The 115343-nt window shown below is 37.3% G+C and carries 115 protein-coding genes, 1 tRNA gene and 1 riboswitch (2 of these 117 cut by a window edge); of the genes, 23 read left to right on the top strand and 93 right to left on the bottom strand.

The window, feature by feature from the left end; all coding sequences use genetic code 11:
* Positions 1 to 524, bottom strand: the 5' portion of a protein-coding gene (gene pheS, locus RT41_RS03765; protein WP_054639103.1) for a phenylalanine--tRNA ligase subunit alpha. The gene continues 517 nt to the left of window position 1, outside the view; only the first 524 of its 1041 coding nucleotides appear in the window; the start codon lies at positions 522 to 524; its stop codon lies off the left edge, out of view.
* A gap of 515 nt (positions 525 to 1039) precedes the next feature.
* Positions 1040 to 2329 (bottom strand): adenylosuccinate synthase, encoded by a 1290-nt coding sequence (locus RT41_RS03760; RefSeq protein ID WP_096817566.1) that lies wholly within the window; start codon positions 2327 to 2329, stop codon positions 1040 to 1042.
* Positions 2330 to 2799: 470 nt separating this feature from the next.
* Here RT41_RS03760 and hslO point away from each other — a divergent pair, with 470 nt between their 5' ends.
* From hslO to dusB, 3 genes are all read left to right on the top strand, one after another.
* Complete coding sequence (hslO, locus tag RT41_RS03755) at positions 2800 to 3672, top strand: Hsp33 family molecular chaperone HslO (protein ID WP_096817564.1); 873 nt, start codon at positions 2800 to 2802, stop codon at positions 3670 to 3672.
* 94 nt (positions 3673 to 3766) lie between these two features.
* Positions 3767 to 4288 carry a dihydrofolate reductase family protein gene (locus tag RT41_RS03750; RefSeq protein ID WP_054639104.1) on the top strand — a complete coding sequence of 174 codons (522 nt, stop codon included), beginning with the start codon at positions 3767 to 3769 and terminating at the stop codon, positions 4286 to 4288.
* A gap of 551 nt (positions 4289 to 4839) precedes the next feature.
* Positions 4840 to 5847, top strand: a complete 1008-nt coding sequence (gene dusB / locus RT41_RS03740; RefSeq protein WP_096817560.1) for a tRNA dihydrouridine synthase DusB — start codon at positions 4840 to 4842, stop codon at positions 5845 to 5847.
* A 34-nt stretch (positions 5848 to 5881) separates the two neighbouring features.
* On the opposite strand, the gene RT41_RS03735 is transcribed toward dusB, so the two are convergent.
* From RT41_RS03735 to yfmF, 9 genes are all read right to left on the bottom strand, one after another.
* A complete protein-coding gene (locus tag RT41_RS03735) occupies positions 5882 to 6142 on the bottom strand; it encodes a hypothetical protein (protein WP_096817558.1) in 261 nt (86 codons plus the stop codon).
* A 119-nt stretch (positions 6143 to 6261) separates the two neighbouring features.
* Positions 6262 to 7134 carry a YitT family protein gene (locus tag RT41_RS03730; RefSeq protein ID WP_096817557.1) on the bottom strand — a complete coding sequence of 291 codons (873 nt, stop codon included), beginning with the start codon at positions 7132 to 7134 and terminating at the stop codon, positions 6262 to 6264.
* Positions 7135 to 7233: 99 nt separating this feature from the next.
* A complete protein-coding gene (locus RT41_RS03725) occupies positions 7234 to 8163 on the bottom strand; it encodes a YitT family protein (RefSeq protein ID WP_096817555.1) in 930 nt (309 codons plus the stop codon).
* A complete protein-coding gene (gene aspS / locus RT41_RS03720) occupies positions 8144 to 9916 on the bottom strand; it encodes an aspartate--tRNA ligase (RefSeq protein ID WP_096817553.1) in 1773 nt (590 codons plus the stop codon). The genes RT41_RS03725 and aspS overlap by 20 nt, the downstream gene beginning before the upstream one ends.
* Positions 9917 to 9987: 71 nt before the next feature.
* Entirely contained in the window at positions 9988 to 11280 is a 1293-nt protein-coding gene (gene hisS, locus RT41_RS03715) for a histidine--tRNA ligase (protein WP_054639107.1), read from the bottom strand.
* Between the two features lie 498 nt (positions 11281 to 11778).
* On the bottom strand, positions 11779 to 12327 hold the full coding sequence (pgsA, locus tag RT41_RS03710; RefSeq protein WP_054639108.1) for a CDP-diacylglycerol--glycerol-3-phosphate 3-phosphatidyltransferase: 549 nt from the start codon (positions 12325 to 12327) through the stop codon (positions 11779 to 11781).
* Positions 12328 to 12358: 31 nt separating this feature from the next.
* On the bottom strand, positions 12359 to 13312 hold the full coding sequence (locus RT41_RS03705) for a helix-turn-helix domain-containing protein (protein ID WP_096817552.1): 954 nt from the start codon (positions 13310 to 13312) through the stop codon (positions 12359 to 12361).
* Positions 13313 to 13370: 58 nt separating this feature from the next.
* On the bottom strand, positions 13371 to 14657 hold the full coding sequence (gene yfmH / locus RT41_RS03700; RefSeq protein WP_096817551.1) for an EF-P 5-aminopentanol modification-associated protein YfmH: 1287 nt from the start codon (positions 14655 to 14657) through the stop codon (positions 13371 to 13373).
* Between the two features lie 6 nt (positions 14658 to 14663).
* Positions 14664 to 15935 (bottom strand): EF-P 5-aminopentanol modification-associated protein YfmF, encoded by a 1272-nt coding sequence (gene yfmF / locus RT41_RS03695; protein WP_342743679.1) that lies wholly within the window; start codon positions 15933 to 15935, stop codon positions 14664 to 14666.
* Between the two features lie 201 nt (positions 15936 to 16136).
* Here yfmF and RT41_RS03690 point away from each other — a divergent pair, with 201 nt between their 5' ends.
* The 3 genes from RT41_RS03690 (at position 16137) to RT41_RS03680 (ending at position 18156) form a co-directional block, all read left to right on the top strand.
* Positions 16137 to 16499, top strand: a complete 363-nt coding sequence (locus tag RT41_RS03690) for an RNA-binding S4 domain-containing protein (RefSeq protein ID WP_096817550.1) — start codon at positions 16137 to 16139, stop codon at positions 16497 to 16499.
* Positions 16500 to 16518: 19 nt separating this feature from the next.
* Positions 16519 to 17598: a DNA replication/repair protein RecF gene (gene recF / locus RT41_RS03685; RefSeq protein ID WP_054639109.1), complete on the top strand. Its 1080-nt coding sequence runs from the start codon at positions 16519 to 16521 to the stop codon at positions 17596 to 17598.
* 189 nt (positions 17599 to 17787) lie between these two features.
* Positions 17788 to 18156, top strand: coding sequence for a MerR family transcriptional regulator (locus tag RT41_RS03680; protein ID WP_054639110.1), 369 nt, complete (start codon positions 17788 to 17790; stop codon positions 18154 to 18156).
* 11 nt (positions 18157 to 18167) lie between these two features.
* Here the strand turns inward: RT41_RS03680 and RT41_RS03675 are convergent, their stop codons facing one another.
* The 4 genes from RT41_RS03675 to RT41_RS03660 form a co-directional block, all read right to left on the bottom strand.
* Entirely contained in the window at positions 18168 to 18884 is a 717-nt protein-coding gene (locus RT41_RS03675) for an adenylyltransferase/cytidyltransferase family protein (protein WP_096817549.1), read from the bottom strand.
* A 95-nt stretch (positions 18885 to 18979) separates the two neighbouring features.
* Positions 18980 to 20278, bottom strand: coding sequence for a peptidase U32 family protein (locus tag RT41_RS03670; protein WP_096817548.1), 1299 nt, complete (start codon positions 20276 to 20278; stop codon positions 18980 to 18982).
* Positions 20279 to 20528: 250 nt separating this feature from the next.
* Positions 20529 to 20975 (bottom strand): GNAT family N-acetyltransferase, encoded by a 447-nt coding sequence (locus tag RT41_RS03665; protein ID WP_180752676.1) that lies wholly within the window; start codon positions 20973 to 20975, stop codon positions 20529 to 20531.
* A gap of 24 nt (positions 20976 to 20999) precedes the next feature.
* A complete protein-coding gene (locus tag RT41_RS03660; RefSeq protein WP_096817546.1) occupies positions 21000 to 21929 on the bottom strand; it encodes a peptidase U32 family protein in 930 nt (309 codons plus the stop codon).
* A 216-nt stretch (positions 21930 to 22145) separates the two neighbouring features.
* Between RT41_RS03660 and RT41_RS03655 the strand changes: the two genes are divergently transcribed.
* Positions 22146 to 22427, top strand: coding sequence for a DUF3270 family protein (locus RT41_RS03655; protein ID WP_096817545.1), 282 nt, complete (start codon positions 22146 to 22148; stop codon positions 22425 to 22427).
* A gap of 48 nt (positions 22428 to 22475) precedes the next feature.
* Here RT41_RS03655 and RT41_RS03650 read toward each other — a convergent pair whose 3' ends face one another.
* A complete protein-coding gene (locus RT41_RS03650) occupies positions 22476 to 23297 on the bottom strand; it encodes a putative RNA methyltransferase (RefSeq protein WP_096817542.1) in 822 nt (273 codons plus the stop codon).
* Positions 23298 to 23348: 51 nt separating this feature from the next.
* Here RT41_RS03650 and RT41_RS03645 point away from each other — a divergent pair, with 51 nt between their 5' ends.
* Positions 23349 to 23981 carry a copper homeostasis protein CutC gene (locus RT41_RS03645; RefSeq protein ID WP_096817540.1) on the top strand — a complete coding sequence of 211 codons (633 nt, stop codon included), beginning with the start codon at positions 23349 to 23351 and terminating at the stop codon, positions 23979 to 23981.
* A gap of 11 nt (positions 23982 to 23992) precedes the next feature.
* On the opposite strand, the gene RT41_RS03640 is transcribed toward RT41_RS03645, so the two are convergent.
* Complete coding sequence (locus tag RT41_RS03640; RefSeq protein WP_096817538.1) at positions 23993 to 25009, bottom strand: ABC transporter permease; 1017 nt, start codon at positions 25007 to 25009, stop codon at positions 23993 to 23995.
* The gene (locus RT41_RS03635) at positions 25002 to 25757 is read right to left on the bottom strand and encodes an ABC transporter ATP-binding protein (protein ID WP_054639113.1); all 756 of its coding nucleotides are present in this window, start codon (positions 25755 to 25757) and stop codon (positions 25002 to 25004) included. Before RT41_RS03635 ends, RT41_RS03640 begins: the two co-directional genes overlap by 8 nt.
* 171 nt (positions 25758 to 25928) lie before the next feature.
* Here RT41_RS03635 and RT41_RS03630 point away from each other — a divergent pair, with 171 nt between their 5' ends.
* Together RT41_RS03630 and RT41_RS03625 are read left to right on the top strand one after the other, a co-directional pair.
* Entirely contained in the window at positions 25929 to 26339 is a 411-nt protein-coding gene (locus RT41_RS03630; RefSeq protein ID WP_096817536.1) for an HIT family protein, read from the top strand.
* 18 nt (positions 26340 to 26357) lie between these two features.
* Positions 26358 to 26597: a hypothetical protein gene (locus RT41_RS03625; protein WP_096817535.1), complete on the top strand. Its 240-nt coding sequence runs from the start codon at positions 26358 to 26360 to the stop codon at positions 26595 to 26597.
* Between the two features lie 16 nt (positions 26598 to 26613).
* Here the strand turns inward: RT41_RS03625 and RT41_RS03620 are convergent, their stop codons facing one another.
* The 11 genes from RT41_RS03620 to RT41_RS03570 all read right to left on the bottom strand — a co-directional run bounded on the left by RT41_RS03620 (position 26614) and on the right by RT41_RS03570 (position 37182).
* Complete coding sequence (locus RT41_RS03620; protein WP_096817533.1) at positions 26614 to 26952, bottom strand: hypothetical protein; 339 nt, start codon at positions 26950 to 26952, stop codon at positions 26614 to 26616.
* A gap of 56 nt (positions 26953 to 27008) precedes the next feature.
* On the bottom strand, positions 27009 to 28496 hold the full coding sequence (locus RT41_RS03615; RefSeq protein WP_096817532.1) for an APC family permease: 1488 nt from the start codon (positions 28494 to 28496) through the stop codon (positions 27009 to 27011).
* A gap of 27 nt (positions 28497 to 28523) precedes the next feature.
* Complete coding sequence (locus RT41_RS03610; RefSeq protein ID WP_096817530.1) at positions 28524 to 29858, bottom strand: aspartate aminotransferase family protein; 1335 nt, start codon at positions 29856 to 29858, stop codon at positions 28524 to 28526.
* 171 nt (positions 29859 to 30029) lie between these two features.
* A complete protein-coding gene (rplA, locus tag RT41_RS03605; protein WP_096817528.1) occupies positions 30030 to 30719 on the bottom strand; it encodes a 50S ribosomal protein L1 in 690 nt (229 codons plus the stop codon).
* A 313-nt stretch (positions 30720 to 31032) separates the two neighbouring features.
* Complete coding sequence (gene rplK / locus RT41_RS03600) at positions 31033 to 31458, bottom strand: 50S ribosomal protein L11 (RefSeq protein ID WP_096817526.1); 426 nt, start codon at positions 31456 to 31458, stop codon at positions 31033 to 31035.
* 165 nt (positions 31459 to 31623) lie between these two features.
* On the bottom strand, positions 31624 to 32586 hold the full coding sequence (locus RT41_RS03595; RefSeq protein WP_096817524.1) for an FAD:protein FMN transferase: 963 nt from the start codon (positions 32584 to 32586) through the stop codon (positions 31624 to 31626).
* A gap of 24 nt (positions 32587 to 32610) precedes the next feature.
* Positions 32611 to 33297: an NADPH-dependent FMN reductase gene (locus tag RT41_RS03590; protein ID WP_096817522.1), complete on the bottom strand. Its 687-nt coding sequence runs from the start codon at positions 33295 to 33297 to the stop codon at positions 32611 to 32613.
* Positions 33298 to 33406: 109 nt separating this feature from the next.
* On the bottom strand, positions 33407 to 34840 hold the full coding sequence (locus tag RT41_RS03585) for an amino acid permease (RefSeq protein WP_096817520.1): 1434 nt from the start codon (positions 34838 to 34840) through the stop codon (positions 33407 to 33409).
* A gap of 195 nt (positions 34841 to 35035) precedes the next feature.
* On the bottom strand, positions 35036 to 35866 hold the full coding sequence (locus RT41_RS03580; protein ID WP_096817518.1) for an amino acid ABC transporter substrate-binding protein: 831 nt from the start codon (positions 35864 to 35866) through the stop codon (positions 35036 to 35038).
* A 32-nt stretch (positions 35867 to 35898) separates the two neighbouring features.
* Complete coding sequence (locus RT41_RS03575; RefSeq protein ID WP_096817516.1) at positions 35899 to 36534, bottom strand: amino acid ABC transporter ATP-binding protein; 636 nt, start codon at positions 36532 to 36534, stop codon at positions 35899 to 35901.
* A gap of 9 nt (positions 36535 to 36543) precedes the next feature.
* On the bottom strand, positions 36544 to 37182 hold the full coding sequence (locus tag RT41_RS03570; RefSeq protein ID WP_054639117.1) for an amino acid ABC transporter permease: 639 nt from the start codon (positions 37180 to 37182) through the stop codon (positions 36544 to 36546).
* Positions 37183 to 37557: 375 nt separating this feature from the next.
* Here RT41_RS03570 and RT41_RS03565 point away from each other — a divergent pair, with 375 nt between their 5' ends.
* Positions 37558 to 38397, top strand: coding sequence for a peptidylprolyl isomerase (locus RT41_RS03565; RefSeq protein ID WP_096817514.1), 840 nt, complete (start codon positions 37558 to 37560; stop codon positions 38395 to 38397).
* A 57-nt stretch (positions 38398 to 38454) separates the two neighbouring features.
* Here RT41_RS03565 and RT41_RS03560 read toward each other — a convergent pair whose 3' ends face one another.
* The 6 genes from RT41_RS03560 to RT41_RS03535 form a co-directional block, all read right to left on the bottom strand.
* Positions 38455 to 39891, bottom strand: a complete 1437-nt coding sequence (locus tag RT41_RS03560; protein WP_096817511.1) for a glycoside hydrolase family 1 protein — start codon at positions 39889 to 39891, stop codon at positions 38455 to 38457.
* Between the two features lie 42 nt (positions 39892 to 39933).
* Complete coding sequence (locus RT41_RS03555; protein WP_096817510.1) at positions 39934 to 41865, bottom strand: beta-glucoside-specific PTS transporter subunit IIABC; 1932 nt, start codon at positions 41863 to 41865, stop codon at positions 39934 to 39936.
* 16 nt (positions 41866 to 41881) lie between these two features.
* Positions 41882 to 42724: a BglG family transcription antiterminator LicT gene (gene licT, locus RT41_RS03550; RefSeq protein ID WP_054639118.1), complete on the bottom strand. Its 843-nt coding sequence runs from the start codon at positions 42722 to 42724 to the stop codon at positions 41882 to 41884.
* 167 nt (positions 42725 to 42891) lie between these two features.
* Entirely contained in the window at positions 42892 to 43845 is a 954-nt protein-coding gene (locus tag RT41_RS03545; RefSeq protein ID WP_096817507.1) for an RluA family pseudouridine synthase, read from the bottom strand.
* Between the two features lie 3 nt (positions 43846 to 43848).
* On the bottom strand, positions 43849 to 44661 hold the full coding sequence (locus RT41_RS03540) for an NAD kinase (RefSeq protein ID WP_096817505.1): 813 nt from the start codon (positions 44659 to 44661) through the stop codon (positions 43849 to 43851).
* Entirely contained in the window at positions 44648 to 45310 is a 663-nt protein-coding gene (locus RT41_RS03535; protein WP_096817633.1) for a GTP pyrophosphokinase, read from the bottom strand. Before RT41_RS03535 ends, RT41_RS03540 begins: the two co-directional genes overlap by 14 nt.
* 149 nt (positions 45311 to 45459) lie before the next feature.
* Here RT41_RS03535 and RT41_RS03530 point away from each other — a divergent pair, with 149 nt between their 5' ends.
* Positions 45460 to 46053: a CYTH domain-containing protein gene (locus tag RT41_RS03530; RefSeq protein ID WP_096817503.1), complete on the top strand. Its 594-nt coding sequence runs from the start codon at positions 45460 to 45462 to the stop codon at positions 46051 to 46053.
* Positions 46054 to 46152: 99 nt separating this feature from the next.
* A complete protein-coding gene (locus tag RT41_RS03525; RefSeq protein ID WP_096817502.1) occupies positions 46153 to 46671 on the top strand; it encodes a DsbA family protein in 519 nt (172 codons plus the stop codon).
* Positions 46672 to 46684: 13 nt separating this feature from the next.
* Here the strand turns inward: RT41_RS03525 and RT41_RS03520 are convergent, their stop codons facing one another.
* Together RT41_RS03520 and RT41_RS03515 are read right to left on the bottom strand one after the other, a co-directional pair.
* On the bottom strand, positions 46685 to 47020 hold the full coding sequence (locus RT41_RS03520) for a DUF2129 domain-containing protein (RefSeq protein ID WP_054639121.1): 336 nt from the start codon (positions 47018 to 47020) through the stop codon (positions 46685 to 46687).
* The gene (locus tag RT41_RS03515; protein ID WP_054639189.1) at positions 46998 to 47378 is read right to left on the bottom strand and encodes a YlbF/YmcA family competence regulator; all 381 of its coding nucleotides are present in this window, start codon (positions 47376 to 47378) and stop codon (positions 46998 to 47000) included. The genes RT41_RS03520 and RT41_RS03515 overlap by 23 nt, the downstream gene beginning before the upstream one ends.
* A gap of 148 nt (positions 47379 to 47526) precedes the next feature.
* Here RT41_RS03515 and RT41_RS03510 point away from each other — a divergent pair, with 148 nt between their 5' ends.
* Complete coding sequence (locus tag RT41_RS03510) at positions 47527 to 48909, top strand: amino acid permease (RefSeq protein WP_096817501.1); 1383 nt, start codon at positions 47527 to 47529, stop codon at positions 48907 to 48909.
* A gap of 98 nt (positions 48910 to 49007) precedes the next feature.
* Positions 49008 to 50366, top strand: coding sequence for an amino acid permease (locus tag RT41_RS03505; protein WP_096817499.1), 1359 nt, complete (start codon positions 49008 to 49010; stop codon positions 50364 to 50366).
* A gap of 21 nt (positions 50367 to 50387) precedes the next feature.
* Here the strand turns inward: RT41_RS03505 and RT41_RS03500 are convergent, their stop codons facing one another.
* The 31 genes from RT41_RS03500 to RT41_RS03350 all read right to left on the bottom strand — a co-directional run bounded on the left by RT41_RS03500 (position 50388) and on the right by RT41_RS03350 (position 85844).
* The gene (locus tag RT41_RS03500; RefSeq protein ID WP_096817497.1) at positions 50388 to 50837 is read right to left on the bottom strand and encodes a hypothetical protein; all 450 of its coding nucleotides are present in this window, start codon (positions 50835 to 50837) and stop codon (positions 50388 to 50390) included.
* 105 nt (positions 50838 to 50942) lie between these two features.
* Positions 50943 to 52109 (bottom strand): recombinase RecA, encoded by a 1167-nt coding sequence (gene recA, locus RT41_RS03495; protein ID WP_096817496.1) that lies wholly within the window; start codon positions 52107 to 52109, stop codon positions 50943 to 50945.
* A 138-nt stretch (positions 52110 to 52247) separates the two neighbouring features.
* Complete coding sequence (gene mutM / locus RT41_RS03490; protein ID WP_096817494.1) at positions 52248 to 53096, bottom strand: DNA-formamidopyrimidine glycosylase; 849 nt, start codon at positions 53094 to 53096, stop codon at positions 52248 to 52250.
* Between the two features lie 170 nt (positions 53097 to 53266).
* Complete coding sequence (gene asnB, locus RT41_RS03485) at positions 53267 to 54859, bottom strand: asparagine synthase B (RefSeq protein ID WP_096817492.1); 1593 nt, start codon at positions 54857 to 54859, stop codon at positions 53267 to 53269.
* 149 nt (positions 54860 to 55008) lie between these two features.
* Positions 55009 to 55920, bottom strand: coding sequence for a GTPase Era (gene era / locus RT41_RS03480; protein WP_096817490.1), 912 nt, complete (start codon positions 55918 to 55920; stop codon positions 55009 to 55011).
* A gap of 211 nt (positions 55921 to 56131) precedes the next feature.
* Positions 56132 to 57772: a degradosome RNA helicase CshA gene (gene cshA / locus RT41_RS03475; protein WP_096817488.1), complete on the bottom strand. Its 1641-nt coding sequence runs from the start codon at positions 57770 to 57772 to the stop codon at positions 56132 to 56134.
* 220 nt (positions 57773 to 57992) lie between these two features.
* Entirely contained in the window at positions 57993 to 59558 is a 1566-nt protein-coding gene (locus tag RT41_RS03470; RefSeq protein WP_096817486.1) for a peptide chain release factor 3, read from the bottom strand.
* Between the two features lie 199 nt (positions 59559 to 59757).
* Positions 59758 to 60066, bottom strand: a complete 309-nt coding sequence (locus RT41_RS03465; RefSeq protein ID WP_096817484.1) for a YciI family protein — start codon at positions 60064 to 60066, stop codon at positions 59758 to 59760.
* Between the two features lie 144 nt (positions 60067 to 60210).
* A complete protein-coding gene (locus RT41_RS03460; RefSeq protein ID WP_096817483.1) occupies positions 60211 to 61152 on the bottom strand; it encodes an ABC transporter ATP-binding protein in 942 nt (313 codons plus the stop codon).
* The gene (locus tag RT41_RS03455; RefSeq protein ID WP_096817481.1) at positions 61152 to 62204 is read right to left on the bottom strand and encodes an ABC transporter ATP-binding protein; all 1053 of its coding nucleotides are present in this window, start codon (positions 62202 to 62204) and stop codon (positions 61152 to 61154) included. Before RT41_RS03455 ends, RT41_RS03460 begins: the two co-directional genes overlap by 1 nt.
* Positions 62205 to 62206: 2 nt before the next feature.
* A complete protein-coding gene (locus RT41_RS03450; RefSeq protein ID WP_096817479.1) occupies positions 62207 to 63241 on the bottom strand; it encodes an ABC transporter permease in 1035 nt (344 codons plus the stop codon).
* Positions 63242 to 63257: 16 nt separating this feature from the next.
* Positions 63258 to 64181 (bottom strand): ABC transporter permease, encoded by a 924-nt coding sequence (locus RT41_RS03445; protein WP_054639124.1) that lies wholly within the window; start codon positions 64179 to 64181, stop codon positions 63258 to 63260.
* A gap of 83 nt (positions 64182 to 64264) precedes the next feature.
* Positions 64265 to 65935 (bottom strand): peptide ABC transporter substrate-binding protein, encoded by a 1671-nt coding sequence (locus RT41_RS03440; protein ID WP_096817631.1) that lies wholly within the window; start codon positions 65933 to 65935, stop codon positions 64265 to 64267.
* 341 nt (positions 65936 to 66276) lie between these two features.
* Positions 66277 to 67929 (bottom strand): peptide ABC transporter substrate-binding protein, encoded by a 1653-nt coding sequence (locus RT41_RS03435; protein ID WP_096817477.1) that lies wholly within the window; start codon positions 67927 to 67929, stop codon positions 66277 to 66279.
* Between the two features lie 111 nt (positions 67930 to 68040).
* On the bottom strand, positions 68041 to 69384 hold the full coding sequence (locus tag RT41_RS03430) for a UDP-N-acetylmuramoyl-tripeptide--D-alanyl-D-alanine ligase (protein WP_096817475.1): 1344 nt from the start codon (positions 69382 to 69384) through the stop codon (positions 68041 to 68043).
* 110 nt (positions 69385 to 69494) lie between these two features.
* Positions 69495 to 70727, bottom strand: coding sequence for a glutamate-5-semialdehyde dehydrogenase (locus tag RT41_RS03425; RefSeq protein WP_096817473.1), 1233 nt, complete (start codon positions 70725 to 70727; stop codon positions 69495 to 69497).
* Positions 70705 to 71487: a glutamate 5-kinase gene (gene proB / locus RT41_RS03420; RefSeq protein WP_096817471.1), complete on the bottom strand. Its 783-nt coding sequence runs from the start codon at positions 71485 to 71487 to the stop codon at positions 70705 to 70707. Before proB ends, RT41_RS03425 begins: the two co-directional genes overlap by 23 nt.
* A gap of 101 nt (positions 71488 to 71588) precedes the next feature.
* A complete protein-coding gene (locus tag RT41_RS03415) occupies positions 71589 to 72536 on the bottom strand; it encodes a D-alanine--D-alanine ligase family protein (RefSeq protein WP_096817468.1) in 948 nt (315 codons plus the stop codon).
* 155 nt (positions 72537 to 72691) lie between these two features.
* Entirely contained in the window at positions 72692 to 73288 is a 597-nt protein-coding gene (recR, locus tag RT41_RS03410) for a recombination mediator RecR (RefSeq protein ID WP_096817467.1), read from the bottom strand.
* A 130-nt stretch (positions 73289 to 73418) separates the two neighbouring features.
* On the bottom strand, positions 73419 to 75617 hold the full coding sequence (locus tag RT41_RS03405; protein WP_096817465.1) for a peptidoglycan D,D-transpeptidase FtsI family protein: 2199 nt from the start codon (positions 75615 to 75617) through the stop codon (positions 73419 to 73421).
* A 194-nt stretch (positions 75618 to 75811) separates the two neighbouring features.
* Positions 75812 to 76504 carry a phosphoglycerate mutase gene (locus tag RT41_RS03400; RefSeq protein WP_096817463.1) on the bottom strand — a complete coding sequence of 231 codons (693 nt, stop codon included), beginning with the start codon at positions 76502 to 76504 and terminating at the stop codon, positions 75812 to 75814.
* Positions 76505 to 76695: 191 nt separating this feature from the next.
* Entirely contained in the window at positions 76696 to 77637 is a 942-nt protein-coding gene (locus tag RT41_RS03395) for an iron-hydroxamate ABC transporter substrate-binding protein (RefSeq protein WP_096817461.1), read from the bottom strand.
* A 33-nt stretch (positions 77638 to 77670) separates the two neighbouring features.
* Positions 77671 to 78609 carry a FecCD family ABC transporter permease gene (locus tag RT41_RS03390; protein ID WP_096817459.1) on the bottom strand — a complete coding sequence of 313 codons (939 nt, stop codon included), beginning with the start codon at positions 78607 to 78609 and terminating at the stop codon, positions 77671 to 77673.
* A gap of 1 nt (position 78610) precedes the next feature.
* Complete coding sequence (locus RT41_RS03385; protein WP_096817457.1) at positions 78611 to 79561, bottom strand: FecCD family ABC transporter permease; 951 nt, start codon at positions 79559 to 79561, stop codon at positions 78611 to 78613.
* Positions 79554 to 80333 (bottom strand): ABC transporter ATP-binding protein, encoded by a 780-nt coding sequence (locus RT41_RS03380; protein ID WP_096817454.1) that lies wholly within the window; start codon positions 80331 to 80333, stop codon positions 79554 to 79556. Before RT41_RS03380 ends, RT41_RS03385 begins: the two co-directional genes overlap by 8 nt.
* A gap of 109 nt (positions 80334 to 80442) precedes the next feature.
* Positions 80443 to 81348, bottom strand: a complete 906-nt coding sequence (locus RT41_RS03375; RefSeq protein ID WP_054639128.1) for a LysR family transcriptional regulator — start codon at positions 81346 to 81348, stop codon at positions 80443 to 80445.
* Positions 81349 to 81458: 110 nt separating this feature from the next.
* A complete protein-coding gene (locus RT41_RS03370) occupies positions 81459 to 81758 on the bottom strand; it encodes a helix-turn-helix transcriptional regulator (RefSeq protein WP_054639129.1) in 300 nt (99 codons plus the stop codon).
* A gap of 144 nt (positions 81759 to 81902) precedes the next feature.
* Positions 81903 to 82598, bottom strand: coding sequence for a methionine ABC transporter permease (locus RT41_RS03365; RefSeq protein WP_096817452.1), 696 nt, complete (start codon positions 82596 to 82598; stop codon positions 81903 to 81905).
* Positions 82595 to 83734, bottom strand: coding sequence for a methionine ABC transporter ATP-binding protein (locus RT41_RS03360; protein ID WP_096817449.1), 1140 nt, complete (start codon positions 83732 to 83734; stop codon positions 82595 to 82597). Before RT41_RS03360 ends, RT41_RS03365 begins: the two co-directional genes overlap by 4 nt.
* A gap of 98 nt (positions 83735 to 83832) precedes the next feature.
* Positions 83833 to 84690, bottom strand: a complete 858-nt coding sequence (locus RT41_RS03355; RefSeq protein WP_096817447.1) for a MetQ/NlpA family ABC transporter substrate-binding protein — start codon at positions 84688 to 84690, stop codon at positions 83833 to 83835.
* Between the two features lie 470 nt (positions 84691 to 85160).
* Positions 85161 to 85844: a DUF975 family protein gene (locus RT41_RS03350; protein WP_096817445.1), complete on the bottom strand. Its 684-nt coding sequence runs from the start codon at positions 85842 to 85844 to the stop codon at positions 85161 to 85163.
* 121 nt (positions 85845 to 85965) lie between these two features.
* Positions 85966 to 86057: riboswitch (TPP riboswitch) on the top strand.
* A 42-nt stretch (positions 86058 to 86099) separates the two neighbouring features.
* Here RT41_RS03350 and thiT point away from each other — a divergent pair.
* The 4 genes from thiT to RT41_RS03330 all read left to right on the top strand — a co-directional run bounded on the left by thiT (position 86100) and on the right by RT41_RS03330 (position 88173).
* Positions 86100 to 86633, top strand: a complete 534-nt coding sequence (gene thiT, locus RT41_RS03345; protein ID WP_054639132.1) for an energy-coupled thiamine transporter ThiT — start codon at positions 86100 to 86102, stop codon at positions 86631 to 86633.
* Positions 86634 to 86689: 56 nt separating this feature from the next.
* Complete coding sequence (locus tag RT41_RS03340; protein ID WP_096817629.1) at positions 86690 to 87169, top strand: aminoacyl-tRNA deacylase; 480 nt, start codon at positions 86690 to 86692, stop codon at positions 87167 to 87169.
* A 75-nt stretch (positions 87170 to 87244) separates the two neighbouring features.
* Complete coding sequence (locus RT41_RS03335) at positions 87245 to 87796, top strand: biotin transporter BioY (protein ID WP_054639133.1); 552 nt, start codon at positions 87245 to 87247, stop codon at positions 87794 to 87796.
* Positions 87797 to 87816: 20 nt separating this feature from the next.
* Positions 87817 to 88173 carry a DUF3397 domain-containing protein gene (locus RT41_RS03330; RefSeq protein WP_096817443.1) on the top strand — a complete coding sequence of 119 codons (357 nt, stop codon included), beginning with the start codon at positions 87817 to 87819 and terminating at the stop codon, positions 88171 to 88173.
* Between the two features lie 29 nt (positions 88174 to 88202).
* Here RT41_RS03330 and RT41_RS03325 read toward each other — a convergent pair whose 3' ends face one another.
* The 4 genes from RT41_RS03325 to RT41_RS03310 all read right to left on the bottom strand — a co-directional run bounded on the left by RT41_RS03325 (position 88203) and on the right by RT41_RS03310 (position 93897).
* Complete coding sequence (locus RT41_RS03325; RefSeq protein WP_054639134.1) at positions 88203 to 88418, bottom strand: YdbC family protein; 216 nt, start codon at positions 88416 to 88418, stop codon at positions 88203 to 88205.
* Between the two features lie 133 nt (positions 88419 to 88551).
* Positions 88552 to 89817, bottom strand: coding sequence for a UDP-N-acetylglucosamine 1-carboxyvinyltransferase (locus RT41_RS03320; protein ID WP_096817441.1), 1266 nt, complete (start codon positions 89815 to 89817; stop codon positions 88552 to 88554).
* Positions 89818 to 90171: 354 nt separating this feature from the next.
* Positions 90172 to 92145: an ABC transporter ATP-binding protein gene (locus RT41_RS03315; RefSeq protein ID WP_281251368.1), complete on the bottom strand. Its 1974-nt coding sequence runs from the start codon at positions 92143 to 92145 to the stop codon at positions 90172 to 90174.
* Positions 92146 to 92175: 30 nt separating this feature from the next.
* Positions 92176 to 93897 (bottom strand): ABC transporter ATP-binding protein, encoded by a 1722-nt coding sequence (locus tag RT41_RS03310; protein ID WP_096817627.1) that lies wholly within the window; start codon positions 93895 to 93897, stop codon positions 92176 to 92178.
* 322 nt (positions 93898 to 94219) lie between these two features.
* Between RT41_RS03310 and RT41_RS03305 the strand changes: the two genes are divergently transcribed.
* A complete protein-coding gene (locus RT41_RS03305) occupies positions 94220 to 95443 on the top strand; it encodes a cation diffusion facilitator family transporter (RefSeq protein WP_096817625.1) in 1224 nt (407 codons plus the stop codon).
* A gap of 12 nt (positions 95444 to 95455) precedes the next feature.
* On the opposite strand, the gene RT41_RS03300 is transcribed toward RT41_RS03305, so the two are convergent.
* From RT41_RS03300 to RT41_RS03290, 3 genes are all read right to left on the bottom strand, one after another.
* The gene (locus RT41_RS03300) at positions 95456 to 96775 is read right to left on the bottom strand and encodes a dihydrolipoyl dehydrogenase family protein (protein ID WP_054639135.1); all 1320 of its coding nucleotides are present in this window, start codon (positions 96773 to 96775) and stop codon (positions 95456 to 95458) included.
* 110 nt (positions 96776 to 96885) lie between these two features.
* Positions 96886 to 99426 carry a M1 family metallopeptidase gene (locus RT41_RS03295; protein ID WP_054639136.1) on the bottom strand — a complete coding sequence of 847 codons (2541 nt, stop codon included), beginning with the start codon at positions 99424 to 99426 and terminating at the stop codon, positions 96886 to 96888.
* Positions 99427 to 99542: 116 nt separating this feature from the next.
* Complete coding sequence (locus RT41_RS03290) at positions 99543 to 100028, bottom strand: thiol peroxidase (RefSeq protein ID WP_096817437.1); 486 nt, start codon at positions 100026 to 100028, stop codon at positions 99543 to 99545.
* Positions 100029 to 100187: 159 nt separating this feature from the next.
* Here RT41_RS03290 and RT41_RS03285 point away from each other — a divergent pair, with 159 nt between their 5' ends.
* A complete protein-coding gene (locus tag RT41_RS03285) occupies positions 100188 to 100871 on the top strand; it encodes an alpha/beta fold hydrolase (protein WP_096817434.1) in 684 nt (227 codons plus the stop codon).
* A gap of 24 nt (positions 100872 to 100895) precedes the next feature.
* Here the strand turns inward: RT41_RS03285 and RT41_RS03280 are convergent, their stop codons facing one another.
* Positions 100896 to 101870, bottom strand: coding sequence for a helix-turn-helix transcriptional regulator (locus RT41_RS03280; RefSeq protein WP_219524934.1), 975 nt, complete (start codon positions 101868 to 101870; stop codon positions 100896 to 100898).
* Positions 101871 to 101909: 39 nt separating this feature from the next.
* Here RT41_RS03280 and RT41_RS03275 point away from each other — a divergent pair, with 39 nt between their 5' ends.
* Positions 101910 to 102416: a GNAT family N-acetyltransferase gene (locus RT41_RS03275; protein ID WP_096817432.1), complete on the top strand. Its 507-nt coding sequence runs from the start codon at positions 101910 to 101912 to the stop codon at positions 102414 to 102416.
* A gap of 26 nt (positions 102417 to 102442) precedes the next feature.
* Here RT41_RS03275 and RT41_RS03270 read toward each other — a convergent pair whose 3' ends face one another.
* The 17 genes from RT41_RS03270 to rplO form a co-directional block, all read right to left on the bottom strand.
* Complete coding sequence (locus tag RT41_RS03270) at positions 102443 to 103732, bottom strand: MFS transporter (RefSeq protein ID WP_096817429.1); 1290 nt, start codon at positions 103730 to 103732, stop codon at positions 102443 to 102445.
* Positions 103733 to 103918: 186 nt separating this feature from the next.
* On the bottom strand, positions 103919 to 104251 hold the full coding sequence (locus RT41_RS03265) for a DUF1048 domain-containing protein (RefSeq protein ID WP_054639138.1): 333 nt from the start codon (positions 104249 to 104251) through the stop codon (positions 103919 to 103921).
* Positions 104252 to 104287: 36 nt separating this feature from the next.
* A complete protein-coding gene (locus tag RT41_RS03260) occupies positions 104288 to 104632 on the bottom strand; it encodes a DUF1048 domain-containing protein (RefSeq protein ID WP_054639139.1) in 345 nt (114 codons plus the stop codon).
* Positions 104629 to 104946 carry a PadR family transcriptional regulator gene (locus RT41_RS03255; protein WP_096817427.1) on the bottom strand — a complete coding sequence of 106 codons (318 nt, stop codon included), beginning with the start codon at positions 104944 to 104946 and terminating at the stop codon, positions 104629 to 104631. Before RT41_RS03255 ends, RT41_RS03260 begins: the two co-directional genes overlap by 4 nt.
* A 214-nt stretch (positions 104947 to 105160) precedes the next feature.
* The gene (locus RT41_RS03250; RefSeq protein ID WP_096817424.1) at positions 105161 to 106258 is read right to left on the bottom strand and encodes a PIN/TRAM domain-containing protein; all 1098 of its coding nucleotides are present in this window, start codon (positions 106256 to 106258) and stop codon (positions 105161 to 105163) included.
* A gap of 82 nt (positions 106259 to 106340) precedes the next feature.
* Positions 106341 to 107705, bottom strand: coding sequence for a DNA repair protein RadA (radA, locus tag RT41_RS03245; protein WP_096817423.1), 1365 nt, complete (start codon positions 107703 to 107705; stop codon positions 106341 to 106343).
* A 196-nt stretch (positions 107706 to 107901) separates the two neighbouring features.
* Positions 107902 to 108234, bottom strand: a complete 333-nt coding sequence (locus tag RT41_RS03240; protein ID WP_054639141.1) for a hypothetical protein — start codon at positions 108232 to 108234, stop codon at positions 107902 to 107904.
* 115 nt (positions 108235 to 108349) lie between these two features.
* Positions 108350 to 108422: transfer RNA gene (locus tag RT41_RS03235), tRNA-Thr, on the bottom strand.
* A 370-nt stretch (positions 108423 to 108792) separates the two neighbouring features.
* Entirely contained in the window at positions 108793 to 109173 is a 381-nt protein-coding gene (rplQ, locus tag RT41_RS03230; RefSeq protein WP_096817421.1) for a 50S ribosomal protein L17, read from the bottom strand.
* A gap of 17 nt (positions 109174 to 109190) precedes the next feature.
* Entirely contained in the window at positions 109191 to 110129 is a 939-nt protein-coding gene (locus RT41_RS03225; RefSeq protein WP_096817419.1) for a DNA-directed RNA polymerase subunit alpha, read from the bottom strand.
* Positions 110130 to 110177: 48 nt separating this feature from the next.
* Positions 110178 to 110561, bottom strand: a complete 384-nt coding sequence (rpsK, locus tag RT41_RS03220) for a 30S ribosomal protein S11 (protein WP_054639142.1) — start codon at positions 110559 to 110561, stop codon at positions 110178 to 110180.
* Positions 110562 to 110579: 18 nt separating this feature from the next.
* Complete coding sequence (gene rpsM / locus RT41_RS03215; RefSeq protein WP_054639143.1) at positions 110580 to 110945, bottom strand: 30S ribosomal protein S13; 366 nt, start codon at positions 110943 to 110945, stop codon at positions 110580 to 110582.
* 17 nt (positions 110946 to 110962) lie between these two features.
* Positions 110963 to 111079: a 50S ribosomal protein L36 gene (gene rpmJ / locus RT41_RS03210; protein WP_014024193.1), complete on the bottom strand. Its 117-nt coding sequence runs from the start codon at positions 111077 to 111079 to the stop codon at positions 110963 to 110965.
* 53 nt (positions 111080 to 111132) lie between these two features.
* The gene (gene infA / locus RT41_RS03205; protein WP_003130554.1) at positions 111133 to 111351 is read right to left on the bottom strand and encodes a translation initiation factor IF-1; all 219 of its coding nucleotides are present in this window, start codon (positions 111349 to 111351) and stop codon (positions 111133 to 111135) included.
* A gap of 230 nt (positions 111352 to 111581) precedes the next feature.
* A complete protein-coding gene (locus RT41_RS03200; protein WP_054639144.1) occupies positions 111582 to 112229 on the bottom strand; it encodes an adenylate kinase in 648 nt (215 codons plus the stop codon).
* 118 nt (positions 112230 to 112347) lie between these two features.
* Positions 112348 to 113673, bottom strand: coding sequence for a preprotein translocase subunit SecY (gene secY, locus RT41_RS03195; RefSeq protein ID WP_096817417.1), 1326 nt, complete (start codon positions 113671 to 113673; stop codon positions 112348 to 112350).
* A gap of 156 nt (positions 113674 to 113829) precedes the next feature.
* Positions 113830 to 114285: a 50S ribosomal protein L15 gene (gene rplO, locus RT41_RS03190; RefSeq protein ID WP_096817415.1), complete on the bottom strand. Its 456-nt coding sequence runs from the start codon at positions 114283 to 114285 to the stop codon at positions 113830 to 113832.
* A 281-nt stretch (positions 114286 to 114566) separates the two neighbouring features.
* Here rplO and RT41_RS03185 point away from each other — a divergent pair, with 281 nt between their 5' ends.
* On the top strand, positions 114567 to 115343 hold the beginning of the coding sequence (locus RT41_RS03185) for a WxL domain-containing protein (RefSeq protein WP_096817413.1). 1170 nt of this gene lie beyond the right edge of the window; the window shows 777 of its 1947 coding nt (coding positions 1–777); it begins with the start codon at positions 114567 to 114569; its stop codon lies beyond the right edge, outside the window.

The following is a 115343-nucleotide window of genomic DNA, read 5'->3' as shown; positions in this document are numbered from 1 at the left end:
GGGCTTGTGTGTGTGCGAAGTAATGTTTCATTGTTAATGTAAAAAGTATCTTGCATATCACGTGCAGGATGATCTTTTGGCAAGTTCATCCTTTCAAAATTATAGTGGTCTGTTTCAACTTCGTAGCCATCAACAACTTCATAACCCATCCCTAGAAAAATTTCTTCAATCTCTTCTTCCGTTTGAGTCAAAATATGACGGGTTCCTTTTTTAATTTCAGTGCCAGGCAAAGTCACGTCAATTGTTTCGGCAGCGAGTGCAGCACGCATTGCAAATTCTTCAAGCTCTGCACGTTTTTCTTCGAAGGCGTGACCAAAAACATCACGAAAACTGTTGGCAAGTCCACCAATAGCGGGACGCTCTTCATTTGATAAATCCTTCATTCCTTTGAGGATTTCCGTGAGTTCCCCTTTTTTCCCAAGCATCGTAGTCCGTAATTCGTTCAGTGCTTTTTCATCACTGGCTTCCTTCAAAGCACTGATTGCACGCTCGCGTAATTCTTCAATTCTTTCTTGTAAAGACATCTTTTCTCCAATCTGAATTTCTTAATAGGGTCTGTTTGAATCTGTGAAATTTCTATTTTAACAGCTTGCTATTTTAAAAAATTCAATCTACCGCTCTTGGCGATAGTCCTTTCTTCATTTAATAAGATGGTCATTTTGTTCATTTTATTTTTGTTATGAAAATAAAAAAACGCGATTTTCCACTCCCAAAAGGAGCGAATAACCGCGGTACCATCCTATTTTATTACTTAATTAAGTCGATTATTAAATTTTACATAAGGTGAACTTCAGTGATTTTACATCTTTGCAACTCTCAGTCGGTGATTGCAATTCCCTTTTGATGCTTCAAAACTTACTCTTCTTATGTCTTACTCTCAATTTTATCACTTTTTTAGGCTTTGTCAACGATAATCATTTCAGAGCCTGGTTCCTTGAAATGTTTCCCAAAATAAAAAAGGCTTTGAAACCTTTTTTGGTGATTACAATTATAAAAAGTCTTCTAATACTACTTCCTCTTTGCAGGAAAGATAGCATTCTTAACCCCAGACGCTGTCCAAAACGTTAGTTTGGTCGCGGTCAGGACCAACGGAGAAGGTTGAAATGCGGACTCCAACGAGTTCACTAACTCGTCTCACGTAATTACGTGCTGCTTCCGGAAGTTCCTCGAGCGTACGCATTCCTGTAATATCCTCTGACCAACCTGGCATTTCTTCATACACTGGTTTGCAATCTGCTAATTCTTTAAGACTAGCTGGGTAATGTGAAATTTGTTCACCATTAGATTTTTCATAAGCAACGCAAATTTTAACCGTATCAAGGCCTGTCAGCACATCGATTGAGTTAAGGCTGAGGTTTGTCAGTCCTGACACACGTTTAGAGTGACGCATAACAACAGAGTCAAACCATCCGACACGGCGAGGACGGCCAGTTGTCGTCCCATATTCATGACCGACTTCGCGGATTTGTTGACCTGTTTCATCAAAGAGTTCTGTTGGGAATGGACCATCACCGACACGTGAAGTATATGCTTTACATACCCCAACAACCGTGTTAATTTTTGATGGGCCAACGCCTGAACCGATGGTCACACCACCAGCAACAGGGTTAGAACTTGTTACAAATGGATAAGTTCCTTGATCTATATCGAGCATGACACCTTGAGCGCCCTCGAATAATACCCGTTTTCCATTGTCAAGTGCATCATTTAGAATGACCGATGTATCGCAAACAAATTTTTTAATTTGTTGACCGTATTCATAGTATTCTTCAAAAATATCGTCAAATTCAATTGGTTCGGAATCATACATTTTAATAAATTCACGATTTTTAACTTCAAGATTTGTTCGCAATCGTTCTTCAAAGATTTCTTTGTCAAGCAAGTCAGCGATACGAATTCCAACACGCGCTGCTTTGTCCATATAAGCTGGGCCAATTCCTTTTATTGTTGTCCCAATTTTTTTGTCGCCTTTTGCTTCTTCTTGAAGAAAATCGAGTTTCTTGTGGTAAGGCAAAATTACGTGAGCTCGGTCGGAAATACGTAAACCGCTCGTATCAACTCCATTTTCCGCAAGGTAAGCCAATTCTTCAATTAATGATTTTGGATTGACAACCACGCCATTTCCAATGACAGAAATCTTAGAGGCATCAAAGATTCCAGATGGAATAAGATGCAATTTATATTTTTTCCCTTCGATTACGATGGTGTGACCTGCATTATCACCGCCCTGGTATCGAGCGATAACTTCCGCATTTGAGCTGAGGAAATCTGTAATTTTACCTTTTCCTTCATCTCCCCATTGGGTTCCGACAACGACTACTGATGGCATAATATTCTCCTTTTGAAATTAGAATTCAACATTGAGTGAAATTCCAATCTAACGCATTATTTATTGAAAAATGTTCAGGCCCAAAATATTGAGTAGGCACACAGTTGAGTGAACTGTATCATTTTTCTAGATTAATGCGTTCCTTTCTTAAAATATTTTGCACACTCTGCCCAACATAAATTGAGTAACAATTTATTTATTCAAACAGCTGGCATTCCCGATTAAAATGTATAAATTAGCCGAGAGCTCCTCTTGCACGTTACTTCTATTTTAGCAAAGTTATTCTGACATGATAAGCATATTTCCGATGTTTTTCATAATTTTCCTTTAATTGTTCGGATTTTACTCTTATAATTATTAGATTTAATAAAAAAGCCATGAATTTAGCAACAATTGATGGGTATTCAACTAATGAAGGCTTCTGCATCGATAAGTGTAAACTTTGCAAGCTTTTGTGTTAAAATAGAGCCATGGATAAAATCATTAAATCAATTTCAAAAAACGGTCATTTTCGTGCTTTTGTTTTGGACTCAACAGAAACCGTGCGTGAGGCACAAAAACGCCATCAAACATGGCCAACATCAACTGTCGCCTTGGGTCGAACTTTGATTGCTGCTCAAATTTTGGGGGCAAATGAAAAAGGAGAGGAAAAAATCACTGTAAAAGTCCTAGGTGATGGTGCTCTAGGACCTATCGTTGCCGTGGCTGATAGCAAAGGAAATGTTAAAGGTTATGTGACGCATAAAGAACTTGATTACAAAAAAGGATCAACAGGTGAAGTAATTGTGGCTCCTTTTGTGGGCAATGGTTTTTTTGTTGTCATTAAAGATCTCGGCTTAAAACAACCCTATACAGGAAAAGTCGACTTGATCACAGGTGAAATAGGAGAGGATTTAGCTTGGTATTTTCTTGAAAGTGAGCAAACTCCGGCCTCAGTGGGCTTAAATGTGTTGCTAGACCAAGATGCCGATACTGTAAAAATTGCTGGTGGTTTCATGCTGCAGGCCATGCCCGATGCCACCGAAGAAGAAATTTCGGAAATCGAAAACAACATAAAATCCATGCCATCAATTGCTACAATGCTCGAAGAAACGAATGCGCTTGAAGCGATGTTAAAGGCAATATACGGTCAAATGGAATTCACAAAATTATCTGACACCCCACTTGCTTTTGAGTGTGACTGTTCCAAAGGACGGTTCAGAGATGGAATTAAATCCCTCGGGAATCAAACAATCAATGAAATTATTGAGGAAGATCACGGTGCTGAAATTATTTGCCAATTCTGTGAACGTAAATATGAATTTTCTGAAGAAGAACTCAACGATTTGATTTTGAACAACTAAAATATTTGTTAATAATTACATACAAAAAAATTCTGTCAGTAATGACAGAATTTTTTAAACAGACTTGATTAAATAAAGTCAGAAAAGGAGAAAAATGACTGTAAAACTTTATATCGCCACAACATTAGATGGTTATATTGCAACAGAAGATGACAAGTTAGACTGGCTATTTGAGGTTTCTGGTGATGGTGATAATGGCTATGGAAATTTCATGCACACAATCAGAACTGTCATCATGGGCATGAAAACTTATGACTGGTTAATGAACGATGAGTCGGTCATTAAGAATGGTTGGCCATACTCCGAGCAGGATTCTTACGTATTCACGCGCCAAAATCAAAGTGCCAATACAGCCGTAACATTTGTTAACCCAGATAATATTAGAGAATTTATTTCTACTTTAGCTGGAGATATTTGGGTCGTCGGTGGTGGCGAAATTATTCAGCTCTTTTTGGAGAATGGTTGTGTTGATGAAATGCAAATCACAATTGCTCCAGTACTATTAGGAAATGGACGTCGCCTTTTTCCGAGTGGAAATTACGCGGAAAAATTAAAACTCATTGAAACCAAAACTTATGGTCAATTTGTCGAATTACATTATTTAGTCACGAAATAAAAAAACTGCTGGTATTTTATAAACCAACAAGAACTAAAAATGACAGCACAAAAATAAGACCGAGCAACATTATAAAAGGTACAATAAAGAAATTTTTTGAAGTCAACTGATGATTTGACCAATGATTTATGATTAAGAGAATTGAAATGATGGATTGAACGAGGCACATCAAAGTCATGAGCCCCGATTTGGTCCAAATTCCGTAAATTAAGCTTGTCAGAACAGAATACCATGCAAAACACAGTATCCACATAACTCGTCGTTTTTTATTCATGTTAAAAAAGAGAAATTTATTAAAGTTCACTGCGCTTTTTGTCAATCCTTTGTCGCCTGGAATTTCAGATTGGTTGTTGCCATTAATTTTACTGACTCTGCCAGCTAGGCTCATTCCTTTTTATCGCAATCTCTATTTCGTTCCTAAACGCTAACTTGTCCACCATCTGCTTATTCAAAAGCCTTTTCCGTATTGTATTCTTTTGAATTCGTTTTGTCAAGTTATTTATAAAACTCTAAGCGTTCATTTTAAACCAAAAAATGATAAAATGTAGCTTATGACTATGGATAAAAAATTCAGCACGCCTTGGAAAATTGGCGATATCGATATACAAAATAAAATTGTGCTCGCTCCAATGGCTGGTATTAATAACAAAGCTTTCTTGAAAACAGCAAAAGAGTTTGGTGCAGGACTTGTGGTTACAGAAATGATTTCTGACAAAGGGATTGAACATCGCAATGAAAAAACATTGGGGATGATGGATTTTGAAGGTGTACCGCACCCTCTTTCCATGCAAATTTTTGGTGGTGAAGTTGATACATTGGTTGAAGCTGCAAAATTTGTTGAAGCCAACACTGTGGCAGATATCATTGATATTAACATGGGTTGCCCTGTTCCAAAGGTAACGAAGAATGATGCAGGCTCACGCCTTTTGCTTGATCCTGATAAAGTTTATGATGTTGTTTCGAACGTCAGTAAAGCAATTTCTAAGCCTTTGACTGTGAAAATTCGTTTAGGATGGGATGACGATCATCTCTTCTGTGTCGAAAATGCAAAAGCGATTGAAGCAGCGGGTGGAGCGGCTGTTGCCATGCATTGCCGTACAAAAGCCCAACAATACACAGGTAATGCACAAGATAACTGGCACTGGCTCTCAAAATTAACTGAGGCAGTTAATATTCCTGTTATCGGAAATGGCGATGTAAAGACACCCGAAGATGCAATGAAAATGATTGATCAAACAGGAGTTACAGCAGTCATGATGGGACGTGCTGCCCTTGGTAATCCTTGGATTTTGCACCGCACAGAACATTATTTACGAACTGGAATTTTACTTCCAGAACCTCCTGTTCCTGAAAAAATGGAAATCGCAAAATTACATTTAGCTCGTCTTGTTGACCTCAAAGGGGACAACATTGCATCACGTGAATTCCGCCAACACGCAGCCTACTACCTCAAAGGAGCGAAACGTGCGAGCAAAGTTAAGTTAGCAATTAACGAAGCTGAATCTCAAGCACAAATAGTGAATATCATTGACGAATTTGTAGCCAACTATCAATATTAATCAATGAATAAAAATGGACCCTGAGGGTCCATTTTTATCTTGTCAGAGATGACACATCTTGTCTTGCTCTTGACAGGCGCTCACTTTCAAGCTGTCCGATTGATTTGACACCTTCAACTTGATTTCCGTCAGCGTTAACTGCTGTACGAATTGCTTCAAGCTGTTTAATCGTGCGATCAAGTTGAATCAAATTTTGCATATCATAATCAAAAGTATAATTACTGATTTCACGTTTTGCTTTTTTCAAGTGAATAATCGCTTTTTCGATTTCTTCTGTTGCTCTTGTTGTACGCATGATCTCTCCTTGTGCTAAATCGCATTTGTCTACGCTTTCATTATAACGCAAAGTATCACTTTTTGCACGCCAATTAGGTCATTTTACGAAAAAAAAACCGAGACAAGGTCTCGGTTTTTTTATTTTTTGAGTTCTCTAAAGCGACTTCTTGGGTAAGCAAAATCACCAATCACTTCATGGACATTTATGATGGATGCAAAAGCCATCGGGTCAATGTCATTCAGAGTTTGTCGCAATTCTTGAATTTCACTAGGGTTCAAAACTACATAAAGTACTTCTTTTTGGTGTCCAGAGTAGGCTCCCTCACCATGTAAATAAGTAGCACTACGGCCAAATTCTTGAATAATCAAATCAGCAACTTCACGATGTTTTTCTGTAATAATGAGCATCCCTTTGACCGAGTAACCACCTGACTGAACAATTCCAACAACTTGTGCAGAAACAAAACTTGCAATCAATGTATACATCATTTGTTCAAGATTGATATAAGTCAAAGACAAGGTTAAAACAACTGTATCAAACATAAAGAACGTTTTACCAACTTGGATTCCCTTTTTGGCCTGCACTAATTTGGCAATTATATCTGCACCGCCAGTAGTTCCGCCAAAACGGAAAACCAAACCGATTCCGGCTCCACCAAACACACCTGCTAGCAAGGCAGCAACCAATAAATCATGATGGATATTCAGTGTAAAAGGGATGCGTTGGAATAGAAACATCCAAACCGAGAGCGACGTGATTCCCCAAATGGTATAAAAGAAAGTTCGGCGTCCTAAGAAGCGGTAACCAATAAAGAGCAGAGGAATATTTAATATAATGTTTGTGTAAGACGGGTCAATATGTACTAAAAAGTGGAGAATCAATGAAATACCAGCCACACCACCTTCAGCAAGATGATTGGCCATATTAAACTGAACAAAACCAAAACCGTAAAGTGCAGTACCAAGTGCAATAGCGACAAAGTTTCTAAAATGGAGACTAATTCTTTTCATGAAACTCCTTTTCCTAAAAATATTTATTAATAATCTTGAGCAACGCAACAGTTGCATTATCTAAAAGATATCCCTCAGCTAAACATGAGGGATAAAAAATCAATCATCTACTTCTTCAAATTTTCCAAGAACACGAACATTTTCTGATATTGAGACGAATGCGTGAGGGTCATATTTAGCAATGACGTGTTTAAAATCTTGATATTCATACATGGTGATTACAGAGAATAAAACGGTTCTCTTTTGATGCGTGTAGCCCCCTTCTGAATTATTCAGAATGGTTACACCGTGATTAAATTTATCGAATAATTTTTGAATAAGCAAATCAGGATTTTCTGTTACAATCATAACTTGTAATCGTTTTTGACGCGTAAAAACAGCATCCTGAACACGTGAGTTTACAAAAATGGCAATGAAACTATAAAACATATATTCCCAGCCGAACAAAACGCCAGCCGTGAAAATGATTAATCCATTCACAACAAAACTCAAAGTTCCAACATTACGCCCCGTCTTCTTTCGCATATAAAGACTGACAATATCAGTTCCGCCCGATGAAATGCCCGATTTCATCGCATTTCCAACACCGAATCCCATTATGGCACCGCCAAAAACTGCGTTGATCAATGGATCGGTCGTCAAGGGAGTAACTGGGATAAAATGAATGAAAACCGAACTCATAACAACAGTAATCAAAGTGTAAATAGTGAACTGTTTACCAATTCCACGCCAAGCTAAGACGAACAAAGGCAAATTGATTAAAACAAGCGTCACCGAAATAGGTAAGAAATCATGTCCTGTAATTCGGATAATCAATTCTGAGATAACCTGAGCAAGACCCGTTGCGCCTGATGCATAGACATGTCCAGGTTGATAGAAGAAGTTCAACGCAAAACTTGAGAATACCGCGTAGACAATTGCAGCTGAAAATTTGTTAGCTAATTTTTCTGCACCGATTGATTTTAAAACTTGATAGAGTCCAAACCGATCGAGAATTTTTCCTAAAAATTTATTTATCTTTGTTTGCAAGTTTAATACTCAATTCTTCTAGCTGTTTTTCAGCAACGCTAGATGGTGCTTGTGTCATTGGATCTGTCGCTTTGTTGTTCTTAGGGAAGGCAATCACTTCACGAATATTGTCTTTACCGGCTAATAGCATGACAAAACGGTCAAGGCCAAGTGCAAGGCCACCATGTGGTGGGAAACCATAATCAAGTGCTTCAAGTAGAAAGCCAAATTGTTCTGTTGCGTCTTCAATCGAGAACCCAAGTGCTTCAAGCATCGTTTCTTGAAGTTCACGCGTGTTGATACGAAGTGAGCCACCACCTAATTCATAACCATTCAAAACTATGTCATATGCATGAGCTCTTACATTTTGGAGATCAGATTCTTCAAATGAACCATCAGCACTCAAAAATTCGCGCGTTTCAGAGGTTGGCAATGTGAATGGATGATGAGCGGACATATATCGCCCTTCTTCCTCTGACCATTCAAATAGAGGCCAATCAATCACCCAAAGGAAATTGAATTTACGATAATCAATCAGTCCTAATTCACGCGCTAAAGTTTGACGCAGAGCACCCAAGGCAGTGTTGGCGACTTTCAATTTGTCAGCAACAAAGAGAACCAAGTCATTATTTTCAAGTTTCAATTTTTCTATCAGTGCTGATGAAATTTCCGTTAAGAATTTCGAAACACCACCCGTCAATTCTCCGTTTTCAAATTTCATCCAAGCAAGCCCTTTTGCCCCATTTTGTTTCGCTTGTTCAGTCAATTTATCAATGGCCTTACGTGAATATTTTGTAGCTGCATTTTTGACAACGAGTGCTTTAACAACTGGTGCATCTTCAAAAACTTTAAATCCTGATTGTTTTGTCAGTTCTGACAAATCTTGCAACAACATTTCATAACGAGTATCTGGTTTATCAGAACCATAGAAATTCATTGCATCATCATATTTCATACGTGTGAAAGGTAAGGTAACATCAATTCCCTTTACATCTTTCATGACTTTCGCAATTAATCCTTCAGTGAGCGTTTGAATTTCTTCTTCTCCAAGGAAAGTCGTTTCCAAGTCAACTTGTGTAAATTCTGGCTGACGGTCCCCTCGTAAGTCTTCATCACGGAAACATTTTACGATTTGATAATAACGGTCGAGGCCAGCAGTCATCAACAATTGTTTCATCAATTGAGGAGATTGTGGAAGAGCATAGAATTCGCCTTTATTCACCCGAGAAGGGACAAGGTAATCACGTGCACCTTCGGGTGTTGATTTTGTCAAAAATGGTGTTTCCACATCAATAAAGCCGGTGCCATCCAAATATTCGCGAATTGCATGAGTCGTTGCATGACGCATCCGGATATTTTTTAGCATTTCTGGACGACGAAGATCGAGATAGCGGTATTTCATACGTGTGTCGTCTGAAACTTCAACCCCATCTTTTATTTCAAATGGCGTAGTTTTTGATGTTGACAAAATTTCGATTTCTGTCGCTTCAATTTCAATTGCTCCAGTTTTCATTTTATCATTTTTACTTGCTCGTTCAACAACATGACCTGTCACTTCAAGGACAAATTCATTACGAACATAATCTGCGGCCTCAGCAACTTCTTTACTCGCTGTTTCTGGATTGACAACAATTTGAACCAAGCCTTCGCGGTCACGTAAATCGATGAAAACCAAGCCACCTAAATTTCGACGTTTTGCTACCCAACCTTTAACAGTGACGCTTTGCCCCAAATATTCTTCAGTTATATTTCCTGCGTAATTTGTTCTTTTCATACTAAATTTCTCTTTTTCTTATCCTTCAAAGCAATTTTCTACCGCTTTGAGTCAACGATTTAAACTTTCGCTTAAAATTCTTCTTCAACGTATAATTCTTCAAATATAGGACTGAATGAATCATAAATTTCATCCAAAGTCGCTTTCACTTCTTTACGTGTTTTGTTATTCTTAACTGTCACATTCCCCGTTTGAACTTCGTTGTCACCTAAAGTGATAATCAACTCAGCATTTAATTTATCTGCTGTTTTGAATTGAGCGGGTAGCTTACGGTTAGAAAAATCGCGTTCGACTTGGAAAGCTTGTGCTCGTAGACTTTCAACCACTTTAGTTGCTTCTACATTAGCATGATTTCCCATTACCGCAACATATACATCCAGTGTTTCATCTTCCATGAAGTTAATTTCTTGAGCTTCGGCTACAAGGAGCAAGCGTTCAATACCAAGTCCAAAGCCAAAAGCTGGAGTAGCTGGACCATCAAAGTATTCGACGAGTCCATCATAACGTCCCCCTCCACAGACAGTCAATTCTTTTCCGTCAAGTTTAACAACAAATTCAAAAATTGTATCATTATAATAATCCAATCCACGAACCATGTTTGAATCCACGGTATATTCAACACCAAGCGCTTCAAGCAATGTTTTTACTTCTTCGAAATAAGCTTGAGATGCTTCATTCAAGTAGTCCAAAATAGATGGTGCATTTTCCACAACTTTAATATCTTCTGGTTCTTTTGAATCCAAAACACGTAAAGGATTTTCATGAAGACGACGACGGCTGTCCTCTGAAAGTTCTGATTCGAATGGTGTTAAATAAGCAATTAAGGCTTCGCGGTATGCCTTCCGACTCGACATATCTCCTAAAGTATTCAAATGAAGTGAAATGCCAGAAATACCAAGTTGACGGAAATAGTTGTCAGCCATCGCGATGATTTCGACATCAATCGCTGCATTTTTTACTCCTAAACACTCAACACCAAATTGATGAAATTCACGCAGACGTCCAGATTGAGGACGTTCATAACGAAACATCGACTCATTGTACCAAAGTTTTACAGGTTTCAATACTTCTGGGGCATACAATTTATTTTCAACATAAGCACGTACAGCTGAAGCAGTACCTTCAGGACGTAAGGCAATGTGGCGGCCTCCTTTATCCTCGAAATCATACATTTCTTTCGTTACAATATCACTTGTTTCACCTGTTGCACGACTAAAAAGTTCGTAGCTTTCGAACATTGGGGTACGAATTTCTTTATAATTATAATCTTTGAAGACAGCACGGGCAATTTCTTCAAGGTATTGCCATTTTGCAGATTCAACTGGTAAAATATCTGCTGTTCCTTTAGGTTTCTGTAATTTCATAGAATTTCCTTTCTGTTTGTTGCAAACAAGTAACGTTAAGCTCTTAAGTTCAATTTTCCGAACAATTATCCAAAAAAAAGCACCCCAAAGCCGAAGCCTTAGGGCGCAAAATTACGCTGTACCACCTAATTTCACTCTGTTTTCAGAGCCTCGAGCTAGCTATAACGGAGCTACCGATTAATGTCACGTCACTTTTGCGAATTTGCACCAAAACTTCGCTCTCTATGTTACTATTCTAACGTAATTCCATTATTAAATCAAGAAAGAGTTTCAAGAATTATGATTAAAAATAAATTAGAAAAAACAAAAAAGCTTAGCAATAACAGAGATAAAATAGTAAAAATTACATTGATTACTAGAGGACCTTTTTGGATATTTTACACGAGTACACTCTTTCAATTTCCTGGATTACTTCAAAAAATTCCAATATCTTAAAATATTTTAGCTGAGGCAACATGAATGTAATTAAAAAAGCCACTTTTTGTGGCTTTTATTTATTTAAAATTCCCATTTAACATTAGCATTTTTGAAATAATCATAGCCTGAATAAATGGTAAAGACAAGACAGATATAAAGTAAAATTGTACCAATATAAAGTGGGTTCCCTATCAAGAGAAAGATAATAGAAAGCATTTGAGTAAAAGTTTTGATTTTACCTGGCATTGCAGCTGCAAGAACCGTTCCACCTTGTTCGACTAAAAGCAGACGTAGTCCAGTAACAGCTAATTCACGGCATACAATGATTGCAACAACCCACGCCGGCGCTAAATTCAAAGTCACCAGCATGACAAATGCCACCATGGTCAACATTTTGTCTGCCAAAGGATCTGCAAATTTACCAAAATTACTTACCACATGCCATTTACGAGCGAGGTGTCCATCTAACCAGTCTGTGAATGACGCAACCGCAAAAATTACTGCCGCAATAATCCATGAGACCGATGTTGAACCAAACTTTTCGCCTTGAGGTAAGTAGAGGATAATCAAGAAAATCGGAATCATAAAAATTCGGAGCATTGTTAATTGATTGGGGAGTTTCTGTTTCATGGTATTTTCCTTTTCTAAATTTTTAAAGATTTTATTGAGCGGAAGAATTTGTTGTCGTTGCTGTGCTAGTAGCTGTTGTAGCATTTGATGTCGTGCCTGTTGCAGGAGTAACTGTCAAGTAGATATTATACGGACCGATGGTTGTTGTATATTTTGATAAATCGACTGCTTGTCCATTTATTGTTATCGCCAAATTTGTTCTTTTCCCCAGTGTAATCGTAGATTGCGTTGCCCCGCTTGTTAAGGAGGCAGTTGCACTAGGGTTTTGATTACTAATGGTAACACCTGCTGTACTCATATCTGTGTTTCTTGCGAGTACCCATACATTCGAATTTGCATCACCTGTAAATACGATTTTGATTGGATCTACTGCATTGGACAAAGTAATGTTCATGGTACTTCCCGAAATAGAAGTAACTTCTAATTTTTCAGCTGGGGCAACACTGCTGCTGCTGCTAGATGTTGAACTTTCACTTGTACTTTTAGAAGAAGAAACACTTGGCTTCAAAATTGAGGACTTCGAATCACTATAATCGGAACTCATTAAATTAGGGGAACTTGGATTATTAAGAATTACCGCAATAAATACGGCTGCAACAATAGTAATCGCAACTCCTGATAAAGCAATAATTGGGAAATAATAATGCCAATCCTTTGGTCCTAATTCTTCTTCGGGTTCAACGCGTTCACTAGGTTTAACAAAACGATAAGTTTCTTGAATATCGTCCTTGTCCTCAACTGCAATCCCTTTTCCGTTCTCGTAGGCTTCAATAATTTTATCTGCATTCAGGCCAAGTTTTTCCGCATATTGCTTCAAGTAGGCTTTAACATAAAATTCACCGGGAAGTGCTTTATAGTCGTCCGTTTCTAGTGCGACAATGTATAGTTTTTGTATTTTTGTAAATGATTCTGCTTCTGAAAGTCCAAGGCCAAGTTCTGTACGTCTTTCCTTCAAGACTCGACCGATTGTTTTTATTGACACCATGTCCCCCTCTCGTTATTGTGCTGCGCATGGATTTTTTATTATCACTGTTCGAATTTTTTTAATTTTTGGGTAACACTGTAAATTCAACAATTTTCATTTGTTGAATAAATTTTTCTGCATTTTTAGCGATGTCTTCAAGTGTCAAACTTGAAACAATTTCTGGGAGGTCAAAGAAATTAATTTGATCAAATAATTCTGATGAAAATTGATTGGCAATATATTCTAATGAATTTAGAGATGAGAAATATTCACCTAACATCTCCTTTTTAATCAATTTGAGATGTTCCTCGTTGAAATCATTATCTATTTTATAACTTTTTAATGTATCTTGCAAAACTTGGCTCAATTTTTCAGGGTTTTTTGTATCTCCTGTCAAAGTAATAAAGTGAAAACGCTTATCCAAATCAAAACTAAAGCCAAATGAATCGTCAATTAAATTTTCATTATATAAGTCTTCATAAAGTTGACTCGTTCGACCGAAAATTAAATCTAATAAAAATTGAATGGCAGCTTTATATGACATTAAGGCTTGCGAATTCTCTGGCAAATCGTCATCACCACGAAAACCTAATGCAAGTTTGGGCATGGCAACTTCGAGTTCGATTTTTTGTCCTGTTACCGGCTCTGTTGGCTTCACATCAATTCGCTTAATGGGTACATGTGACTCAAATTCTTTTCCTGATTGATTATCTAAAACAAATTGATTCATTTTTTCAACATCAAATGGGCCAGTCAAAAATAAATTCATATTAGAAGGATGATAAAATGTTTCGTAATTGAGGTACAAATCATCAGCCGTGATGGCATTGATTGTGCTTGGCGTCCCCGCGATGTCCTCAGCTAGTGGCGTTTGTGGATACATTCGCTCAAGTAGCCCTGCAAACAAACGCCAGTCACTGTCATCTTGGTACATTTGGATTTCTTGTTGAATAATCCCTTGTTCTTTTTCAACATTTTCGTCAGTGAAATAGGGAACTTGAACAAAATCAAGTAGGAGCTCAACGCATTCGTAAATATTTTCTCTTGTTGAAAATAAGTAGGAAGTCCTTGTAAAACTTGTAAATGCGTTGGTTTGTGCACCCAAGGCTCCAAATTTATACATGACATCGCCATCTTCTTTTTCAAAAAGTTTATGTTCTAAGAAGTGCGCAATTCCCTCAGGAAAAATAGATTCTTTCTCTTTTCCTGGAGCAATGAAATGGGTGTCTAATGAACCAAAATTCGTTGTAAAAAGGCCATATGTCCGATTATAATCGGCTTTTGGGAGATAGTAAACCGTTAAACCATTCTCTAAAATAGAATGATAAAGGGTGTCTCCCGTTTTCTCATAGAAGTGTTTTTTCATGTCTTATTATTCTTCTTCAAACTGAAGGCTACTGCCTTCCATAAAATATTGTGCCTGATAGGTCAATCCTTGAGCAACTTTCATAATCGACTCCTTGTTCACCTTGTCAAGTTCATTTAAAAAAGTTTCAGTATCCATGAAACGTTCTGGAAGCAAGGCCTTTACAAATTCTAATTCAATATTATTTGCAATTGAATCCTGTCCAATAAAGTACGTGTTCCGCAACATCGTTTTCGTTTGTTCAATATCTTGAACACTGAATTGCCCTTTTTTAATTGATTCCAACTGCTCAAATATTAATTTTTTTGCTTCTGGGAAGTGTTTCGCATCAATTCCAGCTGCAATTTTTAGAAAACCTGTAAAGGAATCAAAAGTTGACGAAATTGAATAAGCTAAACTTTCTTTTTCTCGGACATTGGCAAATAATTTGGAATGTGAAAAGCCGCCTAAAATACCATTCATGACTTGAAGGCTTAGGTAGTTCTGGTCACCATAAATTACTGGAAGATGAAAACCAAGTTGCAACAAGGATTGAGCAACATCTTTATGTTCGATCACTTCAACGGGTCGTGTTGAGATGGGTTGATGATAAATCACATCAGCATTATCCGTGCGACGCTCAAACGGAAAAGCTTCAAATGCCTTTACTACTTTCTCTTCATCGACATCACCCATAACAAAAATATCAATAATATTTGTTGCAAGCATTTCTTTGTAATAAGCATAAACAGAGGTCGCAGTTTCTTCCTTTAATAAATCCAATGTTGCAATACTGGGAAGTGCTTGCTCAGAATTTGTAAAAAAGAGATCAGCTAATTTGCGACTCGCAAAATAAGAGCGATCATCATTCATTGCTTCTAGATAATGGACCAGATTGGTCTGTTCTCGCTTGAATATTTCTGGATTAAATTGAGTTCCATCAGCGTCTGGTAAAAAAAGAGCATTTTTTATCATCTCAATGGCACTTCCTACGGTATCAAAATTGACATAGTTAGGATTAACGACACTCATGTTGATGGAAAGAAGATGGAGCTTTCCCTTTTTTGCCACACCTGTCGTAAATGATGCACCATACATTTCAGAAAGTGCACGAGAAAAATCACGATCGGTTTGATAGATTTGATTTGTTGTTTCCAACATATTAGAAATAAGAACTCTTTTTCCAAGGTGTGCCTGATTAAGCTCTTCTCGGAAACGAAGCATTATTTTTACAGTTTTAAATTTTGAGGCTTGGATGACATGAAGATTCACACCTTCAGTACATTTATAATTGGTCAAATTTTCAATTCACTTTCATGCAGGAACAATATTTTGTTCGAGCGAGTTGTCTTAATAGTAGAGAATTCCCCTAATCAATTTCTTACTTTTAAATTCCAATTTCTCTACATCTTTTTGGCAACTTTTCTAGTAAATTCTATTATACCAAAATCTCAAAAAAATACACGTACGATTCTTTAAAATTTGTGTTAAAATTGGGTTATGCAAAATTTTATATTATTTGAAGAATACATTACACTAGGTCAAGCGTTGAAAGAATTAGGCTTGATTGCTACAGGTGGTCAAGCGAAGATGTTTTTGGCATCTAACGACGGAGAAATTTTCCATAATCACGAACCTGAAAATAGACGTGGTAAAAAAATGCACGATGGAGACTTACTTGAGCTTCCAACTTATGATTTATCAGTCCGTTTCGTTGCCGCAACAGCACAACAACTTGCGGATCGTAATGAGGAAAAAGCTGAAGAGGATCGAGTAAAAGCAATCGTCAAGAAAATGAATGCAGAAAATAAGCCTAAAAAAGCACCTAAGAAAGCTGCACCACGTTTTCCAGGTCGTTCTTGATCTCAGTTTGGTAAAATGAATGAAACTAAATTCTCTTCAGTTAACCAATTTTAGAAATTATGAGCACCTTGAGTTAGATTTTCATCCGCAGCTCAATATTTTTTTAGGACAGAATGCTCAGGGAAAAACGAATATCCTTGAAGCCATTTATTTTCTAGCTTTGACTCGTTCTCACCGGACGAGCCACGATAAAGAACTGATTCGTTGGACAGCTAAAGAAATGAAGGTGGCCGGCCTAGTTGAAAAGAATGGCGGACGTGTTCCGCTTGAAGTTATTTTGAATCACAAAGGCCGAATCGCAAAAGCGAATCATTTGAAAGAAAATCGACTTGCAGATTACATTGGGCAGCTCAATTTAATAATGTTTGCACCTGAGAATTTGGAATTAGTCAAAGGTGCGCCAGCTGGTCGTCGACGTTTCATGGATATGGAGCTTGGGCAAATTCGTCCTGTTTATCTCTATGATAGCGTTCGTTATAATCGCGCTTTAAAAGAGCGGAATGCATATTTAAAATTTGATTCTGATAAAATCGATGCTCATTTTTTGGCTGTATTAGATGAACAACTCGTTTTACATGGAAACAAACTTATTGAACAACGTGCTAAATTCATCGAAAAATTAAATCATTATGCCCAAAAAGTTCATGCGCAATTGACCCATGATAAAGAAAAACTTCAGATCATTTATCAAAAACACGTGAAAGATGATTTTCTGTCAGAACTGACTGAGCGCCACTCGCTCGACACTTATCGTCATTTAACCAGTGTGGGACCGCACCGTGATGATTTGCAATTTATCATTAACGATATGAATGTTGCTGACTTCGGAAGTCAGGGTCAACAAAGGACAGTGGCTTTATCTGTCAAATTAGCTGAAATTGATTTGATTTATGAAGAAACTGGTGAATACCCTATTTTACTTTTAGACGATGTCATGAGTGAATTAGATAATACGCGACAACTCGATTTGATAAAAACCAGTTTGGGGAAAACACAAACTTTTATGACGACAACAACACTTGACCATTTGAAAAATATGCCAGAAAACTTATCTGTATTTACTGTCAATCAGGGAACAATTGAAGAAAAAGAGAACTAGAGGTTCTCTTTTTCTTTTTCAACCAAGGCTTTTACAATATCAATCGCATTTAACATGTTAGAAAATTCGACCTGTGGAATGCATCGAATAAACAGAGCACTGTCACTTTATTCATCGTTTCTCCCTTTTTTGTTATAATTAGTACAAACTATAAAGTTCACTTGAGGGCAATGATTTTGTGAGGAAATAATGTATAAAATATCAGAAATATCCCAATTGACAGGATTACCCATTTCAACGCTTCGTTATTATGAAACAATTAGGATTTTGGAGCCAAAAAGATTAGAAAATGGCTATCGTACATTTTCTGAAGATGACTTGGAATGGATTCGTTTCATAAAACAGGCAAAACAAATCGGAATGAATCTGGAAACGATGTTAAACTATGCTGAGCTTCGTAAGAAAGGCGACCAAACAATCATCCAACGCATCAGTATCTTAGTTGATCAAGAACGCATTTTACGCCATCAAATTAGCGAACTTGAAAATCATTTGGATTTCATTTTGTTAAAGAAACACCATTTTTATGAAAAACTACAAAATAAATCAGAGCATTAAGCTCTGATTTATTATTTTAGTCTCAAGACTTCTAAATCGTAGATTTTGTTAACTTGGTCAATGATCGTATAAAAATCTTGCAGGAGCTGTCTTTGATGACACTCAAGTTCTAAATCATAAATGGGGGTTGCTGTTGAAACAAATTGAACTCCAGAATTCGCAAAAAGTTTATTTAATCGTAATATAAGAAGGTCGGCATTGACGGTTTTTATTTTCACCCTTTTGACAAAATAAGGTTGAAAAGTCGGGATAATTTTTTCCCAATTTTTTTGTGGCTGACTTCTGATTTGAGTCGCCGAAATTGGAATATTTGACCGATCAGCAATTTTGGCAAGGTAAGTATTCTCATTCAGTGGAAAGCGTTTTCTCAATTCTGTGACGTACTCTTCTTCCCCTACATAAAATGTTGCTTTGAAAATTTCACCTTCAGCAATCGAATGGACAAACTCAAGCAATCGACTAGTCCACTCGTCCCAACCATCAGGCATCGGTGGTAAGTCATTTTCGTCTAATTTTACAACATGAATATGAGATTCATCTGAAAAAAATTCTGTCAGTGCTGAAACGCGCCGATTCAAATCGAGTCCTATTTTCGCACCACGATCGTCATCAAAACCTGATGCAACAAGCAGAACTTCATCATTTTCAAATGCTGCTTTATAAACCTGATGCAAATGTCCTATGTGCATTGGTGCAAATGTACCAAAATAAACGCCAATTTTTTTCATCTTCTACTCATCTTTCTATTTTCTAGTTTTCTTCATCTCCTATTTAAGCATAAATATGAAAAAAAATCTGTCTAAAAGACAGATTTCAATCTATACTATGCTTGGGCACGAACTGTTTTTCTTACTCCTGTAGACTTGTCATATAAGTTAATTAGCCCTGACCCTGACTTACGAATCATGTCTCCTGGGACAACAGCAAATGGAACATCAATATGGAGCAAGGTCATTGGATTTGGGGCCCTGTCAATGATTTCATCGTTTTCTGCTAAACGCAGATTTTGGACGATGGTTTCCACATGACGGAAACCGGGGCCATAAAATTCAATAGCATCCCCCTCTTGGATAACATTTCGCTGACGGATTGTAGCTACCATTGCCTCTGCATCATAATCAACAACCTCTCCGACAAATTTGTATTCAGGAATTTTTCGACGGGCACCAAACAGCTGTTTATTTTCGTCAGGAGTACTATAATAGAAGCCCGTATCTAATTCCCTTTGGGCAACTTTCCATAATTCATCCACCAAGCTTTGCTTCACCTTTTCATATACATCCGCTCCTTCAAGATATGCATCAATTGCTTTTTTGTATACCATTGCTACCGTTGATACATAATGAATTGATTTCATGCGTCCCTCAATTTTCAAGGAATTGACTCCATTTTCAATCATATCAGGAATATGGTCAATCATACTCATATCCACAGCAGACATTGAAAATGCTTCAGGGATTTCGCCATGAATGGATTTTCGCTCTTGACCAAAAGGAAGATCATATAAATCATATTTCCAGCGACATGACTGAGAACAGCCCCCCCGATTGGCATCACGCAAACTCATATAATTTGATAAAACACATCGACCAGAATAGGAAATACACATTGCTCCATGTACAAATGCTTCAATTTCTATATCTGTATGTTTGCGAATCTCAGAAAGTTCGTTCATTGAGACTTCCCGTGCCAATACTACGCGTTCCAATCCTAATTTTTGCCAAAATTGTAAGGTTTCATAATTTGTGGCCGACGCCTGTGTTGACAAATGAATGGCTAAACCCGGGGCCTCACTGGCACAAATTGAAATTAATGCTGGATCAGAAACGATAACGGCAGAAATTCCGATGTCTCGCAAGGTTCTAAACCATTCTCCTGCACCTTTTTCATTTCCTTCATGGGTAACCATGTTTGCAGCTACGTAAACCTTGGCATGGTGTGCTTTCGCGAAAGCAACGCCTTCAGCCATTTCTTCAAACGAAAAGTTTCCAGCACGAGAGCGCAACCCATAAGCCTGTCCACCAATATAAACGGCGTCAGCACCATATTTAATCGCTACTTTGAGCTTTTCCAAAGTTCCTGCTGGAGCCAAAACTTCAGGACGATTTAATTTTTTTTGCATTTTAGATTCCTTCTATTTTCAAGATAGTAAGTATTTTGAAAAGGTCGAATGAAAACTCACTCTCCTTTTAAGCCTCATGCAAATCAGACTTAATGACCAAAACTTTTTATACTCCTATTTTACAAGAATCTTTCAACCATTCCCAACAGAACCTGTGACAAATCTATTTGACATTGTGAACTTTTTCTTAATTTCTCAACTTTGAAATAATTAAAAGACTATTACAAAATAGCCTTCTATTAATATTTTTCTAAATATCTTTCAATTTTTTGAACATTAAGAAGTCCCAGATTTCCAAGTCTTCATTCCAAATTGGTCCGTCACTTACTTCAAAACCCATTTTTTGATAAAATCCTAATGCTGTCTGACGAGCACTAACCTCAATTTCTTTGAATCCCATTTTGACTAAGTCATTTTCGACGAAATTTAATAGTGCACTGCCAACGCCCATTTGTTGTACCTTTTCTTCGACCGCAAATGAGGTTAAATGTGCAATTATAGGACTTTCTTCAAAAATTCCAAGCGTCGCAGACAATACATTTTCTAGAAATAAACCATAAAAATCATTTTCTTTTTCAATAGATAAATTTTCATCGTATAGACTTTTTCCTAATGGAATTCTCAGAATTTTATTTCGTAATTCTAATCCTGCCTCATAAATATCGAGGTCAATGGCATGATATTTTTTAATCTGCATTCTTTTACTCACCAGATTGGCCATTCACTTAATTTTTGCAGGATTTATGTCATAAAAACCATGTGAAACAGTGCGTTCTGCTGGGTGTAATCGACGAACGGCTTCATCCAAACGTGTTGCTTCTGCTAAAGTAAATTGGTTTGATTCCACTAATATTTTCGCTTCAACAAATAATTGAGCAATCTCAACAAACCCATCTCCAGGTGTGAAGATACCATCGAGCTTCCAATTTTGATACCCCATTTGAGACAAGTCTGCAAGTTCAGTCATCATATTAATATCATCATTTGCAAAGATATGCGTCCCCTGCTGATCTTCAAAAATACTATAGTGAGTATCTTCTTTTTTAGGTTCTGAAATAAAATGATTTGCCTGGCGACCTTTACCTACATTTTCACTGTCCACTTTGATAAAATTGAAATAGTTTTGCAACAAGGGACGTTTGCTCTGATGAATGACAGTAGCACCATAGACCAAAATCTCGGTAGGTATATCAAGGTGAGTTGACATTATTTCAAGTTCTTCTTTGGGTAATTCCCTCGCTAAAACAGCCCCGATGGCTCCTTGCGCAGCCCAGAAATTTACTTGTCGCGCTGAGGTAACGAGCGTTGAGGCATCGTAAACAAATGGAAGTGTATAACCATCACGCTGAAGCACAAAAACAACACCTGCATCGCCAACTGTAATCCTATCGACCTTAATTTCTTGTAAAAAATCAAGAAATGGTTTAATTTTTTCCATTTTCTCGACGTGCATCAAAGCATTCACTGCAACAGTTACTGTCTTTCCTGCTTCATGGGCCATCCTTGTTATTTCACGAATTTCGTCCAAAGTCAAAGCGGTGGGAACTCGCAGTCCAAATTCACCTTCTCCGATATTAAGATTATCAACACCTATTTCTAACAATTTACGAGCTTGTTCAATACTTTCTGCTGTTGCTGTAATTTTTATCATTTTCTTCAATCTTCTCTTTCATTCATGGATTAAATGAGTTCCCAATTCTGATTTCTATTATATCATGTTTATTTGTCCTTTTCAGACTTCAACTTAAAGTTATTTTTACACAACAGTAATATTATTGTAACCAACGATATCTATTTGACTTGTAATCGTCTATCATTTGTACTATAATGAAAAGTACATAAATTCAGGAAAGTTAAGTAAAACATTATGGAATTAAGAAACTTTAAAGACTTCTACGAAAAACAGACTTACTATGATTACGCCGAAACACAAAACAAAACTTCATCGAACCTTGATAAACGTGTTTCTGAATTGACATTTTTTGTTAATATTGCTCTTTTTTCAGTTTTGTTAGCAATTTTAACATACTGGCTTGTGTCAGTAATGACTGCGATCATTGCCGTACCTATTGCTTTTGTCCTTTCCCTAATCATTTTTCTCGCTTGCAAAAAAGGATTAAGCGAGGGCTTTAAAATGCTGATGAAATAAATATTAAAAAGTCTGTCACAAGTGACAGACTTTTTTGTTTCAAATGATTTATTTTCTGCCAATTAATAATTGAACATGAACCGTTGCCGTTTTTGGTGGATTTTGGTGAGCTAATGCTTTTACTTCAGATGAGACAGCCCACTCAAGTGGACTCATTTCTAAAAAGTCTTGGCGAAGTGCTTCTGGTATTTCAAAAACAGAACGAATCTCTTTTTGAATACGCTTTGGGAACTCTTCCTTGAAGCGTTCAACGACAGCATGGTTGTCATAGTCGAGAGGAATTCCATAGCTTTCACGAAGTTCTCTCAAATAAAATTGATCAGGGACAATTTTTAAGACGACACCATCGTCAGTCATGACACGTTTGAATTCATGATAATTTGACGGCGTAAAAATGTTCAATATTGTGGAAAATGTTTGATCTGCAAAAGGCAAATTGGTCAGATCTGACAAACTCAAAAATCCCTGAATTTCAAGTTCAGTCGCCATTTCGATTCCATCTTTTGCAATATCGAAGCCAAATTTATTTCCAGAAAATGGGATTAAATCTAAAAAAGTCCCCTCACCTGTTCCGACGTCAAGAAGGTTTCCTTTGACTATTTCTTTTTCAATTTCGCTCAAGACCGACGCATACATTCCCGATGAAATTAATCGACGTCTGGGTTCAAACATTTTTCTCGTATAGTGTTCTATATCAGGCTTTTGCTGTAAAAAATTAACATAACCTTTTTTATTGAGATTGAAAGTATGGTTGTTGGTACATACAAGTGCATAGCCTTCGACTCGTATTGTTTCATGACAAAGTGGACAACGAAGTATACTTTGATTTTTTTGTAAAAACTGTGCAGATTTCTCGATTTTCTTTAGCATATACCTCTATGGTATAATAAAATGAGCAAAAAGAAAAGAAGGAAGTAAAACATGATTATCCGAGAACTTTGCGTCGAAAACTTCACAGAAATTCCTACAGCAATAAAAAGCCAAGTCGAACGAATTGAACTCTGTGACAATCTGGCAGTCGGTGGTACGACTCCCTCTTATGGTGTGATTCAACAAGCCAGTGAATTTTTAACCGATTCAAAAACAATTTTAGCAGTCATGATTCGTCCTCGTGGTGGTGACTTTATCTATAATTCGTATGAATTAAAGATAATGGAAAATGATATTCTAAAAGCAATTGAGGCTGGCGCGCAAAATCTCGTTTTTGGAGCATTGACTAGTGACAACAAGATTGACTTAGAAGCAATGGAGATACTCATGGTAGCCTCCCAAGGCCTGCCTGTCACTTTCCACATGGCTTTTGATGAAATTGCCGAAGAAGATCAAAAAGAAGCTCTCAATCAACTTATTGAGCTAGGTGTGGATAAGATTTTATTGCATGGTGGTCCATTAAAAGAGCCTTTAAAAGTTGAAAAAATCAAACGTTCTGTCGAATATGCTGCTGGAAAAATTAATTTCCTGATCGGTGGCGGAGTAACTTTCGAGAACTATGAAAAATTCTCAGAACTGACAGGAACAAATTTTGTACACGGGACAAAAATAATAAAAAAATAAGCGTTAATCGCTTATTTTTTTAATCTGTTTTTTATATAAAACTTAGCTAATAAGAAATTGATTCCGACTATGGCAAGTAACCACAGACGGTCATGGATAAAAATTAAACCTAGGATTATTTCAATGAGGGTCAAAAAGCCAATGACACGAATTAAGATTCGTTGGACGGCTCCTGATTTTGATGCATTTCTTAAGGGATAGATGCGTGTGAAAAGTTGATAATCCACCGCTTCACGTAAGGCAATCAATTGGTATACGAGCAACGCATTTAAAACACAGACCAAAACGACAGCCAAAATAGAGTTTTTGATAAAAATGAGCGCCAGAACAGATAAAAGCAACAATCGTAAAGTTAAGCCCAAATATTCACCGCTTCTTAAAAAGCTCCGTGACAAAATATATTCGTAAGTCCGTCGCGTTTTTGGCAATAGGAAGTCAAGATATTTTCTTCGATGACTATGCGATTTTAAGCCTTTCACATTTGTAAAAAGGGCAAAGAATCGCAAAATAGAAACTTTTCGATTTTCTTCAGCATTAATCATCATTGTCCAATTTAATATCCCATTTTTCTGCCAACTTTGGAATAGATAAAAGAACAATCCAGCTTTTATTAATAAAAGTAAAATAGGCCACAAAATCAGCAAGCCAAGGGGCAAGCCAAGTAGGGGACTCGAAATAAAGACCAGAAGCACGACAACAAAGGATGGTAAAATGAGAGACCTGACCATGGCTTGAATCAAATATTTTTTAAATTCAATTTCTTTAACAAGCAGAAATACTTTATCTGCTGGCTCAACAAAAGTAGCAAACCGGCCAGGTACAAGAGCCAAGGCACTGAGCAATATAACCACTCCGATTTTTTCCCCAGAAGTCAGCGTATGATTTTGCAAAAATTGAGCATACTGAACGGCCAAAGCCCCGAGTAAAATTAGCAAAAAGAGGGTGAAATGATCATTAAAAACATATCGTAAATACTTCAAATTCTGGGAATAAAATCTTTCCCGTCTTTTCTTAAACACTTCATTCATAAACCACACCTGCTTTTGCAACTGAATTTTTCGTCAGGCCAAGATATATTTCATCGAGGGAAGCACCGGGTTGACCGAATTTTTGCCGCAAATCATCAATTGTACCTGCAGCAATAACTTGACCTTCATTTAATACTACAAATTTGTCACAGAATTTTTCAGCTGTTGACAAAATATGCGTACTCATTAATATCGAAGAACCATTTTTCTTCATTTCGAGCATTAATTCAATTAAATCTTGAATGGCCAAAGGATCAAGGCCCATAAATGGCTCATCAATAATATATAATGAAGGTTCAATCAAGAAAGCACAGATAATCATTACTTTTTGCTTCATCCCTTTTGAAAAATTAACTGGAAACCAGTCCAATTTATCACTCAATCGAAAAGTCTCAAGTAATTTGTTGGCACGCTCCATGGCGACATCATTCGGAATACCGTAGGCCAATGCGGTTACTTCGATGTGCTCACGCAAAGTTAATTCTTCATATAAGCTTGGTGTTTCTGGAATAAAGCCAATTTTCTTACGGTAACTTTCCAAATCTTGTTGCAAAGTCATCCCATCTAATTCAATCATACCGGAATAAGGAGTCAAAAGGCCAATGATTTCTTGAATTGTTGTTGATTTCCCTGCGCCATTAAGACCGATTAAGCCGACGAGCTCGCCATCTGAAATTTCAAAATTTACATCTTTTAAAACCGGGTTACCGAAATATCCTCCTGTTAAGTTTGTTATTTTTAAAGTCATGCTTATTCTCCAATTCTCTTCAAATTTGATATAATTATTATATCAAAAAAAGAGAACGCTTAAAAACTTTCTTCATAATCATTTCTTATTTGAAAAATTTAGGAATTAATTTAGGTCTCTTTTAACCTTAATTTTTTGATTAAGGAATGAAAAAACGATGAGGTAATTGAAATGGACAATTGTATTTTTTGCAAAATTATTGCAGGTGAAATTCCGAGCACAAAAATTTACGAAGACGATGACCTACTTGCCTTCCTTGATATAACACAAACTACCAAGGGACACACGCTTGTTGTACCTAAAAGACACACTCGTAATTTATTAGCAATGACGCCAGATGATGCCGCTTTACTTTTTTCAAAAATTCCAATGATTGCTAATAAAATCGTTAAAAACTTGGATGCAAAAGGTATGAATATTTTACAAAATAATGAAGAAATTGCAGGGCAGTCTGTTTTTCACACTCACGTCCACTTGATTCCACGTTATGCAGAAGATGATGGATTTGTCGGAAAATTTACAGAACATGACTTCGATTTAGCAGCAATTGCCTCTGAGATTAATCGTGACTCATCTAATTAATTACAAAAGGAGCATCCCATGGCCAATTTTATTACAGATATGAAGGCACTCATTAGCGAACTTGCCGAAAATGTTGAGGCTGTTAAGACCAATGTTGAACGTGTCAAAATTGAAATGGTGAGCGCAGAAAAAACAGCTCAGTCAATACAAAGAAAAGTAACTGAGTTTCAAACCTCGGCTCAACCACGGATTGATAAAATCAATAAACTCATTGAAAACATTAAAGAAAAGACTTCAAGCACAGAAAAAACAGATTGAACCAACCTGTTTTTTTTTATTTTTTTTGTTGTTGTTTATAAAATCGATACCCCCAGAAAATCCCGATAAGTTCGGCAAGAATGAAACTTGTTCCAATCAATATGATTTTCTCGATGTCTCCTGAATTGACATAAGTAAAAGTATGATGGGACAAATATAGAACTGTCAGAACAAAGATTATTTCAAGATTCATTCCTCCAATTTTCACATAATTATTACGTTTGCTTTCTCTAAAAGATAAATATAGGACTAACAGCGCAACGAGTTGTAAACCAATCAAATTCATATGAATCAACTGAAAAATATAAATGATAGCAAAAACAACGGTGACAAAGGACCATAGAAAGATTATCATTTACACATTTTAGCATTTGTTTTCTAAGTAATCAATAGATTTATTATGATAAAAAATCATCTACTAAGGGTTTCGACATTTGCATCCGATGAAGCAACCGTAGCCACGCTTTGCGCTTTTTCAGCTGTTTTAATTTCAGCCGCTTGAATTCTCTTACTATGCTTACTTCCATATATTGCATAAATGATAATTCCCAAAATAAACCAAAGGGATGCATAAAGTTTGGCTAAGCTGTCAAGGTTTTCAAAGACAAAAGCAGAACCAATTGCACCTAAAGCTGGCATAACAGGGTAAAATGGCATCTTATAGCTTGCCTCTGGTAGGTCCTTACCCTCACGAGGACGAAGAGCAAACATTCCAAGTGACACGAAAATGAAAGCAATTAATGTTCCAGCTGAGATTAATTGTGCAAGGAAAGCAAATGGGAAGAAAGCTCCCACGATTACGGCAACAACGGTTACAGTAATAAGTCCGTTAGTTGGTAATCCACGCTTGTCAAGTTTTCCAAGGGCTGGTGGCAACATCCCATCACGTCCAAATGCATAAAGAAGACGAGATCCTGCCAGAATCATGCCGAGGAGTGCAACAAACATTCCTGCATCAGCAACGACTGAAACTACAACTGAAAGCTTGCTGAACCCCGCTTCCGCTAGTGCCCATGAAACTGGTGCTGCGTTTCCAGCATAAGCTGAATAAGGATGCATGCCAACCAAGACCAAGGTTACAGCAGAGAATAAGACAACAGCAATAACAAGTGATCCAAGAATTCCAATTGGCATTGTACGTTTGGGATTTTTTGCCTCAGCTGCATTGGCAGCAATTGAATCAAAACCGATATAAGCAAGAAAAATCATTGAGACTCCAGAAATAATTCCAGAAAAGCCACCAAATCCTGTTTTTGGATTATGTGCAGGTACAAATGGGACATAGTTTTGTGGTTTAATAACGGTTATTCCGACAACGACAAATGTAACAATGGCAAGAACTTTCAGAACAACCAAGACCTGTCCAACAAGACCTGCATCATTTGCACCACGCCAAACAACCAAGGCAGAAACGACAATAATAACTAATGAAATAAGATCAACAATTCCGCCGTTCGTACCAAAGGGATTCGCCAGAGCAGTGGGTAATGTAATATTCAATTGTGCAAGTAATGATTTGAACGTTGCTGAAAATCCCGATCCAACAAAGGCGACAGCAATAAAATATTCCGCCAATAATGCCCAGCCAGCAACCCAACCAAAGCCTTCCCCAAATAAGACGGATATCCAAGAGTAGGCCGATCCGGCAAAAGGCATGACCGTCGACATTTCAGCATAGGCAAAAGCAACCAAGCCTGCAACTATTGCAGCAATCAAAAAAGAAAAGACAACGGCTGGGCCAGCATATTCAGCTGCAACTACCCCAGGTAGGGTAAATATTGATGTTGAAATAATAGTTCCGACTCCGAGTGCCAAAAAATCACGTACACCAAGTGTTTGTCCTAATTTTTTATCTTTTTTACTGTATGTTTCAAATTCAGCTCTTTTTGTAAAGCTCATATTTTTCCTCCAATTCATTATTATTTATCACCAGCCAATCGATTGGGCTTTTTCGGGTGACTCTATTTCATTATTATTCAAAGCTTCAAATGCTTTTTCTATTTTTGCTAAACCTTGACTCAATTGTTCGTCAGTAATGACAAGTGGTGGCTGAAAACGTAAGATGTTTCCCCTTAAGCTAATCATAATCACTCCTAATTGAAAGAGTTTATAAATAATTTTGGTCGTGGCATCAGGATCAGGACGACCATCTTCATCGACAATGTCAATCCCTCCATCTAATCCATACATACGGACATCTCCAATAAAATTATATTTGGTTTGCATTTTTTGGAAAAAGGCCTTAGCAATTTCGCCAAGTCGCGCTGAACGCTCCACAAGTTTTTCATCATTAATGACATCTAGAGTAGCGTGTGCAGCAGCAGCACAGACAGGATTCCCAGAAGTTGTAAAGACATGGGCTGGGGTATCTAGACTATCCAAAATTTCCGTTCGACCAATTAAAGCTGAGAAAGGCATCCCTGATGCTACTGATTTTCCTATGCTCATTAAATCTGGAGCGATATTAAAATGGTCTATCGACCACATTTTTCCAGACCGTCCAAATCCTTGATTAATTTCATCAACTGCAAAAACAATTCCGTGTTCTCTGGTAAAAGCGTACAGTTTTTCCATGTAAGCTTTCGGCGCAGCGATGATGCCGCCATCCCCCTGAATTCCCTCAATAATTACTCCAGCAACTTCTTCAACTGGTAACCAATTTTCAAATGGTTCCAGAAATGCTTCCCACATCCGATCTACAAATTCAGCTTCTGTTTCATTGGGTCGCATTTTATGTGTATCGGGAAATGGCATTTTAACAATATCCGGTAAAAGGGGCCCAATTTTACGTGACATATTCAGACTGACTCCGGATAAGGTGATTGAGCCATAAGTTGAGCCATGGTAAGCACCCGAAAAGCATATGATGTAAGGTCTACCTGTGTAACCGCGAGAAAATTTAATCATGGAGTCATTAGCATCAGATCCAGAAGTCCCCACCGCCACTTTTTTTGGAAAATCGCCTGGTGCTACATTTGCCAAACGTGTTAGCAATGACGATGTCACTTCATTCGCGTAATAAGCTGGAGTAAAATGAATCAATTTTGTAGCCTGCTCCTGTATGGCCTGAACGATTCTGGGGTGACAATGACCTGTATTTGCGGAAGATGCACTTGCTAAAAAATCTATGTACTCATTTCCTTCAACGTCATAAATAAGTGCTCCTTCACCATGGTCAATAACCATATCAAAATATTTGATGCGTGAACTTTTAGGTATATTTTCAGATTCACGTTCCAATATTTCCTGACTATTTTTCATAAAAACTCCTTTCTTCAATAATTGTTTCTCTAGTGTATTCTTTTTTTTCTAAATTGTCAAAATATTACCGTGTTTTCTATATAAATTAACTGAATTAAAATTTGAAAGCGGAAAATAAAAAAAAATGAAAATAAAAAAAAGAGCCTAAGCTCTTTTTCTATTTCGATTTAATTAAAATGATGCTGAATCAACTTTTACACCAGGACCCATTGTTGTTGTAACTGAGAGGTTAGTGATGTATGCACCTTTTGTAGCAGATGGTTTAGCAGCAACGATAACACTGTTCAAAGCTTTGAAGTTTTCAACAAGTTTTTCTGTTTCGAATGATACTTTACCGATTGGAACAAGTACGTTACCAGCTTTGTCAGCACGGTAGTTTACTTTACCAGCTTTTGATTCTGAAACTGCTTTAGTAACATCCATTGTTACTGTACCAGTTTTAGGATTTGGCATCAAGTTACGTGGTCCGAGGACACGTCCAAGACGTCCAACGATTGCCATCATGTCTGGAGTTGCGATTACAACATCGAAGTCCAACCAACCACCGTTGATTTTAGCGACGAATTCATCTGCACCAACGAAGTCTGCACCAGCTGCTTTAGCTTCTTCAGCTTTAGCACCACGAGCGAAAACGAGAACGCGAGCAGTTTTACCAGTTCCGTTAGGCAATACCATTGCTCCACGAATTTGTTGGTCAGATTTTTTAACGTCAATGTTAAGGTTGTAAGCAACTTCAACAGTTGCATCGAATTTAGCGAATGAAGTTTCTTTAGCAAGTGCTACTGCTTCTTCTACGCTGTAAAGTTTAGTTGCGTCAACTTTTTCGTAAGCTGCGCGCAAGTTTTTGCTTTTTTTAGCCATTTTTAATTTCTCCTTGTGGTAATATCGGTTTTTTCAGCACGAATGTGCTTTAAGCCTTCCACGATACGTGGATTGCATGTGTGACTTTTTCTGAACTTGTTCTTTTGCTCAATGGCTTCAATGTATCAAGGAAAGGATTCCTCAAAATACGATAACGGCAGTGAAAAAATGAAAATATTTTCCAAGTTTTAAGTGCTTGACAAGCGATTAAACAGTTTACAAATCTCGAAATTTTTTGTTATAGACAAATTTGAATTTACACCTCATCCTTTAGTAGAAAAATGTGTTCTTTCAATGTGCATCGCAAAAAATTTTAGTCAGTAACAGTGAATCCCATAGATTTAGCAGTACCTTCAATCATAGCCATCGCAGTTTCAACTGAAGATGCATTAAGGTCAGGCATCTTAAGTTCAGCAATTTCTTTGACTTGAGCTTTAGTTACAGATGCAACTTTTACAGTATTTGGAGTTCCTGAACCTTTTTGAACGCCTGCTGCTTTTTTCAAAAGAACTGCTGCTGGAGGAGTTTTTGTGATGAATGTGAATGATTTGTCTTCATATACTGAGATAACAACTGGAATGATCATACCAGCTTGATCAGCTGTACGAGCGTTGAATTCCTTTGTGAATCCCATGATGTTGACACCTGCTTGACCCAAAGCTGGACCAACTGGAGGAGCTGGTGTAGCTTTCCCTGCAGGAATTTGCAATTTAACGAGTTTTTCTACTTTTTTAGCCACGATAAATTTTCTCCTTATTAGTTTTCGTGATGTGGTATTTTGACTTCATTGAAGTCTCCCACGCCCAATACGCCATTAAAACGTACTTATCTATTTTACAGTAATAAGAGGCTTTTGTCAAAGACTTTATTTTATATGATAAAGACTGTCAGTGATGACAGTCTTTTAGGGAATAAGTTTGTATTCTGAATCAGTGATGTGAACATTCTTTTCATCTAGATTGACCAATTTTACTGTGCGATCTTTAAAAATAATAATTGCTGGATACTGATAATTTTGTGGCGCCTCATCTGCAAAAAATAAGCGTGTCGATTCTATTTCACCAACAATGGACTTGTCCGTAATGACCGTCACACTCGCAATATCATTGTCATGCGGGTAGCCTGTTTTAGAATCAATAATGTGATGATAAGACCGGTCGCCAACATCAAGATGTCTTTCTGAAATCCCAGACGTCACAAATGATTTTGCCCCTGTCAAAACTTGTAAAACATTCTTTTTATTCTTTTCAAGCGGATTTCGCACGCCAATACGCCATTTTTTATCATTATGATGGGGGGCATCTCCCATCAATAAAAGATTACCTCCCAGATTGATAATCCCTGATTCAACTCCATAAGCCTGCCACAAATTTTTGATACGATCGGCAATATATCCTTTCGCAATGCCGCCAAGATCCAGAGACATCCCTTCCTTTGTAAGAAAAATGGTTTGATTTTGGTCATCAAATTGTACAAATTCTGGATCAATCACTTCCATTTTTTCAGCAATTTCATCAGGATGTGGTAGTCTTGCATCGGAAAATCCGATGCGCCATAAATTTACTAATGGACCAAGGGTTACGTTAAATCCAAATTTTTCCAAACTTTCTTTAATTGCGATTTTAGACAAATGATAAACGGGTTCTGAAACTTGAATTGGCATACGACCTGCAGCCTTATTTACATCTATTATTTCTGAATCTGCTCGATTTACAGTGAAAATGTCTTCATAATATTGAATCAGTTTGAAAGCTTCGTCTAAAATTTTTTCATCCGACCAACCAAAAACAGCCAATTTTATTGATGTTCCCATTGCTTCATAGGTCTTTGCAACCTGATGACGAGCTAAGTCTTTAATTTCTACCATCTTATTCTTTAATTCCTCTCCAACTTAGGCAAATAAACTTGTCCCGTCGTCCAAATCCTCAGTTGAACCAGTATCTGCGTCATCTTCAAAAGGAAGACCGAGACTTGCATCTTCAATCCACCACTGTTCTGAAACATCATCAATGAATTGTGGTTGTTTTTCTTTAGCAGGATTTATGACTTTTACGAAGCCAACAAAATTATTGAAACAATGTTCCAACCAATGAATCGTCTTTTCCTCTGTCAGATCACCTCTTTCTGAAAAACTTTGACTTGCACGACCTAATAAAAACTGATTACCTGGTAAAACAAAAGCATCAATCCCAGGAGAATTCAAAATTTGTCGTAGGTTTTCTTGGGCAAATACGGTCCCCATATTACCTAGAGATGCCCCAACAATCATGATTGGTTTCTTAGTCAGTGGATGCTCATCCCCCCATGAAAGCCACTCTAAAACTGATTTCAAGGCGGCAGTAATTGAATGGTCATATTCCGGTGTACTAATAATTAAGCCATCTGCTTCCGCAATTTTATTAGACAAGAACAAGACGCTGTCCGGTCTGTCAAGAGTGTCTTCTGAAAAAAGAGGAAGGTCACTAATTTCAAGTACATCAATTTGTGCCAATTGACCAAATCTTTTCTTCATGTACCACAACAATTTACGATTGTATGAATAACTTGCATTGGTCCCAACGAGTGCCACTAATTTCATGATATACCTCCACCTTATTTTTCATTTTAAATGATTGATACATTTATGTCAATTATATTTTTTATTATTCGATTTACTCTATAAAAAAAGAGCTACTGCTCTTTTAAACTTATTTTTCACGACTCAAATCAACTTCAGTAAGTGGAATAATTTTTGTATTGTATTTCCATTTGTATCCAAAATAAAGCAAAATAAACATTGGCAAAGCTGCATAAGTTGCTAAAGCTTGTCCCCATTGTGGGCTAAATAATTGTGCAGGGTCTAAATTTATCATAATCGCTGCCGTCATTAGCAGAGCAAGTAAAGGACCGATTGGGAATAATTTCGCTTGATAAGGCAAGTCGTTTAAGTCCTTTCCTTGAGTCAAGTAAGCCCTCCGGAAACGAATATGACTGACAGAAATACCAAACCATGCAAGAAAACCGGTCAGTGATGACAAATCAACCAAAAACAGATAAATTTGTGTTCCAAAAATCCCTGTCAAGAAGGTAATAAAACAAATGATTGATGTCGCCAACAATGCAATCACCGGAATTCCATTTTTCGCCGTTCGTCCAAAAATTTTCGGTGCCCCATGCTCTTGTCCCAAGGAATACAAGATTCGAGTTGACGCGTACATAACAGAATTTGCTGAGGACACAACTGATGTCAAAATCACCGCATTCATAACTGAAGCTGCAAGAGCAAAGCCTATATTCTTAAAGACAATGGTGAAGGGACTCATTACAGCGGTTGAATTGGGATTCAACAACCGAGGGTCCTTGTAATTAATAATCGCTGCAATTACAATAATCGTAAAAATATAAAAAAGTAAAATACGCCAGAAAATTGAATTCATCGCTTTGGGAATTGATTTTTCAGGATTCTCAGTTTCGCCAGCCGTTACTCCTAAAAGCTCCGTTCCTTGGAAAGAGAATCCTGCAATAAGGAGAACGCCCACAAAGCCAGAAATGCCTCCAACAAAGCCGTGATTCCCTGCTGTTAAATTCTTTGCTACATCAACTGACCCTTGTCCCAGGATTCCAAAAATAGTCAAGACACCAACGATTAAGAAAATAACTATAGTAATCACTTTAATTGTAGACAACCAATATTCTGTTTCTCCGAAGGCCCTAACAGCCAAAACATTGATGATAAAAATTAGAATGGTCGCAATTCCAGAAAAAACCCAAGCGTGCACGTGAGGAAACCAGAATTGAGTAATCAAACCTGCTGTCGTCAAATCAACAGCAATTGTAATTGCCCCATTAAGCCAATAATTCCATCCCAAGGCAAAACCAAATGCTGGATCAACATAACGGCTACCATAATCCGAAAATGAACCGGAGGTCGGAAAATAAGTTGCCATTTCCCCCAACGATGTCATGACAAAATAAACCATCACACCAATGAAAATATAGGCCAAAACCGATCCAATTGGTCCTGCTTGACTAATTGTTGCCCCAGAAGTCAAAAATAAACCAGTACCAATCGTACCTCCCAGAGCGATCATCGTAATGTGACGCTGCTTTAAATTTCTTTTCACTTGATTTTTTTCTTCCAAAATAGTTCCTCGATTGATTCAGTGTTCAAATAAATTGTATTTTATTACATTCTATTCGTTCTATATTTTATCACAAAACATTCAATAAACCACGTATAACTTGCCCAAAATTACATTTTTATACACTATACCAATTTATTTCAATATCTTGAACAAATTCTTCAATAGTACTCAGTCAGCGCCCATCGTGAGCCATTATTTCGTCACTGGATAGACATCTTTTCCGAACCATCTTTCAGAAATTGTTTTGAATTCACCATTCGCAACAAGCTTGTTGATTCCTGCATTAATCTTTTCAATCAAGACAGAATCTGCCTTCCGTGCACCAACAGCCATCGGTGAGCTCTCAAAGTCCACCGGAATCGAATTAAACAAGTTAGTTTCATTTGATTGCTTCAGATAATAATTGGCATAAACTTGGTCAACGAGAAGGGCATCAATCCGCCCATTCTTGACGTCTAGCAAACCTTGTTCAAAAGTTGAATATTGAACGATTGTTTTACCAGCAACTAAATCCTTCAATTTAGTTGGTTGATCATTAAAGACTTGATATTGAGAAGAACCTGATTGCGCCCCAATAGTTTTCCCTTTCATTTCAGAAATTTTAGTGATGTCCGATGATTTTTTCGTTAAAAGGATATCCCCTCCTTCCATGTATGGCTCTGAAAATTTGACCAATTTTTCACGTTCTGGAGTGACCGAATAACCATTCCAGATTAAATCAATGTTCCCATTTTTTAATTCTTGTTCTTTTAGTGACCAAGTGATCGGCTGCCATTTTACTTTAATTCCATATGTTTTAAAAACAGCATTTGCTAAATCAATATCGAAGCCCTTATTTGTGCCATCTTTATCCTTAAAGCCCATTGGCACAAAGGTATTATCAAAGCCAATCGTAATTGTTTTCGATTTCTCTACCTTTTGCCATGTATTCTCATTTGTCGTACTCGCTTTCCCGCAAGCACTGAGTGTAATAAGACAGATTGTTACAATGACTGCGACCATCATTTTAGTTAAATTTTTCATCGTTTTTCTTCTTTCTATTGTATGAATGTAAATCAATCACGCGGGTTGACTTTTAATATCTGATCAGCAATTTTTTCAGCAAAAATGGGATCATGTGTAACAACAATTTGTGTCATTCCCAACATTTTATTTTCGATAATCATGTCAGCGACTTGGTCACGTAATTCAGTATCCAATGCTGACGTTGGCTCATCGTAACCAATAATTTCAGGGTCAATCATCATCGCTCGCGCCAATGCAACACGTTGTTTTTGTCCACCCGACAATGAATAGGGATATGCATTTTCAAAATCAGATAAATCTAGTCTTTCAAGAGCCTCCCTTGCCTTATCAATCGCTTTTATCTTGTTCATTTTTTGAGTATAGATTGGACTCAATGTTAAATTTTCAAGAACAGTTTTATGTGGAAATAGTTGGAAATCTTGGAAAACAAAGCCTAAAATATTTTTATCGAAGGATTCATTTTTCAAATCATAGCTTTCATTATTGAAAATAATTGTCGCCTCATCAATTTTTTCCAGACCTGCCAACATCCTAAGTAATGTCGTTTTTCCTCCACCTGAAGGCCCTAAAATGACTAACACTTCATTGTCATTGAATGTAAAATTGAATTGATCAAAAATAATTTTATCTCCAAATTTTTTGGTTAAATTTTTAATTTCGAGCATTTTATCTCCTTATTTATAAATATTGAATCGTTTTTCAGCCAGCCTTGAAATGATGGTTAGAATGCCATTAAATAATAAATAGAATAACCCTGCAATATAAATTGGAACAAGTGTAATATCTCTATTCATTGCCGTTTGAGCAGCTAAAGTAACATCCATAATTCCTACTACATAAACCAATGATGAATCTTTAACAAGATTAATCACTTCGTTCATCACAGATGGGAGAACAATTTTGACAACTTGAGGCAATACAATTAGGCGTGTGGTTTGCCATTTGCTTAATTTTAAAACCTGCGCGGCCTCATATTGTCCTTTGGGAATTGCAGCAAGCCCCCCACGAAAAATTTCTGCAAAATAGGCTGCATAATTCAGTACAAAGGCAATTAATACAGATGTCAAACGGTCTGAAATGGTAATTCCAATGAGCGGAAGACCAAAGTAAACCGTAATGATTTGTAGCAGTAAAGGTGTACCACGCATCACCCAAATATACAAATTGAAAATCCATTTTAAAAACGGGAGACGGAGTAAATAGGCGATAATAACTCCTAGTGGAATTGAAATGAGAAGTGTAATAGCAAAGACTTGTAAGGTGACAATAAATCCTTGGGCTAACTGTGGCAGAATACTAATGGTGTAGGACATGATTTCCCTTTCTTATTTATTAAATATCCGAAATATTCAGACGATTATTTTTATATAAAAAACCTTTGCATAAATTCTCTTTTTTAGAGCAAAGGCGAGTACAAGTAACAAAAAAAGACCAGTTGTCTTTACAACCGGTCTTTTATCAGAATCACCGGCATAGATACTTGAGCGTACTCTAAAGCTGTATCTATACCAAACGTACGACACAACTTTTATCTATGCACATGATGATGGACAGTAGTTAAATTTGCATTATACATTTTGTGATCCCCTTTCTTAATTTTTATTCATTATAAACTATTCTAAAAAAAATTGCAAGTAAAAGTTTGAATATTAATTCATAAAACATATATTTTGTGTTAAAATAGCACTATGGAAACGAAAACAAATAAAAATATCATCCTCACAATTGGTGGGGTAATTCTTGTTGTCGTCATTGGACTACTTATCTACTTCGCTAACCAACCTGCGAAAAATGATACAAGTACAAAGACATCAACTACAGAATCTTCTAAAACATCTTCTTCAAGCGTTGCTGGTCAAGGCACGGGGATTGATGGCTCACAAACAACTCAAGAAAAACTTGATAAGTCAAATTTGCCACAATTGACATCAACAGTCAGCACTGACGAAGCAGAAGTTCAACTTCAGACGAGCCTAGGTAACATTGACATCAAACTTTTCCCTAAACTGGCACCTCATGCCGTTCAAAATTTCCTAGCTTTGGCTAAAGAAGGCTACTACAAAAATAATGAATTTTTCCGTGTCATCAATGATTTCATGATTCAAACAGGAGATCCATCAAACAAAGGAACAGGGAGTAAAGTCGTTTCTGCTGTGAATGGCGGCAAATCATTTGACACTGAAATTTCAAATGAACTTTACAATATTCGTGGCGCTGTTGCATTAGCTAACACTGGTGCAGCAAGCTCAAGTAGCTCACAATTTTTCATTGTTCAAAACAGTCAAGATATGACGAGCCAACTCAACAATTACCTTCGTCCAACAAAAATTGCTGATGCATACAAAAAAGGAGGATACCCAAGTCTTGACGGCTCATATACTGTTTTTGGTCAAGTTGTTTCTGGCATGGATATCGTCGATAAAATAGCATCAGCTAAAGTGACAACAAATTCTTCAGGAGAAGCATCTTCCCCAGTAGATCCAGTCAAAATTATAGCAGTCAAAATTGTTAAAGATTGGAAGTTCTAAAAAAATAAAAAACCTTGTCATTAATGACAAGGTTTTTATTTACGCTAAATTGAAAAATTATAAAATATCTCCATTACTTTCAATCACTTTTTTGTACCAATAAAATGATTTTTTAGGAGTGCGATCAAGTGTTCCATTGCCATCATCGTCTAAATCCACATAAATAAAGCCGTAACGTTTACTCATTTCACCAGTTGAAGCACTGACCAAATCAATACACCCCCAAGGCGTGTAACCCATTAGATCCACTCCATCTTGAATCGCTTCAGCCATTGCTTCAATGTGCTCACGAAGATAATTAATCCGATAATCATCTTGAATCATACTTCCAACCACTTCGTCTTTTGCTCCGAGTCCATTTTCCACAACAAAGACAGGTTTTTGATAACGATTATAAAGTTCGTTCAAAGCAATTCGTAGGCCTTCCGGATCAATTTGCCAGCCCCATTCGCTGGCCTTTAAAAATGGGTTCCGCACGCCTCCCAATAAATTTCCAGCAATTTCATCTGGTTGTTCTGTTGTCACATTAACAGCTGAAGACATATAATAGCTAAAACCAACATAATCAACAGGATAAGTATTTAATAGGTCGAGATCATTAGGAGTAATATCAAGTTCATCAAAAGAAGTTCCATGATTTCTTAACATTCGCTCCGTGTAGGCAGGGTATTGGCCTCGAACTTGCACATCCGCGCAGTAATAATTAAATTCTTGATTTTGAACCATCGTTGCCGCTTGATTGACTGGGTCAGAATCTATACTGTAGGTGGTAGCATATATAATCATACAACCAATTTTCAATTCAGGGTTTAATTCATGACCAATTTTAACGGCTTTTGCACTTGCCACAAATTGATTGTGCCATGCTTGTGCAATATTCTTGAAGTCGCCAGCACCACTCGATTTGACCATTCCCTGGCTTAAAGCAGGGAAATGGAAAGCCGAATTAATTTCATTAAAAGTCATACAGTATTTGACTTTCTTATAAAAACGATTCAAAACAACTGAGGCATAATTTTCATAAAAAGCAATGAGTTGGCGATTCTTCCATCCCCCATATTCTTTAGCCAAAACCAGTGGCATTTCATAATGTGAAATAGTAATAACTGGTTCAATTCCATATTCTAGGCAAGTATCAATGATTTTTTCATAGAAAGCAAGTCCTGCTTCATTTGGTGTTTTTTCATCCCCCCGTGGGAAAATTCTTGTCCAGGCAATCGAAAATCGGTAGCATTTAAACCCCATTTCAGCGAACAATTTAATATCTTCCTCGAAACGTTCGTAATGCTCAATCCCACGATGGTTAGGGTAAATGAATTTTTTATCGTCAATTTCCCAATTGAAATCATTACTGGCTAAAACACTCATCCTTTGCTTCCCACCAGGCATTGCATCGGCGACAGATAGACCTTTTCCAGCTTGATCAAACCCTCCCTCAAGTTGATTCGCCGCCGTCGCGCCACCCCATAAAAATCCTTTTGGAAATGTTGTCATTGTATTCTCCTTTTTCAATTTAATGAATAAATATTATTTGAATTATCTTAAAATAGTCATAAGATAGTCACCAGCTTGAAGTTCATGCTCCTCTGTTGGCAAAGTATCTTGGGCTTCACTCGTTACAACAATGGGTGTAATTGTAGAATACCCTTTTTGTTTAATTAAATCAAGGTCAACATCCATTAATTTTTGTCCTGCTAGAACTTTATCTCCTTCTTTCACAAAAGCGGTGAAACCTTCTCCTTCTAACTGAACAGTATCCATACCGATGTGAATAAGAATCTCCGTTCCATTTTCAGTGACTAGGCCAATCGCGTGTTTCGTAGGAAATACGAATTGAATGGTTCCATTCGTGGGAGCGACTAATTCTCCTATACGAGGTTCGATTGCAACCCCCATACCAAATGTCCCTGATGCAAAAACAGGGTCCGGTGTATCACGAAGTGGGATAAGACGGCCTGAAAAAGGAGAGGCAATGATTTCTTTAATGTTCAGTTTTTCAGAAGGTGTGACTACACTTTCGTGTACATCATTTGTTTGACTTTCATCACTTATCTCTGCTTTCTCATAAAGTTTTGGTATTTTGACAAACATAGTAAGAATGAAGGCTAAAACAAAGGCTAAGACAGTTGTCATGATATAAACGTAAAGGTTTCCCAATCCAGATTTGGCAGTAAAATAACTTAGATAACTAAATACACCTAAGCCTCCAACCATATACATGCGAAGGTTGAAGAACCCACCAATTCCACATGCGATCGCGGCTGAAATACAACTCATAATGAATGGGGTTTTCATTGGTAATGTGATCCCATATATACTGGGTTCCGTGACTCCGAAAAGGCCCGAGATAAAGGCAGGAACTGAGAGTTGTTTTACTTTCTTCTCTTTTGTTCGAATCATAACTGCCAACAAAGCGCCAATTTGCGCAAAACTAACGGCCATCGCTGGCCCAACAATGGGATCATAGCCCAGTGTAGCTAAATTATTCATTGCAATAGGAATTAACCCCCAATGCAATCCAAACATAACAAGAACCTGCCAAAAGCCTCCAATTAGTGCTCCAGAAAGCCATGGAGCAAATGAATTGACTAAGGCAATTCCATTCCCAACCGCAGCCGATGCCCATGTTAATATTGGACCAATGATTAAAATAGATACTGGGACAGTAATTAATAAAGTCATGAAGGGAACAATAAATAATTTAACAACTTCTGGGACTACTTTTTTTAACCACTTCTCTATTTTTGATGCAAAGAAGATGGCAAAAATGATAGGAACGACGGTTGAATAATAGGATTGGATGATAACTGGTAGTCCAAAAAAGGTGTAGTGTATTGGACTTTCAAACATTGTCCCCTTAAAAAGCGTATATAAAGGGTGTCCGGTTGTTGGATTAACTAATGAAGGATAAAGCATCGCTCCTGCAATGGCCATTGCTGTGAATTTATTAATTTTGAACTTCTTAGATGCAGTATAGGCTAGGAAAAATGGAAGAAATTGGAAGAATCCGTCACCAGCCGCTTGGATTAGAAGATAAGTACCAGAAGTCGTAGAGAAACCAAAAGCCGCAAGTAAAGCAGCAAGACCTTTCAACATTCCCGCTGCTGCTAGTGGGCCAAGAATGGGTTGGAAAAGGCCTGACATCAATTGAATAAAACGATTGAACAAACTTCCTTTTGGTGCATCAACTACATCCTCTGACTTATTAGCTCCGGATAAATTACCAACTCGATTGACTGCATCAAAAACATCGGGTACTTCATTTCCTATAACAACTTGATATTGTCCTCCAGATTTAACAACGGTTACCACACCCTCACGCTGTTTAAGATAATCATCATCAGCCAAGCCCTCATCTTTCAAACGAAAACGTAACCGCGTAATACAATGAACGAGGTCAATCACGTTATCTCGTCCTCCAACATGGTCAAGGATGTCCTTAGCCAATTCATCATAATTCTTCGTCATTTTTTCTCCTTCTGGCTTAATTTTCAATTTCGGTAACCAAACGCTGAATATGTAAGGTTAGGTATGCAATTTCATCGGTATCCAACTTGTATCCTCTTTGTTCAAGAAGGTAGGTTACTATTTTGTCAACACACTGAGATGCTTCTGGATACTTATTTTTTACTTGTTCATAAAGAAAAGGATCCATCATTTTTGTTGTACCATCTCCAGAAATGAGACGTTGCCCCAAATAATGAAGATGCGTAATCACACGTTGAAAACTCAACGAATTTTCATCAAAACTGATGTGGTAATGAACACGAACAATTTTTAAAATATCATCAATAATATGAGTAATTTCATAAGTGTTCCGAAATATCCCATTCTCTTGTCTGGCATTAACAAAATGTAAGGCTAGTGCCGCGGCTTCATCTTCATCCAAATCAAGTTCAAGACTTCTATTCATTCGTTGAATGTACTTTTTACTTAAATTAAACTCATCTGGATAAAACTTTCGAACTTCCCAAACAAGAGGATTTTTAATTTTCAATCCTTCACGGGCACGCTCTACTGCGAAATGAATATGGTCGGCAAGTGAGACATATAAACTTAGAAAATAGTTCTGATGTAAGGTTTGTTCAGCCTCTTTTATAAGCCCAACAACAAGATCAATTTCTTCTGGCGGAAGTTGCTCATAAAGATCAAGAAGCGAATCTCGCATGCTTTTTCTTAGAAAAGTGAATTCTTTTTCAACTGCACTTTCTTCAACATTATCGCCCGCTTTTTTCTTAAACCCAATCCCCTTCCCCATAACGAACTTTTCTTCATGATTCGAGTTGACTAACAAGGCATTATTATTAAATACCTTTACGATCTGCATTTTAACTCCTCTCTCGGACAAAACAAAAGACCGAAACAAAACTATACTTGACCATTCTGGCCAAAGCACGTGTTCATTTCGGTCTCGCCGGCATTACCCGTCACAATCCTTAATTATTTGATTCCATTATATCATCATTTCAATTTTTTGCAAGCGTAAACATATCATTATTTTAATAAATTTTTCATATCATCCGGCATATCTAATTCAATCTCGATTAATTCTTCTGTGAATGGATGAACGAATTGTAAGTGGTGACAATGAAGTGCTTGTCGTGGCAAGTGTTCATGGTTTCCACCATAAAGATCATCTCCGATGAGAGACAAACCAAGATGTGAAAAATGAACTCTTATTTGATGTGTTCGTCCAGTATGCAATATAATATCTAAAAGATCAAAGCCATTTCTTTTTTGAACAATTTTAAAGGAGGTACTTGCCGATTTGCTCCCTTCGTCAAAGCGAACTTGCCGCTGAATAATTGAACCATCCAGTCGACCAATAGGCAAATTTATTTCTCCTTCATCAGGTAATACTTGACCTGATTGGCGCAAGTTCTCGCTGACCATCGCTTGTTCTTCTTCTGTCAACACAGACAACGGGGTAACTGCATTAACGATGGCAAAATAGTGTTTCTGTAAAGTTGAACGGTACTTAGAGCCCATATTCATCAATGCGTGTGCATACCGATGCTTTGAAAAAAACATTATACCACTCGTATCACGGTCAAGCCGTGTAATAATATGCACCGCTTGATTGGCATAACCTTGTCGACTAATATAACCTTTCACAGCGTTCGACATGGCCCCGTTTGGATGGACAGCACCCGTTATTGAAGGAACTCCTGCAGGCTTATTCACGACTAAATAATGCTCATCTTCAAACAAAATATCCAAAGGAGTATCCTCTGGAGTCAAGAACTCATTATCTGGCTCATCGGGTACAATAATTGTAACAATATCACCAATTTTGAGTCGATAAATTGCATTTTGCTCTACTTGATTAACTAAAATTTTCCCGCCATCGAATTTAATATTAGATAAGAGTCTTTTAGAAACACCATGTCGCCTAAGTAGTCCCTTGACCATTGAATGATCAATTTCATTTGTAAAGGAAAATTGCACGTCTTACTCCACTTCTCCGATGAAGGAAGTCCGAACACGTTCCCAAAATGGGGTGTGGGCACAATTGGCAAAAGCAATAGTAGCGCCATCAAGGCTATATTCAATTGATTTAATATTTTGATATTCAAAAGTAAGTTGATCAAAAGTCAAGCTATAGTCATCTTCGCGTGCTGGTATTACCGTTATAAGATCTTTTTTTGCAACAATCATTGGTGAACCCAATGTTCGATAAACGCGATTATTCAAACTGGCTATTTCCGCAATCTGCATGGCCTCAACGCGAGGATGCATGACCGCTCCCCCAATTGATTTATTATAAGCCGTTGAACCCGTTGGCGTAGAAATGGACAAACCATCACCACGAAAACGTTCGAAAAGATAATCTGAGATTTTCACATCGCCAAGCATCGTTTTGCTCGCGCGACGAATCGTTGACTCATTTAAAACGTGCCGAACAATTTGATAGCCGTCATCAAAATTGACCTGTACTTTCACTAATGGGTATCGAACAGCTTCTTTAGAATTTTCTTTTTGTAGCGCGTCAACCACATCAAACAAGTCATCGTCTGTGAAATCCGTATAAAACCCCAAGTGTCCAGTATGAACGCCTAAAAATCGAACGTTGTCTAATTGATACTCATACATATGCATGGCACGCAAAAGAGTTCCGTCTCCACCAACAGATACAACAATTTCAGGATTAATATCATCAAAAATAAAATGTTCTGCACGTAGAAGTTTTCTCAATGCACTTACGGTTTTTTTCGATTTTTCACTCGAATTGCCAATCAGCCAAATTTTTTTACCAAAATTCATCTTCTTCTCCGTGTTCCTTTTTATAATCTGCAAGTGCTTGTGGGCTATCAAATAGTAATTGAGCTTCTTGAATTTCTTCACGAATGATTGACATTTCGAGGTCCATAGACGCGGCCTCACGCGCTGCATTTGTCAATCGAACTTTGACATCTTCAGGAATCATCCCACCGTATTTATAATTCAAGCTATGTTCAATTGTTGCCCAGAAATTCATAGCCAATGTGCGAATTTGAATTTCAGCGTTAATAATTCTAAAACCATCAATTGTATCAATGGGATATTGAATGATCACATGATAAGACCGATAACCTGAAACTTTCTGATTATTAATATAATCGCGTTCTTCAATAATCTTGAAGTCATTGCGTTTCTTCAACAAATCCAAAACTTCCCAAATATCCTCAACAAATTGGACCATGATCCGAATGCCAGCAATATCTTCCATTTCGGATAAATTATCACGCGTATAACTTCTTTTGCGGGCTTTTTTTAAAATTGAATCACGACGCTTAACACGCCCAGTAACAAATTCAATGGGCGAATAGATTCCTTTTTTCAAATATTGTTTACGAACACCACGCAGTTTAATTTTTAGTTCCCCGACGGTCTGCACGTAAGGGTCAAGAAAATCTTCCCAATCAAAGCTCATATTCACGCCTAATAATGGCAACTTGCCAATTCTTCCTTTTTTTTGATACAATAGATTTAATTTATATTAATAATTTTACCATATCTGAAAGGAAAGATGTTTTCTTTTTTATAAATTTATTATAAAACCAAAATTCATCAATCAAATAAATGAGTACCAATCTGGAGATTGAGTATAAATCGCTACTCAGTTTGGCCGAATATGACCAATTAAAGCTGCTTTTTACTCACATTACCCCCGTCAGGCAAACCAATCACTATCTCGACACGCCTGATTACAAATTAAGAAGAAAGAAATTAGCGCTTCGTATTCGAACTTTTGACCGAGATGCTGAGATGACTTTGAAAGTGCCTCAAGAAATTGGCAACATCGAATATAACATTTCACTCTCCCTTGATGAAGCACAGTTTCTGCTTGGTGAAAAAGATTTAACTTGTGGGAAAACCGATTTAAGTGAAATCTTTGATTTGCTTATTGAACGAGACATTGACGTGTCGGAAATCACCGTAATAGGTAGTTTAACAACAATTCGCTACGAACAAAAACTACCAATTGGACTTTGTGCTTTAGACAAAAATGACTACTTAGGTCACACTGACTTTGAGCTTGAGCTTGAAGTTGAAGAAAACACGCAAGGAAAGAGAGATTTCTTTGATTTCCTTGAAAAAAATCAAGTTGAGTATCGCTTTTCAAAATCCAAAGTCGTACGTTTCTTAGATTGTTTACGACATTTGAAAAAATAAAAGCGAGGTCTCCTTCGCTTTTTTTGTATATGATTAGAGTTCCATTTTAAATTTTGTTATTATTTTCTTTGTGATTATGATTAGAAAGTTGAGCGATTTATGCTTGAAATTCATCTCTATTTTACTCCAATGCTAGATAACCTTGACGAATTTGACCGAAATGATTGGTATCTATATCCTGTAGTTAATCTCAGTGCTGCAAAGGCTTGTCGTGACCAAGCTCAATATCCCAAAACGGTCGAGTATTTAAACGCGTGTTCGGATCGCCTTGAAAAAATCGCTTTAGATTTTTTTACCGTCAATTTATATGGACGGAAATTTGGTCGGAAATTTATTTTGCAACTCCAAAATAACCTTACTGTTTCGCGCCTTTTAGACTATAACAACAGCGAAAGAAAAAAAATACTAACCGAAATTGGGCTATCAACAAGTGAATTCAAAGTATTTCGTGATTACAGCAAACACGTGTTAAAAGATTCATTACACCAATTTTATGAAAATAATTTTACTCAAACGCCTTCAGGGATTGTCCTTACCGAAAGTGAAGAACTGCATTTAGCTCACATTGAAGCTGAAAATTTAAAAACCTTTATAGAAAAACTAGAAAAAACTGCCTAAGGCAGTTTTTTTATTAAGATAATCCCATTTCATTCTTAATTTCAAGGTTCGTTTCCGCAAATGTTTCTTGAAAGTTTGTACTTAATTCTTTCATATGCCCTGGCATAACTTTGCGAACAAATTTGAGTTGATTAAGTTGTTCAATTTTATCTTCGAGTTCTTTTTCATCCACATAAACAAGAGTAAAGTGGCCTTTTTGACTCACATAACCAACATCGCCATAGCGGCTTAATTGTCGTGTCCCCTTGAAGGATGTGCAATAGACATAGATTGGAACCCGACCAGGTACTTCCAAAGGACGAATATCTGTCGTTTTTAAAGGACTATTATTTTCGATGATGTCTGTCATGACGACTTCCTCCTTTCAATGGTAAGTTTTCATCAATATAAATATGATCAGAAATTGATCGTGCAATACGTTCAGTCAGTTCTGACAAAACTACTTGAACATCATTTTCAGCTAATTTCAAAGCATAAACTTTATCATTAGTGATAATTTCTTTTTGCAATTGCTTGAGCTCGGGACGATAAAGAATGTAATCCGCTTGTGCATTCAAAAGTCGAAGCTTGTCTTGTAATTCATGGTCCTTATTAAATTCAATTTTAGCAAGACGATAAGTTGTAACTTCAGGCAAATTAATGAATTCGGCAACAATTTGGTCTATCTGCTCATCAAGCGCAAGTAATTTTTCATCGATGATTAACATATCATTAATTATATCAAAAACTAAAAAGTTTAACAATCGAGCTTATTCTTGCAAGCTCACCAAAATTAGTCTAAAATAGAATACATATTTTTTAAATTATATATAATATTACATTATTGACCACGTAATTATTCAAAGGAGAAAAATCATGAAAAATGAAGATTTGGCCGAACAGCCTAAATTGGGACTAAAAAACCGGCACATTCAATTAATCGCTATCGCTGGTACGATTGGGACGGGACTCTTTCTAGGTGCAGGCAAAACAATAGAAATGATAGGGCCATCTATTATTTTCTCTTACATCATCGTCGGAATTGCCATGTTCATATTCCTGCGTACCATCGGTGAATTACTATATCAAGATCCAACGCAACACTCTTTCCTCAACTTTACAACAAAATATGTTGGATCACGTGCAGGTTATTTTGTGCAATGGACTTACTGGCTTGTCTTAGTTTTTGTTTGTGTTTCTGAGCTCACTGCAATTGGAACCTATATTCAGTTCTGGTTGCCTAGTGTCCCTCTATGGCTCATTGAAATTGTAGCACTAGCCCTCCTCTTTGGTCTCAACACCCTGAATGCTCGATTTTTTGGTGAAACAGAATTTTGGTTTGCTATCATAAAAGTTGCAGCCATTTTGGGAATGATTGGAACAGCTGTTTTTTTGCTTTTTGGTCACTTCTCTTATTCTTCGCTTATTCAAGGTCAAACTTATCAAGGTTCGGTTTCAATTTCAAATATTACCAACGGTTTTTCTTTATTTCCTAAAGGAATCATGAATTGGGTCAGTGCCCTCCAAATGGTTATGTTTGCATTTACCTCAATGGAATTTATTGGCATGACCGCAGCTGAGACTGAAAATCCACAAAAAACGATTCCCAAAGCAATCAATCAAATCCCAATTCGGATACTCATTTTTTACGTGGGTGCTTTATTGTCCATCATGACTATTTTTGACTGGCAACATATTCCTGCTGATAAATCCCCATTTGTGATGGTATTTCAATTAATTGGCATTAAATGGGCAGCAGCATTAATTAATTTTGTGGTCCTCACTTCTGCAGGATCAGCCTTGAATAGTTCACTCTTTTCTGCCACTCGAAATATGTATGCCCTGTCCAAACAACATGACCGTGGCAAGTTAACTGCATTTACAAAATTATCAACGCATGGAATTCCGCTAAATGCACTCTTTTTGGTTGGAGGACTTTCCTTATTTGCCCCCGTATTAACGCTAATTCCTCAAATTCAGAATGCCTTTGATTTTGCTGCTTCTTGTACCACTAATCTCTTTTTGATTGTCTATTTTATCCATTTATATACTTTTTTTAACTATCGAAAATCTGAGGACTTTATTCCTGATGGGTTTATTACACCACAAGCAAAAATCACGGTTCCCTTCGTTCTGCTGATTTTTACCGTCGTTTTTATTTCTCTTTTCTTACATACAGACACCCTATTTCCTGCTCTTGGTGCTATAATCTGGACCATTTGTTTTGGAAGTTATTCTAAGTTCAGACACAATGCATAAGATAATTATTATTTTATTATTAGAATATTTTTATTTATTTGAAAAATTATAGAGAGAGTATACATTTTATATTGAAAAGTTGTATAATAGGTCTTATTATGAAAAACACTGAAACACCCTCACAACGCGGTTTAAAAAATAGACATGTTCAACTGATTGCCATAGCAGGAACAATTGGAACTGGCTTATTCCTTGGCGCTGGTAAATCAATAAGTTTAACTGGGCCCTCGATTCTTCTGGTTTATCTCATCATTGGCGCTTTAATGTTTATCCTTTTACGAACGATTGGAGAGATGCTCTACATAGACCCTGAGCAACATTCGTTCTTGAATTTTGTTTCTCGTTACCTTGGCGATAAGACGGGGTATTTTATTTCGTGGACCTACTGGCTTGTCGTTATCTTTACAGCGATGGCCGAATTAACGGCGATTGGTTCTTATATTCACTTTTGGCTACCACAATTTCCAATCTGGCTCAGTGAAATATTCGTCTTAGCTTTATTGACCGCACTCAACACTCTTAATGCCAAGTTTTTCGGAGAAACTGAGTTTTGGTTTGGCATGATAAAAATTGTTGCCATCGTCGGGATGATTTTAACAGCTTTAATTTTGATGTTAACAAATTTCCAATCAGGCGGTGTATCGGTTGGTTTCCAAAATATAACCGACGGTTTTAAATTCTTTCCCAATGGAGTATCCAAGTTCTTTGAAAGCTTCCAAATGGTAATGTTTGCTTTCGTAGCGATGGAATTTATTGGGATGACTGCCGCTGAAACGGAAGAACCTCGAAAAACACTTAAGTTAGCAATTAATCAGATTCCTCTTCGAATTATTTTGTTCTATATTGGTGCATTGGTAGCAATCATGTGCATTTATCGTTGGCAAGACATTCCAGCTGATCAATCTCCTTTTGTTATGATTTTTCAATTGATTGGAATTAAATGGGCAGCAACGTTGGTTAATTTTGTGGTTTTGACCTCAGCTGCATCCGCATTAAATTCTGCCTTATTTTCAACGACTCGTAATCTCTATGCCCTGTCAAAAATTAACGGCGATAAAATTTTGATTCCTTTTACAAAAATGTCCCGTTCTGGTATCCCAATTAAAGCCTTGCTATTTACGTCAGGATTAATCTTTTTTACACCATTTATTTCAATGATTCCGGGTATATCAAACGGTTTTGTTTTCATTACTAGTGTCGCAACTAACCTATTCCTTGTCGTCTACATTATCTCTTTGATCACTTATTTAAAATTCCGTAAATCGAGTGATTTTGATCCTCATGGTTTTGTAACACCGTGGGCAAAAGTACTAGTTCCCATAACGATTCTAGCATTCGCGCTAATCTTTGTCTCCCTCTTTTTCTTCAGCGATACGATTATCCCAGCAATTGGTTCGCTCATTTGGATTTTTGCATTTGGCATTATCGCCAAATTTAGACCATCAAAAAACACCTGACCAAGTCGAGTGTTTTTTTTACTAATAAAGGCTTTTTAATGAAGCAGACGTCAAAAAACTGGATAAAAAAATCAAAAGATAAGCCAGAATGAACGTCATCAAAAGATTCGTCCCTAAATTTGTGACCAATGGAATTAAATAGGCAACGCATGTCACTAATGGCAGAAAGGTTCGTGCATAAAAAGTGGTGTAAGTAATGACAAATATTACGATACTTAACAAAATTCCTAGAATCAAAAGACTGATTAGAAAAGGGGATTGAACAGTATTTTGGTTGCCGCTGAGTCTCAATAATCCTCCTTGCATTATTTTTTGAACTTTGATGTAGTAATTTCCATCACTCGCATACTTATTCCAATTAATTTGGTAAAAAATTGTGTGAAATGATATATAGATCACTAGAGAGAGAAGTGATAAAAGGGCATAAAGTGGTAGTCCCCACCGGATAATTTTTTTGACATTTTTGGACATCTACACCTCCTGATATTGAGACTTGAGAAAATTATAGACCAATCATACCAAACTGTCAATAACTAAAAATAGAGATTTTAAAAAATCTCTATTTTCTATTATTAATTATTCTAAGTCCAATTCAATTTCTTGAGAATCGGAATTTTCGATATTTTTTTCCTTTACAACAGCAGCTTTGGCCGATTTTTTTGCTTTCTCAGGTTCAACTACTGTTTCATCCTCAGATTTAATTAGGCCATGCGCCAAACGAATTTTCTTGTCCAATTCATCAAATACGTCTGGATGTTCAGCAAGATAGGCTTTTGCTTTTTCCGCCCCTTGCCCAATTTTTTCATCATTATATGCAAACCAAGCTCCTGATTTTTTTATGTAGCCTTCGTCAACAGCAATTTTAAGCAGTTCTCCTGTTTTGGAAATTCCCTCACCAAACATAATATCGACAAAAGCTGTTTTGAAAGGTGGAGCAACCTTGTTTTTAACGACTTTAATTTTTGTTTCCTTACCGATTGAAACTTTATTATCACCTGTTCCTTCATCAATTTTAGTAGAACCACGGACATCAAGACGAACAGAAGCATAAAACTTAAGCGCACGTCCACCAGGTGTTGTTTCAGGCGAACCAAACATGACCCCAACTTTTTCACGTAACTGATTGATAAAAATTGCTGTTGTTTTTGTTTTATTAATGTGACCAGCCAATTTACGCATGGCTTGTGACATCATACGGGCCTGCAAACCAACTGAACTATCACCAATTTCACCGTCAATTTCAGCTTTTGGTACCAATGCAGCAACAGAGTCAATAACAACGAGGTCAACAGCACCTGATTGAATCAAGCGTTCTGCAATTTGTAACCCTTGTTCACCATAATCTGGTTGGCTGAGTAGAAGCTCATCAATATTAACGCCAAGTGCTTTGGCATATTCTGGATCAAGTGCATTTTCAGCGTCAATATAGGCAGCAATCCCACCATCTTTTTGAACCGAGGCTACTGCATGAAGGGCCACAGTGGTTTTACCAGATGATTCTGGACCATAGATCTCAACAATACGACCTTTAGGATATCCACCCGCACCAAGTGCGATATCAAGGGCAAGAGAGCCCGAACTCATAACCTGCACCTTTTGATTTGCCGCTTCACCAAGACGCATAAGCGAACCTTTACCAAAATCCTTTTCAATTAAAGCTAGTGCATCGTTCAATGCTTTATCTCTTGCTTCACCATATTTTTTGGTAATATCGTCAAAATTAGTTTTTTTCTTTGTTGCCAAATTTGTTCTCCGTTATTTTTATTTATAATTAATTATAGCATTTTTCTATAATTTTGATAAGTCTTTTTACTTTTTTTCCTCCTATTTTTTTATACGAAAATAAATTCGAATTGTAACAGGAAGTTTTATTTTTTTTGACTATATTTTTTGACAGTTTGGGCAATAGTGTGTACCACGACCAGCTACCTTTATTTTCTCAATGAGATGATTACAGTTTGGACATTTTTCCCCTTTTTTGCCATAAACTTTCAATTCTTTTTGCATTTCCCCTTGTTTACCAAAAGAATTTTTGTAGGTTCGAATACTGGATCCTCCCAAATTAGTCGCTTTTTGCAAGATTTCAATGATCGTATCATGCAATAGATGAATTTGTTTTGTCGTCAGTTCTGACGAAATTGTTTCGGGATGAATTTTTGCCTGAAATAAAACTTCATCGACATAGATATTTCCCAATCCTGCAACAAGTGTTTGTTCAAGTAAATAAGGTTTTATTTTTTTTGCCGAATGATTTAATTTTTCTGCAAAAAGCGATTCATCAAAATCCATCGGGGTAGGTTCGGGGCCAATCTTTTTTTGTTTAAAATAAGTTGAAAGGGCATCTGCACCAATCAGTTCCCAAGTCCCAAATTTTCGTACGTCTGCATAGACTAGTATTTGATCCGGATGTTCACCGCTTCCTTGATTTGAAGCCAGCGATACGAAAATATGGTCATGTTTAAGCGGTTGAGTACCCCCTTTTTCTAAGCGGTACTTCCCCTCCATACGGAGATGTGAAATTAAACGATATGGTGCATCGAATTCAAAAATGAGATATTTCCCACGTCTTGAGATACCAGTAATGACCTTATTTGTCAATTGCTCTTGTAATTCAGTCAATCCCGTCAAAATCATTCTAGGATAACTCGACTCAATTTTAACAATTTTTTGTCCAATGATTTGTTGTGAAAGTCCTCTCCTGACAGTTTCGACTTCTGGTAATTCTGGCATCTTCCCTCCATTTTTTCTATTTTTCAATAAATAAAATCCATCACTACTGACTCCAAAATTTTTGAGATGATCAGCACTGACAGATTAATTTTAACATATTTTAGAAAAGAATGAGCTGAGTAATCGTGAAATTTACTATTCCAATTCAATACATCGAACAAAAACACCTGTTATTTTCCCGATTCGCCATAATTTGAAAGGACTCGCGCTGATGGATCATTGACTTCTTCGCCCACCCAAGCTTTATTCGGCATCCAGAAATCCTTGATCCATCCATCATAACCAGGATAAAATTCTTCAAATATATCTCGGTACATGAGAGATTCCTTGGTAAATGGTGTATGTGTAGGGTATTTAATAGGAGCTTGAGCTAAATCTTCATCTGAATATTTTTCTTCAGCATATGCTTTCAAATAATCAACCATAGAATGTCCTACAGCATCAGAGAAGGCAGCTTTTTCACGGAATAGGATTTCATCTGGTAAAAGTTCCGTTCCTTCAAAAGCATGACGGAGTAGGTATTTTCCTTTGTTATAGGTGTTGAGCTTACGTTCAGGATTGATTGACATGACATATTTGGCAAAGTCTAAGTCAGCAAATGGCACACGTGCCTCAAGTGAGTTAGCAGCGAGGCACCGGTCGGCTCGTAAAACGTCATACATGTAGAGCTCACGAACCCGCTTTGCAGCTTCCATTTGAAATTCCGATGCTGATGGGGCGAAATCAGTATATTTGTACCCGAACATTTCGTCAGAAACTTCACCAGTCATTAACACTTTCAATTCAGTGTTTTCATGAATGTACTTACAAATCATATACATGCCAATTGATGCACGGATGGTGGTAATATCCCAAGTCTCGAGGTGGTAAATCACTTCACGCAAATTTTCCAAGACGTCCTCTTTTGTCATAATAACTTCAGTGTGTTCAGATTTTAGGAAATCAGCAACTTCTTTAGCATATTTTAAATCAATTGGATCAGTCTCCATTCCTATTGCGAAGGTTTTAATGGGCTGTTCCAATTCACGGGCAGCAATTGCACAAACAAGTGAACTATCAAGTCCTCCGGATAATAAATACCCCATTGGAGCATCAGCATGGAGGCGTTTTTTTACCGCACGTTCCAATTTGCGACGAATATGCCCTGAAATTTCAGCCAAAGGCTCTTCGACGATAACATCAACTTTTGAGATATCGTGGTACAGATGAAATTCACCTGCAGCGTAATAATAGCCTGGTGGAAATGGGGCAACATCGTGACAATTTTTAATCAGGGCCTTAGCTTCCGATGCAAAACAAATCTTACCAGTTTTCTTGGCATATCCATAAAAAAGTGGGCGAATTCCAAAAGGGTCACGCGCAGCAAAAACTTCGTTGGTATTTTCATCAACCAAAATCAATGCAAATTCGGCATCTAACATTTTAACCATATTTTCGATGCCTTGTGTTTCAAATAAAGGAATAAGAACCTCGCAGTCAGAATTTCCGGTGAAATGGTAACCTTTAGTTTCAAGAAATTTGCGCAATTGAGTAAAGTTATAGACCTCGCCATTACACATCAGTCGTTTGCCGTTTAACTCAAAGGGCTGGCGCCCTAAAACAGAAAGATCCATAATTGATAAGCGTTGAAAACAAAAGTCATTTCCTAGCGCGTCACGAACGAATTGAGCATCATCGGGTCCCCGGTGTTGAATCAATTCCAAACTTTCAATGACCTCCTCGTCAGCAAGATCTGCTACTCCCATAAATAAAAAACCACACATTTATTATAAGCTCCTCAAATAAGATTTAATTCTCCTATTATATCACAAAAGATTACAGAAAACATATATTTGTGTGGAAAGTTCAGTAAATTTGCAAAAAACAATTTTTTCATAAAAATTAAAAAATGACGATTTCTCGCCATTCATTATTACATATAATCGTCTTTTTTATAACCGAAATCGGCTAAATCCATTTTCCGATCACGCCAATCATTCTTGACTTTGACCCAAGTTTCAAGGTAGACTTTATCTCCCAGCATTACTTCAATATCACGTCGAGCCATTTTTCCAATTTTACGAATCATGTCTCCACCTTTACCCAAAACAATTCCTTTTTGAGACTTCCGTTCAACAATAATGGTTGCCATGATGTGAATTTTTCCAGTTTCTTCATCGCGAGACATCTTGTCAGTAATGACAGCAATGCTATGTGGAACTTCTTCTCTCGTTAAGAGCAAGATTTTTTCACGGATCATTTCTGAAACCAAAAAACGTTCTGGGTGATCAGTGATTTGGTCTTCTGGGAAGTATTGTGGTCCTACCGACAACTTATCAGATAGAGTTTGAAGTAATGTTTCCGTATTATTTCCAGCTAAAGCTGAAATTGGTACAACTTCTGCAAAATCCATTTGTGAAGTATAATCAGTGATGATTTCAAACAATCGGTCTGGATGTATTTTATCAATTTTATTGACCACCAGAATAACTGGAACTTCTGCTGTTTTCAAGCGTTCAATAATCATATTTTCACCGGTTGACCGAGGCTCATCTGCGGCAACCATGAACAGAACGACATCACATTCACGAAGTGTCGAATATGCTGATTGAACCATAAAGTCACCTAATGCATTGTGCGGCTTGTGAATTCCCGGAGTGTCAATGAACACAATTTGTTCATTTTCAGTTGTATAGATTCCTTGAATTTTATTTCTCGTAGTTTGAGGCTTATCCGACATGATGGCAATTTTTTGCCCCATGACATGATTCATAAAGGTTGATTTGCCAACATTTGGACGACCTAAAATAGCCACAAAGCCGGATTTAAAATTTTTATTTGTCATATATAAATTCTCTTTTTCTAATTGTCCCTATTCAAGTAGAATAAGGTATTCTGGCATTTCTATTAAAACTATTATAACATGTTTTTATCAAAAAAATCTGTCATCACTGACAGATTTTAATAAAAATGAATTCATCTTCACCAATACAAATGATTCCCATTCGCCTTACACCTTTGGGCGCTTAGCGAGAATGGAAATGGAGACTTGTGAATTATTTATCTCCACGGTTGCGCATCACAAAACCAGCACTCTTTTCAGTTCCTGTTGATTTACGTGGTTTTTTATTTGAGTTTTTGTTGTCAAATTTACGGTCTTCACGTTTTCCTTTGTATCCGCCACGATCTTTATCACGGTCACGATTCCAAGGTTTACGATCACCTTTACCATCTTTATCACGATTGCCACGATATCCACCACGGTTATCGTCATCGCGATCACGCCATTTGCGATCTTTCTTATCGCGATTACGATGTCCTGCACGTGGTTTTTTACCTCGGCCATCTTCACCGTTAAATGGCAATGGACGTTCAGCAGAAATTTTAACTTCTTCTTGATTATCAGGATCTTTTACACGACTTTGTAAGAGTAGATCAACCAATTCCATGGCATCAAATTGTTCAAGTAATTTTTCAGCTTGTTTATCAAATTTGTGCAACTTAGTTTGTGCATCTGCATTTGAAGCTATGTCTAGATCACGCATGACTTCATCCATAGCAACACCAAGAGAGGCTTTGTAGGCTTCATCTTTAGTTGGTGGTTTAATGCCTTTCATAGGCTTTTTAGTCATGTTCTCGATGGCACGGAGGTAACCCATTTCATTATAAGAAACAAAGGTTGTTGAACGACCTTTGTTACCAGCACGACCTGTACGTCCAATACGGTGAACGTAGCTTTCTTGATCTTGAGTAATGTCGTAATTGTAAACGTGCGTCACACCAGATACATCAAGTCCACGCGCTGCAACGTCTGTTGCGACTAAGACATCAATATGCCCTGCTTTGAAATCACGCAAAACGGCCAAACGTTTGTTTTGATCCAAGTCACCATGCATTCCTTCAGCGCGGTAACCCCGAAGTTTAAGTCCACGAATCAATTCGTCAACACGACGTTTTGTACGTCCAAAAACAATTGCAAGTTCGGGACGTTCTACATCAAGTAAACGAGTCAAAATATCAAATTTTTCAAATTCTTTCGCTTTGATATAATATTGATCAATGTTATCAGCGGTCATTTCTTTCGCTGCTACTTTGATTTGTTGTGGATCATGCATGAATTTAACACCAATTTTTTTGATGTCATTTGGCATGGTTGCTGAGAAAAGTAATGTTTGACGTGTACTTGGTGTACTTCCGATAATGAATTCAATATCTTCAAGGAATCCCATATTAAGCATTTCATCAGCTTCATCAAGAATCAATGTTTCAATGGTATCCAATTTCAATGCTTTACGTTTAATCAAGTCCACCAAACGACCTGGTGTACCAACAACAATATGGACACCTGATTTGAGTGCTTTAATTTGTTTTTCAATGCTTGAACCACCATATACTGTGCGGACTTTCAAGCCTTTATATTTACCAAAACGGAATAATTCCTCTTGGTTTTGAACAGCAAGTTCACGAGTTGGTGCAATGACAAGAGCTTGTAAGCCACCATTATTATCGATTTTTTCAATTGTTGGCAAACCAAACGCGGCTGTTTTACCAGTCCCTGTTTGTGCTTGTCCGAGTACATCTTTACCATCAAGGGCAAGTTTAATTGTTTGCTCTTGAATTGGAGTTGGTTTTTCGTAGCCAATTGCTGTTAATTCTGCAAGAAGGCCTTCTGAGAGACCAAGTTCGTTGAATTTCAAATATTCACCTATAGTTTTCTAAATTTTGTCTTCCGACAATCATATTATTACAGAGTACGAAGCTCTATTACAGGCGACAACTTTTTTATGAATCAACTCGCCTGATGTAACTTATCTATTATACCACATAATGATTACTTACACCATTTATTTTCTTGAAAATTTTTCAAAGGGCTTTCTTGACAAAAAAATCTGTCCAAAATGACAGATTTTATAATTTTTATACCGAAAATTCTTCTTTTAATTCAACATCAGGATATTTATCTTTAAACCAGCGCAAAGCAAAGTCGTTTTCAAATAAGAAGAGCGGGTGATCAAATCGATCTCGTGCCAAAATATTACGTGATGAAGACATTTTTTCATCTAATTGCTCTGGGTTAATCCAACGAACCGTCTTTTTGCCCATTGGTGTCATAATAATATCTGCATTATATTCCCGTTCCATCCGGTCTTTGAATACTTCAAATTGCAATTGACCAACGGCACCAAGCATAATATCCCCCGTTGTAAAATTTGTATATAGCTGAATGGCACCTTCTTGTACCAATTGTTCGATACCTTTATGGAATGATTTTTGCTTCATAACATTTTTGGCTTGAACTCGCATAAATAATTCAGGTGTAAATGTTGGCAAAGGTTCAAATGCTTTTTTGAGTTTACCAGTCGTCATTGTATCTCCAACTTGATAAGTTCCTGTATCATACACCCCAATAATATCTCCAGCTACTGCATTTTGGACATTTTCCCGACTATCCGCCATAAACTGAGTAACATTAGCAAGCTTTGCCTGTTTGCCCGTTCGAACAAGGTTTACACTCATTCCGCGTTCAAATTCACCAGAAACAATCCGGACAAAAGCAATTCGGTCACGGTGACGAGGATCCATATTGGCTTGAATTTTAAAGACAAAGCCTGAAAAATCTGGGTTAAGTGGCTCAATTTCTTCATCATCAACCGTTTTATGTGAATGTGGTTCTGGGGCATATTCAAGAAATGATTCCAAGAAAGTTTGAACCCCAAAACTTGTCAGTGCTGACCCAAAGTAAACAGGTGTTAACTGACCAGAAATAACTTTTTCTTCATCAAATTGATTCCCCGCATCTGCTAACAATTCAGCATCTTCAACCGCTTGTGTGTAGAATGGATTATTCGCAAGTGTGTGATTCCCCGCTGTCACTTCTGACAAGCCAACAAAGCGTTCCCCATCTGTAGGTTGATAGACTTCCACACGGTCATTTGTAAAATCATACAACCCTTGGAAATTTTTCCCCATCCCGATTGGCCAATTCATTGGGACAGAATCAATTCCTAGAACTTCTTCCAATTCACTTAGTAAATCAAGAGGTTCGCGTCCATCACGGTCAAGTTTATTTATGAAAGTAAAAACAGGTATATTACGGTGCTTTACAACTTGGAACAATTTTTTCGTTTGTGCTTCAATACCTTTTGCTGAGTCAATAACCATTACAGCAGCATCAACAGCCATCAGTGTTCGATAGGTATCCTCTGAGAAATCCTCATGCCCTGGTGTGTCCAAAATATTGACCCTTTTACCTGCATAGTCAAATTGCATGACTGACGATGTAACAGAAATTCCACGTTCTTTTTCAATATCCATCCAGTCAGATTTAGCAAAGTTCCCAGTTTTACGAGCTTTAACCGTACCTGCCTCACGAATGGCACCACCAAATTTTAGTAACTGCTCTGTAATCGTTGTTTTACCAGCATCCGGGTGACTTATAATCGCAAACGTACGACGTTTTTTTATTTCTTCTTCTCTACTCATTTAATTATTATCTCTCTTAAATTTTATTCATTTTAACTACATCAAATTAAGTATTACATTGGTTTCCTCTGAAAAGTAAGTTCTTTTAATTATAGCAAATTCTGTGATAATAATACAGTAGGGATATCTGTCAACACTGATAAGACCAGAGAAAATAAAAAAATCCCTGCAGTGTGCAGAAATTTTTGACCAGTCTAAATTACATTCCTGGTGGCGTAACAATTTCATAGAGATCGAGGTTCCCGCCCATTTGTTTATGTGGGTGAGCTTCAACAAGTTCAGCCAAGTCTTCAACTTTTTCGGCTTGCAAAATTGAATAACCACCCACGCCTGGAGCAGTGCCAGCCACAGCAACTGTTGGATTTCCAAAATCAACCAAATGGTCACCCGCTTTTTCAGCCCAATCCATCCAAGCTTTGTTCATTTTTTCGATATCTTCTGGTGAAAGTTCACCAAACTGAGGTTCAGCAGAGAGATCTGCAGTATAAAGAACTAAGAATTTTTTCATTTAATTCTCGCTTTCAGTAATTTTTTTAATTATTGGATCCGATTTCATTATAACAAAAAATAAGTTCTTTAAAATGAAAAAGAACTTAGCATTTGATGATAAGTTCTCATAATTCATGTGCCATTTTTAGCACGATTGATTCAATTATAAAGTTGCTGTTTTCTTATATTCTTCAGCTTCTGCTTCTGTTGCAAAAACAAAATGTCCTGGTGTAATTTCATGCATTTCACGATCTTGCCCATCAGTTTCAGCCGTTGGATCATATACGATTGGCGTACGTTGACGTTCTGAAATAGGATCAGGTGAAGGAATAGAACTCAACAATGATTTAGTGTAAGGATGGATTGGATGATTGTAAACTTGTTCAGAAGTTCCAATTTCCAAAATTTTACCCCAGTGCATGACACCAATACGATCCGAAATGTATTTTACCATTGATAAATCATGGGCGATGAACAAATAAGTTAAGCCATTGTTAGATTGAATATCTTTCAACAAATTAACAACTTGGGCTTGAATCGAAACGTCAAGGGCAGAAATTGGTTCATCGGCAACAATAAATTTAGGTTTAACCGCAAGGGCACGAGCAATACCGATACGTTGACGTTGACCACCAGAAAATTCGTGTGGGTAACGTGTCAAATGGTCATGATTCAAACCTACGAGTTTCAAAAGACGTTCAACTTGTTTCGTCCGGTCATCCTCATCTTTTGCTAAATGATTAACATCAATCCCTTCCGCGACAACATCTTTGACACGCATCCGGCCATTTAACGAAGCTTGTGGATCTTGGAAAATCATTTGGGCTTGAGAACGGAATTTTTTCAATTCCTCGCCTTTAAGATTACGAACATCAACTCCGTTAAACAATATCTCACCAGATTCAATATCTTTATCATACAATTTCAAAATCGCACGACCAATAGTTGTTTTACCTGAGCCAGATTCACCAACAAGACCAAAAGTTTCACCTTCATAAATATCAAATGAGACGTTATTAATAGCCTTGTTTGCATTCCGTTTTCCTTTATTGAAAACAAGATTTAAATTCTTCAACTCAACGAGTTTTTTCTTTTCTTCAGTCATTATTCGACGTCTCCCTTCGCAGACATTTTGGCCCAGCGTGCCCAACGTGCCTTAATATTATCAGATGGTTCAACTTTAGGTGCACGAGGATCGAGCAACCATGTTTTCGCAAAGTGAGTAGGAGAGACTTCAAAGAATGGTGGTTCTTCTTCAAAATCTATATCGAGAGCAAATTTGTTACGAGCTGCAAAGGCATCGCCTTTTGGAGGATTCAACAAATCTGGAGGTGTACCTGGAATCGATACCAAACGATCAACACTAGTATCAACCGTAGGCATGGAATCCAAAAGTCCCCAAGTGTAGGGATGTTGTGGGTTGTAGAAGATCTCTTCAACAGTACCATACTCAACAATTTCGCCAGCATACATAACAGCAACTTTATGAGCAAAACCTGCAACGACTCCCAGGTCATGTGTAATAAAGATAATTGATGATGAAATACGTTCTTGCAATTCTGCCATCATGTGCATGATTTGCGCTTGAATTGTAACGTCAAGGGCAGTAGTTGGTTCATCAGCAATTAGAATTTCAGGGTCTGCAGCAAGTGCAATCGCAATAACAGCACGTTGGCGCATTCCGCCTGACCATTGATGTGGATAGTCATTGATGTGTTGTTCGGCAGCTGGAATTCCAACTTGTTTCATCAAATCTAAAGCACGTGCAAGCGCTTCTTTCTTCTTCATGCCTCTGTGTTTCATTAATGGTTCAGCAATTTGCTTCCCAATTTTCATCGTTGGGTCAAGAGAAGTCATTGGATCTTGGAAGATCATTGAGATTTCATTCCCACGTAATTTTTGCCATTCATTTTCAGAAAGTTTCAATAAGTCATTACCTTTATAAAGTAATTCACCTTCTGGAATTTCAGCATTGCTTGCATTCAAGCCCATCAATGTTTTTGTTGTTACTGACTTACCTGAGCCAGATTCACCTACGATAGCAAGCGTTTGACCTTTTTCAAGGTCAAAATTGACATTACGGATTGCCTTTACTTTTCCAGCGTAAGTTTTAAAGTTAACGTGTAAATTTTTTACTTCTAATATTTTTTCAGACATTTTTAATCCTCGCTAGATTTAGGGTCAAATGCATCACGCAAGCCATAACCAAACAAGAAGAATGAAAGTGACAAGAGACACAAGACAACAGCTGGTACCGCAAGTTGATATGGATAGAATTGCAAACTGCTGATACCGTCAGAAATCAATGAACCAAGTGAAGATGTTGGTGGTTTAACACCAAGGTTAATCGCTGATAAGGTTGCTTCAGCGAAAATTACTGAAGGAATATCGAACATGATTTGTACGATAATAACACCTAACATATTTGGAAGCAAGTGACGAATCATAATACGGAAAGTTGATTCACCAAGTGTCCGTGAGGCTAAAATAAATTCACGTTCTTTCCAACTCAATGTCAAATTACGAACTTGCCGTGCAATCCCTGTCCAAATGAACATTCCGATTGCTAAAATAATTGAAGTAACCCCTTGACCAAATAGCATACCAAGCATTGTTACAATGACAAGATAAGGAATTGATGAAATGATTTCGATAATACGTTGCATGACATTATCGACGCGACCGCCGACCCAGCCTGAAATCAACCCATAAGTAATCCCAATGAAAATATCAAACAAAATGGCAGCGAAAGCAATTAATAGCGAGATACGGAGACCAACAATCGTACGTTTTGCTAACGAGCGTCCCAAATTATCAGTACCAAGAATGTACGAAGTTCCTTCAGGAACTTTTTGATCTTGATAGACATTTGAAGAAAGTGTATTCCCAGGAGTTGTGAAATCGCCATTCCAACCAGGAATATTTAAGTTGCCTAATTTAGGAGGTAAGTTTTTATAAACTTGGACCTGATCAGGATTAAAGTTGTTTGCAGCACTTTGTGGCACAAAAATTGTTGAAAGAACTGCGAAAATTAATGTTGCAAAAACCACAACCATTGCTACGACCGCAATTTTATTCTTTTTGAAACGACGCCAAGCATCTTGCCAGAAAGTAAGTGCAGGTTTTGAAATCAATTCCATGTCATGAGAATCTGTCGTTCCCACGAGAGTGAACTTTTTATTTACATTTTCCATTATTTTACTCTCCTTCCTAGTCTAAACGAACACGTGGGTCAACAAATGCCGTGATAATATCGGTAATCAAAATCATGACCATCAACATTAACGCATATACAATTGTTGTCCCCATAATAACAGGGAAGTCTTTAGATGGAATTGAATTAACAAACTGTTGTCCAATACCTGGGATACTGAAGATTGTTTCGATAAGTACTGAACCAGTCAACAAACCAGCAGTCATTGGTCCAATCAAGGTCAACATAGGAATCAATGAGTTACGAAGCGCATGTTTCCAAAGGACTTCTTTATCTGACAAACCTTTAGCGCGAGCCAAAAGAATGTAATCTGAACTTAATGATTCAATCATTTCCGACCTGACAAATGCTGTAACTTGTGCCATTGATGATAACGACAGGGCTATGGATGGCATTATTGATGTGCCCGTTGCAAAGCCATCCCAACCAGTTACTGGCAATACTTGCATTACGTAACCAAAGACAAGCAAAAGCAGAGTCCCTACAACGAATGAAGGTACAGAGAAGGCAAATGTCGAAATAACACTCAAGAGGCCATCAATCCAAGTATTTCTGTAACGTGCTGAAAGTACGCCGAAGATTGTACCAAAAATAAGGGCAATGATCATCGCTTGGAGACCAAGTTCTGCAGAAACAGGTAAACGTTGAGCAATCATCATACTAACAGGTTGGTTAGTATAAGTAAATGATGTCCCAAAATTACCAGTGAATGCATGTCCTAAATAGATAAGGTATTGATACCAGAGTGGTTTATCGAGCCCATAAGCTACCATTAATGATTGAAGCTGTTGAGGAGATAACTTTGGATTGTGGAATGGTGTTCCGGGCATTATTTGCATTAAGAAAAATGTTGCAGTAATGACAAGGAACAATGTAAGCAGCATCAGACCGATACGCTTTAAAATGTATTTAGCTAACATATGTTATTCTTTCCTATTATAAAACACGAAAAAGTAGGTGCCAAGGGGGCCCTTACTTTTTCATTTACTCTAATTTCAACTTATTACTTAATATAAACGCTCTTGAGATCGTATGAAAGTCCAGTTCCGTGGAAGGCTAAGCCAACCATGTTAGGATTACGAAGTGCAGGTGTTGTACGGAAGTAAATTGGATTGATGCTAGCTTCATCATAAAGGGCTTGTTCAGCATCTTTATAATCTGCGTTACGTGCATCATCGTTTGTTACATTAGGAAGTGTTGAAGCTTTAGTCATTGCTGCTTGGTAGGCTTTGTTGACAAATCCACCATCGTTGTAACCAGAGCCTTCAGTGAAGAGAGCAAGGAATGTTGATGGTTCAGCGTAGTCGCCACCCCAAAGTGTATTGACCATATCAAATTGATGATTTTGAGAGTCTTTCAAACGTTGTTGGAATGGAACAATCTTTTCATTGATTGTCAAGCCTGGAAGAGCTTTAGAAAGTGATGTTTGAAGGAAGTCAGCCATTTGCTTAGCAGTAACTGAGTCAGCGTCTGTTTCGTAAGTCAAGGTAACTTTAGTTTCCCCAATTTCTTTCAGACCTTTTTCCCAATATTCTTTTGCTTTAGTTGCATCGTATGTATAAGGTTGTTTTGCATATTCTGCAAAGTCAGTACCGTCAGACGTACGAGCCATACCAGCAGGCGTCAAACCTGTTGCTACTTTAGAACCTGCAGTGGTTTGAGCAACAATTGTTGCCCGGTCTGTTGCAAGATTTAAAGCAGTACGAATGTTTTTGTTTTGTAAAGCCTTAGCTGCTACTGCGCTTGAAGTTCCTTTACCTGTCTGGTTGTATTGAATATAGTCAGTTGTTGCTTCTTTAAGATCTACAAGTTTTGCATTTTTCGTGTAACCTTTGTTAGCATTGTAGAGGTCTGGCGTACCAAGTGAAGCTTGGTCAAGTTTTCCTTGTTTAAAGAGTTGAACAGCTGTTTCAGGTTTCTTAACTACTTGGTAACTGATTTCATCAGATTTTACATTCTTCTTGTCATAGTAGTTATCATTTTTTACGAGTTCGAATGATTCGTTAGTCCCTGTCCAACCTTTACCTTTAAATACGAATGGGCCAGAATAAAGCGTTTTTTCTGAAGAAGTTCCGTATGATTTACCGTATTTTTCAACGAATGTTTGATTCAATGGGTAATAAACTGATTCAGCAAGGAGATATTCGAAGTAAGGTGTCGGTTGAGTCAACGTTACTTTTAATTCTGTATCTGAAACTTTTTCGACACCCAAAGTGCTTGGTGCTGCTTTACCAGCCATAATTTCGTTAGCACCTTTGATGTTTGCAAGAAGGTATGCATATTGTGATCCAGTTGCAGGATTAACTGCACGTTGCCATGCATAGACAAAATCTTTTGCTGTCAATGCATCACCGTTTGACCATTTAAGACCAGAACGAAGTTTAATTGTATATGTAAGGCCATCAGAAGATGATTCAACGCTTTCAGCAAGCGCTGGTTCCGCTTTTCCATTAGCCGCAACACGAGTAGCTCCTTCTTCAGTGTTACCGATAAATATATTTGAATAGGTATCAGTTGCCATTGTAGAATCGAGCGTTGAGATGTCAGTTGGGATTGCTAATTGAGGTGCACGACCTTTTTCAGAGCTAGATGATGATGAACTACCACAAGCGGCGAGCAAAGCAACAGACGCGATCGTTACAGTTCCTAAACCTACTTTTTTCCAAGTTTTCATGAAATTTCCCTCTTTCATATTTTTTTCTGTGAATTATGTAATGTAATTGTCAGAAAATTTGATATATTGGTATTATACTTAAAATTAACTAAAATGTAAAGTGAAATATTACGTTTGTTCTTTTCTTTTTGAGTGAACTATACTTTATTTCAATCAAGTAAGTATTTTTAACAATTTTCATATCTTTTTTTATTTTCTGAAAATTTACTATGTTTGCAATTTTATCAGATTCATTTAAGTTTGTCAAGAAAAATGATATTTTTATATATATTTATTTTTTTATTATTTTTACATTAAAAAAAGCAATTTTATATTATATTAAAATTGCTTTTTTCCTCTTTTTATTTAATGTATGCTTCTTTTAGATCATATGTTAAACCTGTTGAATGGAACTGGAATCCCTTCAAATTAGGATTAACTAGTGCAGGACTTGCTTGGAAGTCAATTGGATTGATGTACGATCCTTCAAAAAGGGCTTCTTCAATCTTCTTATAGTCAGCATCTGTTTTCGATTGATCGAGAACATCTGGCGCAGTAGAGGCTGCTTTGAAAGCCGCATCGTATTTTGCACTAGAGAATTTACCATCATTATAAGATTGACCTGTCACAAAAAGTTGAAGGAACGTTGAAGGTTCTGCATAATCGCCTCCCCAACCTGAAAGCACCATATCAAACGTTCCATTTTGAGCATCTTTCAATCGCTGTTGGAATGGAACCAATTTGAGATTGATAGTCAAGCCCGGTAAAGTTTTTTCATAAGATGTTTGCAAATAATTAGCTGTTGTTTTAGCCGGTGCCAAATCTGCTGCTGCCTCAAGACTTAGTGTCAAGTTAGTCAATCCAACTTCTTTAAGTCCCTCTTCCCAAAGTGATTTTGCTTTTTCTGCATCATATCTATAATCTTGTTTTGCAAATTTAGCAAAATCTTGACCATCTGCTGTTTTACTCATTCCGGCAGGAACAAAACTCGTAGCCGCTGTCGAATAAGGGAGGGCATTTTCTACCACTGCTTCTCTATTCGTTGCCAGATTAAGTGCTTCTCTAATTTTTTGATTTGCCAATGCTTTTTGAGCTTCTGAGCTTGATGCTCCCTTACCTGATTGATTATATTCGATATAGTCTGTTCTGGCTTGTTTAAAGACAGTGAATCCTTTTTGGCCTTTATTGGCAGTGATCAAATCAGTGGTTGGAAGGAGCGAAAAGTCCAATTGATTTTGTTTATACAATTGAGCTCCTGTATTCGCATTTGTGATGACTTGGAAATCAATCTGTTTTGACTTGACTTGCGACTTATCCCAGTAGTTGGGATTTTTGTAAATCGAAAAGCTCTTATTGGAGCCTGTCCAGCCACTTGTTGATTTAAACATATATGGGCCTGAATAAACCATCTTATCAGAAGACGTTCCGTATTCCTTGCCATATTTATCCACTGCTTTTTGATTTACAGGATAATAAACGGGTTCAGAAAGCAAAAACTTGAAGTAAGGTGTTGGTTGTTCCAGACTTACAGTCAATTTAGTGTCACTATCTGCTTTTATTCCAAGCGTAGCCTTATTAGCTTTTCCTTCAGAAATAGAATTTGCATTCTTAACAGCTCCCATCAAATATGCATACTGTGAGGCCGTTGCTGGGTCAACTGCTCGTTGCCATGCGTATACAAAATCTTTTGCTGTCAATGCCTCCCCATTTGACCACTTCAATCCTGGTTTCAAATTAATGGTGTAAGTCTTTCCATCACTTGAAACATCTATAGATTTGGCCAAAGCCATTGAAGCATCTCCATTCTTGTCAACACGAGTTGCACCTTCTTCAACGTTCCCGATTACATCATAGGAATATTGGTCCGTTACAATCGTAGAATCTAAGGTAGAGACATCTGTCGGAATTGAAAACTTGATATTTTTCTGTGTCGTACTTTCTTTTCCACAGCCAGCGAGAACGGCGATGGAAAGGAGTGATAGCACTGAAATTCCAATAATTTTTTTATTTTTCATGCGGTTCTCCTCTTTATTTGAAATGTATATAATTTACTGAATATTTTATATATTATTGAATTATATATTTATTTATTTTATATGTCAAGCATTAAATCAAAAAAAAATACCTCAAGAGATATTTTTTTCAAGATCTTCAATGACATTAAATAACTTCATTCCGTTTGAACCTTTGAATAGTATTTGGTCATTTGGTTGCAAATCTTTTTTGATTGTTGCAGATAAATTTTCCAAATCGGTAAAATAACTTACGTTCGGGTTACCATTGGCAACCTGATAGAGTGATTTCATCATTGGTCCATAAAGATATACTTTATCAAGGATTTCAAAATTAAGGCTTTCAATCATTTTGGCATGGAGTTCTGCTGATTGATTGCCCAATTCAAGCATGTCTGCAAGGACAACTAATTTACGTCCCCCTTCATTTTTTTCGATGGCTTGGAAAGTTTCAAGAATAAGTCGCATCGCAGTTGGATTAGCGTTATAAACATCGGCTAAAATATCAGCTCCATTTGCCGCTTTTTTCCATTCTGTCCGATTTCTGGTTAACTCAACATGTTCAAGTCCTTGTTTAATTTCTTTCTCTGACAAACCCATTTTGAATCCTACATAAGCAGCAAGCATCGCATTTGTTGCATTGTATTTACCTGGAACGGGAATGGTGATTGTAACATTAAGGAAATTTGTATTAAACGAAAGATAATTGCGATGTTCAACAAGGTTTGTCACAAAAATATCTTCATCTGCTCCAAATCGAGTTATTTTTTGTTGATTATAGATGAACTCATTAATGATTGGATCTGCAGGTGCAATTAATTCATTTTCAACTCCCAAGCCTGCTTGAATCCCCATCTTTCCTTTGGCAATATTGCGACGGTTGCCCATGAATTCAAGATGAGCTTCACCAATTAAGGTAATAATAGCCAAATCAGGTTGTGCTAAATTTGAAAGAAAATCAATATCTCCAGGATGATCCATTCCCATTTCTAACACAAGCTTTTGTGTGTTGTCCGGCATATGCAACACGGTATAAGGCAATCCAATTTCATTGTTATGATTTCCTTGTGTTTTATATGTAGAATATTTTTCAGATAAGACCGCTGCAATCATGTCTTTTGTTGTCGTTTTACCGTTCGATCCAGTCACGGCAATCACTTCGACATTAGTTTTTTCAAGGTAGTATTTAGCCAGCTCTTGAAATGCTTTAAGACAGTCATCAACTAGGAGGTGTGTTTGTTCAACCTTTTTTTCCGAAAAAGTAGCAAAGGCACCATTTTCAAAGGCTGTTGGGATAAAATCATGACCATCACGCACGCCTTTTAAGGGCAAGAAAAGATCCCCTGGCTCGATGAGTCGGCTATCAAATTCTATTTTAGGGATTTCTCGATCTGTCAGGACTGACCAATCATTTTTCGCATGGACAACTTTAGCAATTTCTTTTAATGTGAGTTTCATAATGCATTAATTATAGCATTTTTTATGCCAAATTAAGGAAGCAGTTGTTCAATTTAATAGAAAAGGAGTTGCTAAATGTCAACTCCTTTTACTCTTGCCAGTGATGACGATTACTTTCTAATTTGACCATTCCCGTAAACGATGTACTTGGTCGTAGTAAGAGCCTCTATGCCCATCGGCCCACGTGCGTGCAATTTTTGTGTGCTGATTCCAATTTCAGCACCAAAGCCAAATTCATAACCGTCTGTAAATCTTGTGGATGCATTGATGTAAACTACAGCTGAATTAATGCGTTGGAGAAATTTTTGACTATTTTTATAATCCTTCGTCACAATGCTTTCAGAGTGTTTGGTGCTATGTTCATTGATGTGGTCAATGGCTTCGTCAAGGCCATCAACGATCTTTATTGATAAAATCAAATCATTATATTCTTCATAAAAATCTTCATCAGTAGCTGGTGTGCAAGGAATAATTGCTTGTGTACGTTCATCTCCACGTAATTCAATTCCTGTATTTTGCTCAGCCAATTGAGTTAAAAATTCATTTGCAACTTTCGAATGAACGACAAGGCTTTCACATGCATTACAAACCGAAGGCCGTTGAGTTTTCGCATTGAATAAAATATCTAATCCCATTTCTAAATCGGCATATTCATCAATATATATATGGCAATTTCCAGAACCCGTTTCAATTACAGGAACCGTTGCGTTTTGCACGACTGATTTAATCAACCCTGCGCCACCTCTGGGAATAAGGACGTCGAGATATTGATTCAATTTCATCATTTGAGTTGCTGATTCACGTGATGGATCTGATATAATTTCAATGGCTTCTGCAGGCAACCCAACACTTTTTAGTGCCAGTCGCATTAATCGTACCAATTCGAGGTTCGAATAAATAGCATCAGAACCTCCTCTTAAAAGGCATGCATTTCCTGATTTTATGCAGAGTACTGCCGCATCAACCGTTACATTTGGTCGGGCTTCATAAATAATTCCAACTAATCCAAGCGGGACACGTTGTTGTCCGATTTTCAGGCCATTTGGGCGTTGCCACATTTTATCTATATTACCAAGAATGTCCGGCAAATCAATGATCTTACGTGTCGCATCTGCAATGGCGATGATTCTCTCTTCATTCAAGATTAAACGGTCAAGCATTGGGTTATTGGCGGCCTTAGCAAGATCCTTAGCATTTGCCGACACTATCGAATCAATATTTTTTTCGAGCACTTCAGCAATAGCAAACAGAGCAGCATTGCGCTGTTCAATCCCTGCATTTGCTAATTGGTCACTTGCCTTTTTTGCAGCTTTTGCTTGTTCAACAATCAAAGTATGTTCCAATTTTTTCTCCTTCCAACAAATCATATATTTTTGTCGGGTTATTTCCATTCATGATTACCGTTTTCGTAGATGACCCTTGAGCAATTTCAGCAGCAATTAACTTAGTCTGCATCCCGCCTGTTCCACGATTCGACCCAGCTCCACCTGCCATTTGTTTTATTTTATCTGTAATGACATTAACTTCGGATATTAATTTCGCATCTAAATTTTCATTAGGATCTTCATCATAAAGTCCGTCAATATCTGTCAACATAATCAACAAGTCGGCATCAACCATTCTTGCAATATGTGCTGATAATGTATCGTTGTCACCAAAGACAATTTCATCTGTAACGACTGTATCATTTTCATTAACAATTGGTATCGCATTATACTCTAATAATGTTTGAAATGTATTAATGGCATTTTGATGCATTTTGTCATCCGTCAGCACCATGTGGGTTAATAAAACTTGTCCAATCAATTGGTTGTACTGACGGAAAAATTCATCGTAAATTTCCATCAGTTGGGCTTGACCAATTGCAGCAGCTGCCTGTTTTCCCTTGACTGTTGTCGGCCGATGATCCAAGCCCATTTTTTGCGCCCCAACACCAATTGCACCTGAACTAACGAGGACAATGTGTTTTCCTGAATTCTGTAAATCAGAAATAACACGAGCCAGTTGTTCAATGCGGCGTAAATTTAAACTTCCATTTTCATAAGTTAAAGTACTTGTTCCAACTTTTATGACAATCCGATTGATATTTTCAAAGTTCCTCATGATTTTCACATCCCGGTTTTCTGTCAGCTCTGACAGGAATATAATTAACTTCCATTATAACAAAAAAAGCCTTGTCCTGTTCGACAAAACTTCTTCTGTCATCAAGCCTTAAGGCTTAGTTCGATTATTTTTTCACACAATTGAGTGTAGCTCATTCCAACAACTGCTGCTTCTTGTGGTAAAAGACTCATTGGCGTCATCCCAGGAATTGAATTCGACTCGATAAACCAAATTTTTTCATTGTCATCCACAATAAATTCGGCACGAGAATAGACTTCAAATCCGATTTGCTTATGGCAATATTCAGCCGCTGCACGCAATTTTTGATCAACCGTTTCAGTAATATCTGCTGGGCAAATTTCTTGAACAAACCCAGGGTTATATTTCGCTTGATAATCGTAAAATCCTTCAGTAGTGACAATTTCAATTGGTGGCAAAGCAATGCCGTCAACAACTCCTACTGAAAATTCGCGACCGAAAAGTTGTTGTTCTATGAGAACATCATCTAAATCAAGTGCTTCAAATTCTTCCATATCTTTAGGAAAATGAACGCCAATACTTGAACCCGAAGCATTAGGTTTAACAACAATTGGGAAAACAGTGGCATTGACTTCTGCTGGAAGATATTCTTTAGCAACTCCAACTTTATCTTGCGCCATCAATTTTTTAGATAAGGCTTTATCCATTGCAACACCAGTACTCAGGAAACGATTGCCCGTAAATTTAATCTTATTAAGTTCGAGTAAAGCCTGGAGCTGACCATTTTCACCAATACCACCATGCGTTGCTAAAAAGCAAATCTCAGCTAATTTTGCTAAATTCAAAGTCTGATCAGTGATTTCAACCGTTTTGTCAGTGTGAACAGAAGTTAATTCGTCCTTTGCTTTATATAATGCTGCAAAATCAGGATAATCAGGGTACTCCCCAATCAAGTTAAGTGAAACCACTTTATTTCCTGCAGCTTCGAGATGTTCACTGATTTGTTTTGCAGATGATGCAGAAACTTCTGCCTCTGGACTTAAACCACCGAATAGTACGATAATATTCATTTTTTCTCCATTTTTTCTGTCAGTACTGACCGTCGATGCTTTCAGTAGATTTAGCTGACAAAATTATTCTTTTTCCATTTTAGCACTGACCGTCGATTTTGTCATTTAATCATCTTGAAAAATAAAAACCTTTTTCGTTTTATAATTTAATTTTATTAAATTTCGAGACGATTTTCAACTGCTTTTGATAAGGTTACCTCATCAGCGTATTCAATATCTGAACCAACGGCAAGGCCACGCGCTAAACGAGTGACTTTGATTCCTGCCGGCTTAATCATTCGAGCCAAATACATGGCCGTGGCTTCGCCATCGGAGGTGGCATTAGTCGCAATAATCACCTCCGCCACTTCATCACCCATCAATCGTTTGATCAAACTTTTAACGTTAATTTCATCTGGTGAAATTCCGTTCATTGGGCTAATGGTGCCATGTAAGACGTGATAAAGACCACGGTATTCTCGAATTTTCTCCATGGCTAAAACATCCTTGGGTTCTTCAACCACCAAAATGATTGACTTGTCTCGCGTTGGATCAGTGCAAATCCCGCAAGGATCTGTCTCAGTCAGATTTCCGCAAATTGAACAAAAGTGTAAATCACGCTTTGCAGAAAGTAAATTTTTAGCAAATTCATTCACCGCCTGATCTTCCATACCAATCGTGTAGAAGGCCAACCGAGTTGCCGTTTTTTGACCAATTCCTGGGAGTTTGGAAAAAGATTCAATTAATTTTGCGATAGGTTCTGGATAATACATCTATTTTGCTTCCCTTTTCTATTTAGGCAACGATAATCTTATTTTAATACTGCTGAAAAAAACTTTTTTAATCATCAAATTAAACTTTCAGTATAGACTAATATTCGACCAATAACTTGGTCGAATATTTTTAGTTGGTTGCATTGTTTTCATTTTGATAAGTTTGATTACCAAAATAAAGTTTATAGATTTCATTGGCAATCAATTGTCCAACCCCTGCAGTCGCTCCGTTAACAGTTGAAGTATGTGGAACCATCACGGCAACAGCAATCTCTGGATTTTCAGATGGTGCAAATGAAATAGTATTTGATACAGTTGTTTTAATGGTTGTTTTTCCATCGGCAGCATAAAGCGTGTACCCTTTGGCATCAACCGCAACCGTTTCCGCCGTCCCTGTTTTACCAGAAATACTTTGTGTCACACCGTCTTGAATACGACGTCCCGTTGTCAATGAATCTGTTCCGTGCGTTACAGCGTACATTCCTTGATGAATGATATCCATATCCGACGCTGAAATATCCACTTTGTCCATTGTCTTAGTTTCAACTTTTTTTACTAAATTGCCCATTGACCCATTCGAATTACTCTCATATATTCCTTGAACAATGTGAGGAGTGATACGCGTTCCGCCATTCGCGATGGTTGAAGCATAAACAGCGAGTTGCAATGGAGAAAATTGGTCATATTGACCAAATGCTTCGAATAATGCATTGGTCGCTGTTGTATTAGAACCCAAGAAACCAGTTGTTGCATTTGGAATATCAAAACCTACATCTGTTCCCAAGCCATATTGGCCATAAATTTTACGGTAGGCATCCCAAGCTGTTGTCGCCTTACTTGAAGAAAGAGACATCCCATTAGAATAACTTTGACCAAGCATAGCTAAAGCGACTTGTGTCATATACGTATTTGATGAATATTGAAGAGCCTGTACCGCTGTCAATGCAAATGGATTTGTATCCCCCCAAACGTCTTTAATTGGATTTGAGCCTTTAATGTTAATTGCTTGTGCAGTGAAAGTTTGATTGCCTGTTATCGCACCTAAACTCCATCCTGTTGTCAAGGTCGCTGGTTTTACAACTGACCCTGGTAAGAATGTTTGAGTGAAGGTATTAATTGTTGCAGCAGTCATTGTCCCTGTCTGCGGGTCACGCTGGAATCCTGACATGGCTAAAATTGCCCCTGTTTTAGGATTCATCACGACTGCGTAGGCCCCATTTGAATAAGTCGCGAAACCTTGTGCGACAGCAGAATCCATTTGTGTTTTGACAATATTATCAACACCTTGTTGGAAACTTAGGTCAACGGTTAATTTGATGTCATCTCCTTTTTTACCCTCTTGAACAACTTTTGTTCCAGACACATCGCCGCTCTTATTAATTACAACTTTACTAATTTGATGGGTGCCTTGAAGATATTCTTCGTAGGCTTTTTCTAAATAAGATGTCCCAACACGGTCATTACGTTGATAGCCTTTTTTCAAGTAAGCTGCTTCATCTTCAGCAGGAAGCCCTGCTTGTTGACTGCTGACTGTTCCAACCAATGTTGACAATGAATTATTAGCATAAGAACGATCCCAACTTGTGCTTACTGATATACCTTGCAGATCCCCCTCACGTTCAGCTATTGCTGCTTGTTGTTCAGCTGTAATATCTCCAATCGCAATAATTGTAGTATGGAAAGTTGCTGTTCCATTCATTTTCTTGAACAATTGCGCTGCAAAAGTCTGCTGGGCATTGAAGTTCAAATCTGTGTCTTTAACTTTTGAAAGTTGAACCTGGTAAATTTCGGAACCGGAAAGGTTGTTCCCTGAACTATCCTGTTTTTCTTTGGTTGCTAAGCTACTATTGATTTTGGCAAGGTTTGTACTGTCGGCTAAATAATAGTCTTTCTTATCCCGAGTTGTTAATGTCGTCGTGCTTGAACTTGACGAAATCATGGTTGACAACTGATCTGCTACGTTACGCATTTCAGAAGCTGTTGCGTTTTGCCCACGTGTAAACTCGACTGCTTCAACGGGGACAGTTGATGCCAATGCCTTACCAGTCGCATCATAGATATTCCCACGAGGTGCCCCCGTAGTGATCGTCACATTAGACCCTACACCACTCAGTTTGTCTGCATAAAAACTTTGATTTAATACTTGCATATTATAAAGTTTAACAATCAAAATCATAAACAAAACAAAAATTACAAAGAAAAGAATGTTTACACGCTTGGGTATTGACCCAATATGATCTCTCTTTCTTGATAAAGTTTTTTTATTTTCACTTACTTCAACTTCATTTTCAGTTGCTTTATTTTTTTTACTTCTTGTCGTACTTGGCATTTTATCTCCAATTGAATTTTACTATCACTAGAATTTTTTATACTTTAACATTCTACCACAAATGAAGGAATTTTTCTTGCCCAGTTTTCTTTAATAGGATGAAAATTCCTACCTTGATTTTAGCAAATTTCTCTCTTATTTTTCAAGAAAAACGCAAACAAAAAACGATATCACTATCGTTTTTATAAGACTAATTATTTACCAAGGTAGTATTCGTTAGTCACTTGCAAATTATCATCGAATTCGAAAACAAGTGGTGGGAAGTTAGGGATTTCAACATCCATAATTTCGTCATCTGACAAGTGTTTAATTTGTTTAACAAGGGCGCGGATTGAATTACCATGAGCACCAACGAAAACATTTTTTCCGTCTTTCAAAGCTGGAGCGATTTGATCTTCCCAGAATGGAAGGGCGCGTTCTAAAGTCACTTTGAGGTTTTCTGCATCTGGAATGAGGCTGTCTTCAAGGTGAGCGTAACGACGGTCTCCGTGAGCTGAATATTGGTCATCATGTGGCATAGCTGGTGGCAATACATCATAGCTACGACGCCAAATGTGAACTTGTTCATCACCATGTTTAGCAGCAGCATCAGCTTTATTCAAGCCTGTCAAACCACCGTAGTGACGTTCATTCAAACGCCAAGACTTAACAACGGGTACCCAAAGTTGATCTGAATATTCAAGTGCAAGGTTTGTTGTTTTGATGGCACGTTTTAATACTGAAGTGTAGGCAATATCAAATTCAATTCCTGCTTCTTTGATTAATTTACCTGCATCGATGGCTTGTTGTGTTCCTTCTTCAGAAAGGTCAACGTCTGCCCAACCAGTGAAAAGGTTAGCAAGATTCCATTCAGATTGTCCGTGACGGGCGAATACTAATTTTGGCATGTGTATTTTTCTCCAAATTGTTATATTTTTTACAATTTCTATTTTACACTAATTTTTAGATATTTTCTAGTTATGAAAGTTTTTGAAAACGCGTTAAATTAAGATTCATTGTGAAAAAACGATAATAACGTTTTATGTTGTTGATTAATGGGCTTTATTTAGCTATATTCTAGTTTTTATACCTTGAGCTCTTACTTATTATTTAAAATGGCGTTAGTGTATAGCGAAAGTTCTTTTTGAGTCGCTGTTGGTCCTCCAAAGAAATAAACTTGATTGTAATCCATGACAATAACATGCCCTGCTTTGACAGCTTTTAGATTTTGCCAAACAGGATTCTTTTGAAGTGCCTCATATTGAGCTTTATCAGCACTGGCAAAGTCAATGAAAATATAATCCGCATCAAAATTATTTAAGCTCTCTGCATTGACTTCTGCATAGCCTGTCCCCTTGGACAATTCAGCCATTTTTGTTGATTGTTTAAACCCTAGACCTGTTGTCAGTGCTTGCCCACCACGGGCAAAATTATCACCAAAAGCATAAATTTTACTTCCTTGTAATTCAAGAATTGAAACAGTCTTATCAGATGGCGTAATTCCGGATTCTTCCAGCTTAGTCATTTGTTTTTTTGCGACTTTCTTAAAATTTGCTAAAAATTCTTTTTTCTCATTTTCACGATTCAATAATTTAGCAAAGTAATCCAGCGAGGTCGTAATCCCTGATAAATCTTGATAATTAACTAAAACTGTTGGAGCAATTTTTTGATAATCAGCAACTTGATCTTTGTCCACAGTAATAATCAAATCTGGTTTTTGAGCAATTAATTTTTCAAGATTGAAACTTGGCGCACCTAAATCGACCATATTTTCTTTTTGACTTTTACTCAAAAATGGATTTGGATATGCCCAAGAATCGGTTCCAACGACATTAACTCCAAGCGATGACACTTCATCTGGATAATTTTGTACCACAACGCGTTTAGGATCTTTAGGTACTTTAACATCGCCATTTAACGCATGGAAAGTCGTCATGGTATTTTTTGATGTTTTGGTGGTTTCACTTTTATTTATTGAACCGCAAGCGACAAGCGTAAATAATGCACAGATTGCAATTAGTGATGACAGTATTTTTTTCATTAGTACTCCAGTACTCCTTTATAAATTAAATATTTAAATTTTTTGAATGAGATAAATGTAATAAGGTGCGCCAATAAAAGCAACTACGAATCCAAGTGGAAGGCTAGACGGCGCAATAATAGTTTGTGAAATGATATCGGCAAAAACCAGAATAATCATACTCGTCAAAAGGGTCATCGCCACTCGATTTTTTAGCTTAAATCCTGCTAATTCCCTTGCAATATGAGGAGCAATGAGTCCTATAAACGAGAGTCCACCGACCAATAGAACACCAATCGCGGCAAAAACAAGAGCTAGAATATAGAGTCCAATTTTTGTTTTCCTAACATGAAGTCCTAAATTAGTTGCTAAATTTTCACCAAGTGACAACACTTCCATTGGTTTTATAAATAAAGGAAGCATGATCAAGGTGATCAATAATAATGACAGCACCGAAATTAAGTAGCTCGAGTCCGTTTGCCAAACTTCACCAGTCAGCCAAACAGCCACTTGTTGAAAATCGAATTGATTAATGGAAAGCTGTGCAATCGTAATGATTGACTGAAAAAGAGCTGTTATTGCAATTCCAGTCAGTAATATTCGGATATTACTTGCATTCTTTCTTAATGCAAGTAAATAAATCAGTATAAAACTCAAAATTGCACCGGCGAAGGCAAAAAATGGATATGCAAAATTCCAATTACCTGATAAATGAAGATGATTTGACAATAACAAAAATATTACGGCGCCTGCACTTGCTCCTGACGTGATTCCAATCGTTGATGAATCCGCCAAAGGATTCTCTGTCACAGTTTGGATAATTAACCCTGAAATTGATAACGAAACTCCAGCAGCAAGGAGAAATATTAGACGTGGTAGGCGAAAATTGGGAACAAGAATTGATAACATCTCCCAATTTGTTGAAAATTGAGTTAGATTAAGAATGATTAAGCCAATCAGTAAGCTTCCAAGTAATAGAAATTTCTTCTTCATTTTACTTCGCCTCCTGACTCATCACCCAAATAAAGAACGGTGCACCCATTAGCATGGTCAGACTGCCCGCTGGGAATTCATAAGGTTTCATCATATTTCTCGCTACAAAATCAGCGCAAATTAGTAAGATGATTGCCGTCAGTGCTGACAAAACAATTCCTTGCCAAAAATTTGAACGAACGACTTTTTTAGCTAAATGTGGCGCAATCAACCCTACAAAGCTAATAACACCAACTGACGAAACAGTTGCCCCTGCTACCATAGCGACCATTATCATCATCACAGTACGCACCTGATTAACAGACAAACCCAAACTTCTTGCCATCTCATCACCCAAATTTAGAATCCGAAATGAGTTAGCAAATAAAATCAAGAGAATAATAAAAATCAGCGTGGTAAATCCAAGCAAAATCACTTTCGTCTGGGTCATTCCTGAAAATGAGCCCACAATCCACAAAAAATAAGACTGGGAATCATGTTTTGCAAAAGTAACGGCAGACGCCAAACTCGTTGCAAAAAGTCCGACAGAGGTTCCAACCAGTATAACTTTCAAGGGTTGAAAATGTGTTCGAGCGGTCAAAGATATGACCAAAAATAGAGCGACAAATGCACCAATTGACGCAACAAGTGCTGAAAAGCCTGCATTCGTTGATAAGCCAAATGCCAATAATATCGACATTCCAAGACTTGCTCCGCCCGAAATTCCCAAAGTCGACAATTCTGCGATTGGATTTTTCGTCATCAATTGCACAAGAAAACCACTAATTGAGAGGAGGATTCCTACTAAAATCACCCCAAAAAGACGTGGTAATCGGAGTTGCAAGATAATCGGCTGACTCGTCAGTGCTGACAGAGGATAATTTTGATCTCCGACCAATAAATAAATAACCGATAGACCTATAATTAAAAACAACAGCGATGAAATCAGAAGATAATAACGTGATTTAGTCATTTTTTACCCCAGTTATCATCAGGCTCTTCGTATAGGTATCACAACCCAAAGTTACCTCCAAACCGAAACACTCTCTTAGTTGATCAGTCGTAAAAAGGTTTTCTACAGCGCCTTGAGCTACAACCCTTCCTGCTTTGACCAATATTAAGTCATCTGCAAAACGAGCTGCGTGGTTCAGATCATGAATAACATAAACCACCGTTTTATTCATTTCCTCAACAAATTTTTTGAGTAGATTAAGAATTTCGAGTTGGTGAACTAAATCAAGATATGTCGTGGGTTCATCTAATAGGATAATTTCAGAGTCTTGCGCCAAAATCATTGTGATAAAGACACGCTGACGTTGCCCACCAGAAAGATTAGCTACAGGTATATCCCGCCACTTCCACACGTCTGTATCATGCATCACACGGACAACAACTTCTTTATCTTCTTTTGACAAGTTTTGTTGAAATCGCTTTTGATGAGGAAATCGTCCTAAACTAACCAATTCAAAGACAGAAATATCACTCGGTGCTGTTGCTGATTGAGGCAGAAGGGCTATCTTTTGGGCAATTTCCAAGTTTGACAGCTTTGACATCAATTGGTCTTCAAAGATGATCTGGCCCTCACTTTTCACCAAACGGCCAAGTGCGCGTAAAATAGTTGACTTTCCTGAACCATTGACACCGATAATTGCCGTCGTTTTACCTTTGGCAATTGAAAAGGAAGCGTGTTCTAGGGCTAGCCTTTTATTATAATGGACACTTAAATCCTTTGCACCGAAATACATTGCACTCCTCCTTTCCAAAAATGTCAAATACTTTTTACATTTTTAATTATGCCATAATTTTATTTCATTGACAAGAATCAAAAAAAAATCTCGCATTTGAGAATTTTTTTTAATAATTATTATTTTCAAAATAAACTTCCAGACTTCGTTTATAAGATGAAGCAGCATTACTCAATAAATGTCCTCTGTGCTTAACTAGAATGAGACTATTTCCATTGTCGCCAGCCATTGGAACAACCGTTATATGATTAACACTCTCTTCATCAATAAAGCCAAGGCCCGTTGCGTAAGCATCGGTACGCTCGAGAATCCCATTTAAAGTCGCCCGATCTGTTGCGTTATAAATAAAAGTGTTCTCAAAAGTTTCGACCAAATCCTCTGAATAATATAGAAATTGCTCGTTCTCTTGTGTAAAACGAACACGGTCAAGGGGCTTCAAATCTTCATCCGAAATTGATTGCCTTGAAGCCAAAGGATGTCCTTTCCGAATATAAATATGTGTTTGTGACAAAAACAATTCTTCATATTCCAATTCTAATTTATCTAGCATGCGTAAAATTCCTGAACGGTTATGCTTGTTTAAATAAACTATCCCCAATTCACTGTGGCCTTGAGCAACTTCTTGTAAAATCGAATAGGTTGTTGACTCAAAAATACGAAAATTTTTGATTTCAGGATTTTTCTTTGCAAAATCAACAGCCACTGGTGCAAGAAAATCATAATGCTGACTGGCAATCGAAAATGTCCGATCAGATTCTTTGGGTTTAGAATAGCGGGACTCAAAACTTTCAAAGTTCCTCAAAACAGATTGCGCATGTTCATAGAATCGTTCACCTTCAATCGTTAAGCTAGTACCTGTATTTGTCCGTTCAAAAATTTGAAAATCAAGCTCGCGTTCTAAATCCTTGATAGCAATCGACATAGCTGGTTGACTCACAAAAAGTTGTTCACTCGCTTCGCGAAATGTGCCGCTATTCGCAATGGCCACAACATAACGCAGTTGTTTGATATTCATGATTGCCTCCAAAGTCTTTCATTTATATTTCTAAATTTACAATAAAATTTGAATAAAAAAAGTATATAGTCGAATTATACACTTTTATTTAAGTTCTTTGTCAATTACAGCTAATTTGCCTCTTTCACTATCTTCTTCTCGATGCCAGCCCGTTTCCAAAGAACACATTGGTATTTTTCACACCAATAAACATCACTTTCTTTACGTTGTGCGACTGATTGTTGGTAGTTAAAAAGTTCGTCAACTTTCGTATTCAAAATTTCAGCAAGTTTAAAAGCCAAGGTCAATTCTGGATCATATTTATCATTTTCAATTGCATTGATCGTTTGACGGCTTACGTGTGCGATATGTGCTACATCTTCTTGTGAAAGATGATGCAAGCGACGTAATTCTCTGATTTTATTTTCCATAACGATCTCCTTGCTGTTCACTTAAAGGCTTGTCTAAGTTCTTTTACACTGACTCTATTAAACCATGTTTTAACTGATTTTGCAAGGTTATTACAAGAAAAACGAACCAGTATTGTTTACTGGTTCGCTCCTTTTTTCTAAAAATTAACGATGAGAAACTTTTTTTGCCAAAAAATCTCCAATAAATTGAACCAACAAGACAAAAATTAAGATGAGCAATGTTGCCATCCAAGTCACATCATTGAAAAATCGATTGTATCCATAAGAAATTGCAGTATTACCAAGTCCACCAGCTCCTACTGCACCAGCCATTGCTGTCAAACCTATCAATGAAATAATTGTGACTGTTGTCACACGAATAAGATTTGCCAATTCTTCACGCAAATAAACCGTAAATACAATATCAATGAAATCGGCACCGACTGTTTGTGCAGCCTCAATTTTACCATAGTCAACGGACTCAAGCGAAGCTTGAACTTGTCGTGCATAAAAGGGTGCAACACCTAGTGATAGAGGAATCAGAGCAGCAGTTGTTCCAATTTGCGTCCCGACCAAAAGTTTTGATAGCGGTGCAAGGACTGCTAATAAGATAATAAAAGGAATCGCCCGTCCAATAGAAATAATTTTGTCAAAAATCCAAAATAAGATGCGATTAGGTGCTATACCATCTTCAGCTGTAACGACAACACCAATTCCGAAAATCAAACCGATAAGTCCACCAATTAACGCTGAAAAAAACGTCATATAGAGCGTCTGACTAATTGCAGTTCCCCAACCCGTGTCACCACCCCAGCCTAAATAAACAACATTTGGAAATGTGTGATTAAACCATGCAATCATATCTCTCCCCCCTCTTTCACAGAACCCAATACAATAAACTTCAAGTTTCGCTCATTGAAATATTGCTTAGCAGCCGCACGTTGTTCAGACGACCCTTTAAGTGTGAAAACAAGTGAGCCAAATGGTTGCTGTTGCAATAATTCAACATTACCATAATAAATATTTGTTGTGACATCAAATATTTTTGTAATGTCAGAGATGACGGGATCTTCAAGCTCTGATGAGGCGTAGTCTAAATGAATCAGTTCTTCATCCTCAGCCAAATTTTGTAATAGCTTCGTCCTAGGAAGTCCTGCAATAAATCGATTTACTGACGATGTCGTTTCAATAAATTGTTTGGTGAGTTCTTCTTCTGGTCCAGCGAAAATGTCAATCAGTGAGTTTTGTTCAATGATACGACCATTTTGCATGACAGCAACTTTATTGGCGATTTCTTTAACCACTTGCATTTCATGAGTAATTAACACAATCGTCAATCCAAGCCGGTCATGTAAGTCCTTTAATAAATCCAAAATCTGATTGGTTGTTTTTGGGTCGAGTGCAGATGTTCCTTCATCAGAAATCAGAATTTCAGGATCATTAGCCAGAGCACGTGCAATGGCAACACGTTGTTTTTGTCCACCAGAAAGTTGAGAAGGGTATTTATGTGCCAATTCGGATAACTCAACTAAGCCCAATAAATTTTCAACTTTCGTTTTCTTTTCTGTGGCTGATAAATATCGTAACTTACCTGTTTTGCCATCTTTAATCTGGGTGTGTTGCAAGGCAAAGGATACATTGTTAAACACTGTTTTTTCAGCCAAAAGATTAAAATGTTGAAAAATCATTCCAATTTTTTGACGAAAAGCACGTAATTTAGCCCCTGACAAGTGAACGGGGTGATTCGTGTCAAAAACAATTTCGCCATTAATGATAATTTGACCTTCCGTTGGCTTTTGCAAAAGGTTTATTGTCCGAACAAGTGTGGACTTTCCAGCACCTGAATAACCAATTACTCCATATATATCACCTTTTTCGATGTGCAATGTCGCATCTTCCACAGCATGGATGATATTGCTTTCACCATTTTTTTTATTATTACTCTTTTTGCTTGCGAAAGAGACACTTAAATGATTTAATTCAATAATATTTGTCATATTTTTCCCTTTTAATCCTTATATCCTCTGTCAGCACTGACAAATTCATTTTGGCAATGCTGACAGAAAATCCCGCTAGAGCGAGAACTTCTAAACGCTTATTTCAATTTCAAATCCCAGGCCGTAATTTCTTGTCCTTCTGGGTAAGCTTCTTTAATTGCATCTTTTGTTGCAGCAGATTGGTATGCTTTTACAACATCTTTCAGAGTTTCATTATCTTTATCAGATTGACGTGCGGCAATCAAATTGATCCATTGTGCACTGTCTTTGCTGACAGGTTCAGCATAAATGGAATCTTTACTTGGCAATTTAGCTGCTGTAGCATAGTTCGTGTTGATAACAGAAGCTGCAACAGAGTCAAGTGCGCGTGCTGTTTGTGAAGCATCTAATTCTTTAATGTTCAAGTTTTTTGGATTTTTAGAAATGTCTTTTACAGTCGCCAATGTGTTTCCTGAAACAGAGAGTTCGATCAATCCAGCTGATTTCAATAAGTAGAGGGCACGGGATTCATTTGAGGCATCATTTGGTACAGCAATTGTATCGCCTGATTTGATTTCAGAAATGTCTTTAATTGAACTTGAGTAAAGGTGAATCGGCGTAATAAATGTATTTCCGAGAGCCACCAATTTATTACCATTTTCTTTATTCCAAGCATCCAAGAATGCATGGTGTTGGAAAGCATTCAAATCAATATCGCCATTAGCAAGAGCAGCATTAGGTTGTGTATAATCAGTAAATTGAGTGAATTTCAAAGTAATGCCGTATTTATCTTTGGCTGTTTTTGAGACTGATTTCCAAATAATGTCATCTTCTTTAATTCCAGACATAATTCCAATCGTAACTGTCTTAGATTCAGTATTTTTTGTTGACTTTTGGTTGAAGGCAAAGAAAGCTCCAACTGCGACGATGACGATAATAACAAGACCAATAATAATATTGCGGTTTCTTGGATTCATAAAATTTCTCCTATATTTAAAATAATCAATAATAATAATTCCCTCCATCAAACTGTGCACCGGTTTGTTGAAAGGGTGATTTAATCAAAAAAATAGTCCGCCTCTATATAATAGAAACGAACTATCCGTGGTACCATTCTAATTCAAGCATAATCAAAAGACTCCTCCCATCACAAATGAGATATAATGAGCAAGTCAATTGACCTTTGCAACTCTCAGTTCAATAACGAGAACTACGCCGTTACCAGCTTGAAAATCTTACTGATACACATTTATTTGGCCATTTTCACACTCGCCCCGCCATCCATTCTCACCAACATGGACTCTCTGTGCTTGCTTAAAGCGTTACTTACCAAATTGTTTTTTATCTGATTAAATCTATATGCCTATTCTATCAAAACATCTTCACTTTGAACTTATCATTTTTTTATGTTGCCTTAAAAAATTTTTAAGTGAATCTTAATTGACAATTATAAGGTCCCAATCCTTAAATGCTCGTAAAATGCAACATTGGTAGCTGACATGAACGGAATAACATAGATTCCTACAAGCCCAAAACTTAACTCTACCAAAATCCACCAACCAACAAAGCTTAAAAGCATATAAAAATATTTATTTTTCCAGCCTTTCATCAATTGGCGACTTTCCGTGATAATATCCCGCGAGTTCGTATAAGTGCCGTCTTCGATTTTGTCAAATAAAATCATCAAGGATTGTGAATAACTTAAGCTCTTAATCAAGCCAGGAATAACAAACAAAATCGTCCATAAACTCGTAAAAAGCCAGACCCAAAGGTATAAAAACAATACCTTGAAAATCACATCTTTTCTAAAGACTTGAAACATATCACTTTTTGCATTGATGATTCGCTTTGTGTCTCTGAACATTTGAATCAGGCTAAAAATGCATGAAACAGAAACAAGCGCTATAAAGATACTTAGAATCACAACAATAATGCTAAACCCGTTTCCCCCTGTCGAATTACTTGAGCCATCAGCCAGTCTTGTTGTAACTTGTTGAACATCAGTCATTATAGTGCCAGCCATTGTTAAGATAAGAAAAACAATGGGGATAATGAACAAACTGATTGCTTTACCCGCTCCATCCCGATAAAGCACCATTTTCGCTTCCTTTTTTAATTCCGAATTTTTCATAATGTGCCTCCAACTGGGTTAATTATATATCAAGCCGGGAATGTAGTCAATAGAGTATATTATTGTTCATTTTAATTATTTTATTTTCTCCCGAAATATGATAAACTATATAAGTAAATTAAATTTGCACAATGGGTCTCGCAAAAGCGAGTGAGAAAAACCATCTGACCTGATCGAGGTAATGCTCGCGTAGGAATGTGTAGCTGAATTCCAGCACTCTCTTTAACCCTCTTTGTGTATACAAGGAGTTTTTTTATGTCTCAATCAAAAGTTTTGCCACTTGCAGAAACAGCTATTTTTGTGGCACTCGCCCTCATTTTGAGCCTCTTTTCAATTAACTACGCTCAAACATTCTATTTAGAGCTCACGGTAATTCCATTACTACTGCTTGCTATCCGCCGCGGACTCATTTGGGGACTAATTGCTGGACTGCTTTATGGGCTTTTAGCCATTGTTCTTGGAGAAGTAACGCCACTTAGTTTTGCACAAGGTTTCCTCGAATATATCATCGCGCCAATTTCACTAGGTCTTGCAGGTCTTTTTAACACCAAATCTTCTAATAAGTTCCGAATCGTAGTTTGTGCAACTCTATTAGGTGTTTTTGTGAAATATTTCTTCCATTTCATTGCCGGGATTGTCTTTTGGGGACAATATGCTTGGAAAGGATGGTCAGTATGGCTTTATTCACTTGTGACACAAGGTATTTCTGGTCTCATCACAGCCATTGCAGCACTGATTATATTAGGCATTCTTTATAAAGCCGCACCCAAACTATTTATTGCAAAATAAAACAAAAATCTGCTCAAACAGCAGATTTTTTTTATAAAATGACTTATAATAAAATCATGTCAAAAAAACATAAGTTAAAGAAAACCTTAGTTGAACAAATTTTAGATAAAGCAAAAATTGAGCATGAAGGACTTTCCATCAATGCGCTTGAGGAGAATACACTGCCTGAAGGTGTCAACCGAAGCGATATTTATAAAACGTTGGCGCTCATTGGCGATAAAACTGGACCAGTAATAGGAATCCTCCCCTTAACAGAACACCTCTCTGAAAAAAAATTGGCCCGTGTCTCCGGAAATAAAAAAGTTTCCATGATTCCGCAAAAAGATTTGCAGAAAACAACTGGCTATATTCATGGTGCTAACAATCCAGTTGGTATCTGGCAAAATAAAAAGTTTCCCATCTTCATAGATAATATCGCACTTGAACAGGACTGGATTATTTGTTCTGCTGGCGAATTAGGTCGTAGTATTAAAATTAATGCTCAAACACTTGCTGACTTTGTCCATGCTGATTTTGCCGAATTGAGAGAGAAATAATTTACAAATTTTTGTAAGTTTTTCTTCTTTTGTGTATAATTAGTTTTACACATCTAATAAAAAAGGAATTATCAAATGAAAAACAATAAACTTTATTCACTAACCTTGATTGCCATCAGTGCAGCAATTATTGCTGTCTTATCCCCATTTACATTGCCCCTTGGTCCCGTTCCCATTACCTTGCAAACCTTAGTAATTGGTTTAATTGCCACCGTCTTGAAAGCAAGAGAGACTTTTTTTGCCGTTTTGCTCTACCTTATTATGGGCTGCATGGGAATCCCTGTTTTTGCTGGTGGAACTTCGGGTATCATCACCTTAGTCAGCCCAACGGGAGGCTATCTTGTGGGATTTTTAATTGGCGGGACATTAATTTCATGGCTTCTTCAAAAAGTTCATTATCGCTTCACATCAGCTTTTACTGTTAATATTTTAGGACATTTAGTGATGCTTCTTTTTGGTACAGTTTGGCTCAAGTATGTTTCTAATGTATCATGGACAGTAGCGATGAATTTAGGATTTACCCCTTTTATCATTGTTGAAATTGGAAAAGCCATTCTTGTGACCATTTTTGGATTGGCCATTATCAGAGCCCTGAGTCACACGAATAACTACTTTACAAAAGCCTAAAAAACAGCTACAATAATAGCATGCTACCAAAGATTATTGCCGCGCTTTACCCCATTCTGGTATTTATTGCGCTTGTGTTTGTATTTAAATTCTTCAGATTGCGTCACCTGACCAATCGACGACTCAAAATCCCTGATGTATATACCCTTTTCTTGATTTTAGGTTTGAAAATATTTTCAAGTCAATTGGTGACAATCAGTATTCTACCGTACTATTTTTTAATTGTATCTGGACTCGCATTAGTTCTTTTGCTTCTAGATGTCTTTTACTATCGAGCATTTGTCTTTCGTCGTTTTCTAAAACTTTGGTGGCGCGTCACATTTATCATTACATTTGTAATGTATTTGGGCTTCTTAATTGTTATCTTTATGCGATAAAACAAAAATCTCTCTAACGAGAGATTTTTTTATTTGTTTCCTAATTCTTTAAGCAGAACGCCGAATTCTTCGTTCGATAAGGTTATGCCTTTTCCCATTTTCAGATGGTCTGGTGACCACTGACGAATGTCGTATTTGGGCTCGGCATCATTCCATGAAACCCGATTCAGCTCCTTCGTCCAGCCTTTTGGATTTTCTGACATCGTAATCAAATGTTCTACAATTTCAAATTTTAATTCCGCCATTTTTATCCTTTCCTTAGTCAGCACTGACAGCAACTTATCTATTAAGTCTTGTCTTTTCGTTAGAATCAGCTTGACAAACAATTTATGGAAATCTCCCACACTTATTAATACGTAAAAAGAGGACAGATGTCACTTAATCTTCAACTAATTTGATATCAACACCGAGAGACGTCATTTTTTCGATGATACTATCATAACCTCTCAAAATAAATTCAATATTGGAAATTGTTGTTGTGCCTTGGGCAATAATTCCTGCAACAACAAGACCTGCTCCAGCACGTAAATCTGTCGCTTTGACCTGCGCACCAACTAACTCATTAGGTGCTTCATATACGATTTTGTCATTGATGACCGAGATTTTTGCTCCCATTCGTGCCATTTCTGGAACATGATTGATTCGTTTTTCATAGATCGTATCCATAATCCATCCACGGCCTTTAGTACTGAGCAAAAGTGGCGTAATTGGTTGTTGTAAATCTGTTGCAAAACCTGGATAAGGTACCGTTTTAATGTTCACAGCTTTTAAGTTATCCGACTTGTGAACCTCAATCGAATCTTCACGGATTGTCATCCGGACGCCCATTTCTTCGAGTTTTGCAATAAAACTCTCTAAGTGTTCATAAATAACGTTGTCAACTATGACCCCATCTCCCACTGCTGCCGCTAAAGCCAGATAAGTGCCAGCTTCAATTCGGTCAGGAATGACCGTGTGACGTGCCCCGTGGAAATTTTTCGCCCCTTGGATACGAATAACATCCGTTCCTGCACCACGTACCTTAGCTCCCATATTATTCAAAAGTGTTGCTACATCAATGATTTCAGGTTCACGCGCAGCATTTTCAATAATTGTCGTCCCATCTGCTGTACTTGCAGCAAGCATTGTATTAATTGTTGCCCCGACTGAAACCATGTCCATATAAATTGTAGTTCCGTGAAGTTTTGCATCAACACTTTCCAGATGCATCGCACTTTCAAGAAAACTCATTTCTGCACCAAGAGCCTCGAAAGCTTTAATATGCAAATCAATCGGACGTGGGCCTAGATCACACCCTCCAGGTAATCCGACTGTTGATTTACCAAAACGGCCCAGCAGTGCTCCGTTGAAATAATATGATGCACGCAAAGAATTAATTTTGCCATAAGGCAAAGGCATTGATTTTACATCTCGTGTATCAATTATCAAAATCCCCTCAGCAATATGGCGCTCAATTTTTGCACCCATAATTTCCATGATTTCGACCAAACTAGTAACATCAGAAATATCAGGAACACCTTCCAATGTGACAATATCGTTCGCCAAAATTGTTGCTGGAATCAAAGCAACGACTGAATTTTTAGCTCCAGAAACAGTTACTTTTCCGGAAATACGTTTTCCACCATTAATTACAATTTTTCTCATTTTAAATTTTTATCTCTAATTTATCTCGTTTTTAGTAATATTTACCGTTCTTTATTTTATCATTTTCTGACGAATTTTCCTAGCTAACGTAATTGGTTAGGATGTTCATTAAATTGAAATAATCTTAGAGAAATGGATTGAAAAGAAACAATTAGATCTCCTCAGTCTCTTTTTCTGCTGTCGCAAAATAAAAATTCAAGTTGACCACACGATTGATATTTCCAAAATTTCTTTCTTACATCAGAACAAATTACGGTACATGCTGAAAGGAACTGGTTAATTGAATCAAGAAGGTCTTCTCAAAATAGAGAAAATTTCTTTGAATAAAAAAAGACGCTAAGGCGCCCTTTTTATTTATTCAAATACGAATTGGTTGTGGTAAAGCTCCGCATAGAAGCCGTTTTGAGCAACCAGATCGTGGTGAGTTCCTTCCTCGATGACTTCGCCATCTTTGAGGACAACAATCTTATCAGCATTTAGAATTGTTTTTAATCGGTGAGCAATAACAAAGCTTGTTCTGCCAGCAATGGCAGCCTCCATTGCCCATTGAATTTGTTGTTCTGTAACAGTATCAACGTTTGAAGTTGCCTCGTCCAAAATCAAAAGTTCTGGGTTGGTCAAAATTGTCCGAGCAATTGAAATTTGTTGTTTTTGACCAACAGAGAATACTGATTCATCATCCGTGACATGCGTTTCATATTTGTTCGGCAAAGAATCAATGAATTCATGAATGTGCGTTATTTTGGCAACAGTTATAATTTCATCCATTGTAGCATCTGGCTTACCAAATTTGATGTTGTCAGCAATTGTTCCATCAAAGAGAACTGATTCTTGCAAGACAATACCCACTCGTGATCGTAGACTATCTAAATCAAACGCACGAATATCCGTCCCATCAAATTTTATTGAACCACTATTAACATCGTAGAAACGGTTCATCAAATTCATCACAGTTGTCTTACCTGAACCAGTTGGTCCAACGAGAGCAACCATTTGCCCTTTTTTAACATCAATATTGACATTTTTGAGGACTGGTTTTCCTGGCAAATATTCAAAATCAAGATTTTGAATTCGAACATCATTTCTGATTTTATCTAGTTGTTTTCCATTCTCAGGACGAACTTCTTCGGGTTCATCAAACATAACATTAAGTCTTGTAGCCCCTGTAATTGCAAGTTGAAGTTGACCGAAGTTTGATGAAATTTGCATGATTGGGTTGTAGTAACTTTGAACATATTGAACAAAAGCAACTAGAAGTCCGAGACCGACTGTAAGTGACATCTTATTGTCATTTAAGACATAAGCCGTTCCCCCAAAAATAACAATTGCAATACTTAAGAGCTGGAAACCATTCATTAATGGGAAAATCATTCCTGACCAAGCTTGGGCAGCAAAAGTACGTTTCTTAACTTTCTCATTGTGCTCCAAGAAACCGTTGATAGAATCTTCCTGTAAACCTTCCACAATAATTGCTTTTTGACCAGAAATTTTCTCGTCCATATATGCATTTAATTGCGAAACCTCTTCTTGTTGCAAATCTGTTGCTTTTTTCGATTGACGAATAATAATCACCGCGGAAATAATTGCCAAAGGTGAAACGGCAACAGTCAGCCAAGCAAAATTCACATCTTTATTGAACATTTGAATAATGACTCCAACAAAGACGGCTGCATTTGAAATAACCGAAACGAGGGCCTGATTCAATGTATTTTGAATGTTATCCAAGTCTGATGTAAAACGGGCAAGGATATCACCATCTTGATGACGGTCAAAATATGAAATTGTTAAACGTTCAAGTTTTCCAAATAATCCTTTACGCATGCGATTCGTTGAATGTGCCACAATTCGGCTAAAGAGCAATGTATAAATTAACATTGAAAGCCCCGTAGCTACGTAAACAGCAAGAAGTTGCCACATTCCGTTCATGAATGTGCCGAGACTAGCTGGTTTAGAAAGGGCAATTGTCTTAACTTGGTCAATTGTCATTCCAGAAATTTGATTAAATTCACTTCCTGAAAGATGCAAAGAACTTGCCGTTTGATGGGCCATTTGGAAAATATCACCAAACTTAGTTGAACCGGATAAATTGGCCTGACTAATCATTGGTTGGAAACCTTCCAAAAGCTTACTCATGCCAGTAGCACCTTTGTGAGTGAAATAATCTCGAACATACGTCGCAATATTAGTAATCGCATCCCCCAAAAGTGAAGGTGCAATCACTTGTAACCATGTTGCCAATACGATAAAGATCATAATGACAAAAAATTGGAGTTTATAACGTTTTAAATACAGATAGAAAAAGCGAATTGCACGCGCAGTATCAGACATTTTCTTTGGTGTTTTTTTAGATTCCATGTCTTAATCCTCCTGTGCTTTCTGTGTATCATAAATTTCTTGATAAAACTTATTCGTTGCAACCAACTCTTGGTGTGTTCCTTGACCTACTAGTCGGCCTTGATCCATTACCAAAATATTATCGGCGTGAACAACTGAAGAAATTTTCTGTGCAATAATAATCGTAGTAGTTTCTTTCAAATCTTTATCCAATGCTTCTTGGACTAATTTTTCAGATTTAGCATCCAAGGCTGAAGTTGAGTCATCTAAAATCAAAATCTTTGGATTTTTAACAACACCACGAGTAATTGACATTCTTTGTTTTTGACCACCTGAGAAATTATTCCCACGTTCTTCAACATTGGCTTGGTATTGGCCGTCTTTTGTTTCAATAAATTCTGCAGCTTGAGCAATCCGTGCGGCGCGAGTCATTTCTTCTTCTGTCGCATCAGCTTTCCCTTGCTTGATATTTCCAGCGATTGTACCAGAGAAAAGAATCGCTTTTTGGAGAACAATCGAAATATTTTTCTTCAATGTTGCTCGGCTGAGGGTCTTCAAATCTTTGCCACCAACCCAAACTGTTCCTTCAGTTGGGTCAAATAAACGAGGAATTAATTGAGCCAAAGTTGATTTACCGGCACCTGTGGCACCAACAACCCCTACCATCTGTCCAGGTTTTATTTCAAAGCTGATATCTTTTAATGTTGGTTCTGAATCATTTGGATAGTTAAATGAAACGTGGTCAAATTTAACTGATCCGTCAATGGTTTCTTCTCCTGCACTTTCATTGAAAGCCATCGCAGGTTCAGTGTTCAATACTTCGTTGATACGTTTAATTGAGACCATTCCACGAGAAGCAAACATTGAAATCATTCCGCCCATGATAATCGCAAACATAATCATCCCCATATAAGTCATGAATGTTGCAATACCACCGATACTATCTTGAGCAACGGTCACAGAATCCGTAACAAATGTTGAAACGAAGTAGATCGCCAACCAAATAGCACCTTGTGCAATAACCGTAAACAATGGAATCATTGCTGAGAAAAGTTTCCCAACAGCCCAGTTGTGGTCATACAATTCATCTGAGGTTTTATCAAATTCATCGATTTGTTCTTGTTCCTGAACGAACGATTTAACAACGCGAGCACCACGTAAGTTTTGCTTAGCAATCGCATTGATACGGTCAGTTAGTTTTTGGAAAGCCATGAAATGGGGACCCATACGACTCATTATGACCGCTGTAACTAAGACTATAAGAACAATCAAGAGGACAGTTATCCACCAAAGTCTAGGCATAGTCGTTACTGATAGCACAATCGCACCTATCAATAAAACGGGAATCCGCATTAGAATTTGAAAAACCATCATCATCAAGTTTTGAACTTGTGTAACGTCGTTTGTCATTCGAACTACGAGGTTACCTGCGTTGAATTTTTCAACATTTTCATAAGAAAAAGTGTTTATTTTTTTGTACGTGGCCTCACGTACGTCAGCACCGATTTCTTGTGCGATCCGTGCTGCACTGAGTGTACTCGCAATTGCTCCCAAAATCCCAATCGCAGCAACAATCAACAACTCAATGCCATAGCCTTGAATTTTGTCAGACATCTGATGGCGGGTATATGTCGTTGATGACATAACTGTCATGATATCTTTCATAATCTGAGGTTGGTAGAGCTGCACTGCCGCGTATAAAACCGTCGAGAGGACAGAAAAAATTGCAATCCACTTATGTTTCAAGATTGATTTGAAAATCATAAAGTTCCTTTCTGTAGCTAACTATGTAAGAATACATCCGATGATCTGATCAATAATTTCATTTTTGTAACAAAATGTGACAAATAAACCGAAAGCATGTAATTATATCATTAAATTTTTGTCTAAACAACTGTTTTTGCTTAATATAATTTAGTTAGTTTATTTAACAAAAATCTAACAAAGATATTCTAACGCATTTATAGATTTAAGTCAATTATTTACGTGTGTTTTCAATTATTTCTATAAGCAAGGGCCAATGCTTTCTGCTATAATAGAAGAACATGAAAAAATAGGCGGTCAAATCATGCAAAATACACGTTCAAATAATTTAAAAATGGCTGAAAAGGGAGTATGGGTCTCGATTTTCGCCTATATCATTTTATCAATCGGGCAAATTGTGGTTGCCCAACTCACTCACTCTTCTGCCTTGAAAGCCAATGGATTCAATAATTTAACGGATATCTTAGGAAATATTGCAATCTTAATTGGACTACGAATAGCTCGGATTCCTGCGGATAATGACCACGTTTATGGTCACTGGAAAATTGAATCCATTGCCAGTTTAGTTTCAAGTTTTATCATGTTTTTTGTTGGATTTGAGGTCCTTCGTGACACAATTTTAAACATTTTGTCAAATAAGAAAGAAATTATTGACCCGTTAGGTGCAATTGTTGCACTTATTTCTGCATTTATTATGATTGCCGTTTATTTCTATACTAATCGATTGGCCAAAAAGACGCAGTCACAAGCATTACTCGCGGCAAGCAAAGATAATTTAAGTGATGCATTAACATCAATTGGCACAGCTGTGGCAATTCTAGCATCAATTATTCATTTGGCTTGGCTTGATAAAATCATGGCCTTGATTATCTCAGGATTCATTTTGAAAACAGCATATGATATTTTTAAAGATTCTGTTTTCTCCTTATCGGATGGATTTGATGAAAATTTAATTGAACAATACACCGATGCCGTAGCTAAAGCTCCAAAAGTTCAAAATGTCAAACTTGTTCGGGGAAGAACATACGGAAGTAATATTTTCCTTGACGTTGTCGTTGAGATGTCACCTGACCTAAGTGTTTTTGAAAGCCATGCGGCGACTGAATCAATTGAAAAAATGCTACGTGACGAGTTTGATGTTTATGATGTTGATGTACACGTCGAACCAGCAATACTACCTGAAGTTGAACATTTTTCGAGTCGTTCACTTGAATTGCTAGCTCAAGAAGAAGAGATTTTGAACCAACAAAACTTGGAACAACTCCTTGCTCCAAACTATGAAGAAGTAGGGATTAATGGCCACGTGATCAATCGCGACGAAAAGCTGTCAGCATTGACCGATAAAAATTTGGCCATCAAATCCTATCAAGCTCAACAAGTAAGTAAGAAAACATTTATTCTGACCTATCAATTTTTTGAAGGCAATCAAAATGTAACGGTCAGTTCGATCTGGCGGAGAAATAATTCATGGTACTGTCTCTTCCGTCAGCTTACCCCACAAACACATAAAAACGAAAAAAGCGATTAATATCGCTTTTTTTTAATAAAAATATTGTAAGTCGCTTGCTGGTGTCGGGTAAGCCATCAATAGCTTCCTTACTTCTGGTAACTTCATTTTTTTGTTAATCAAGAATGTCATGTAGTTGATTATTTCGTCAGCAATGACAGACAAGACGGTTGCCCCAATAATCTCATGATTATCATTATAATAGATTTTGGCTTTGGCTTCGGGATCGGCAAATCGCCGATATGTGTACCAGTTCGACATATCAATACGCTTAACTTGGTGGTCCAGTCCATTAAGCTCACCCACTCGTGCAAGTTTGGTCGATCCAAAAATAACAGTCGGGTATAAAGGATAATCAATTGCATCCTGACTTTCACTAGTTAAAAATGTCGTTAAATAGCCTGCTTCAAAACCTGCAACTGGAGTAAGTTTCCCCCCCTTTTTATCAATAACATCTCCCAAAGCAAATATTTCCTTATTTGTTGTTTGAAGATGTGAATTTACTTCGATGCCTTTTTTACTATTCCTTACATTGACAAGATCCAAATTTAAACCTTCGACATTTGGTTTCCGTCCAACCGCTGAGATAACCTCGTCTGCCTCTAATTTGAAACCTTCGGCATCACTCAAAAGGTATGCCGAATCAATTTTCTCAACCTGTCTTATTTCAATGTTGCTATAAATATTAATGCCTTGTTTTTCCAATATTTTAAGGTATTCTTCTGCAAGATTTTGGTCAAAGCCATTAATTTTACGCTCTCCATGGAGAATAATTGAGACTTCCGAACCAGTGGCAGCTGCAATTTGAGCTAATTCGATTGCCACTGGTCCGCCTCCAATAAACGTTAAACGCGCAGGCAAATTTTCAAAATCTAGAAAATCATTTGACGTTTTTAAAAACTCTTTTCCTTTAATATCAGGAATAATTGGGCTCTGCCCCGTGGCAATTACAAAACGCTTGGATTCGATAGATTGAAAAACACCTTTCATTTCAATATTTAATTGTCCCTCAGTATTAAATGAAGCATTGCCATAATAGGTATCAATGTTTGTGTTTTTCAAGTTGTTCAGCGCTGAACTTGGGAATGTATCAGTGTAAGCATTTTTCCTTGCAAGAAGTGATGACCAATTAATTTTTAAGTCTCCCTCCATTCCTGCCTCTAGCATGTGCTTGGCTTGCCAATATGTCTCTATAGTTGCCATCATTATTTTTGTCGGATCACACCCGACATTTGGACAAGTTCCACCCCATTTTCCCCGCTCAACAATGGCGACTTGATGGCCTTGAGCTTTTAATCCATAAGCTAGGGCAGTTCCTGCTGGGCCTGATCCAATAATTACTTCATCATACATCTGTTATCCTCCACTATTAACATTTCTTTCAGTTTAACATTTTAATGAGTAGATGATTAAAAATTAACTTGGAAAAAAAATCATAAGATTAACTTATGATTTTATATTAATTAAAGCTTTTCTGCTACTTCTTTAATGGAAGAAACAACATCACCTTTTTGATTTTCAATTAGATTTACACGAGCTTCGATTTGTTTAATTCCCATTTTGATTGAACGACCAAGTCCGAGAATGTCAAGTTTTGGTTCAAAGAAGGCTTTGTATTCAGCTAGTGCTCCAGCAGTTTTAAAGACATTTGCAGGATAAATAACAAATTTATCAAAGCTCATGTCCCCACCGAGTTTTTCTTTTACCCATTCCCAATTTTCTTTAGCCCATGCCCATGCCATGTCTTGACTGAAGTCTTTGCTCAGAATACGGAAGTACCATTTAGAAATGTCTTGTGGTTTAACAATTTCTCCATCTTTCATACTTGCAAGTAATTGTTCTGTGATTGCTGGATTTTTGGCGTTTGCAACCGCAGTAGAAAGTTCATCCTTAAATTCTGCAACAGATGATTTCACATAAGTATCAACAAACTGTTTAACCAAATCAGCAGAATCAGTTGTTTTAATTTCATTACTTAAAACAATTGGTCGGATATCAGCAGGAATTGTTTGGAAAGCATTTGAATGTGAGGCAAAAATTTCACTTGCCTTTGTTTTGGCTGCATCATTATCTGCCAAAATCATCTTATTCAAAACAAGCCCACGTTGTGTTTCGTCATCTGAACTTTCCCCGGCTACTTTTTCCCAGCCTAAACGTTGATAGTCAGCAGCAAAAAGTTGGTCCACTGTTTTATGGAAAGCTTTTTCTACCTCAGAATTTTCATCAATGAACAATTCAAGGTCAGAGATAATTTGACTAAGCGCTTGTGACACAATATATGATTTTTCGCCTGTAAAATAAGGAAGTAAAGTCACCACATCAGCATATGAAATCACTTGACCTTTTGCCAATGACTTGCGATCTTGCAAAATTTGGAATTTTGTAATTTCATCAAGGCCAGACAAAGTAGCAAGTAAGTCAGTCAGCAACTCATCTTCATAATTGACCAAGTAATGTGCTGCATTTTGATCGTTCAAACGTAATGCAATGCCACTGTTTGCTTCTTTCAAAGCAGCATAACCTGGAATGCGAACCTCACGTTCACCAAGGACATCAGGCAAACCATTCCATGAACTATTCAGAGGAACTTGCCAGAGACGACCAATTTCTTCTCCCTCACCAATAAAGAATTGTTTTTGTGAAAGGACAAGTTCATCTCCTTCGACACGAACATCAACAACAGGATAACCAGGTTGATCGAGCCATGAATTCATTAATCCAGCAACATCTTTTCCTGAGGTTTCAGAAAGCGCAATCCAAAGGTCATTCCCGACCGTATTTCCATATTTATGTGCTTCAAAATAATTATGAAGTCCATTTGAAAAATCTTCATCTCCAAGCCATTTACGGAGCATTACCATCAATCGTGCACCTTTAGCGTATACGATTGCAGGATCAAACAACGTATTTATTTCATCCGGGTGAGTAACTTCAACGTGTACAGATTGTACGCCATCCGTTGCATCACGATTCAAGGCTAAATTGGCTTCAACAATTGAGAAGTGATTCCAAATGTCCCATTCTGGATGCAATGCATCTGAAGCAACATACTCCATCATGTTGGCAAATGATTCATTGAGCCATAAATCATCCCACCATTTCATTGTAACGAGATCTCCAAACCATTGGTGTGCAAGTTCGTGACAGATCACTGAAGCAACATATTGTTTGCTCGCTGCCGTCGCATTGTCTGGGTCAACAAGCATGCAGACTTCACGATAAGTGATACAGCCCCAATTTTCCATTGCACCAGCTGAGAAATCAGGCAATGCCACGTTCCATGAGTGAGCCAATGGATATGGTGTTTTGAAATATTCTTCATAAAATTCAATACATTTTGTTGCAATTTCAAGAGGGAAATCAAGGGCTTCTGGTTTGTGTGCCTTTGTTGAGAAAGTTCCTACAGTTACACCGGACCTAGTTTTCGCAGTCTTGTATTGCATATCGCCAAAGACAAAGGCAAGCAAATATGAACTCATTTTAACGGTACGTTCAAATACGTGAATTCCTTCAATGTTGAGCAATTCAGGCATATTAGAAATGATTGTATCACCTGCTTCTTCATCAAATTTAATTGACAAATCGAATGTCGCTTTGGCTTCTGGTTCATCTATTGAAGGGAAGGCCTGGCGTGCAAAATGGCTTTCAAATTGTGTCCCAATCAACATTTTCTTCTCGCCATCAACTTCATAATAAGAGGGATAAATCCCCATCATGTTATCTGTAATTTCACCTTCATATTCAAATGAAATAGTTACAGGTCCAGTTGTTCCAACGCCAACCACAACTTCTTCATTTTCATAATCATTCATGAAGTTAGTATCAACGCTAAAAACACGAACTTTGTGAATATGCAGGTCTTTTGCATGGAAATAAACGTTTTCGCTTTTCGCTTCCCCTTTGATAGCAACTTGACCTTTAAAAGTCTTAGATTTGCGATCAATATCAAGGAAAATCTTGTAGTTTTCAGGGACAAAAGTGTCAATGAGATGTTTTACAGCCATAATTTCTCCTATTATTCAGTATTATATTAATTATATCAAATTGAGTAGAAAATTTCGAGTTCTAAGAAAGATTAATCTGGTCATCAAAAAAGTAGAATGCGAACATTCTACTTTTTTTACCCAAGGGTAGCTGACAAAGCCGCCGCATAATTAGGTTCTTGTGAAATATTCTTGAGAATCTCGTGATAGATTAGTTCCCCATTCTTCACGACGAAGACAGAACGAGCGAGTCTTCCAGCCAGAGGTCCATCAGGCATGATAAGTCCGTAAGCCTTGCCAAATGTTCCATCGTCAGCTAAGAGTGTCATATCAACACCTTCAGCAGCACACCAATTTTTTTGTTCCTCAGCAGTATTATTAGAAATACTCAAAAAATCAATTTCAAAATGCTTGCTCGCTTCAACATTAAAGTGTTTTGTTTGCAAAGAACAAACACGTGTGTTAATATTTGGAAAAACACTGATTAATACTGGTTTCGTCAGTGATGAAAGTTGTATCTTTTCACCATTTTGGTCTACTAGTGAAAAATCAGGTGCCTTTCCAGACACAACAGGATTGATCTCCGTTACTTTTTCATCGTGGTAAAAGATTTCATAAGACATTACTCTTCCTCTTTTTTCTAATATAATTCTAAGTCTATCATAACATTTTAATATTTCTTGAATCGACAATTTGATTACTAACCGGATAAGTTTTGGCTTTGTTTTAGTTTGAAATGTTAGCATAATTGGTGATATACTTGACTTGAAAGTGTAAATATTATGGAAAAATGGATTACAACAACGGATCAAACAAAAATTTACTATGAAATAAAAGGACAAGGGCCCGCCTTGATTTTTTTGCATGGCAATTCCCAAACTGGTCGTGTTTTCCAAAAACAAGTGGCGTATTTTTCCAATTTTTACACATGCATCACCGTTGATACTCGCGCGCATGGCAAAAGTTTCTTCGAAGGTGAACGATTGACTTTCCAAAAATTAGCCGATGATGTTATTGAAATTATAAATCATGAGAAAATAGAAACAGCCTATTTGCTAGGATTTAGCGATGGAGCCAACATCGCAATGATTTTAGCTGCTCAGGAGCCACAACGTTTTTCTAAATTAATTCTCAATGCTGGAAATCTAACAACAAAAGGGCTGTATTGGCTCATGCGTCTGTTTATTTTTCTTATTTTGGTGGGAAGTCGTTTCTTGCGACTCAACATCCCTTCTTTACAGCTTTTGGTTGAAGATACTGGTCTAGACGAAAAAGATTTGACACGAATAACAGCAAAAACCCTTGTTTTAGTTGGTCAGTTTGACGTAGTAAAAGTCACCCATGCCCTTGAAATCCAAAACGCCATACCAGATGCAGAACTCATCGTCGCCCCACTTGCAACACATCTCTTTTTCTACTTTCAACCAAAACGCTTTAACAAACTCATTAAACAATTCTTAGAATAAAAAGGAAAACAGTCGTTTTCCTTTTTATAATTTATTTTTCAAGTGGCTTACTTTTTCAAGGAGAAGTCTTCTTAATTGATCAGGAATTTTATCAAATTGAACACCGTCACCTAAATAAAGTAACCAGTCAGCAAAATACGATAGCTCCTCCCCATTCTTGATATCAATTTGCGCGTTAAATTGACCACTGCTTTGAAACATTCCTGTAAAGCTTAATATAATTCCAGGAGGATGAAGCCGTTTGAATCTCTGTATGCCCATATAATCTAGGCTTATTTGTAAATTTCCATCCCGCAAAGATGATCGTTTTAGCTCAGTCAATTCATCTTCACTTACCTTCATTTTTTGAGATGAAATCATGCTTTCACGTAAAGATTCAACTGGAAGATAACGCAATTTATTTTGACCAAAATCATATGCCTCAACGAGCCATTGCCCGTTCGTGTTGAAAATGTGAAAAAGCCATAGATCAAGTAATTCTCGAAAACCAGGACTCCATTCATAGGTCACCCGTAAGTGTCGACTTTGAACGGCTAGACTAATCAACTGGTTAAGTTCCGGAGGTGCTGCATCATCTAACTCTAAAACATTTGGATTTGCCGGATTAGTATTTTCAAAAAGCAAAATGGAGTTGAGGTCAATAAGTTCATCTTGTTGTGTCTGATTTGCTATTCCTATTAATTTTTCGCTGATTGACTTACGATTTTTTAAGTAAGGAAGTTGTGAATTTTTTGAGGCCAAAAAACTTATGAAAACAGCTGTCAGTTCGTCTTTTGTAAAATGAACTGGAGGTAAGTACTCATTTTGCATAACAAAATAGCCACCCCCGCGGCCATTTTCACTGACCAATGGAAAACCCATAGCCTGAATTTCATTGATGTCCCTTATGGCTGTCGCTCTAGATATTTGAAATTCATTTTGAATTTCTTTTATGGTAAATTGCGCACGATTATTGATGTAGCGCATAATTAAATTTATACGTTCTGTTTTTTTCATCATTTCTTTATAAAATATAATTAATTCTGATATAATTATATTATGACTAAAATAATTCTAGATTTTGCAAAACCGAATGACATTGATGATATCATGACAGTTGAAACCCCTTGTTTCACGGCAGCTGAGGCATCTTCAAGAGCGTCTATGATTCAGCGAATTGAACTTATTTCAGATACATTTATTGTTGCAAGAGATTTAGACCAAAATGGCCGTGTCGTCGGTATGATTGTGGGTCCCACATCTTCAAATCATTATATCACAGACGATTTATTTGTCCATTCTGAAAAAAATAAATCCACCGATAAAGTTCAAACTATTATTACCTTAGCAGTTTTAGCCGACTATCGCAAACACGGAATCGCCCAAAAATTATTGGAAAAAATGGCCGAAATTGACCGTGAAAATGGGCGAGAAATCATCAGCCTGACCTGTCTTGAATCATTGATACCTTATTATGAAAAGCATGGATTTGTCAATGAAGGACGTTCCGAATCGAAGCTGGCCGGAGAAACATGGTACAATATGATTTTTGACTTAAAAAAATAAAAACTGTCATTTCTGACAGTTCATTCTTACGAGAACGGATGACCTTGTTTGGTCAGTCCGTTTTTTAATCGGGTTCGTTGATTGGCATGAATTGAATATTTCTCGAGTGTCAACCCCAAAATTAGTGCTGAAAGGAGACCACAGCCACCTAGCAGCCAAATCCCGCCTGCCAAAAAGCCAATTCCAGCTCCTGCTGCAACAAGCAATGGGCCAGCGGCAGCACCAGTGTCACCAAACAAGCGGCACGTTGCTAAAAATTGTGCCCGATAAGAAGCTGGAGCCATATCAGCACTGATGGTCATGATCATACCAGCACCAATACTATTTCCTAAGCCCATCAGTAGTGACACAATTGCCATAGACCAAATCCCGTGCGTCAATGGAATAAATAAGATTGAACCACCCAAAATCAACATCGATGGGATGGCCACCCAAAGTCGACCATAGCGATCCATTAATTTCCCAGCGGGGTAAAACAAAAGCGCATCAAGCAAACCTGAAAGTCCATAAATATAACTCGTCATTGATGCATTTAGTCCAATGTGTGCAGCCCATAGAGGTAAGGCGGTATTTGATGTTTGCCGAACCGCTCCGACAAGTAATATTGCAAATCCTAAAGTCGCAAACATTCGCCAATTTTGTCTTAGAATATAAGTTGTTTTTACTGTAACTTTTTCGACTTTCTTTACAGTTTTAGGAAGGTCAATTTCAGGAACGGCAAAAACAACAAGCCATGTCAAACATGTCAATACAACCGCCGCCCAAAAAGCTCCAGGCAACCAATCTTGACTTTTTCCAGCTACTTGAATCGCAAAAATTGACATCACAGCGCCACCGACAAATGGGCCTATGAGAGATCCAATTCTTGTCATTCCCCCCAAAATAGATAATGATAGAGAACGTCGCAGCGGAGGAGTAACCTCAGTTAAATAAGCCTGACGAGCCAAAACGAACAAAGCATTTACCATCCCTAAGATGAAAATACTGAAGGCAAATACCATCCAATTGGGTGTGAATGCACAAGTTACCAAAAGAAGCAAAGTAACAACTGCACCATATAGCATGGCCTTGCGATCTCCTAGTTTTGTTGCCAACACCCCTGCAGGAATATCTCCCACAACTTGTCCTATCCCTAATAAAGCAACGATAAAAGCTGCTATTGCTGGACTGGCATGTAATTGCAACGCCATAAGTGGGATAACAGGTGTCACCGCACCAATTCCCGTTTCATAAATCATGGTGGGCAAATAGATGCTCGCCACTTGTCTCCCAAAGGAGAGTTCCCCTTGCTGAACTATTTTTTTTGATTTCACCATGATAATCAATGCTTCCTACAATTTAAGATTTCATAAATTCATTATTATTTTACATTTCGTAGAATTATTTGTCAAAAATTTTAGTAATTAGTCTATTATCAAAATGTGGCTTGACGGTATAACTGATAGTTTAGTAAAAATACAATCATCAAAAATGTAAAAATCATATCATTTTTGATGATCCCACTATCTTTTTGAAAAATAATCGTTCAAAGACTTGCGATATTTCTCTTTCCAGTCCATTCTATCATCATTTAACATTGCATCGCAAAAGGCGGCCACATCTGCTCCTATTACCTCTGTAACTTTTTTATTTTCACTTGCGGCAACTTCGAGAAATTCAACAAGATCGGAAAAACGTTCGGTATCGCCAATTCCCATATTGAATAAGTACTTTTCGATTGCTCTATATGCCTGATAATAATCACTCGGAAGTGCCTTTACCCTTTTTTGCAACTCACCCCATTGGTGTTTTTGTGCACTTGTTCCTTCACCAAATAGCTTATCGATTAATGTCATTTTTTTTCCTTTACACAATTATATTTTATCTTTTATTTACTCTAGTTTTTCAATTTTATTGTTTAAAATCTCTCGTTGCTTGTCTTCCCAACTTTTTTCATCGATAAAGCCATCCAAAAATGAAGCTACATCGGGTCCCGTTATGTCTGTGACTTTGCGGCCATCAGCAGAAGTTTCTTCAAGTAAATCTAAGAGTGAATTGAAAATGAAAACGGCATTATCCCATTTCGAAACTCCTGTAGCCCAGATGTATTTTTTCATCTCTTGAAAATCTTTATAATAGTCGAGGGGCAGTAACTTTGCTCGCGTTTCAATTTCATGCCATTCTCGCTTCTCTTTCAAACCGAACATAAGGTCAACTAAATTTCTTTTCTTAGTCATTTCTTCATATTCTCCAATCTATTTTTAATAAAATTCCATTTTTCCCAGAATTGAATCCGCTCTTTTTCACCTGCACTGTTCAATCTATACCATTTTCTCGGAGGACCCATTTTTGATGGCTTTTTTTCAATTTCAACAAGCCCTTTTTTCTCAAGGCGCATTGTTATCGTATAAATTGTGCCTTCAACAACATCTTCAAATCCTAAATCTCTTAATTTCTGTGTAATTTCATAGCCATAAGTCTCGCCTTGACCAATAATTTCAAGAACCGCTCCTTCCAAAACACCTTTTAACATTTCAGTAATGTTTTCCATTGCTTACCTCTTTTTTTCATTTCGTCTATTCTTTAATACCGATTACCACTATATAATATTACTTATTAGTCATCTTGTCAAGAGCATCAATTATTTTTTTGTTATTTCGTGAAGGTCATTGTAAATCGCTCTATTTAAAAGAGGCTATCAACGAGAGCTCCCACAATCAATAGTAATTGAATCAAAAAAAGAGCACGAATTGCCCTTTATCTTCTTATTTTTTAATTAAATTCGCAAAAATCATTCGTCCAGCTGACGTTTGCAATACTTTATCGACTTCTACAGTTACAGTTTTGTCAATTAGCTTGGCTGTGTCTTCAACGACAATCATCGTACCATCCGGCAAATATGCAACACCCTGTTGCCGCTCAGAACCCTCACGAATAATTTGCACATTGATTTGTTCCCCAACCACTAATTGCGTTTTAACAGCATTGGCCAAGTCATTAATATTTAAAACCCGTACGCCTTGAATCTCAGCTACTTTATTTAAATTAAAATCATTGGTTACTAGTTTAGCACCCGTTTCACCTGCAAAGCGTAACAATTTAGTATCTACCTCATGGATATCTGGATAATCCTTTGGAGAAATTTCAACATTTTCAAATTCTTTCAAAGCATTTACCAAATCTAATCCGCGACGCCCTTTAGCTCTTTTTAGTGCATCAGCAGAATCTGAAATGGTTTGTAATTCTAGTAAGACAAAATTTGGCACAATCACTTTATCAGATATAAATCCAGTCTTCAAGACATCCAAAATCCGCCCATCAATTACAGAACTTGTATCAAGTAAAATCATATGTTCCTTGATCGGAACAAGTTCTTCATTTTTTCCCACTGTTATCCCGACAGCTTCCAGTGGTTGACCGTTCATTTCACGTCTGCGGCGGAAAAGCACACGCACAATCTCTTCCCCTCGTTTATCAAAGATTAGATATCCACAATAAGTTAAGACGAGAATGACTAAAAATGGTACTAAGGTGCTTAAAATTGGTACATTTAGACGAGTTAAGGGAAATGTTCCCATAACACCAACAAATAGTCCCAAAATTGCACCAATAAAATTGTAAACCAATTTTGATAAATTGACTTTAACAATGTTATTTTCAAAGTGTTTCAAACCACGCAACATTATTCCTGAAACCAAAAATGAAAGAATAAGAAAAATAATTGCACCAATTAAACCGTCAATAATGCCGTGATTTAAAATACTGTTGTCTTGTCCTAGCACTGTCCATAGCGCAGGCAAGAAGGTAACTCCCAAAGAAGCACCCACAATCATCATCAAAAGATGAATTACCCATCGACGCATAACCGACCTCCTATTAATTTTGATTAGGCTTACAAGCCATAATTTATTATAACACAAGAGGGTGAATTTTTCTTATTTTGTTCTAATTAAACACTAATTTCAATGTTTCACTAAGAGTTGTCACTCCAATAACTTGAATATTTTCTGGCACTTCTATCCCACTCAATGAGTTTTTTGGAGCATAAACTTTTTTGAATCCTAGCTTGCTAGCTTCATTTAGACGTTGTTCAATTCTCGTAACACGTCGAATTTCACCTGTGAGGCCAATTTCTCCAATAAAACAATCAGTTGCCTCAGTTGGCATCTCCTTGTAACTAGAGGCGATTGCAACAGCAACGGCCAGGTCAATTGCTGGTTCATCTAATTTAACACCGCCAGCTGACTTTAGGTAGGCATCTTGATTTTGCATCAATAGACCTGCCCTTTTTTCAAGAACTGCAATAATCAGACTGATTCGGTTAAAGTCCAAACCAGCGGTCGTTCTCTTAGCGTTTCCAAACATTGTTGGCGTTGTTAATGCTTGTATTTCTACTAAAATGGGGCGTGTTCCTTCAAGCGCACAAACAATTGCAGAACCTGTTGAACCTGCGAGACGCTCCTCTAAGAAAACTTCTGAAGGATTTGTCACTTCAATCAATCCATGTCCTTGCATCTCAAAAATTCCAATTTCATTTGTCGAGCCGAAACGATTTTTGACCGCACGTAAAATTCGAAACGTGTTATTACGTTCTCCTTCAAAATACAAAACCGTATCAACCATGTGTTCAAGCATTCTTGGACCTGCGAGTGTTCCTTCTTTGGTCACATGGCCAACAATAAAAGTCGCGATGTTATTGGTTTTAGCAATTTGCATCAATTCGCCCGTCACTTCACGAACCTGACTAACAGAACCTTGCGTCCCAGGAATATCCGGTGTCATTATCGTTTGAATCGAATCAATCACCAGAAAATTAGGTTGTAATTTTTCCACTTCTGCCCTTATTGCCTGCATATTTGTTTCAGCATACAGATAAAAGTCAGTATCAATGTCCCCAAGTCTCTCCGCACGTAATTTTATTTGCTGTGCAGACTCTTCACCGCTGACGTATAAGACACGTCCCCGTGCAGCGAGTTGTGTTGATACTTGCAACAGCAAAGTTGATTTCCCAATTCCTGGATCTCCTCCAATAAGTACAAGACTTCCAGGAACAATTCCGCCTCCTAAAACGCGGTTGAACTCGTCTAAATCCGTTTCAACTCGTGGCGTTTCAAATAACTCGACTTCATCAAGCTTCATCGGTTTGGAGCGCTCACCACTTACAGAGATGCGAGCATGCTTTACATCAGCAATTTCAACCTCTTCAACAAAAGAACTCCATTCTCCACAGTTAGGACACCTTCCTAAATAAGATGCCGATTTATACCCGCAATTTTGACAAAGAAAAGTTGTCGATTTTTTTTTAGCCATTTATCCCTCAAACTTTTATACGTTATTTATTATAAATTGTAACAAAAAAGCGGAAAACCGCTTTTCTTTAGTTACTACTATTTTATCATAAAAAATATCTTGAGCGAAATGCCATTCATAAATTATAGAAATATAATAAGTTTCCCATAAAGAATTTAGAGAGCTATAAAAAAAGCCAGTCTTTCGACTGGACTTTTTATTCACTCTTCGATTCTCGAAGTTTAGAAATTTCACCTTTTAATTGTGCTAATTCGACTTCAAGTTTTTCAACATGATGGCGACGATCATATTCTGCCTTTAATTCAGACATCCGACTCTCTAATTCATCATCTGACATTTGATTTGGTCCATGTAGCGCAGGTCGATTTAATGAATTAAATGCAAAGTGCCCATTATTTTTATGAATAAAGTACAGGACAGCAGCAATTACAACGAAAGTGATAAGCATTAGTATTCCTCCTCCGAATAGACGAAGGCCTAAATGACCTTCTTGACCAAAGCGGGACATCATCTCTACTTTATCTGGCATTTGTTTCAAACCTCCATTTGTGCTTTGTACCTTTATTATACGCATTAACCTTAAATGAAAATGAATTCTTTCGATTACGTCTACTAAAAAATAAAAAGCCCTAGGGCTTTGAATATGCCATTTACTGGAATCGAACCAGCGACCCCTTCCTTACCATGGAAGTGCTCTACCGACTGAGCTAAAACGGCATCTTTTGATTTATGATTCGAGGAGAATATTTCATCCCCTACACTATGGATAAGCACAAATTCCATTCCTCTATTTTACCAAAAATCCAGTAAAAATCAAGTAAAATTAATAGATGGGAAAAATAAAAATTCTTGTCAAAACTGACAAAAATTTTTCATAAAAAAAAACCTTGAGTGTCCCACAGCTTGATATTCAAGAAGCGGACAGAGCTAGACTAAGCAATGCTACTCAACAATCAATATAAATTGATTATTAACTCAGGCACACCGCCAACATCATAACACTCAGGTTTATTTATTAATTTCAAAAATCGCTTTGATTTTAAAATTTAGCTTTAAACAATCTCTTATTTTCCACTAAAAACTAAAATTAAACAAGTTCGATGATTGCCATAGGCGCAGCATCACCACGACGTGGTTCAACTTTAAGGACACGAGTGTAACCACCGTTGCGGCCTTCGTAGCGTTTAGCAAGGTCGTTGAAGAGTTTTTGAAGTGCAGTTGGGAAAGTTTCAGATTCTTCATTGAAATCTTTGATTGCGATTTCGTTACGAACGTAAGCAGCTGCTTGACGACGTGCATGAAGATCACCTTTTTTACCAAGTGTAATCATTTTTTCAACAGTACGACGAACTTCTTTAGCGCGCGCTTCAGTTGTGTAGATGTTTTCATTGATGATAAGATCAGTTGTCAAGTCACGCAACATTGCTTTACGTTGTGAAGATGTACGTCCGAGTTTACGATTGCTCATTTTGTCTCCTCCTTATTTTATTTTCTTTTTTTAAGGGAAAGTCCCAATTCAGTCAATTTAACTTTGACTTCTTCTACTGATTTGTGTCCGAGGTTCTTGACTTTAATCATGTCAGCTTCGCTCATTTCAACAATATCAGCAACTGTGTTGATACCTGCGCGTTTCAAACCATTGTAAGCACGAACTGAGAAGTCCATTTCTTCAATAATTTTATCAAGCACACGTTCAGATTTAACTTCTTCTTTAACAACGAGTGTTTCAGCTTCTTGAGCTGCTTCTGATAAATCAACAAACAAATTCAAATGATCTGTTAAGATTTTTGCAGAGAGTGAAAGAGCTTCTTCTGGAACGATTGTACCGTTTGTAGTAATTTCAAGTGTCAATTTATCAAAATTAGAATTTCCACCAACACGGGCAGGTTCAACTTGATAATTTACTTTACTTACTGGTGTGTAAATTGAATCTACAGCAATTGTACCAATTGGAGTACCTTCAACTTTATTTTCGTCAGCAGGGACGTAGCCATAACCTTTTTTAACTGTCATGACAGCGCGCATTGAATGACCTGCTGCAATTGTGAACAAGTAATGGTCTTTATTGACGATTTCGATGTCACTATCAGTCAAGATATCGCCGGCAGTAACAGCCATAGGACCTGTTACATCAAGTTCAATTTGTTTATCAGAGCCTACGTAAGATTTGATGGCAATTCCTTTAATCGCAAGAACGATTTGGATGACATCTTCACGTACACCTGGAATAGTTGCAAATTCGTGTTGAACACCTTCAATTTGCACTGAAGTAACTGCAGCACCAGGCAATGATGACAAAAGAACACGACGCAATGAGTTACCTAAAGTTGTTCCGTAACCACGTTCAAGTGGTTCGACAACAAATTTTCCGTAATTATCTGTTTCGTCAAATTTTGTAATTTTTGGTTTTTCAAACTCAATCATGTATATTCTCCTCTAAAACAAAAAGTGTTTAGCGACAAGAGTGACTAATTATACACGACGACGTTTTGGAGGACGTGCACCGTTGTGAGGTACAGGAGTCACATCAGAAATAGAAGTTACGTTAAGGCCAGCTGCAGCGAGTGCGCGGATAGCTGATTCACGACCTGAACCAGGTCCTTTAACTGTAACAGATACTGTTTTCAACCCTTGATCTTGAGCAGCTTTAGCAGCAGCTTCAGAAGCCATTTGAGCGGCGAATGGTGTAGATTTTTTAGAACCTTTGAACCCAAGAGCACCGGCTGATGACCAAGCAAGAGCGTTACCATGAACGTCTGTAATCATGACAATAGTGTTGTTAAATGTAGATTGGATATGAACGATACCTGATTCAACATTTTTCTTAACACGACGTTTACGTGTAATTTTTGGCATTTTAACTCCTTTCTATAATTATTTTTTCTTACCAGCGATTGATTTAGCAGGACCCTTACGAGTGCGTGCATTATTTTTAGTATTTTGTCCACGTGTAGGAAGTCCACGACGGTGACGCATACCACGGTAGCTACCGATTTCCATCAAACGTTTGATGTTAAGGTTAACTTCACGACGTAAGTCACCTTCAAGTTTCAAGCCGTCAAGTTCGCGACGAATAGCGTCTTCTTGATCAGTTGTGAGATCTTTAGTACGTACATCTTCTGAAACTCCAGCAGCTGCAAGTACTTGTTGAGATGTTTTAAGTCCAATACCGAAAACATATGTCAATGAAATAACAATACGTTTTTCGTTTGGAATATCAACTCCAGCAAAACGAGCCATATTTATTTATTTCCTTTCTATCCCTGACGTTGTTTGTGTTTTGGATTTACAGGGCAAATTACCATTACACGACCGTTACGACGAATTACTTTACAGTATTCGCAGATTGGTTTAACTGATGGTCTTACTTTCATTGTGTCTTCCTTTCTATAGGTTACTGTGCATACGCACTCAATGAATGTCCAAATTACTTAAATCGGTAAGTAATACGTCCACGCGTCAAATCGTATGGTGAAAGTTCAACTTGAACTTTATCGCCAGGTAAGATACGGATATAATTCTTACGAATTTTACCTGAAATCGTAGCCAATACTTGGTGACCATTTTCGAGTTCAACTGTGAACATTGCATTCGGCATTGTATCTACGACTTTGCCGTCTACTTCAATTACATCATCTTTTGCCAAGCAAAAGTACCTCCTTAAAAATTCTCCGCAAGATACATAGGTATCTAAAAAGTCGGACTTGTATATTATATCACTTTTGGAATTTTTTAGCAAGTCTTTGTTCTTTTAAAACCTTTATTTTTCAGCCCTAAGTCAAAAAAGAAGGCGATTTTTATCATTTTTTCAATCATGACAATACTTTCGCGTGTTTTGCTGTGAAAGAGAAAAAAGCCATCAAATGACTTTCTTTTTTATCCGAGTACAGCTTTAATATCTTCTGTAACTTTTGAAATTTCTTGCCCACCGTCAATGGCTTTAACAAGACCAACTTCTTGATAGTGTTTAATAATTGGAGCTGATTCTTTGATGTTAACGTCCAGACGATTTTTAACAGTTTCAGGAACATCATCAGCACGTTGGTAAAGGTCAGTACTTCCACAAACATCACAAACACCTTCAACTTTTGTTGGGTTAAAGATTTTGTGATAGGTAGCACCACAGTTACGGCAAATATAGCGTCCGCTCAAACGGTCAACTAGAATGCTTGGGTCAACTTCGATGTTAATTACCGCATCCAGTTTGATTCCCAATTCGTCTAGCATTTCATCCAAAGCAAGGGCTTGGTCAATAGTACGTGGATAACCATCAAGCAAAAAGCCTGAAGCTTTGATATCATCTTGTGCCAATCGTTCTTTTACAATTCCGTTTGTAACTTCATCAGGAACCAATTCACCTTTATCGATGAATGATTTAGCCAATTTTCCCATTTCCGTTTCATTTTTCATTGCGGCACGGAACATGTCTCCAGTTGAGATGTGGTTTACACCATAATTTTTAACGATAAATTCTGCTTGTGTTCCTTTACCTGCTCCTGGAAGTCCCATGATTAACAAATTCATTTTACGCTCTCCTCTATTTATTCCGTCAATGTAATCTGACGAGAAAATCTGTATTTACTTACCTATTTTAGCTTATTTTCAACTAAAAATAAAGAAAAACCTTGCCGAAGCAAGATTTTTATGCATTTTCAATTGGATTATCCAAGAATCCAGTATAATTCTTTTTGTAAAGGTAACCTTCTAGTTGTTTTACAGCTTGAATTGCAACTTGAATCAAAATCAACAGTGATGTACCACCAAGTGCAACGATTTTTGGTAAGCCCCAAATATTTTGTGCTGCAATTGGAATGATTGAAATCAAGCCAAGGAAAAGGGCACCAACTGTTGCCAAACGCATCAAGAGACGTGAAATATATTTTTCAGTTCCTTTACCTGGTCGAACTGAAGGAATATAAGAGCCTTGTTTTTGAAGGTTTTCTGACATCTTCTCTGGATTCACTTGAACAAATGAATAGAAGAAGGTAAAGAGAACAATCAATAATGCGTAGAACAACATCCCTGTCCACGTGTTGTAGGAAAGCGCCGCTTGCAACGTATTTAACCAGCCAATTGAGTTTCCATTTGCCTTTTGAATAAATGACAAAATCGTTGCTGGAGCTGTTGTAATTGAACCGGCGAAGATAACTGGAATAACCCCAGCAGGGTTGACACGGAGTGGCAAGTATGAGCTAGTAGGCGCACCTTGTGTTAATTTCGTGTATTGAATTGGAACTTTCCGCTCAGCTTGTTGAACATAGGTTGTGATGTAGATAATCAAAACGCTTGCTACAATCAAACCAACAACGAATAACCAAGACATTGGAATTTGTGACGGACGAACGTTTTCAAACTTCTCAACGTAAACGGATTGGATTGCACTTGGAATACCGGAAACAATACCCGCAAAGATAATTACAGAAACACCTGAACCAAATCCTTTTTCATTGATTTGTTCACCCATCCAAGTCACAATCATTGAACCAGTGGTCAGAATTACACCGATCATCAAATAGGTTTGTAGGTTGGGTGTTTTTACAATGTTCGCACCAGTGCCAGCCATCGCTTGGAAACCAGCTGTGATCCCAATTGATTGAGCCATAGCAAGAACCAAAGTAATGTAACGTGTTGCTTGATTAGACTTCCGGCGTCCAACTTCCCCTTGTTTTGACCACTCAACAAAGACTGGCAAAATATCCATTTGTAAAAGTTGAACAATGATTGAAGCTGTAATATAGGGAGAGACTCCCATTGCAAAGAGAGAATAGTTTTGCATGGCATTTCCTGAAACCAAATTCATCATGTTCAAGAATGGTAGGTCACTCAGATTGTTTAAATTGGTAACGTTAATCCCCGGAACGGTTATATGCGCACCAAGACGGAACACAAAAAGAATAAAAATAGTAAACATGATTCTCGCACGTACATCTTTTACTTTAAGTGCTTCTTTAAGGGTTTTAAAAAACATTTCCCCTCCTTAAGCTATTTTTTGTTAATTTGTTCTGTCAAATTGAGTAAGCTTTGAAATTCAAGGCCTTTTCAATTTGACAGAATCTAATAAATTGGAAATTTTTAGATTAGTCAAAATGTCAATAAACGGTTGAAAAGTTCAACCGTTAATTAATTATTCAGCTTCAGCAGCTACAACAACTTTTCCGCCATTTGCTTCGATTGCAGCTTTAGCAGCAGCAGATACTTTAGCAACATCAACAGTCAAGTTTTTAGCAGTCAATTCACCGTTTGCAAGAACTTTAACGCCATCTTTAACATCTTTGATGATTTTAGCAGCTTTAAGAGTTTCAACAGAAACAGTTGCACCGTCTTCAAGTTTGTTCAAAACATCGAGGTTAATAACAGCATATTCTTTACGGTTGACGTTCAAGAATCCACGTTTTGGCATACGACGGAACAATGGAGTTTGTCCACCTTCAAATCCTGGACGGATTGATCCACCTGAACGAGCTTTTTGCCCTTTTTGTCCACGGCCAGATGTTTTACCATTACCAGATGAAGTTCCGCGACCTACGCGATTTTTTACGTGACGGCTGCCTTCTGCAGCTTTCATTTCATGAAGTTTCATGAGTGTTTCTCCTTATTTCGCACCCTGCTTACGCTTGTTTTTCAGGTAAGGAACTTGAAAAACTTACTCGCTGATGCGCATTATTTTATTTTGTCCCATAAAACAGGACCTCTCCTATTTTACTAAATTACTTGATAATATGCAAGCTATTTCTGTTTTGGATCCTTTTACTCATCGTTTCTTTTAGAGCTTTCATTAATATCCTATCTTCATATGTAGTAAATAACGTACGCGAGTGCTATAATATGACTTAAGAATATTCTTTGGTTCGGAGGTTAAACATGCGATTCAAATTTCAGTTTATTTTTATGGTCATTTTATGCTTTTCTTTTGGATTATGGCAGAGCCAGAATAAGGTTTTTGCCTCAACCACGTACATGGGTACTCCTGTGGATGGTCAATATGACAGTCAGACAGGTGATGCTTGGTTATCAGAGGCTAATGCTTCGACGGGAAACGATTATCTTGAAGAATATAATATCTCAAGTCAAGCGACAGTTTCCGGAGAATATGTCGCTATCCCTGGTGGTCTTACCGTTGGGTCTTTGACAGTCGTGCCTAATGGTTTTGCGCCGGATGGTTTTGCGGTGGTCGGTGTACGAACAGGAACCAACATCAATGGGACGGGTGCCACAGGAGCAATTGTGACAATCAACTTGGCAACTAAATCCATTGTTGCCACAATCCCTGACTCGGGAAATTATCCTTTTGCTACCTGTTATGATCCAAGCAATGGCTATGTTTACGTCTCTGACAATGCTAAAATTTCGGTTATAAATCCAGAAACTGGTGCAGTTGTCAATACAATAACAATGGCACAAATTCCTGGTATTTGGGGAATCAACTCAATAAAATATGACTCCGTTTCCAACACAATCATGGGACTCAGTCTAGGCTCTGGCTACACTGCTACAAGTAGCAGTGGTTTGAATAGTTCTAACGCGTTAACTTCTAGCTATAGTAATCAAATGTTTGATTTGTCCATATCGGGAACTTCTTTAACTGAAAAGTCCATTATGGATTTAAATCAATTGACTAATTCCTTTAATATTGGCACC

It is taken from the genome of Lactococcus fujiensis JCM 16395 (assembly GCF_002441655.1).
Taxonomy (GTDB): Bacteria; Bacillota; Bacilli; order Lactobacillales; family Streptococcaceae; genus Lactococcus; species Lactococcus fujiensis.
This window is presented reverse-complemented; position numbering and strand designations above follow the sequence as displayed.

Excerpts from the sequence above, each read along its gene's own strand:
- yfmH (WP_096817551.1), bottom strand. The coding sequence starts at position 14,657 with ATGAAAAAACACTTCTATGAGAAAACGGGAGACACCCTTTATCATTCT.
- RT41_RS03440 (WP_096817631.1), bottom strand. The coding sequence starts at position 65,935 with ATGAAAACTTGGAAAAAAGTAGGTTTAGGAACTGTAACGATCGCGTCT.
- RT41_RS03430 (WP_096817475.1), bottom strand. The coding sequence starts at position 69,384 with ATGAAACTCACATTAAAAGAAATTGCTAAAGTTGTCCATGCGAAAAAT.
- proB (WP_096817471.1), bottom strand. The coding sequence starts at position 71,487 with ATGAGGAACTTTGAAAATATCAATCGGATTGTCATAAAAGTTGGAACA.
- RT41_RS03455 (WP_096817481.1), bottom strand. The coding sequence starts at position 62,204 with ATGTCTGAAAAAATATTAGAAGTAAAAAATTTACACGTTAACTTTAAA.
- RT41_RS03555 (WP_096817510.1), bottom strand. The coding sequence starts at position 41,865 with ATGACGAAGAATTATGATGAATTGGCTAAGGACATCCTTGACCATGTT.
- rpsM (WP_054639143.1), bottom strand. The coding sequence starts at position 110,945 with ATGGCTCGTTTTGCTGGAGTTGATATTCCAAACGAAAAACGTATTGTT.
- radA (WP_096817423.1), bottom strand. The coding sequence starts at position 107,705 with ATGGCTAAAAAAAAATCGACAACTTTTCTTTGTCAAAATTGCGGGTAT.
- RT41_RS03530 (WP_096817503.1), top strand. The coding sequence starts at position 45,460 with ATGAGTACCAATCTGGAGATTGAGTATAAATCGCTACTCAGTTTGGCC.
- RT41_RS03675 (WP_096817549.1), bottom strand. The coding sequence starts at position 18,884 with ATGAAAAAAATTGGCGTTTATTTTGGTACATTTGCACCAATGCACATA.
- RT41_RS03705 (WP_096817552.1), bottom strand. The coding sequence starts at position 13,312 with ATGGTGTCAATAAAAACAATCGGTCGAGTCTTGAAGGAAAGACGTACA.
- RT41_RS03505 (WP_096817499.1), top strand. The coding sequence starts at position 49,008 with ATGAAAAACACTGAAACACCCTCACAACGCGGTTTAAAAAATAGACAT.
- RT41_RS03265 (WP_054639138.1), bottom strand. The coding sequence starts at position 104,251 with ATGACATTAATCGATAAGCTATTTGGTGAAGGAACAAGTGCACAAAAA.
- RT41_RS03415 (WP_096817468.1), bottom strand. The coding sequence starts at position 72,536 with ATGAATATTATCGTACTATTCGGTGGTTTAAGTCCAGAGGCAGAAGTT.
- hisS (WP_054639107.1), bottom strand. The coding sequence starts at position 11,280 with ATGAAATTACAGAAACCTAAAGGAACAGCAGATATTTTACCAGTTGAA.
- RT41_RS03285 (WP_096817434.1), top strand. The coding sequence starts at position 100,188 with ATGGAAAAATGGATTACAACAACGGATCAAACAAAAATTTACTATGAA.
- RT41_RS03750 (WP_054639104.1), top strand. The coding sequence starts at position 3,767 with ATGACTGTAAAACTTTATATCGCCACAACATTAGATGGTTATATTGCA.
- RT41_RS03445 (WP_054639124.1), bottom strand. The coding sequence starts at position 64,181 with ATGTTAGCTAAATACATTTTAAAGCGTATCGGTCTGATGCTGCTTACA.
- RT41_RS03650 (WP_096817542.1), bottom strand. The coding sequence starts at position 23,297 with ATGCTAAAGAAAATCGAGAAATCTGCACAGTTTTTACAAAAAAATCAA.
- RT41_RS03540 (WP_096817505.1), bottom strand. The coding sequence starts at position 44,661 with ATGAATTTTGGTAAAAAAATTTGGCTGATTGGCAATTCGAGTGAAAAA.
- RT41_RS03660 (WP_096817546.1), bottom strand. The coding sequence starts at position 21,929 with ATGATAAAAATTACAGCAACAGCAGAAAGTATTGAACAAGCTCGTAAA.
- RT41_RS03565 (WP_096817514.1), top strand. The coding sequence starts at position 37,558 with ATGGAAACGAAAACAAATAAAAATATCATCCTCACAATTGGTGGGGTA.
- RT41_RS03335 (WP_054639133.1), top strand. The coding sequence starts at position 87,245 with ATGAAAAACAATAAACTTTATTCACTAACCTTGATTGCCATCAGTGCA.
- mutM (WP_096817494.1), bottom strand. The coding sequence starts at position 53,096 with ATGCCAGAATTACCAGAAGTCGAAACTGTCAGGAGAGGACTTTCACAA.
- RT41_RS03580 (WP_096817518.1), bottom strand. The coding sequence starts at position 35,866 with ATGAAAAATTTAACTAAAATGATGGTCGCAGTCATTGTAACAATCTGT.
- RT41_RS03365 (WP_096817452.1), bottom strand. The coding sequence starts at position 82,598 with ATGATTGCATGGTTTAATCACACATTTCCAAATGTTGTTTATTTAGGC.
- hslO (WP_096817564.1), top strand. The coding sequence starts at position 2,800 with ATGGATAAAATCATTAAATCAATTTCAAAAAACGGTCATTTTCGTGCT.
- RT41_RS03730 (WP_096817557.1), bottom strand. The coding sequence starts at position 7,134 with ATGAAAAGAATTAGTCTCCATTTTAGAAACTTTGTCGCTATTGCACTT.
- RT41_RS03525 (WP_096817502.1), top strand. The coding sequence starts at position 46,153 with ATGCTTGAAATTCATCTCTATTTTACTCCAATGCTAGATAACCTTGAC.
- RT41_RS03640 (WP_096817538.1), bottom strand. The coding sequence starts at position 25,009 with ATGAATGAAGTGTTTAAGAAAAGACGGGAAAGATTTTATTCCCAGAAT.
- RT41_RS03250 (WP_096817424.1), bottom strand. The coding sequence starts at position 106,258 with ATGCGTCGATGGGTAATTCATCTTTTGATGATGATTGTGGGTGCTTCT.
- RT41_RS03395 (WP_096817461.1), bottom strand. The coding sequence starts at position 77,637 with ATGAAAAAAATACTGTCATCACTAATTGCAATCTGTGCATTATTTACG.
- recF (WP_054639109.1), top strand. The coding sequence starts at position 16,519 with ATGAAACTAAATTCTCTTCAGTTAACCAATTTTAGAAATTATGAGCAC.
- RT41_RS03510 (WP_096817501.1), top strand. The coding sequence starts at position 47,527 with ATGAAAAATGAAGATTTGGCCGAACAGCCTAAATTGGGACTAAAAAAC.
- RT41_RS03350 (WP_096817445.1), bottom strand. The coding sequence starts at position 85,844 with ATGAAAAATTCGGAATTAAAAAAGGAAGCGAAAATGGTGCTTTATCGG.
- RT41_RS03315 (WP_281251368.1), bottom strand. The coding sequence starts at position 92,145 with ATGTCTGATACTGCGCGTGCAATTCGCTTTTTCTATCTGTATTTAAAA.
- RT41_RS03520 (WP_054639121.1), bottom strand. The coding sequence starts at position 47,020 with ATGACAGACATCATCGAAAATAATAGTCCTTTAAAAACGACAGATATT.
- RT41_RS03625 (WP_096817535.1), top strand. The coding sequence starts at position 26,358 with ATGGCCAATTTTATTACAGATATGAAGGCACTCATTAGCGAACTTGCC.
- RT41_RS03500 (WP_096817497.1), bottom strand. The coding sequence starts at position 50,837 with ATGTCCAAAAATGTCAAAAAAATTATCCGGTGGGGACTACCACTTTAT.
- RT41_RS03340 (WP_096817629.1), top strand. The coding sequence starts at position 86,690 with ATGTCAAAAAAACATAAGTTAAAGAAAACCTTAGTTGAACAAATTTTA.
- RT41_RS03255 (WP_096817427.1), bottom strand. The coding sequence starts at position 104,946 with ATGGAAAACATTACTGAAATGTTAAAAGGTGTTTTGGAAGGAGCGGTT.
- RT41_RS03670 (WP_096817548.1), bottom strand. The coding sequence starts at position 20,278 with ATGCAAAAAAAATTAAATCGTCCTGAAGTTTTGGCTCCAGCAGGAACT.
- rplA (WP_096817528.1), bottom strand. The coding sequence starts at position 30,719 with ATGGCTAAAAAAAGCAAAAACTTGCGCGCAGCTTACGAAAAAGTTGAC.
- era (WP_096817490.1), bottom strand. The coding sequence starts at position 55,920 with ATGACAAATAAAAATTTTAAATCCGGCTTTGTGGCTATTTTAGGTCGT.
- RT41_RS03465 (WP_096817484.1), bottom strand. The coding sequence starts at position 60,066 with ATGAAAAAATTCTTAGTTCTTTATACTGCAGATCTCTCTGCTGAACCT.
- RT41_RS03560 (WP_096817511.1), bottom strand. The coding sequence starts at position 39,891 with ATGACAACATTTCCAAAAGGATTTTTATGGGGTGGCGCGACGGCGGCG.
- RT41_RS03460 (WP_096817483.1), bottom strand. The coding sequence starts at position 61,152 with ATGACTGAAGAAAAGAAAAAACTCGTTGAGTTGAAGAATTTAAATCTT.
- RT41_RS03590 (WP_096817522.1), bottom strand. The coding sequence starts at position 33,297 with ATGAAATTAGTGGCACTCGTTGGGACCAATGCAAGTTATTCATACAAT.
- RT41_RS03665 (WP_180752676.1), bottom strand. The coding sequence starts at position 20,975 with ATGCAGATTAAAAAATATCATGCCATTGACCTCGATATTTATGAGGCA.
- RT41_RS03680 (WP_054639110.1), top strand. The coding sequence starts at position 17,788 with ATGTATAAAATATCAGAAATATCCCAATTGACAGGATTACCCATTTCA.
- RT41_RS03595 (WP_096817524.1), bottom strand. The coding sequence starts at position 32,586 with ATGGTAGAAATTAAAGACTTAGCTCGTCATCAGGTTGCAAAGACCTAT.
- RT41_RS03300 (WP_054639135.1), bottom strand. The coding sequence starts at position 96,775 with ATGTATGATGAAGTAATTATTGGATCAGGCCCAGCAGGAACTGCCCTA.
- secY (WP_096817417.1), bottom strand. The coding sequence starts at position 113,673 with ATGTTTTTTAAAACCCTTAAAGAAGCACTTAAAGTAAAAGATGTACGT.
- RT41_RS03295 (WP_054639136.1), bottom strand. The coding sequence starts at position 99,426 with ATGGCTGTAAAACATCTCATTGACACTTTTGTCCCTGAAAACTACAAG.
- RT41_RS03690 (WP_096817550.1), top strand. The coding sequence starts at position 16,137 with ATGCAAAATTTTATATTATTTGAAGAATACATTACACTAGGTCAAGCG.
- recR (WP_096817467.1), bottom strand. The coding sequence starts at position 73,288 with ATGTATTATCCAGAACCTATCGCAAAATTAATTGAATCTTTTTCCAAA.
- RT41_RS03620 (WP_096817533.1), bottom strand. The coding sequence starts at position 26,952 with ATGATAATCTTTCTATGGTCCTTTGTCACCGTTGTTTTTGCTATCATT.
- RT41_RS03325 (WP_054639134.1), bottom strand. The coding sequence starts at position 88,418 with ATGGCGGAATTAAAATTTGAAATTGTAGAACATTTGATTACGATGTCA.
- rplO (WP_096817415.1), bottom strand. The coding sequence starts at position 114,285 with ATGAAACTTCATGAAATGAAAGCTGCAGAAGGCAGCCGTCACGTAAAA.
- licT (WP_054639118.1), bottom strand. The coding sequence starts at position 42,724 with ATGCAGATCGTAAAGGTATTTAATAATAATGCCTTGTTAGTCAACTCG.
- dusB (WP_096817560.1), top strand. The coding sequence starts at position 4,840 with ATGACTATGGATAAAAAATTCAGCACGCCTTGGAAAATTGGCGATATC.
- RT41_RS03225 (WP_096817419.1), bottom strand. The coding sequence starts at position 110,129 with ATGATTGAGTTTGAAAAACCAAAAATTACAAAATTTGACGAAACAGAT.
- RT41_RS03280 (WP_219524934.1), bottom strand. The coding sequence starts at position 101,870 with ATGATGAAAAAAACAGAACGTATAAATTTAATTATGCGCTACATCAAT.
- thiT (WP_054639132.1), top strand. The coding sequence starts at position 86,100 with ATGTCTCAATCAAAAGTTTTGCCACTTGCAGAAACAGCTATTTTTGTG.
- RT41_RS03360 (WP_096817449.1), bottom strand. The coding sequence starts at position 83,734 with ATGACAAATATTATTGAATTAAATCATTTAAGTGTCTCTTTCGCAAGC.
- RT41_RS03370 (WP_054639129.1), bottom strand. The coding sequence starts at position 81,758 with ATGGAAAATAAAATCAGAGAATTACGTCGCTTGCATCATCTTTCACAA.
- aspS (WP_096817553.1), bottom strand. The coding sequence starts at position 9,916 with ATGAAAAGAACAAATTACGCAGGAAATATAACTGAAGAATATTTGGGG.
- RT41_RS03570 (WP_054639117.1), bottom strand. The coding sequence starts at position 37,182 with ATGTCCTACACCATTAGTATTCTGCCACAGTTAGCCCAAGGATTTATT.
- asnB (WP_096817492.1), bottom strand. The coding sequence starts at position 54,859 with ATGTGTGGTTTTTTATTTATGGGAGTAGCAGATCTTGCTGACGAGGAG.
- RT41_RS03290 (WP_096817437.1), bottom strand. The coding sequence starts at position 100,028 with ATGTCTTATGAAATCTTTTACCACGATGAAAAAGTAACGGAGATCAAT.
- RT41_RS03375 (WP_054639128.1), bottom strand. The coding sequence starts at position 81,348 with ATGAATATCAAACAACTGCGTTATGTTGTGGCCATTGCGAATAGCGGC.
- RT41_RS03270 (WP_096817429.1), bottom strand. The coding sequence starts at position 103,732 with ATGGTGAAATCAAAAAAAATAGTTCAGCAAGGGGAACTCTCCTTTGGG.
- RT41_RS03635 (WP_054639113.1), bottom strand. The coding sequence starts at position 25,757 with ATGACTTTAAAAATAACAAACTTAACAGGAGGATATTTCGGTAACCCG.
- RT41_RS03630 (WP_096817536.1), top strand. The coding sequence starts at position 25,929 with ATGGACAATTGTATTTTTTGCAAAATTATTGCAGGTGAAATTCCGAGC.
- RT41_RS03200 (WP_054639144.1), bottom strand. The coding sequence starts at position 112,229 with ATGAATTTGTTAATCATGGGACTTCCAGGAGCAGGTAAAGGAACACAA.
- pgsA (WP_054639108.1), bottom strand. The coding sequence starts at position 12,327 with ATGAAACAGAAACTCCCCAATCAATTAACAATGCTCCGAATTTTTATG.
- RT41_RS03470 (WP_096817486.1), bottom strand. The coding sequence starts at position 59,558 with ATGAGTAGAGAAGAAGAAATAAAAAAACGTCGTACGTTTGCGATTATA.
- RT41_RS03615 (WP_096817532.1), bottom strand. The coding sequence starts at position 28,496 with ATGAGCTTTACAAAAAGAGCTGAATTTGAAACATACAGTAAAAAAGAT.
- RT41_RS03450 (WP_096817479.1), bottom strand. The coding sequence starts at position 63,241 with ATGGAAAATGTAAATAAAAAGTTCACTCTCGTGGGAACGACAGATTCT.
- RT41_RS03735 (WP_096817558.1), bottom strand. The coding sequence starts at position 6,142 with ATGCGTACAACAAGAGCAACAGAAGAAATCGAAAAAGCGATTATTCAC.
- RT41_RS03240 (WP_054639141.1), bottom strand. The coding sequence starts at position 108,234 with ATGCCAGATAAAGTAGAGATGATGTCCCGCTTTGGTCAAGAAGGTCAT.
- RT41_RS03330 (WP_096817443.1), top strand. The coding sequence starts at position 87,817 with ATGCTACCAAAGATTATTGCCGCGCTTTACCCCATTCTGGTATTTATT.
- rpsK (WP_054639142.1), bottom strand. The coding sequence starts at position 110,561 with ATGCCAAAAATTACACGTAAACGTCGTGTTAAGAAAAATGTTGAATCA.
- rpmJ (WP_014024193.1), bottom strand. The coding sequence starts at position 111,079 with ATGAAAGTAAGACCATCAGTTAAACCAATCTGCGAATACTGTAAAGTA.
- RT41_RS03760 (WP_096817566.1), bottom strand. The coding sequence starts at position 2,329 with ATGCCATCAGTAGTCGTTGTCGGAACCCAATGGGGAGATGAAGGAAAA.
- rplQ (WP_096817421.1), bottom strand. The coding sequence starts at position 109,173 with ATGAGCAATCGTAAACTCGGACGTACATCTTCACAACGTAAAGCAATG.
- RT41_RS03320 (WP_096817441.1), bottom strand. The coding sequence starts at position 89,817 with ATGAGAAAAATTGTAATTAATGGTGGAAAACGTATTTCCGGAAAAGTA.
- RT41_RS03575 (WP_096817516.1), bottom strand. The coding sequence starts at position 36,534 with ATGCTCGAAATTAAAAATTTAACCAAAAAATTTGGAGATAAAATTATT.
- RT41_RS03645 (WP_096817540.1), top strand. The coding sequence starts at position 23,349 with ATGATTATCCGAGAACTTTGCGTCGAAAACTTCACAGAAATTCCTACA.
- RT41_RS03655 (WP_096817545.1), top strand. The coding sequence starts at position 22,146 with ATGGAATTAAGAAACTTTAAAGACTTCTACGAAAAACAGACTTACTAT.
- RT41_RS03385 (WP_096817457.1), bottom strand. The coding sequence starts at position 79,561 with ATGACTAAATCACGTTATTATCTTCTGATTTCATCGCTGTTGTTTTTA.
- RT41_RS03355 (WP_096817447.1), bottom strand. The coding sequence starts at position 84,690 with ATGAATCCAAGAAACCGCAATATTATTATTGGTCTTGTTATTATCGTC.
- RT41_RS03305 (WP_096817625.1), top strand. The coding sequence starts at position 94,220 with ATGCAAAATACACGTTCAAATAATTTAAAAATGGCTGAAAAGGGAGTA.
- RT41_RS03535 (WP_096817633.1), bottom strand. The coding sequence starts at position 45,310 with ATGAGCTTTGATTGGGAAGATTTTCTTGACCCTTACGTGCAGACCGTC.
- RT41_RS03380 (WP_096817454.1), bottom strand. The coding sequence starts at position 80,333 with ATGTATTTCGGTGCAAAGGATTTAAGTGTCCATTATAATAAAAGGCTA.
- RT41_RS03275 (WP_096817432.1), top strand. The coding sequence starts at position 101,910 with ATGACTAAAATAATTCTAGATTTTGCAAAACCGAATGACATTGATGAT.
- RT41_RS03400 (WP_096817463.1), bottom strand. The coding sequence starts at position 76,504 with ATGCCAAAATTAGTATTCGCCCGTCACGGACAATCTGAATGGAATCTT.
- RT41_RS03405 (WP_096817465.1), bottom strand. The coding sequence starts at position 75,617 with ATGCCAAGTACGACAAGAAGTAAAAAAAATAAAGCAACTGAAAATGAA.
- RT41_RS03610 (WP_096817530.1), bottom strand. The coding sequence starts at position 29,858 with ATGAAAAATAGTCAGGAAATATTGGAACGTGAATCTGAAAATATACCT.
- RT41_RS03390 (WP_096817459.1), bottom strand. The coding sequence starts at position 78,609 with ATGAAGAAGAAATTTCTATTACTTGGAAGCTTACTGATTGGCTTAATC.
- RT41_RS03435 (WP_096817477.1), bottom strand. The coding sequence starts at position 67,929 with ATGAAAAATAAAAAAATTATTGGAATTTCAGTGCTATCACTCCTTTCC.
- RT41_RS03515 (WP_054639189.1), bottom strand. The coding sequence starts at position 47,378 with ATGTTAATCATCGATGAAAAATTACTTGCGCTTGATGAGCAGATAGAC.
- RT41_RS03260 (WP_054639139.1), bottom strand. The coding sequence starts at position 104,632 with ATGACTAAGAAAAGAAATTTAGTTGACCTTATGTTCGGTTTGAAAGAG.